Source organism: Streptomyces sp. P1-3, from assembly GCF_050613155.1.
Classification (GTDB): Bacteria; Actinomycetota; Actinomycetes; order Streptomycetales; family Streptomycetaceae; genus Streptomyces.
Genome location: NZ_CP192512.1, coordinates 1532250 through 1645342, shown reverse-complemented (window position 1 = coordinate 1645342; position 113093 = coordinate 1532250). Strand labels below are relative to the sequence as shown.

General features: G+C 73.1%; 100 protein-coding genes (2 of these 100 cut by a window edge). 42 read left to right on the top strand and 58 right to left on the bottom strand.

Going from position 1 to position 113093, the window contains the following annotated elements:
• From ACQUSR_RS07050 to ACQUSR_RS07030, 5 genes are all read right to left on the bottom strand, one after another.
• On the bottom strand, positions 1-678 hold the start of the coding sequence (locus ACQUSR_RS07050) for a 3-hydroxyacyl-CoA dehydrogenase NAD-binding domain-containing protein (RefSeq protein ID WP_431041689.1). 1452 nt of this gene lie to the left of the window's left edge; the window shows 678 of its 2130 coding nt (coding positions 1-678); the start codon lies at positions 676-678; the stop codon falls past the left edge of the window.
• On the bottom strand, positions 675-1889 hold the full coding sequence (locus tag ACQUSR_RS07045) for a thiolase family protein (RefSeq protein ID WP_431041688.1): 1215 nt from the start codon (positions 1887-1889) through the stop codon (positions 675-677). Before ACQUSR_RS07045 ends, ACQUSR_RS07050 begins: the two co-directional genes overlap by 4 nt.
• 180 nt (positions 1890-2069) lie before the next feature.
• Complete coding sequence (locus ACQUSR_RS07040) at positions 2070-3347, bottom strand: HRDC domain-containing protein (RefSeq protein WP_431041687.1); 1278 nt, start codon at positions 3345-3347, stop codon at positions 2070-2072.
• 148 nt (positions 3348-3495) lie between these two features.
• Positions 3496-4158, bottom strand: a complete 663-nt coding sequence (locus ACQUSR_RS07035) for a response regulator transcription factor (protein WP_304464424.1) — start codon at positions 4156-4158, stop codon at positions 3496-3498.
• 227 nt (positions 4159-4385) lie between these two features.
• Positions 4386-5051, bottom strand: a complete 666-nt coding sequence (locus ACQUSR_RS07030; RefSeq protein ID WP_431041686.1) for a DUF3000 domain-containing protein — start codon at positions 5049-5051, stop codon at positions 4386-4388.
• A 103-nt stretch (positions 5052-5154) separates the two neighbouring features.
• Here ACQUSR_RS07030 and hemE point away from each other — a divergent pair, with 103 nt between their 5' ends.
• The gene (hemE, locus tag ACQUSR_RS07025) at positions 5155-6240 is read left to right on the top strand and encodes a uroporphyrinogen decarboxylase (protein ID WP_431041685.1); all 1086 of its coding nucleotides are present in this window, start codon (positions 5155-5157) and stop codon (positions 6238-6240) included.
• A 75-nt stretch (positions 6241-6315) separates the two neighbouring features.
• Here the strand turns inward: hemE and ACQUSR_RS07020 are convergent, their stop codons facing one another.
• Positions 6316-7506 (bottom strand): thiolase family protein, encoded by a 1191-nt coding sequence (locus ACQUSR_RS07020; protein WP_431041684.1) that lies wholly within the window; start codon positions 7504-7506, stop codon positions 6316-6318.
• A 125-nt stretch (positions 7507-7631) separates the two neighbouring features.
• Here ACQUSR_RS07020 and hemG point away from each other — a divergent pair, with 125 nt between their 5' ends.
• Positions 7632-9218, top strand: coding sequence for a protoporphyrinogen oxidase (gene hemG, locus ACQUSR_RS07015; protein WP_431041683.1), 1587 nt, complete (start codon positions 7632-7634; stop codon positions 9216-9218).
• Positions 9219-9223: 5 nt separating this feature from the next.
• Positions 9224-9952, top strand: a complete 729-nt coding sequence (gene hemQ, locus ACQUSR_RS07010; protein ID WP_431041682.1) for a hydrogen peroxide-dependent heme synthase — start codon at positions 9224-9226, stop codon at positions 9950-9952.
• Positions 9953-10037: 85 nt separating this feature from the next.
• Here hemQ and ACQUSR_RS07005 read toward each other — a convergent pair whose 3' ends face one another.
• From ACQUSR_RS07005 to ACQUSR_RS06995, 3 genes are all read right to left on the bottom strand, one after another.
• A complete protein-coding gene (locus ACQUSR_RS07005) occupies positions 10038-11642 on the bottom strand; it encodes an alpha/beta hydrolase (protein ID WP_431041681.1) in 1605 nt (534 codons plus the stop codon).
• Between the two features lie 280 nt (positions 11643-11922).
• Positions 11923-12966 (bottom strand): TIGR04222 domain-containing membrane protein, encoded by a 1044-nt coding sequence (locus ACQUSR_RS07000; protein ID WP_431041680.1) that lies wholly within the window; start codon positions 12964-12966, stop codon positions 11923-11925.
• On the bottom strand, positions 12963-14747 hold the full coding sequence (locus tag ACQUSR_RS06995; RefSeq protein WP_431041679.1) for a DUF692 domain-containing protein: 1785 nt from the start codon (positions 14745-14747) through the stop codon (positions 12963-12965). The genes ACQUSR_RS07000 and ACQUSR_RS06995 overlap by 4 nt, the downstream gene beginning before the upstream one ends.
• Positions 14748-15084: 337 nt before the next feature.
• On the opposite strand from ACQUSR_RS06995, the gene ACQUSR_RS06990 reads away from it, so the two are divergent.
• Complete coding sequence (locus tag ACQUSR_RS06990) at positions 15085-17070, top strand: transglycosylase domain-containing protein (RefSeq protein WP_431041678.1); 1986 nt, start codon at positions 15085-15087, stop codon at positions 17068-17070.
• A gap of 62 nt (positions 17071-17132) precedes the next feature.
• Here the strand turns inward: ACQUSR_RS06990 and ACQUSR_RS06985 are convergent, their stop codons facing one another.
• The 3 genes from ACQUSR_RS06985 to ACQUSR_RS06975 all read right to left on the bottom strand — a co-directional run bounded on the left by ACQUSR_RS06985 (position 17133) and on the right by ACQUSR_RS06975 (position 20502).
• Positions 17133-18440: a hypothetical protein gene (locus tag ACQUSR_RS06985; protein ID WP_431041677.1), complete on the bottom strand. Its 1308-nt coding sequence runs from the start codon at positions 18438-18440 to the stop codon at positions 17133-17135.
• 102 nt (positions 18441-18542) lie between these two features.
• Positions 18543-19403 carry a TauD/TfdA dioxygenase family protein gene (locus ACQUSR_RS06980; protein WP_431041676.1) on the bottom strand — a complete coding sequence of 287 codons (861 nt, stop codon included), beginning with the start codon at positions 19401-19403 and terminating at the stop codon, positions 18543-18545.
• Between the two features lie 34 nt (positions 19404-19437).
• Complete coding sequence (locus ACQUSR_RS06975; protein ID WP_431041675.1) at positions 19438-20502, bottom strand: L-tyrosine/L-tryptophan isonitrile synthase family protein; 1065 nt, start codon at positions 20500-20502, stop codon at positions 19438-19440.
• Positions 20503-20640: 138 nt separating this feature from the next.
• Between ACQUSR_RS06975 and ACQUSR_RS06970 the strand changes: the two genes are divergently transcribed.
• The 3 genes from ACQUSR_RS06970 to ACQUSR_RS06960 all read left to right on the top strand — a co-directional run bounded on the left by ACQUSR_RS06970 (position 20641) and on the right by ACQUSR_RS06960 (position 23989).
• Positions 20641-21606, top strand: a complete 966-nt coding sequence (locus ACQUSR_RS06970) for a LysR family transcriptional regulator (protein ID WP_431041674.1) — start codon at positions 20641-20643, stop codon at positions 21604-21606.
• Positions 21607-21664: 58 nt separating this feature from the next.
• Complete coding sequence (locus tag ACQUSR_RS06965) at positions 21665-22789, top strand: chemotaxis protein (protein WP_431047422.1); 1125 nt, start codon at positions 21665-21667, stop codon at positions 22787-22789.
• Positions 22790-23044: 255 nt separating this feature from the next.
• On the top strand, positions 23045-23989 hold the full coding sequence (locus ACQUSR_RS06960; protein WP_431041673.1) for a class I SAM-dependent methyltransferase: 945 nt from the start codon (positions 23045-23047) through the stop codon (positions 23987-23989).
• Between the two features lie 83 nt (positions 23990-24072).
• Here the strand turns inward: ACQUSR_RS06960 and ACQUSR_RS06955 are convergent, their stop codons facing one another.
• A complete protein-coding gene (locus tag ACQUSR_RS06955) occupies positions 24073-24813 on the bottom strand; it encodes an aminoacyl-tRNA hydrolase (RefSeq protein ID WP_431041672.1) in 741 nt (246 codons plus the stop codon).
• A gap of 126 nt (positions 24814-24939) precedes the next feature.
• Between ACQUSR_RS06955 and ACQUSR_RS06950 the strand changes: the two genes are divergently transcribed.
• The 3 genes from ACQUSR_RS06950 (at position 24940) to ACQUSR_RS06940 (ending at position 27659) form a co-directional block, all read left to right on the top strand.
• The gene (locus ACQUSR_RS06950; RefSeq protein ID WP_431041671.1) at positions 24940-26430 is read left to right on the top strand and encodes an ATP-binding cassette domain-containing protein; all 1491 of its coding nucleotides are present in this window, start codon (positions 24940-24942) and stop codon (positions 26428-26430) included.
• A 101-nt stretch (positions 26431-26531) separates the two neighbouring features.
• Positions 26532-27200, top strand: coding sequence for an ABC transporter (locus ACQUSR_RS06945; protein ID WP_431041670.1), 669 nt, complete (start codon positions 26532-26534; stop codon positions 27198-27200).
• A gap of 93 nt (positions 27201-27293) precedes the next feature.
• Positions 27294-27659, top strand: a complete 366-nt coding sequence (locus ACQUSR_RS06940) for a hypothetical protein (protein WP_431048005.1) — start codon at positions 27294-27296, stop codon at positions 27657-27659.
• Between the two features lie 27 nt (positions 27660-27686).
• Here the strand turns inward: ACQUSR_RS06940 and ACQUSR_RS06935 are convergent, their stop codons facing one another.
• Both ACQUSR_RS06935 and zapE read right to left on the bottom strand, forming a co-directional pair.
• Positions 27687-29054, bottom strand: coding sequence for an alkaline phosphatase PhoX (locus ACQUSR_RS06935; protein WP_431041669.1), 1368 nt, complete (start codon positions 29052-29054; stop codon positions 27687-27689).
• Positions 29055-29221: 167 nt separating this feature from the next.
• Entirely contained in the window at positions 29222-30394 is a 1173-nt protein-coding gene (gene zapE, locus ACQUSR_RS06930) for a cell division protein ZapE (protein ID WP_431041668.1), read from the bottom strand.
• 26 nt (positions 30395-30420) lie between these two features.
• Here zapE and ACQUSR_RS06925 point away from each other — a divergent pair, with 26 nt between their 5' ends.
• From ACQUSR_RS06925 to msrB, 4 genes are all read left to right on the top strand, one after another.
• Positions 30421-31212, top strand: a complete 792-nt coding sequence (locus tag ACQUSR_RS06925) for a pyrimidine reductase family protein (protein WP_431041667.1) — start codon at positions 30421-30423, stop codon at positions 31210-31212.
• 154 nt (positions 31213-31366) lie between these two features.
• Positions 31367-31840 (top strand): indole-3-glycerol phosphate synthase, encoded by a 474-nt coding sequence (locus tag ACQUSR_RS06920; RefSeq protein WP_431041666.1) that lies wholly within the window; start codon positions 31367-31369, stop codon positions 31838-31840.
• Between the two features lie 243 nt (positions 31841-32083).
• Positions 32084-33487 (top strand): UDP-N-acetylmuramate--L-alanine ligase, encoded by a 1404-nt coding sequence (murC, locus tag ACQUSR_RS06915; protein ID WP_431041665.1) that lies wholly within the window; start codon positions 32084-32086, stop codon positions 33485-33487.
• Between the two features lie 14 nt (positions 33488-33501).
• Positions 33502-33909, top strand: a complete 408-nt coding sequence (gene msrB / locus ACQUSR_RS06910) for a peptide-methionine (R)-S-oxide reductase MsrB (protein ID WP_431041664.1) — start codon at positions 33502-33504, stop codon at positions 33907-33909.
• A 21-nt stretch (positions 33910-33930) separates the two neighbouring features.
• Here msrB and ACQUSR_RS06905 read toward each other — a convergent pair whose 3' ends face one another.
• From ACQUSR_RS06905 to ACQUSR_RS06845, 13 genes are all read right to left on the bottom strand, one after another.
• A complete protein-coding gene (locus ACQUSR_RS06905) occupies positions 33931-34362 on the bottom strand; it encodes a hypothetical protein (RefSeq protein WP_431041663.1) in 432 nt (143 codons plus the stop codon).
• A 702-nt stretch (positions 34363-35064) separates the two neighbouring features.
• A complete protein-coding gene (locus ACQUSR_RS06900) occupies positions 35065-35493 on the bottom strand; it encodes a hypothetical protein (protein ID WP_431041662.1) in 429 nt (142 codons plus the stop codon).
• Positions 35490-36200 (bottom strand): vWA domain-containing protein, encoded by a 711-nt coding sequence (locus ACQUSR_RS06895; RefSeq protein WP_431041661.1) that lies wholly within the window; start codon positions 36198-36200, stop codon positions 35490-35492. The genes ACQUSR_RS06900 and ACQUSR_RS06895 overlap by 4 nt, the downstream gene beginning before the upstream one ends.
• Positions 36201-36223: 23 nt before the next feature.
• Positions 36224-37390 (bottom strand): protein kinase domain-containing protein, encoded by a 1167-nt coding sequence (locus ACQUSR_RS06890; RefSeq protein WP_431041660.1) that lies wholly within the window; start codon positions 37388-37390, stop codon positions 36224-36226.
• Positions 37387-38379, bottom strand: a complete 993-nt coding sequence (locus ACQUSR_RS06885; protein WP_431041659.1) for a serine/threonine protein phosphatase — start codon at positions 38377-38379, stop codon at positions 37387-37389. The genes ACQUSR_RS06890 and ACQUSR_RS06885 overlap by 4 nt, the downstream gene beginning before the upstream one ends.
• Positions 38380-38531: 152 nt before the next feature.
• Positions 38532-39764: a hypothetical protein gene (locus ACQUSR_RS06880; RefSeq protein ID WP_431041658.1), complete on the bottom strand. Its 1233-nt coding sequence runs from the start codon at positions 39762-39764 to the stop codon at positions 38532-38534.
• A 60-nt stretch (positions 39765-39824) separates the two neighbouring features.
• Entirely contained in the window at positions 39825-42071 is a 2247-nt protein-coding gene (locus ACQUSR_RS06875; RefSeq protein WP_431041657.1) for a hypothetical protein, read from the bottom strand.
• Positions 42072-42129: 58 nt separating this feature from the next.
• A complete protein-coding gene (locus ACQUSR_RS06870; RefSeq protein ID WP_431041656.1) occupies positions 42130-42525 on the bottom strand; it encodes a hypothetical protein in 396 nt (131 codons plus the stop codon).
• Between the two features lie 143 nt (positions 42526-42668).
• Positions 42669-42962: a hypothetical protein gene (locus ACQUSR_RS06865; protein WP_431041655.1), complete on the bottom strand. Its 294-nt coding sequence runs from the start codon at positions 42960-42962 to the stop codon at positions 42669-42671.
• A gap of 184 nt (positions 42963-43146) precedes the next feature.
• Positions 43147-44901 (bottom strand): malto-oligosyltrehalose trehalohydrolase, encoded by a 1755-nt coding sequence (gene treZ, locus ACQUSR_RS06860; protein ID WP_431041654.1) that lies wholly within the window; start codon positions 44899-44901, stop codon positions 43147-43149.
• A 117-nt stretch (positions 44902-45018) separates the two neighbouring features.
• Positions 45019-45936: a GNAT family N-acetyltransferase gene (locus tag ACQUSR_RS06855; RefSeq protein ID WP_431041653.1), complete on the bottom strand. Its 918-nt coding sequence runs from the start codon at positions 45934-45936 to the stop codon at positions 45019-45021.
• Positions 45937-46241: 305 nt separating this feature from the next.
• Complete coding sequence (locus ACQUSR_RS06850; RefSeq protein WP_431047420.1) at positions 46242-47048, bottom strand: response regulator; 807 nt, start codon at positions 47046-47048, stop codon at positions 46242-46244.
• 56 nt (positions 47049-47104) lie between these two features.
• Positions 47105-48571 (bottom strand): histidine kinase, encoded by a 1467-nt coding sequence (locus ACQUSR_RS06845; RefSeq protein ID WP_431041652.1) that lies wholly within the window; start codon positions 48569-48571, stop codon positions 47105-47107.
• Positions 48572-48695: 124 nt separating this feature from the next.
• On the opposite strand from ACQUSR_RS06845, the gene ACQUSR_RS06840 reads away from it, so the two are divergent.
• On the top strand, positions 48696-48959 hold the full coding sequence (locus tag ACQUSR_RS06840; protein ID WP_431041651.1) for a hypothetical protein: 264 nt from the start codon (positions 48696-48698) through the stop codon (positions 48957-48959).
• On the opposite strand, the gene lpdA is transcribed toward ACQUSR_RS06840, so the two are convergent.
• A complete protein-coding gene (lpdA, locus tag ACQUSR_RS06835; RefSeq protein WP_431041650.1) occupies positions 48925-50373 on the bottom strand; it encodes a dihydrolipoyl dehydrogenase in 1449 nt (482 codons plus the stop codon). The genes ACQUSR_RS06840 and lpdA overlap by 35 nt on opposite strands.
• A gap of 116 nt (positions 50374-50489) precedes the next feature.
• Between lpdA and ACQUSR_RS06830 the strand changes: the two genes are divergently transcribed.
• Complete coding sequence (locus tag ACQUSR_RS06830; RefSeq protein ID WP_431041649.1) at positions 50490-51527, top strand: LysR family transcriptional regulator; 1038 nt, start codon at positions 50490-50492, stop codon at positions 51525-51527.
• Here ACQUSR_RS06830 and treY read toward each other — a convergent pair.
• Positions 51490-54366 carry a malto-oligosyltrehalose synthase gene (gene treY / locus ACQUSR_RS06825; protein ID WP_431041648.1) on the bottom strand — a complete coding sequence of 959 codons (2877 nt, stop codon included), beginning with the start codon at positions 54364-54366 and terminating at the stop codon, positions 51490-51492. The two genes, ACQUSR_RS06830 and treY, sit on opposite strands and share 38 nt — an antisense overlap.
• 75 nt (positions 54367-54441) lie before the next feature.
• A complete protein-coding gene (gene glgX, locus ACQUSR_RS06820) occupies positions 54442-56571 on the bottom strand; it encodes a glycogen debranching protein GlgX (RefSeq protein ID WP_431041647.1) in 2130 nt (709 codons plus the stop codon).
• A gap of 244 nt (positions 56572-56815) precedes the next feature.
• On the opposite strand from glgX, the gene ACQUSR_RS06815 reads away from it, so the two are divergent.
• The 7 genes from ACQUSR_RS06815 (at position 56816) to ACQUSR_RS06785 (ending at position 63681) form a co-directional block, all read left to right on the top strand.
• On the top strand, positions 56816-57598 hold the full coding sequence (locus ACQUSR_RS06815; RefSeq protein WP_431041646.1) for a Tat pathway signal sequence domain protein: 783 nt from the start codon (positions 56816-56818) through the stop codon (positions 57596-57598).
• Between the two features lie 53 nt (positions 57599-57651).
• Positions 57652-59004, top strand: coding sequence for a copper amine oxidase (locus tag ACQUSR_RS06810; protein ID WP_431041645.1), 1353 nt, complete (start codon positions 57652-57654; stop codon positions 59002-59004).
• An 87-nt stretch (positions 59005-59091) separates the two neighbouring features.
• Complete coding sequence (locus tag ACQUSR_RS06805; RefSeq protein ID WP_431041644.1) at positions 59092-60336, top strand: SAV2148 family HEPN domain-containing protein; 1245 nt, start codon at positions 59092-59094, stop codon at positions 60334-60336.
• 158 nt (positions 60337-60494) lie between these two features.
• The gene (locus ACQUSR_RS06800; RefSeq protein WP_431041643.1) at positions 60495-61352 is read left to right on the top strand and encodes a helix-turn-helix domain-containing protein; all 858 of its coding nucleotides are present in this window, start codon (positions 60495-60497) and stop codon (positions 61350-61352) included.
• Between the two features lie 54 nt (positions 61353-61406).
• Entirely contained in the window at positions 61407-62387 is a 981-nt protein-coding gene (locus tag ACQUSR_RS06795; RefSeq protein WP_431041642.1) for a hypothetical protein, read from the top strand.
• A gap of 100 nt (positions 62388-62487) precedes the next feature.
• Positions 62488-63204 carry an exonuclease domain-containing protein gene (locus ACQUSR_RS06790; RefSeq protein WP_431041641.1) on the top strand — a complete coding sequence of 239 codons (717 nt, stop codon included), beginning with the start codon at positions 62488-62490 and terminating at the stop codon, positions 63202-63204.
• Positions 63205-63285: 81 nt separating this feature from the next.
• Positions 63286-63681 carry a VOC family protein gene (locus ACQUSR_RS06785; protein ID WP_431041640.1) on the top strand — a complete coding sequence of 132 codons (396 nt, stop codon included), beginning with the start codon at positions 63286-63288 and terminating at the stop codon, positions 63679-63681.
• A 45-nt stretch (positions 63682-63726) separates the two neighbouring features.
• On the opposite strand, the gene ACQUSR_RS06780 is transcribed toward ACQUSR_RS06785, so the two are convergent.
• Positions 63727-64638 (bottom strand): phosphotransferase enzyme family protein, encoded by a 912-nt coding sequence (locus ACQUSR_RS06780; RefSeq protein WP_431041639.1) that lies wholly within the window; start codon positions 64636-64638, stop codon positions 63727-63729.
• 189 nt (positions 64639-64827) lie between these two features.
• On the opposite strand from ACQUSR_RS06780, the gene ACQUSR_RS06775 reads away from it, so the two are divergent.
• The 3 genes from ACQUSR_RS06775 to ACQUSR_RS06765 are packed head-to-tail and all read left to right on the top strand — an operon-like array spanning position 64828 to position 67882.
• Positions 64828-65715 (top strand): carbohydrate ABC transporter permease, encoded by an 888-nt coding sequence (locus ACQUSR_RS06775; protein ID WP_431041638.1) that lies wholly within the window; start codon positions 64828-64830, stop codon positions 65713-65715.
• Positions 65712-66554, top strand: coding sequence for a carbohydrate ABC transporter permease (locus ACQUSR_RS06770; protein WP_431041637.1), 843 nt, complete (start codon positions 65712-65714; stop codon positions 66552-66554). The genes ACQUSR_RS06775 and ACQUSR_RS06770 overlap by 4 nt, the downstream gene beginning before the upstream one ends.
• Complete coding sequence (locus tag ACQUSR_RS06765; protein WP_431041636.1) at positions 66554-67882, top strand: ABC transporter substrate-binding protein; 1329 nt, start codon at positions 66554-66556, stop codon at positions 67880-67882. Before ACQUSR_RS06770 ends, ACQUSR_RS06765 begins: the two co-directional genes overlap by 1 nt.
• Before the next feature lie 175 nt (positions 67883-68057).
• Here the strand turns inward: ACQUSR_RS06765 and erm are convergent, their stop codons facing one another.
• From erm to ACQUSR_RS06750, 3 genes are all read right to left on the bottom strand, one after another.
• A complete protein-coding gene (erm, locus tag ACQUSR_RS06760; protein ID WP_431041635.1) occupies positions 68058-68879 on the bottom strand; it encodes an ErmE/ErmH/ErmO/ErmR family 23S rRNA (adenine(2058)-N(6))-methyltransferase in 822 nt (273 codons plus the stop codon).
• 197 nt (positions 68880-69076) lie between these two features.
• Positions 69077-69229 carry a hypothetical protein gene (locus ACQUSR_RS06755; protein ID WP_431041634.1) on the bottom strand — a complete coding sequence of 51 codons (153 nt, stop codon included), beginning with the start codon at positions 69227-69229 and terminating at the stop codon, positions 69077-69079.
• Positions 69230-69338: 109 nt separating this feature from the next.
• On the bottom strand, positions 69339-71699 hold the full coding sequence (locus ACQUSR_RS06750; protein ID WP_431041633.1) for an MMPL family transporter: 2361 nt from the start codon (positions 71697-71699) through the stop codon (positions 69339-69341).
• Between the two features lie 368 nt (positions 71700-72067).
• On the opposite strand from ACQUSR_RS06750, the gene ACQUSR_RS06745 reads away from it, so the two are divergent.
• Positions 72068-73279, top strand: a complete 1212-nt coding sequence (locus ACQUSR_RS06745; RefSeq protein WP_431041632.1) for a S8 family peptidase — start codon at positions 72068-72070, stop codon at positions 73277-73279.
• Positions 73280-73439: 160 nt separating this feature from the next.
• The gene (locus ACQUSR_RS06740; RefSeq protein WP_431041631.1) at positions 73440-74063 is read left to right on the top strand and encodes a DsbA family protein; all 624 of its coding nucleotides are present in this window, start codon (positions 73440-73442) and stop codon (positions 74061-74063) included.
• A 56-nt stretch (positions 74064-74119) separates the two neighbouring features.
• Here ACQUSR_RS06740 and ACQUSR_RS06735 read toward each other — a convergent pair whose 3' ends face one another.
• From ACQUSR_RS06735 to ACQUSR_RS06675, 13 genes are all read right to left on the bottom strand, one after another.
• Complete coding sequence (locus ACQUSR_RS06735; protein WP_431041630.1) at positions 74120-74893, bottom strand: sirohydrochlorin chelatase; 774 nt, start codon at positions 74891-74893, stop codon at positions 74120-74122.
• 15 nt (positions 74894-74908) lie between these two features.
• Positions 74909-75862, bottom strand: a complete 954-nt coding sequence (locus tag ACQUSR_RS06730; protein WP_431041629.1) for an ABC transporter permease — start codon at positions 75860-75862, stop codon at positions 74909-74911.
• A complete protein-coding gene (locus ACQUSR_RS06725; protein WP_431041628.1) occupies positions 75849-76658 on the bottom strand; it encodes an ABC transporter ATP-binding protein in 810 nt (269 codons plus the stop codon). Before ACQUSR_RS06725 ends, ACQUSR_RS06730 begins: the two co-directional genes overlap by 14 nt.
• Before the next feature lie 40 nt (positions 76659-76698).
• Positions 76699-77826, bottom strand: a complete 1128-nt coding sequence (locus ACQUSR_RS06720; RefSeq protein ID WP_431041627.1) for an aliphatic sulfonate ABC transporter substrate-binding protein — start codon at positions 77824-77826, stop codon at positions 76699-76701.
• Positions 77827-78039: 213 nt separating this feature from the next.
• The gene (locus ACQUSR_RS06715) at positions 78040-79365 is read right to left on the bottom strand and encodes a sulfate adenylyltransferase subunit 1 (protein WP_431041626.1); all 1326 of its coding nucleotides are present in this window, start codon (positions 79363-79365) and stop codon (positions 78040-78042) included.
• Between the two features lie 2 nt (positions 79366-79367).
• Positions 79368-80288, bottom strand: a complete 921-nt coding sequence (gene cysD / locus ACQUSR_RS06710; RefSeq protein ID WP_431041625.1) for a sulfate adenylyltransferase subunit CysD — start codon at positions 80286-80288, stop codon at positions 79368-79370.
• Positions 80285-80818, bottom strand: coding sequence for an adenylyl-sulfate kinase (gene cysC, locus ACQUSR_RS06705; RefSeq protein ID WP_431041624.1), 534 nt, complete (start codon positions 80816-80818; stop codon positions 80285-80287). The genes cysD and cysC overlap by 4 nt, the downstream gene beginning before the upstream one ends.
• A 145-nt stretch (positions 80819-80963) precedes the next feature.
• Positions 80964-81662: a phosphoadenylyl-sulfate reductase gene (locus ACQUSR_RS06700; protein ID WP_431041623.1), complete on the bottom strand. Its 699-nt coding sequence runs from the start codon at positions 81660-81662 to the stop codon at positions 80964-80966.
• Entirely contained in the window at positions 81659-81841 is a 183-nt protein-coding gene (locus ACQUSR_RS06695; RefSeq protein ID WP_431041622.1) for a hypothetical protein, read from the bottom strand. Before ACQUSR_RS06695 ends, ACQUSR_RS06700 begins: the two co-directional genes overlap by 4 nt.
• Positions 81838-83532: a nitrite/sulfite reductase gene (locus ACQUSR_RS06690; RefSeq protein ID WP_431041621.1), complete on the bottom strand. Its 1695-nt coding sequence runs from the start codon at positions 83530-83532 to the stop codon at positions 81838-81840. The genes ACQUSR_RS06695 and ACQUSR_RS06690 overlap by 4 nt, the downstream gene beginning before the upstream one ends.
• 123 nt (positions 83533-83655) lie before the next feature.
• The gene (locus ACQUSR_RS06685) at positions 83656-83739 is read right to left on the bottom strand and encodes a putative leader peptide (protein WP_369696867.1); all 84 of its coding nucleotides are present in this window, start codon (positions 83737-83739) and stop codon (positions 83656-83658) included.
• 127 nt (positions 83740-83866) lie between these two features.
• Positions 83867-84421, bottom strand: coding sequence for a GNAT family N-acetyltransferase (locus ACQUSR_RS06680; protein ID WP_431041620.1), 555 nt, complete (start codon positions 84419-84421; stop codon positions 83867-83869).
• 13 nt (positions 84422-84434) lie between these two features.
• On the bottom strand, positions 84435-85640 hold the full coding sequence (locus ACQUSR_RS06675) for a GAF domain-containing protein (protein ID WP_431041619.1): 1206 nt from the start codon (positions 85638-85640) through the stop codon (positions 84435-84437).
• A 172-nt stretch (positions 85641-85812) separates the two neighbouring features.
• Between ACQUSR_RS06675 and ACQUSR_RS06670 the strand changes: the two genes are divergently transcribed.
• The 3 genes from ACQUSR_RS06670 to ACQUSR_RS06660 all read left to right on the top strand — a co-directional run bounded on the left by ACQUSR_RS06670 (position 85813) and on the right by ACQUSR_RS06660 (position 89036).
• Positions 85813-87036, top strand: coding sequence for a YihY/virulence factor BrkB family protein (locus ACQUSR_RS06670; protein WP_431041618.1), 1224 nt, complete (start codon positions 85813-85815; stop codon positions 87034-87036).
• Between the two features lie 234 nt (positions 87037-87270).
• Positions 87271-88377, top strand: coding sequence for a ribosome small subunit-dependent GTPase A (gene rsgA / locus ACQUSR_RS06665; protein WP_431041617.1), 1107 nt, complete (start codon positions 87271-87273; stop codon positions 88375-88377).
• A gap of 59 nt (positions 88378-88436) precedes the next feature.
• Positions 88437-89036: an AAA family ATPase gene (locus tag ACQUSR_RS06660; RefSeq protein WP_431041616.1), complete on the top strand. Its 600-nt coding sequence runs from the start codon at positions 88437-88439 to the stop codon at positions 89034-89036.
• Between the two features lie 37 nt (positions 89037-89073).
• Here ACQUSR_RS06660 and ACQUSR_RS06655 read toward each other — a convergent pair whose 3' ends face one another.
• Both ACQUSR_RS06655 and ACQUSR_RS06650 read right to left on the bottom strand, forming a co-directional pair.
• On the bottom strand, positions 89074-89556 hold the full coding sequence (locus ACQUSR_RS06655; RefSeq protein ID WP_431041615.1) for a DUF456 domain-containing protein: 483 nt from the start codon (positions 89554-89556) through the stop codon (positions 89074-89076).
• 70 nt (positions 89557-89626) lie between these two features.
• The gene (locus ACQUSR_RS06650) at positions 89627-90718 is read right to left on the bottom strand and encodes a helix-turn-helix domain-containing protein (RefSeq protein ID WP_431041614.1); all 1092 of its coding nucleotides are present in this window, start codon (positions 90716-90718) and stop codon (positions 89627-89629) included.
• Positions 90719-90836: 118 nt separating this feature from the next.
• On the opposite strand from ACQUSR_RS06650, the gene ACQUSR_RS06645 reads away from it, so the two are divergent.
• Both ACQUSR_RS06645 and ACQUSR_RS06640 read left to right on the top strand, forming a co-directional pair.
• Entirely contained in the window at positions 90837-92114 is a 1278-nt protein-coding gene (locus ACQUSR_RS06645; protein WP_431041613.1) for a protein phosphatase 2C domain-containing protein, read from the top strand.
• A gap of 237 nt (positions 92115-92351) precedes the next feature.
• Positions 92352-92780: an ATP-binding protein gene (locus tag ACQUSR_RS06640; protein WP_431041612.1), complete on the top strand. Its 429-nt coding sequence runs from the start codon at positions 92352-92354 to the stop codon at positions 92778-92780.
• A gap of 11 nt (positions 92781-92791) precedes the next feature.
• Here ACQUSR_RS06640 and ACQUSR_RS06635 read toward each other — a convergent pair whose 3' ends face one another.
• Both ACQUSR_RS06635 and ACQUSR_RS06630 read right to left on the bottom strand, forming a co-directional pair.
• On the bottom strand, positions 92792-93886 hold the full coding sequence (locus ACQUSR_RS06635; RefSeq protein ID WP_431041611.1) for a DUF2637 domain-containing protein: 1095 nt from the start codon (positions 93884-93886) through the stop codon (positions 92792-92794).
• 219 nt (positions 93887-94105) lie between these two features.
• Positions 94106-94969 (bottom strand): (2Fe-2S)-binding protein, encoded by an 864-nt coding sequence (locus ACQUSR_RS06630; RefSeq protein WP_431041610.1) that lies wholly within the window; start codon positions 94967-94969, stop codon positions 94106-94108.
• A gap of 117 nt (positions 94970-95086) precedes the next feature.
• Here ACQUSR_RS06630 and ACQUSR_RS06625 point away from each other — a divergent pair, with 117 nt between their 5' ends.
• The gene (locus ACQUSR_RS06625) at positions 95087-95749 is read left to right on the top strand and encodes a GntR family transcriptional regulator (protein ID WP_431041609.1); all 663 of its coding nucleotides are present in this window, start codon (positions 95087-95089) and stop codon (positions 95747-95749) included.
• A gap of 51 nt (positions 95750-95800) precedes the next feature.
• Here ACQUSR_RS06625 and ACQUSR_RS06620 read toward each other — a convergent pair whose 3' ends face one another.
• Both ACQUSR_RS06620 and ACQUSR_RS06615 read right to left on the bottom strand, forming a co-directional pair.
• Positions 95801-96601 carry a hypothetical protein gene (locus ACQUSR_RS06620; RefSeq protein ID WP_431041608.1) on the bottom strand — a complete coding sequence of 267 codons (801 nt, stop codon included), beginning with the start codon at positions 96599-96601 and terminating at the stop codon, positions 95801-95803.
• Between the two features lie 152 nt (positions 96602-96753).
• The gene (locus ACQUSR_RS06615; RefSeq protein ID WP_431041607.1) at positions 96754-98520 is read right to left on the bottom strand and encodes a PucR family transcriptional regulator; all 1767 of its coding nucleotides are present in this window, start codon (positions 98518-98520) and stop codon (positions 96754-96756) included.
• Between the two features lie 288 nt (positions 98521-98808).
• On the opposite strand from ACQUSR_RS06615, the gene ACQUSR_RS06610 reads away from it, so the two are divergent.
• The 6 genes from ACQUSR_RS06610 (at position 98809) to ACQUSR_RS06585 (ending at position 107344) form a co-directional block, all read left to right on the top strand.
• The gene (locus tag ACQUSR_RS06610) at positions 98809-99705 is read left to right on the top strand and encodes an FAD binding domain-containing protein (protein WP_431041606.1); all 897 of its coding nucleotides are present in this window, start codon (positions 98809-98811) and stop codon (positions 99703-99705) included.
• A complete protein-coding gene (locus ACQUSR_RS06605) occupies positions 99696-100289 on the top strand; it encodes a (2Fe-2S)-binding protein (RefSeq protein ID WP_431041605.1) in 594 nt (197 codons plus the stop codon). The genes ACQUSR_RS06610 and ACQUSR_RS06605 overlap by 10 nt, the downstream gene beginning before the upstream one ends.
• A gap of 2 nt (positions 100290-100291) precedes the next feature.
• Positions 100292-102679, top strand: a complete 2388-nt coding sequence (gene pucD, locus ACQUSR_RS06600; RefSeq protein WP_431041604.1) for a xanthine dehydrogenase subunit D — start codon at positions 100292-100294, stop codon at positions 102677-102679.
• A 231-nt stretch (positions 102680-102910) separates the two neighbouring features.
• Positions 102911-104371, top strand: a complete 1461-nt coding sequence (locus ACQUSR_RS06595; RefSeq protein WP_431041603.1) for an NCS2 family permease — start codon at positions 102911-102913, stop codon at positions 104369-104371.
• Positions 104372-104397: 26 nt separating this feature from the next.
• Positions 104398-105597, top strand: coding sequence for an XdhC family protein (locus ACQUSR_RS06590; RefSeq protein WP_431041602.1), 1200 nt, complete (start codon positions 104398-104400; stop codon positions 105595-105597).
• A gap of 79 nt (positions 105598-105676) precedes the next feature.
• Entirely contained in the window at positions 105677-107344 is a 1668-nt protein-coding gene (locus tag ACQUSR_RS06585; RefSeq protein ID WP_431041601.1) for a glycoside hydrolase family 6 protein, read from the top strand.
• Positions 107345-107870: 526 nt separating this feature from the next.
• On the opposite strand, the gene ACQUSR_RS06580 is transcribed toward ACQUSR_RS06585, so the two are convergent.
• Positions 107871-108272 carry a DUF1992 domain-containing protein gene (locus ACQUSR_RS06580; protein ID WP_431041600.1) on the bottom strand — a complete coding sequence of 134 codons (402 nt, stop codon included), beginning with the start codon at positions 108270-108272 and terminating at the stop codon, positions 107871-107873.
• A 183-nt stretch (positions 108273-108455) separates the two neighbouring features.
• On the opposite strand from ACQUSR_RS06580, the gene ACQUSR_RS06575 reads away from it, so the two are divergent.
• Positions 108456-108947, top strand: coding sequence for a general stress protein (locus ACQUSR_RS06575; protein ID WP_431041599.1), 492 nt, complete (start codon positions 108456-108458; stop codon positions 108945-108947).
• Positions 108948-108991: 44 nt separating this feature from the next.
• Here ACQUSR_RS06575 and ACQUSR_RS06570 read toward each other — a convergent pair whose 3' ends face one another.
• Together ACQUSR_RS06570 and tdh are read right to left on the bottom strand one after the other, a co-directional pair.
• The gene (locus ACQUSR_RS06570; RefSeq protein WP_431041598.1) at positions 108992-110173 is read right to left on the bottom strand and encodes a glycine C-acetyltransferase; all 1182 of its coding nucleotides are present in this window, start codon (positions 110171-110173) and stop codon (positions 108992-108994) included.
• Positions 110174-110224: 51 nt separating this feature from the next.
• Entirely contained in the window at positions 110225-111277 is a 1053-nt protein-coding gene (gene tdh, locus ACQUSR_RS06565) for an L-threonine 3-dehydrogenase (protein WP_431041597.1), read from the bottom strand.
• A 95-nt stretch (positions 111278-111372) separates the two neighbouring features.
• Between tdh and ACQUSR_RS06560 the strand changes: the two genes are divergently transcribed.
• Positions 111373-112305 (top strand): LysR family transcriptional regulator, encoded by a 933-nt coding sequence (locus tag ACQUSR_RS06560; RefSeq protein ID WP_431041596.1) that lies wholly within the window; start codon positions 111373-111375, stop codon positions 112303-112305.
• Here the strand turns inward: ACQUSR_RS06560 and ACQUSR_RS06555 are convergent.
• A protein-coding gene (locus ACQUSR_RS06555) for a magnesium and cobalt transport protein CorA (protein WP_431047418.1) crosses the window boundary here: on the bottom strand, positions 112272-113093 show its 3' portion. The gene runs 309 nt beyond the window's last position; 822 of the gene's 1131 nt are visible here — the last part of the coding sequence; the start codon falls outside the window, past its right edge; the stop codon is at positions 112272-112274. The two genes, ACQUSR_RS06560 and ACQUSR_RS06555, sit on opposite strands and share 34 nt — an antisense overlap.

The following is a 113093-nucleotide window of genomic DNA, read 5'->3' as shown; positions in this document are numbered from 1 at the left end:
CTGCTCCAGGAAGTCGGCGCCCTCGAAGATCGCGTCCGCGATCCCGAGCTCGTGCACCTGCTTGCCCTTGAGCTGCCTGTTCTGGTTGAGGGAGTTCTCGATGATGACCGAGACCGCGCGGTCGGCGCCGATGAGGTTCGGCAGGACCGTGCAGCCGCCCCAGCCGGGGACGAGGCCGAGGAAGACCTCGGGCAGCGAGAAGGCGGGCACGGCCTTGGAGACGGTGCGGTAGGTGCAGTGCAGACCGACCTCGACGCCGCCGCCCATCGCCGCGCCGTTGTAGTACGCGAAGGTCGGCACGGCCAGTGCCGCCAGCCGCTTGAAGACGTCGTGGCCGCCCTTGCCGATGGCCAGCGCGTCCTCGTGGCGCCCCAGCAGCTCCACGCCCTTGAGGTCGGCGCCGACGGCGAAGATGAACGGCTTGCCGGTGATGCCGACGCCGACGATCTCGCCGTCCGCGGCCTCCTTCTCGACCTGGTCGAGGGCGGTGTTGAGGTGCGCCAGCGACTGCGGGCCGAAGGTGGTCGGCTTGGTGTGGTCGAAGCCGTTGTCCAGCGTGATGAGCGCGAAGCGCCCGGCGCCGGACGGCAGGTCGAGGTGGCGGACGTGGGCCTGGGTGACGACCTCGTCCGGGAAGAGCTCGGCGGCGCCCTTCAGAAGCTCAGCGGTGGTGCTCACTTGCCCTCCCAGTGGGGGTTCTCCCAGATCACGGTGGCGCCCATGCCGAAGCCGACGCACATGGTCGTCAGGCCGTAGCGGACGTTCGGCTGCTCCTCGAACTGGCGGGCCAGCTGCGTCATCAGACGGACGCCGGAGGAGGCCAGCGGGTGGCCGAAGGCGATCGCGCCGCCGTACTGGTTCACGCGGGCGTCGTCGTCGGCGATGCCGTAGTGCTCCAGGAAGGCCAGCACCTGCACGGCGAAGGCCTCGTTGATCTCGAACAGGCCGATGTCGGAGATCGCCAGGCCGGCCTGCGCCAGGGCCTTCTCGGTGGCCGGGATCGGGCCGTAGCCCATGACCTCCGGCTCCACGCCGGCGAAGGCGTACGACACCAGGCGCATCTTGACCGGGAGGTTGTTCTCGCGGGCGAAGTCCTCGGAGGCGATCAGCGAGGCGGTGGCGCCGTCGTTGAGGCCGGCGGCGTTGCCCGCGGTGACCCGGCCGTGCGGACGGAACGGCGTCTTGAGGTTCGCCAGGTTCTCCAGCGTGGTGCCCGGGCGCATCGGCTCGTCGGCGGTGACCAGGCCCCAGCCGGTCTCGCCCGCCTCCGGGTTGGTACGGCGCACCGAGATCGGGACCAGGTCCTGCTGGATCTTGCCGTTGGCGTACGCCTTGGCGGCCTTCTCCTGCGAGCGCACGGCGTACTCGTCGGCGCGCTGCTTGGTGATGGTCGGGTAGCGGTCGTGCAGGTTCTCCGCCGTCATGCCCATGAACAGGGCGGACTGGTCGACCAGCTTCTCCGAGACGAAGCGCGGGTTCGGGTCCACGCCCTCGCCCATCGGGTGGCGGCCCATGTGCTCGACACCGCCCGCGATGGCGACGTCGTACGCGCCGAAGGCCACGGAGCCGGCGACCGAGGTGACGGCCGTGAGCGCGCCGGCGCACATGCGGTCGATCGAGTAGCCCGGGACGGACTGCGGCAGGCCGGCGAGGATGCCCGCGGTGCGGCCCAGGGTCAGGCCCTGGTCGCCGATCTGCGTGGTCGCGGCGATGGCGACCTCGTCGATCTTCTTGGGGTCGAGGTCCGGGTTGCGGCGCAGCAGCTCCCGGATCGCCTTCACGACGAGGTCGTCGGCGCGGGTCTCGTGGTAGATGCCCTTCGGGCCCGCCTTGCCGAACGGGGTGCGGACGCCGTCGACGAAGACGACGTCCCTAGCGGTACGAGGCACGTTGGCTCTCCTCCAGGTGCGGGATGGCACTGCTGCGGGCACGCGCTTGGCGTGCCTCCACGCCGCTCATGCTACTTGTGGGTAACCAAGCTGCACAGTCCTCCGCGCCCAAGCGGTGAAGGTCACAATGCGCGCGTTCCGCGACCGGGGGCCGGCACCCCGGAGCCCCGGTGCCGGGCGTCAGCCGGAGGTCGCCTTCAGAGCCGTCACCAGTACCGGCGTGACCTGCTCGACCTGCCACGGCCTGGCGCCGTGACCGGACAGCGCGGCCGCGATGTTCTCGGGCGTCGCCTCTGCCGGCGGCTCCCAGCACAGTCGGCGCACCGTGTCCGGGGCGATCAGGTTCTCCTGCGGCATGCTGAGCCGCTCGGCCAGCCGGGTCACCGCCGTACGGGCGGCGGAGAGCCGCGCCGCCGCGGCCGGGTCCTTGTCCGCCCAGGCGCGCGGCGGCGGCGGGCCGGTCAGCGGCTGGCCGGGCTGCGGCAGCTCCGCGTCCGGCAGCGCCCGCGCCCGGTCGATCGCCTCCTGCCACTGCTCCAGCTGGCGACGGCTCGTACGGTGGCCGAAGCCGTTCAGCGCGGCCAGCGCGCGGGAGGTGGACGGCAGCGCCAGGGCGGCCTCGACGATCGCCGCGTCGCTGAGCACCTTGCCGGGCGAGACGTCCCGGCGCTGGGCGATCCGGTCGCGGGCCGTCCACAGCTCGCGCACCACGGCCATCTGCCGGCGCCGGCGGACCTTGTGCATCCCCGACGTGCGCCGCCACGGGTCCTTGCGGGGCGGGGCGGGCGGGGCGGCGGCGATCGCCGCGAACTCCTGGTGCGCCCAGTCCAACTTGCCCTGCCGCGCCAGCTCCTCCTCCAGCGCGTCCCGCAGGTCGACCAGCAGCTCCACGTCCAGGGCGGCGTACCGCAGCCAGGGCTCGGGCAGCGGGCGGGTGGACCAGTCGACGGCGGAGTGGCCCTTCTCCAGGGCGTAGCCGAGGACGTTCTCCACCATGGCGCCCAGGCCCACGCGCGCGAACCCGGCGAGCCGGCCGGCCAGCTCGGTGTCGAAGAGGCGGTCGGGAACCATGCCTATGTCGCGCAGGCAGGGCAGGTCCTGGGTGGCGGCGTGCAGCACCCACTCGGTGCCGGAGAGCGCGGTGCCCAGGGTGGTGAGGTCGGGGCAGCCGACGGGGTCGATCAGGGCGGTGCCCGCCCCGGCCCGGCGCAGCTGCACCAGATAGGCGCGCTGTCCGTAGCGGTAGCCCGAGGCCCGCTCGGCGTCCACGGCGACCGGGCCGTGCCCGGCGGCGAACGCCGCCACCACGGCGTCCAGGTCCTCGGGTTCCGCGACGACGGGAGGGACGCCCTCGCGCGGTTCCAGCAAGGGGACCGGCGCCGGCGGGAGGTCGGCCGGGGGAGCGCCCCCAGGGGTTCGCAGTGTCGTCTCTGCTGCGGTCTCTTGGGCGTCGGTCACCCCTCAAGGGTATCTGTGCGCGAGCGGAATGCAGGGCGCCCGCCGACGGAACGTTCCGTCGGCGGGCGCCCTGGAGGAGGAGAAGAGGGGTGTGGAGGGGGAAAGGGGGGTGTCGGCGATATCGGGGATGCCGGAATGTCAGGGATGGTCAGTGGATGATGCCCGTGCGCAGGGCGACGGCGACCATTCCGGCCCGGTCGCCGGTGCCCAGCTTGCGGGCGATCCGCGCCAGGTGGCTCTTGACCGTCAGCGCGGACAGGCCCATCGAGACGCCGATGGCCTTGTTGGACTGGCCCTCCGCAACCAGCCGCAGCACCTCGACCTCGCGACCGGACAGCTCGCGGTAGCCACCGGGGTGGCCTGGTGCGCCGGGCGGTCGGCGGTGCAACCGGGCGGCCGCGGCGCCGATCGGCGCGGCTCCGGGGCGGCCGGGCAGCCCCAGGTTGGTGCGGGTGCCGGTGACGACGTAGCCCTTGACGCCGCCGGCGAGCGCGTTGCGTACGGCGCCGATGTCGTCGGCGGCGGACAGTGCCAGTCCGTTGGGCCAGCCCGCGGCGCGGGTTTCGGACAGCAGGGTGAGGCCGGAGCCGTCGGGGAGGTGGACGTCGGCGACGCAGATGTCGCGCGGGTTGGCGATCCGGGGGCGGGCTTCGGCGATCGATGACGCCTCGATGACGTCGCGTACGCCCAGCGCCCACAGATGGCGGGTGACGGTGGAGCGCACACGCGGGTCGGCGACGACCACCATGGCCGTCGGCTTGTTCGGGCGGTAGGCGACCAGGCTGGACGGTTGCTCAAGGAGAACAGACACCAGGCCTCCTGGAGGGGAGAGGAGATGGGTCGGGACGGTCAATCTGGTCCTTCGGCACCCATCTGGCCCGGCTTTAGAGAATGATCACGATCGAGTGAGTAACAATTCGGACAATTCGGATGGCTGCTCGATCGAGAGGGATCCCTTCCGATCAGCGGTCGCCGGAACGGCCGACGCCGATCCGGCGGGGGTGCGCTGATCGAGGGGAGTCGGCGGTCCGCAGCCGGTCAGCGGGAGCGCGGTCCGCGCCGCTGCGGCAGGGAGACCACGCCCGGGTCCGTTCCGCCCGCCGGGGGCAGGCCCGCGATCTGGCACAGCAGGTCGCACCAGGCCGCCAGGTGCGCCCCGGTGTCCGGCACCCCGGCCGCGTCCGACGGCGTCCAGGAGGCCCGGATCTCGATCCGCGTCGACGGCTCGCGGCCCGCCAGCCCGCCGAAGTGATGCGAACTCGCCAGGGTCACCGTGCCGCTCGGCTCCCCGTACTCCACCTCACGCGCCTGGAGCGCCCCGGTCAGCCAGGACCAGCACACCTCCGGAAGCAGCGGGTCCGCCGCCATCTCCGGCTCCAGGTCCGCGTGCACCAGCGTCACCAGCCGGAAGGTGCCGCGCCAGGCGTCATGCCCCGCCGGGTCGTGCAGCAGGATCAGCCGCCCGTCGGCCAGCTCCTCCTCCTCGCCGTCCCCGGCGTCCACGGCGACCACCGCCTCCAACGCGTACGAGAACGGCGCCAGTCGGCGTGGCGCGGGGGTGGGCTCCAGCTCCACCTCGGCCCTCGGCTGCACCCCGCGCAGTCCGGCAACCGCGTGCCGGAACGCCAGCGGGGCGCCGCCCTGACCATCCGTGCCGTCCGCACCGTCCGCACCGTCCGCGAGATGTCCCTGAGCCGCTGCCATGCTCGGAAGACTAGGCCGTGGCGCGCCGTACGGGACGTAGGGACACCCGGGTTGTCGGGTCACTCGTTCGGCCCGATTCCGCTCCCGTGCGAAGATTTACCGCATGAGCCTCTCCGACCGGCCGACGGGCCAGCAGCAGCACGGCAACAGCGCGGCGTCCGCCGCGCGGGATTCAGCTTTCCTGCGGGCCTGCCGGCGCGAGCCCGTACCCCATACGCCGGTGTGGTTCATGCGCCAGGCCGGACGCTCCCTGCCGGAGTACCGCGAGGTCCGCCAGGGCACCGCGATGCTCGACTCCTGCATGCGGCCGGACCTCGTCACCGAGATCACCCTCCAGCCGGTGCGCCGCCACAACGTGGACGCCGCGATCTTCTTCAGCGACATCGTCGTCCCGCTCAAGGCCATCGGCGTCGACCTCGACATCAAGCCCGGCGTGGGCCCGGTCATCGCGCAGCCGATCCGCACCCGCGCCGATCTCGACCGGCTCCGGATGCTGGAACCGGACGATGTGAAGTACGTCACCGAGGCCATCGGCATGCTCGTCGGCGAGCTGGGCACCACCCCGCTCATCGGCTTCGCGGGCGCGCCGTTCACCCTCGCCAGCTACCTCGTCGAGGGCGGCCCCTCCCGCAACCACGAGCACACCAAGGCGCTCATGTACGGCGAGCCGGAGCTGTGGGCCGACCTGCTGGACCGCCTCGCGGACATCACCTCGGCGTTCCTGAAGGTGCAGATCGAGGCGGGTGCCTCCGCCGTCCAGCTCTTCGACTCCTGGGTCGGCGCGCTCGCGCCCGCCGACTACCGCCGCAGCGTCATGCCCGCCTCCGAGAAGGTCTTCGCCGCGGTGGCTCCGTACGAGGTGCCGCGCATCCACTTCGGCGTCGGCACGGGCGAACTCCTCGGGCTGATGGGCGAGGCGGGCGCGGACGTCGTCGGCGTCGACTGGCGGGTGCCGCTGGACGAGGCCGCCCGCCGGGTGGGCCCCGGGAAGGCGCTCCAGGGCAACCTCGACCCGGCGGTGCTCTTCGCGTCGCGCGAGGCCGTGGAGGACAAGACCCGCGAGGTGCTCGACGCGGCGACCGGACTCGAAGGCCACATCTTCAACCTCGGCCACGGCGTGCTGCCGGACACCGACCCGGACGCGCTGACCCGGCTCGTGGAGTACGTGCACACGCGCACCGCGCGCTGACCGTAGCCCGGACCCGCCTCCGGGCGGGACCGTCCCCTGGGCTCGCGCCTTCGGGCGGGCGGCGCGTCCGGCGGCTCAGCGTTCCAGGACCAGGGCCTCGCCCTGCCCGACCCCGATGCACAGCGTGGCGACGCCGGTGCCGGAACCGCGCGCCGCGAGCTGGTGCGCGACGGCCCCGGCCAGCCGCGCCCCGGAAGCGCCCAACGGGTGGCCGATGGCGATCGCGCCGCCGCGCGGGTTGACGATCGCCGGGTCGAGTTCCGGCCATTCGGCCAGGCAGCCGAGTGCCTGGGCGGCGAACGCCTCGTTCAGCTCGACCGTCGCCAGATCGGCGAACGAACGGCCCGCCTTGGCGAGCGCGCGGTGCACCGCCTCGACCGGGCCGAGGCCGAAGAACTGCGGCTCGATACCGGTGACCGCGCGGGCGCCGATCCGGGCGAGCGGTTCGCGGCCGGTGGCCCGCAGCCCTTCCTCGTCGCACAGCAGCAGGGCGGCCGCCCCGTCGTTGAGCGGCGAGGAGTTCCCGGCGGTGACCGTGCCGCCCTTGCGGAAGACCGGCTTCAGCCCGCCCAGGGCCTCCATCGAGGTGCTGTCCCGGATGGTCTCGTCGCGCACCAGGTCGGTGTCCGGGCAGGCGACGACCTCGGCGTCGTAGGCGCCGTCCTGCCAGGCGCGGGCCGCCTTGCGGTGGCTGTCGAGCGCGAACGCGTCCTGCGCCTCGCGGGTGATGCCGTGCTTGTCGGCGATGAGCTCGGCGCCCTCGCCCAGGGCCACCGTCCACTCCGGCGGCATGGCCGGGTTGGTCATCCGCCAGCCCAAGGTGGTGGAGTACAGCTCCTGGTGCCCGGCGGGGAAGGCCCGCTCGGGCTTGGGGAGCACCCACGGGGCGCGCGACATCGACTCGACACCGCCGGCCAGCGCGATGTGGGCGTCGCCGACGGCGATCGCGCGGGCGGCCTGGACGACCGACTCGAGTCCGGAGGCGCAGAGTCGGTTGACGGTCGTGCCGGGCACCGACACCGGGAGCCCGGCGAGCAGCACGGCCATCCGGGCGACGTCGCGGTTCTCCTCGCCGGCCCCGTTGGCGTTGCCGAAGTACACGTCGTCGATGCGGGCCGGGTCGAGGGCGGGCGTGCGGGCGACCAGGCTCCGCACGACGTGGGCGGCCAGGTCGTCCGGACGCACCCCGGACAGCCCGCCGCCGTACTTCCCCACCGGCGTGCGGACGGCGTCGACGACGTACACGTCCCGAATGCGGTCGCTCATGCTGGCCTCGAACCTCTTCCCCGGGTGTCCCGAACGATTGATCGGTCGGTGCGAGTCTCGGCCCGGCGTTCGCGGGGTGTCAATGGGGTGACCGGGGTGCGGAGGGCGTTTGAGAAGGTGGAGCCATGAACGCACAGGGGAGCGCAGGGACAGCCCGCGTCGTCGTCATCGGCGGTGGGATCTCCGGGCTGGCGGCCGCCCACCGGCTGCTGGCGGGTGGTGCCCGGGTGACCGTGCTGGAGGGCTCGGCGCGGCTGGGCGGCAAGCTGTACGCGGGCGAGATCGCGGGGCTGCCCGTCGACCTCGGGGCCGAGTCGATCCTCGCGCGGCGGCCGGAGGCGGTCGAGCTGGCACGGGCGGCCGGAATCGGTGAGCGGTTGCAGCCGCCGGCGACGACCAGCGCCAAGGTGTGGACGCGCGGCGGGCTGCGGCCCATGCCCAAGGGGCACGTCATGGGCGTACCCGGCGATCTGGCGCCGCTCGCCGCCTCGGGGGTGCTCTCGGACGACGGGCTCGCCCGCATCGCGCGTGAAGTGGAGCTGGCGCGCCCGGAACTCGGCGACGACGTCGCGATCGGCGAGTTCGTCGCGGCCCGCTTCGGCCGGGAGGTCGTGGACCGGCTGGTGGAGCCGCTGCTGGGCGGGGTGTACGCGGGCGACGCCTACCGCATCTCGATGCGCGCCGCCGTGCCGCAGCTGTTCGCGGCGGCCCGTACGCACGGTTCGCTGACCGAGGCCGTCCGCGCCGTGCAGCGGCGGGGGCAGGCGGCCGCGCAGCAGCAGGGTGAGCCGGTCTTCACCGGCATCGCCGGGGGCGTGGGGCGGCTGCCGGAGGCCGTCGCCGACGCCGTACGGGCGGCGGGTGGCGAGATCCGTACCGGCACGCCCGTCGACGAGCTGCGGCGCGGGACCGCGGGCGCGCTCCCGGCGGGGGGCGGCCTGGCGGCGGGTTCCGGTGGGGCGGGCGGCACCCAGGGTGCCGTGCGGACGGATCGCACCGGGGACGCGCACGGGCGATACGCGGACGGCAGCGGAGTCGCGCACGGGAACCGCGCGGGCGGCGGGTGGACGGTCGTCGCCGGCGGCGAGGTGCTCACCGCCGACGCCGTGGTGCTCGCGGTCCCGGCGCCCGCCGCGGCCCGGCTCCTGGGCGCCGACGCGCCGGGCGCCGCGGCCGAGTTGGCCACCGTCGACTACGCCTCGATGGCGCTGGTCACCATGGCGTTCCGGCGGGCGGAGCTGCCCGCGCTCCCGGACGGCAGCGGGTTCCTCGTGCCGCCCGTGGACGGCCGCCGGATCAAGGCGTCCACCTTCTCCAGCCAGAAGTGGGGCTGGGTCCGGAATGCCGACCCGGACCTCTTCGTCCTCCGTACCTCGATCGGGCGGTTCGAGGACGACGAGGACCTGACGCGCGACGACGCCGATCTGGTGGGGATCTCGCTCGCCGACCTCGGGGCGGCGGTCGGTCTCGACGCCCGCCCCGTGGCGACCCGGGTGACCCGGTGGGACCGCGGACTGCCGCAGTACCCCGTCGGCCACCTCGACCGCGTCGCCCGGATCCGCGAGCAGGTCGCGAAGCTGCCGGGCCTGCGGGTGTGCGGCGCCGTCTACGACGGTGTGGGCATCCCCGCCTGCATCGCGAGCGCCTGGCGGGCGGCCGACGAGCTGCTGGCCACCCTGCCGCCGGGCGCCGCGGGCGGCGCGCGAGAATAGACCACATGACTGCTCCTGAGACCGCGACACCAGCCAAGGCCCCGAACGCCGGCAAGAAGGCCAAGGACCTCAACGAGGTCATCCGCTACACCCTGTGGTCGGTTTTCAAGCTGCGTGACGTGCTCCCCGAGGACCGCACCGGCTACGCCGACGAGGTGACGGAGCTGTTCGAGCAGCTCGCCGCGAAGGACGTCACCGTGCGCGGCACCTATGACCTGTCCGGGATGCGGGCCGACGCGGACGTCATGATCTGGTGGCACTCCGAGACCTCCGACGCGCTCCAGGAGGCGTACAGCCGCTTCCGCCGCACGAAGCTGGGCCGCGCCCTGGAGCCGGTCTGGTCGAACATGGCGCTGCACCGGCCCGCGGAGTTCAACAAGTCGCACATCCCGGCCTTCCTGGCCGACGAGGTCGCCCGCGACTACGTGAGCGTCTACCCCTTCGTGCGGTCCTACGACTGGTACCTGCTGCCCGACGAGGACCGCCGCCGGATGCTCGCCGACCACGGCAAGATGGCCCGCGGCTTCCCGGACGTGCGGGCCAACACCGTCGCGTCGTTCTCGCTGGGCGACTACGAGTGGATCCTCGCCTTCGAGGCCGACGAGCTGTACCGCATCGTCGACCTCATGCGGCACCTGCGCGCGTCCGAGGCGCGCCGCCACGTGCGGGAGGAAGTCCCGTTCTTCACGGGGCGGCGCAAGTCGGTGGGCGACCTGATCGCGGGCCTGGCCTGAGCCTCACGATCCTGGCCTGAGCCTCACGGGCTTGGCCTTAGCCTCACGGGCCTGGCCCGGGCCCTACGGGCCAGGCCCGATCCTCTCAGGGCACCCGGGGCACCATCGCGCGGGTGGCGCGGGGCTTGCCGTCCGTCGGCTTCGGCTCGCCGCGGCCCGCGCAGGACGCGTCCGAGCGCGGCGTCCGTCCGGTCAGCAGATACCTGTCGACGTGGGCGTTGACGCAGCCGTTCGGGCCGCCCGCGATGCCGTGGGTGCCCGCGTCCCGCTCCGTGACCAGCACCGAACCGGGCAGCCGCCGGTGCAACTCCAGCGCCCCGGAGTACGGGGTGGCGGCGTCCCGCTCGGCGGCCAGCAGCAGCACCGGCGCCAGCTCGCCCCGCTCGGCGCCCACGTCGACGGGCTGCTGCCGCGGGACGGGCCAGTACGCGCACGGCAGGTTCATCCAGGCGTTGTCCCATGTCTCGAACGGCGCCCGGCGGGCGAGTGCGGTGTTGTCGTGGTCCCAGACCCACCACTGGTCGGGCCAGGGCGCGTCGTTGCACTCCACGGCCGTGTAGACCGCGTTGCCGTTCTCGTCGGCCTTGGCCTGCGCCGGGTCGGGCATGGCCAGCTTGACCAGAGGTTTGGCGTTGCCGTGCAGGAAAGCGGCCAGGGCGTGCGCGCTGGGGTCCCAGTAGCCGTCGTGGTAGCCGACCCGCAGGAACGCGGCGTGCAGCTGGCCGGTGCCGACCTTGCCGCCCGCGGGTGCCCGGTCCAGCTCCCGGCGGATCTTGTCGTACGACGCCTGCACCTGACCGGGAGTGCGGCCCAGGTGGTAGATCGCGTGGTGGGCGGCGACCCAGCGGCGCCAGTCGGCCCACCGCCGCTCGAACGCGAGCGACTGGTGCAGGTTGGCCGAGTACCAGATCTGGTGCGGGGCGGGGTCGACGATGCTGTCGAACACCATGCGGCGCACATGCCCGGGGAAGAGCGTGGCGTAGACGGCGCCGAAGTACGTGCCGTAGGAGGCGCCCAGGAAGTTCAGCCGCTTCTCGCCGAGCGCCGCCCGCAGTACGTCGAGGTCGCGCGCGTTGTTGAGAGTCGTGTAGTGCGGGAGGGTGGCGCCGGCCTTGCGGAGGCAGCCCTGGGCGTAGCGCTGGGCCTTCACGATCATCCGCCGCTTGAACTCGGCGGAGGGGCGGCTGGGCGAGCTGGTGGGAGCCTTGGCGAACTCCGCCGGGTTCTGGCAGGACAGCGGCCCGGACCGGCCGACGCCGCGCGGGGCGTAGCCGACGAAGTCGTACGCCTTGGCCAGCTTCCGGTACGGAGCCTCGGCCGCGTACGCCGGAAAGCGCATTCCCGAACCGCCGGGGCCGCCGGGGTTGTAGACGAGCGCGCCTTGGTGGCGCTTCTTCGGGCCGGTGGCGCGGGCGCGGCTGACGGTCAGTGAGATCTTCTGGCCGTCCGGGTCGGCGTAGTCCAGCGGCACGGCCACGGTGCCGCACTCGACCGGCGAGGGCAGCCGCTCCACGCGGGGGCAGCGGTGGAAGGCGATGCCACGGTCGGCGGCGCGTTGCGCGGCGACGGTCACGCCGTACGCCTCGGCGGCACCACCTGGTGGGGAAGAGGCGGCGCCGGTCGCCGGGGTGACGGTGAGTGCGGTCATGGCCAACGATCCGAGGACGCCGTACAGCGCTACTGCTCTCACAAAGACATCCCTTCATATGTTTCTCAACAAAAGGGATATTTGGCCCGGCGGTTGAAGAAGTAAAGCACCAGGTCGAAGTGTCGGGCCGATGCACCTCGTGCGCCCCCGTCGACGCGCCCGTCCCCTCAGTGCGCCCGCCGCCCGCCCCGCAGTGCCGCGCGGAGCGCCGGATCGGCCGGCGTGCTTCGGATCCCCGGGACGCGGGTGCGGTACGGGCGCCGGGCATGCCGGGACGCGGTGCGGTCACGTCCCGGGTCCCGGGCAGGGGCGCGGCGGGTGGTCACGAGCCGCCGCCGCAGCCGCCTCCCCCGCAGCCGCCGCCTCCGCCGCAGCCTCCTCCGCCTCCGCCGCCATCCGATCCTCCGCCGCCGCAGGACGCGCTCGTACCGCACGAGCCGCCGCCCGACCCCGAATCCGTGGAACCGCACCACGACGGCTCCTCGGAGTCGCCCGAGCACGCCGACCCCGAGTCGCCGCCGCCCGAGCCGGACGAGCCGCCCGAGCCGGACGAGGAAGACGCCGCCGACCTCTGGGCCCGCTCCGCCGCCAGCAACTCCTCCTGGAGCAGCGGGTCCGCGCTCAGCGCCGCCGCGCCGCCCAGCGCCACGGCGACCGCCACCGACGCCGCCGGATCGGCCCCACCGCCTCCGCCGGCCGAACGCCGGGCACGGCGCCCGCTCTCCGGCGGAAGCCCGGCGCCGCGCCGGTACGCCGTCAGGGCCCGCTTGCCCGCCGCCGTGACCCGGCGGCGCGAGAGCTGCGCGCAGATCGCGCCGACCATGAGCCCCGCGAACAGCCCCGGCAGCACCGTGAAGATCGTCGCCGGCCCGAAGGCGTCACCACCCTGCATGATCGCCAGCGCGATGAACGCCCAGCACACGACCGTCAGCGCGTGGGCCGCCCGCCGCCAGCGACGTGCCGTCGCGGGCCGCACCATCAGCCCGCGTTCCGCGAGCCGGTCGCCGATCCCCTGGACCTCGGCGCTGCGCATCAGCGCCGTACGCAGCCTCGCCAGGGCGCCGTGCGGGGCACGGGCGTGCGCGTCGAGCAGAGCGTGCTCGACGCGGTTGCGGGCCACCGGGCGCAGCACGGCCACCACCCCGGGTGCGCCGACCGCGAGCCTGTTGTCCTCGCACATGGCGGCGATCGCGGTGTCGGCCACCCGGCCGGGGCCGCCCGTGAGGAACGCCGCCTCCATCACGTCGTGCGCCCGTGCGCCCGTCGTCAGCGCCGCGGACACCTTGCGGGACGCCGCCGTACCCGCCACGACCGCCAGCGACCCGCAGCCGACCACTCCGTACACCACCGGAACCAAGGCGCTCATGCCGCCCTCCGGCCGCGCAGGGCGAGCCGCGCGGCGCGCGCGAGGCGGGCGACCCGGCCGGACGACAGGGGCGCGGGCCCCGAACGCTCCCGCCACCATTCGGCGAGCTGCCGCCGCACCGCCGGGTCCAGCGGTCCACGCGGTCCGCCGGTGGCCAGCAGGTGCTCGGTGAACGCGAGGGCGTCGCGGCGGTAGCCGCCGGTCATCGGGTGGGTGCCCGCGTACCGCAGGAACGCGGACCGGAAACCGTCCCCCAGGATCCGCGGCAGCTCCGGGGCGACCTTCGCGACGACTCCGGCGCGCTTCACCACCAGCGCCCGGTGCTGCACGCGCAGCCGCCGCCGGTCGAAGCCCTCGGGGGCCGGGGTCCCGGCCACGAGCGCGGACAGCAGAGCGGTCTGCGCGAGCGCGAGCCGCGCCCGCGCGGCGTCGGCCCCGGTCCCGTCCGCGATGACGTCAGCGGTCTCGACCGTGATGACGTCCGCGTTCCTGTCCGCGATGACGTCCGCGGTCCCGGGCGGGGCCTCGGCCGACGCCACGGCGACACCGCTGCCCGCCACCCCGCCTCCGCCCTCGTCCCCGTCCGCGGTCTCGTCGGCGGGATCGTACGGCTCCGGCCGTCCCACCGCCGTACGGTGCGCCGCGGCTTCGGCGACAGCCGTCGCGGCCGCCGGGACGGCCTCATGCGCCCTCCGCGGCTGGCGCGGGATCGCGACCGCCGTGCGATCCGCGCGCGTCGCCACGGCGACCGCCGACCGCGTCCGGCCCTCCGGCGCGTCCGGTAGCGCAGCGCCGGCACGTGCCGCACCCGCCTCCGCCGCACCGGTCCCGGCCGCCTCCGCCTCCCCCGCACCGGTCCCGGCCGCGCCGGCGTGAGCCACTCCGTCCGCCGCGGATCCGGCTCCCACCGCACCCGCCTCCGCCGCCGTCCACGCCGCCCGTACCGCCGCCGTCAGCGCCGCGCGTTCCGTCACCGAGCGGATCTCGTCCAGTTCGGCGGCGAGTTCCTCGAAGGCCGGGAAGTCCTCGTCGCGCTCCAGCAGCACGCCCGAAGGCGTCGTGCGCGCGCACAGCTCGGCGAGGACGTCCAGTACCGACCGGGGGACCGGGTGGGCGTGGCTGTCGTGCCACACGCCGTCCCGCTCCACGCCGCCCGCCACGTGCACGTACGCCAGCGCGGACAGCGGCAGCGCGTCGAGGGCCGCGACCGGGTCCTCGCCCCGGTTGACGTGGTTCGTGTGCAGGTTGGCGACGTCGATGAGCAGCCGTACCCCCGTACGCTCCACCAGCTCGGTGAGGAACTGCCCCTCCGTCAGCTCCTCGCCTGGCCAGGAGATCAGCGCCGCGATGTTCTCCAGCGCGAGCGGCACCGGCAGCGCGTCCTGGGCGATCCGCACATTGGCGCACAGCACGTCCAGCGCCTCGCGGGTGCGCGGCACCGGCAGCAGATGTCCGGCCTCGATGCGCGGCGACGCCGTCAGCGGCCCGCCGGCCCGTACGAACGCGATGTGCTCGGTCACCAGCGGGGCGCCCAGCGCCTCCGCCCGCTCGGCGAGTGCCGCCAGCCGCTCGCGGTCCGGCGGTTCCGCGCCGCCGAGCCCGAGCGAGACCCCGTGCGGCACGACGGTCGTCCCCCGTTCCCGCAGCTGCCGCAGGGCGTCCGGAAGGTGGCCGGGGCAGATGTTCTCCGCCACGACCTCGACCCAGTCGATCCCGGGCAGCCTGGCTATGTCCTCGGCGATCTCCGGCCGCCAGCCGATCCCGGTTCCAAGACGACGCACCGTGATTCCCCCTCTCACTATGTGCGGGAGTCATGACCCCCCTGAGACGGGACGAATCCTGGGGCCGCGCGGTTCAGAGCTTCATTTGAGCTTCGTCCAGGTGCGGGGCCCGCGTCGTGCCGTGGCCCCACTGCCACGGACTCGGGGGTCTGGTGCGACAGACGTTCGGAAGGGGGCATAGGGTACGTGTCGTCTTGGGGGGATGGGGATCAGAGCTCGTGCCGCGCCGACGCGCGGAGCGTGGGGGCAGAACGTGCTGGGCAACATCGACTCCGGTCACAGGGACCGGCGTAACCGACACCGCCGTCGGCCTCCGGCGGCGGCCAGGACATGGGCCGTGCGCCGCTTGGCGTTCCGCCGCTGGGCGTTCCGGCGCCTGCGGCTGGACTACCCGCGGGCGAACCGGAGCGGAGTCCGGCGCTGGCTGCCGTCGTGGCGGCAGACCGCGCTGGTCTTCCTGCTCTGCTTCGGCAGTCTCCTCAGCGCCCTCAGCTATGTGTACTGGAAGACGGAGATCCCCGAGAATCTCAACGAGTTCGCGACCCAGCAGGACAACGTCTATTACTGGGCCGACGGTACGGAAATGGCGCGGACCGGCCCGGTCAACCGGCAGGACATCGCCCTGGACAAGGTGCCGGAGAAGGTGCAGTGGGCGGTGCTGGCGGCCGAGAACGCGAGTTTCTACTCGGACAGCGGGATCTCCCCGTCCGGACTGGTGCGCGCCGTTTCCAAGATGGTGACCGGCGGGGAGACCCAGGGCGGTTCCACCATCACCCAGCAGTATGTGAAGAACGCGTATCTGAACCAGAAGCAGACGTTCTCCCGCAAGCTCACCGAGATGTTCATCGCCATGAAGCTGGACGACAAGCTGAGCAAGGAGGAGATCCTTGAGGGCTATCTCAACACCAGCTGGTTCGGGCGCGGTACGTACGGAATCCAGCGGGCCGCCAACGCCTATTACGGCAAGAACGTCTCCGAACTGAATGTGAGCGAGGGGGCCTTCCTCGCCTCGCTGCTCAAGGGCGCCGGAACCCTCGACCCGGCGGTGAGCCGGGCCGGCCACCGGCGGGCGGTGGAGCGCTGGGAATGGGTCCTGGACCGGATGGTGAAGATCGGCAAGCTGTCCAAGAAGGAACGGGCCCGCTACACGCGGTTCCCCGAGCCGATCGCACCGCCCAAGCAGGTCGGCCTCAGCGGCCAGACCGGCTATCTGGTCGAGACCGCGAGGGCGTTCGTCAGCTCCCACACGGACATCTCCGACGCCGAGTTCGACCTGGGCGGCTACCAGATCCACACCACCTTCGAGAAGCCGCGCGTCGAAGCGCTCGAGAAGGCGGTGGACGCCACGCTCGGCGGACTCGACCCCAAGGCGCGGGCCGCGGACCGGAACGTGCGGGTCGGCGCCGCCTCCGTCGCGCCCGACGGCCGGATCACCGCCCTCTACGGCGGCCCCGACTACCTGGAACAGGGCTTCAACGACGCCAACGCCTCCAACGTCCCCGCCGGCACGGTCTTCACGCCGTTCGTGTACGCGGCCGCACTGCGCGACGGGGTGCTGCGCGAGCGCGAGGGCGAGCGTGTCCCCGTCTCCCCGGAGACGGTGTACGACGGTGACGACAAGGTGGCCGTCCACACCCCCGAGGGGCCGTACTGGGACCGCGGCGGAAAGATCGTGCGCGGGTCCAACGACGGCGGCCGCTCCTGGGGGCAGGTGACCCTCCGCAAGGCCGTGGAGGACTCCATCAACACCCCGATGATCCAGCTCGGCATGGACGTCGGCCTGGACCGGGTGCGGCGGGCGTCGGTGGACGCGGGCCTGCTGCCCAGCAGTTTCGGCGGTCCGCGGGTGCCGGTGTTCTCCCTCGGCACGGCCACCCCCAGCGCCATCCGGATGGCCAGCGCGTACGGCACGTTCGCCGCCGGCGGCGTCCACGCCTCCCCGTACTCGGTGGCCTCCCTCGCCCGCAACGGCGACGAGGTGACGATGGAGGCCTCGCCCAAGGCGCGGGCGTTCAGCTCCGAGGTCGCCGGCGAGGTCAGCGAAGCGCTCCAAGGGGCGGTACGGCAGGGCAGCGCGCGGCAGGCGGCCGCCGCCGGGCCGGATGTCGCGGGCAAGACCGGCACGGAGCAGGACAACAAGTCGGCGTGGTTCGCCGGATACACCGACACGCTGTCGACGGCCGTCTCCGTGTCCCGGCTGGACCCCAAGTCCCAGGAACTGCTGCCGCTGACCGGGCTGGGCGGGGCGGACCCGTCCCGGACCGGCAGCACCTATCCCATCGACATCTGGACCCGCTACATGCGGCAGGCGCCCGCCTCCTAGCCGAACGCCGCCGCCCGCCCGGAGACCGGGCGGGCGGCGGCGTCAGGTGGTTCGGGAATCCGCTACTTCTTCAGGAACGCCGGCCAGTCCGGCGACTCCGCCGGATCCAGCATCCGCAGCTTCCGCAGCACCTCCGGGTCCTGCGCGTCCAGCCAGTCCGCGACCTGCCGGAACGACACGCACCGCACCTCCTCGCGGTTGCACACGTCCTTCATCACGTCCTCGATGGCGCGCATATAGATGCCGCCGTTCCAGGTCTCGAAGTGATTGCCGATGAACAGCGGCGCCCGGCTGCCGTGGTAGACGCGCTCGAAGCCGTTGAGATAGGCCTCGCGGGTCAGCTTCTCCCATTCCTCGTACTTCGCCGGATCGCCTTCGGTGGTGTCCCCGGACTGGTTGAACAGGAAGTTGAAGTCCATGGAGAGGACCTGCTTCTCGCTCTGCGGATACGGCACCAGCTGGAGCGGGAAGTTCCAGATTCCGTTGGTCTTCGACGGCCAGATCTGGAAGTCGCCGGGAGAGCTTGCGTCGTACCGCCAGCCGAACTGCTTGGTGGCCGGTATCAGCGTCTTCTGCCCCTCCAGGCAGGGCGCCCGGCCGCCCACCAGTTCCACGTCGTAGTCGAACGGCAGCGGCTTGATATCGGTGAAGCCGGTATTGGTCTTCCAGTTCTTCACGAACGAGTAGGACTGCTCGATCTCGCTGGTCCACTCCTGCGTACTCCAGTGCCCGCCGCCCTTGGGGCCGCAGAAATGGCCGTTGAAGTGGGAGCCGATCTCGTTGCCCTCCTGCCAGGCGCCGCGCAGCTGCTCCAGCGTCTCGCGGATGTGCTCGTCGGTGGCGAAGGGGATGGCCGTGGAACCGCGGTTGTGCATCGGCGGCTGGTAGAGGTCGCGCTTGGACTTGGGCAGCAGGTACATGCCGCTGAGGAACAACGTCATGGTCGCGTTGTTCTCCTTCGCGACCTGCCGGAAGTGCGAGAACAGACGGTCCTCGTTCTCCAGCGCCCCGTCCCAGGAGAAGACGACGAACTGCGGTGGCTTCTCGCCCGGCTTCAGGCGCCGCGGCTTCAGCTGACGCGGCTGCGGCCCGGTGTAGGAGGTGGAGCCGTCGCCCAGGACCTTCTCCTCGCCGTCCCAGTCGCCGTACTTCTCCTCCTCCTTGGACTTCTTCCGCTCGCCCTCGCCGTTCTTCTCGCCCCCCTCGCCCTTGCCGGCCGCCGGGGGCGCGCCCGTGGCGGTGCGCTGCTCGGCGGACGGGCGGCCGCCGCCGGAGCCGCCCGAGGTGAGGGTGACCACCAACGCGACGGCCACCACCACGGCGACCAGCGCGGCGGCGCTGTATATGCGCTTGTTCAGCAACTGTTTCAAGGCGACCCGCCCCCAGGTGCACGTATGAAGATACGGTGCATGACTATCACAAGACCATCACGGCATGTTTGGCGCGGTCCTGGGGTGGCCCCGGGCGGGCGGTCAGCGGATCAGTGCCGGATTGTCCAGTGACGGGGATCCGAGTACGTGCACCCGCCGCAGATGCCGGGGCGCGCGGCTGGTGAACTCCTCCCGCCCGTGCAGCAGCGTGTAGTTGTCGGCGATCACCAGGTCGCCGGAGCGCCAGGTGTGCGCGTACAGGTGGCGCGGCGCGTGCAGAGCCGCCCGCAGGCTCCGGTGGAACTCCGCCAGCTCGGCGGCGGGCAGTCCGGTGAACTCCAGGTCCGGGTGGTTGATGAACGGCGTCCCCGGCGGTACGGGCTCGTTGTAGCGGATCACCGGGAAGCCGCGGTCGGGGTGGCGGGTGACGACGGGGGAGACGGCCTCGCTGTCGTAGAAGTCTGTGGCGCGCCGGTAGCGCCCGGTGACCCGCTCCCACCGCGCCCGGTCCGCCGGATCCGCCTCCCGCAGCACCGCGGCGGTCTGGGTGAACGTCGTCCGGCCGCCGTCCCCCGTGTCCGGCGCGGTCACGCAGTGGAAGATCTGGAACTCCGGCACCTGCGGGCGGTACATCCCGTCCCAGTGCAGCGGCACGTACCGGTGGTCGAAGATGTGGTCGTCGGGGTCCTCGTGCTCCACCAGCTCCAGCACCGCGCCGAACGGCCACATGCCGATCTCGCCCCAGCCCTCGCAGTAGGCCGTCAGCTCCCCGGCGGAAGCCGGCCCGGCGAAGCCGCGCAGGAGCAGCAGATGGTGCTTTCTGGCCAACTCGCGCAGGGCCGCGGTGGGCAGCTCGGTCAGCGGCGCACCGGGCCGTCCGGCGTCCACCCGGATGCCGAACGGCTCCATCAGCCGGTGCGGGTGGCCGGATATCCGCCCGGTGCCCTGGGACGTTGTCGTCATGGTGCTTCCCTTCGAGGTCCTGGCGGGCGGCGGATCAGGCCGTCGCGACGGACGGCGACAGCCGCGCGCCACCGGCGGCGGGCACCCGCGCCCCGGCCATCGTGTAGTGGCTCGGCCGCCCGCCGGAGTGCACCAGCCGCGCCCCGCGCCGCTCCGCCTCACCGCGCGGTACGAGGACGAACCGATCCCCGGTGTCCAGGGCCACGCTGTGCCACGGGGTCAGCCAGTTGTCGGCGGTCTCGACGAGGTGGATGCCCAGCTTCCCGGCGCCGCACGGCTGCGGATGGATCGACAGCCGTACCGCGTCGGGGAACCGCTCGGCCAGCAGCGCGCCCCAGGCCCGGCTCCGCTGGATGACGGTGTACGCGCGGGCGCGGGCGTCCCGCTGCAGGGCCGCCCGGCTGCCGGTGTACCCCGGGGTGTTGCCGTCCTCGAACAGGAACCGGGTGATGGCCCGGTACAGGGCCACCTCCTCGCCCGACCGCACCCGCTCCCGCAGCGTGGCGAGCGGCTCGGCGTACCGCTCGGCCAGCACCGCCCGCATCCGCTCGTGCTCCGCGCCCGCCAGCTCCGGGACGTCGTCGAGGGTGAACAGCCCGACGCCCTGGTGCGGCAGCCGGTCGATGAGTGTCTGCAAGGCGCGCTGGTAGGCGGTGATGTGCTCGTCCGGGATGCCGACGGCGTCGCTGAAGACCCGCCCGTCGGAGCAGATCAGGACGCGGGCGCCGGGCGCGTACACCGCCTGGATCCGCCCGCACAGCCCGTCCAGGAACCCCAGTGCCAACCGCTCGGCCAGGTCCGGCAGCACACCCAGCACCTTGGCCGGGTTCGGGGACTTGCCGGGGAACGCCGGGAGGACGAAGGTCACCGGCCGCCCGGCGGCCACCGCCGCCGCCACCTGCCGCGCGTGCGCCGCGAGGCAGCGCGGACAGCTCGCGCCGGGCGGCGCCGCGCACCCGTCGTCCGTTCCCCCGCGATCCGGGTCTCCGCGGCCCGTACGCGCGCGATCCGGGCCGGCCGCCACGGCGGCCGTGCGCTGGTGGCGCAGTACGAGCTCCATGATCCGCCGCGCGAGCTGCCCGACGTCGGAGTCGGCCATCTGACCTCCCAGGATGCGACGGCGGAGCCCCTGGCAAGCTGCTGACGTGGCGTCAACGTGGGGGGTGGCCCCGCCGCGTCGCCATCCTGGCCGTAACTGGAACTTTCAAGTAATCGCAGCCGTCCATAGCATGAGGCTATGGAACTGGAAGTGCGCCATCTGCGGGTGGTCTGCGCCATCGCCGACGCGGGCAGCATCACCAAGGCGGCGGCCGGCCTGGGGATGTCCCAGCCCACCCTCTCCGCCCAGCTCCGCCGCATCGAACGGGCCCTGGGCGGACCGCTGTTCGTACGCTCCCGGCACGGCGCTGCGACCACCGCGCTCGGGGAGTTCGTGCTCGCCAAGGCCCGCTCGGTGCTGCCCTCCATCGACGCCATCCAGGTCGGCTCGGCCCTGCACGGCGGCTCCGGCGCGGGCCGCCGCCCGCTGCGCTACGTCGCCACCCCCGGCCCGCTCATGGTCGGCCTGCTCGACGAGCTCCAGCGGCTGTTCCCCGACAGCGGGCCCACGCTGCGCACCGAGACCCACGTCGCCACCGCCGTGGACCTCGTCGCCACCGGCCAGCAGGACCTGGCCGCCGTCGTGGAGTACCTGCGCGACCCCGCATCCGTCCTGCCCCCCGACGTGCTCGCGCATACGGTCGCCACCGAACCGGCCTTCGTCCTGCTGCCCGGCACCCACCCGCTGGCCGGACGCCGGCCCGTCGCCCTCGCGGCGCTGGCCGACGCGGAGTGGGTGCTGCCGCCCAGCCAGGCCACCGGCCTGTTCGAGGCCTTCACGGCGGCCTGCGCCGACGCGGGCTTCACCGCCGCCATCCGGCACGAGGCCGAGGCGTCGGCGGCCCGCGAGCTCATCGCCCAGGGCCGGGCGGTCGGCCTGGGACAGGCCACCTTCCGCAGCACACCGGGCATCGTCCCGGTGCCCCTGGCCGGCAGCCCGCTGCGCATCCGGCACCTGCTGCTGTGGCACCGGCACGGCGCGCTCGCCGCGCACGCCCCGGCCCTCACCGCGCGCGCCGAGCGCGTCCACGCCGAGGCCGTACAGCGCAGTCCGCACTATCTCGCGTGGCTCGCGGAGCACACCGCGCTCCCGGACCGTCCGTGATGCGGGGCCGACGGGGGTGAGTGATCCTGCTGGATGAGGCCACCGTCGAGAGGCAATGATGCGCACCACTGATCTGACATCCAGCACGCTGGCCGCGCTCCGTACGCGGCGGCCCTACCCAGCGGTCACCGTCACCATGCCCACCGACCGGCGCGTCACGCCCGGCGACGGGCAGAACGCGGTACGGCTGCGCAACCTGATCGCGCAGGCCAAGCACCGGCTGGAGGCGGACCCCGAGGTGTCACGGGAGGCCCGCTACGACATCAGCGACCAGCTGGACCGGGCCGCGGCCGAGGTCGAGGCGCGGAACTTCGAGGACTCGCTGGCGATCTTCGCCGCGCGGGGCGAGCACCAGGTCTGGTACCTGCCGCGTTCCGCGCCCGAGCGGGTCGTCTTCAGCGACACCTTCCTCACCCGCAACCTGGTCGCGGCCCACGAGCGCGTCCGCCCGTACTGGGTGCTCACCGCCGCCGCCGACCGTACGACGCTGTGGAGCGGCAGCGACGGCACCCTGCGGGAGGACGGCACGCACGGCTTCCCCGTCACGCCCCCGGAGCTGACCCCGGACGTCGAACGCGAGATGCAGATCGGCGACGCACCCGGGCCGTACGGCGGCGAGAACGCCCGCATGTACCTGCGGCAGGTCGACACCGCGATCGACAAACTGCTCGCCGCCGAGCCGCGCCCGCTCTACCTGGTCGGCGTCACCCCCGTGCTCAGCCTGCTGGAGGAGGTCGGCAGCGCCGCCAAGGCGGCCGTGGCCAAGGTGGTCAAGGGCGGGCTGACGCGCGGCCCCGCCTCCGCGCTCGCCGAGGCCATCGCCCCGGCCCGCGAGGAGCAGGGGATGCGCGAGGCCGAACAGGTCATGGTCAGGATCGACCAGGCCCAGGGGCGCAAGGCCTTCGCCGCGGGGTTGGAAGAGGTGTGGCAGGTGGCCCGGGAGGGCCGGATCGACCTGCTCGCGGTGGAGGAGAGCTACCAGCGCACCGTACGCGTCACCCCCGAGCACCTGGTGCCCGTCGACCCCGCCGCCACCCCGACCGCCGAACTGGGCGCGCAGGTCCAGGAGGACATCGTCGACGAGATCATCGAGGCCGCGCTGGAGACCGGGAGCGAGGTGGCGTTCGTCCCGGATGACTCGCTGGCCGAGCACGAGCGGATCGAGGCGGTCCTGCGCTTCTGAGCCGCTTCCGAGGCGCTTCCGAGCCGCTTCCGAGGCGTGCCGCCGAGGACCGGGGGAGGGCCGTGGGCTCTGCCCCGGACCTCCCTGGCGGCGGCCGGCGGCGCGGTCGCAAGAGCGTTGCACGAAGGGCACAGGACACACACGCCGGGTACGCCCTGCCGTTTCCTTCCCACCCCTACCGTGGCGGCTCGTCCACCCGTCCACGCCACGTAGGGCACCCCGTACACCACGCACGCCACGAGGATCCGGAGCACCATGTCGGCCACCTCCGCCCCAGCCGCACCGCCGCCCCGCACGCTCGACGACGTCAAAGGATGGTTCCCACCGCTGGACCAAGTGCTCTTCGACCGGTTCCTCACCCGCCAGGAACGGCTCGACGAGCACGGGGACCTGCTCGAAATGGGCGCCTACCTCGGCAAGAGCGCCATCTTCACCGCAGCCTTCCGCCGCGCGGACGAACGCTTCACCGTCTGCGACCTCTTCGACGCCCTCGCCCCGGACGACAAGAACGCCGCCGAGGCGCGCAAGTCGTACGCGTCCCTGACCCGCGTCGCCTTCGAGCGGAACTACCTGGCCTTCCACGACTCCCTGCCCGAGATCGTCCAGGGCCCGACCTCCGAGGTCCCGCGGCATGTCGCGCCCGGCAGCTGCCGGTTCGTCCACGTCGACGCCTCGCACCTGTACGAGCACGTCGCCGGGGACATCGGCGCCGCCCGTACGGCGCTTGTGCAGCACGGCGTCGTCGCGCTGGACGACTTCCGCTCCGAACACACCCCGGGGGTCGCCGCGGCCACGTGGGAAGCGGTGTTCAACCACGGTCTGCGCCCGATCTGCCTGAGCACCCAGAAGCTCTACGGCACCTGGGGCGACCCCGCGCCGCTCCAGGAGGAACTGCTCGCCGACACCGAGTGGCGTGCCGGGCTCCGGATGAGCGTGCAGGACATCGCCGGGCAGCGGGTCCTGCGCTTCTCGGGCCGCCCCGCGCACCCGGCCCCGGCACCCGCCTCCCGCTTCGGCGCCGACCCGGCGACACCGACCGCACGAAACGGGGCGGGCACCACCGCGCAGGACACGCCCGCACCGATCCCCGGGCAGCGCCGCGCGCCCGTGAGCGCCACCCGGCGGGTCGCCGCCGACCTGCTGCCGCCGATCGTCACCCGCGCCCTGCGCCGCCACCGCGCCACCCGATCCGACAGCTGAGCCGTACCGGCGGGAAAGGGCGAGTGGAGAACGGGAACGGGCGAGCAGAGGGAGGAGAAACGGAGAAACCCCCGGGGAGCTCCTCAGCCGCAGGCCGCGCGCAGCGCCGGATGGTCGGCCACCACCGTGCAGGAACCGGGCGCGATCTCGGTGAAGCCCGCGTCCCGCACCACCGGCAGCCCGCTCGCGGTGAGCCGCGCCCACTGCTCCCGGTCCGCCGTCCGCACCGACAGCGCGAACCCCGCGTCCCGCCAGGCCGCGCGCTCCGCGTCGCCCAGCCCCCACCAGGCCAGCTGCGCACCGTGGCCGGCCTGGGCCATGGCCTTGCCCGCCGACATCTCCAGGTCGGGGCTGAGCCACAGCACCGGCGCCGCGGCGTCCGGTGCGCCCGGCGGTTCGGGGTCGGCCAGCTCCGTACCGCTGACCTGGAGCTTGACCAGTTCCTTCGGCCAGCCGTCGAGCGGTACGGGCGGGAAGACCCGTACCTCGGCGGTGCGGCCGGTCACGGTGATCCCCGGCAGGCCCGCCGCCCGCCGCCACTCCGCACCGCGCGCCCGGCGCACCACCTTGCGGATCCGCGCGTCCTGCCAGTCCCGGACGGCCCGCGCCCACGCGCCGTCCGCCGCCGTCGCCCGCTCATCGGAGAGGAGGAAGAGCACCGCGCGCGCCGCCGTCTCCAACGCGTCGGTACGCGCCGGAGGAGCCGGGGGAGCGCTCTTCTCGATCCGGACGACCAACGGCAGGACGAACTGCGGCGCGGCGTCCCGGCCGGTCTCGGCGCGGTAGGAGGTGATGTCGGCGGCGGAGGAGTCAGGGCTGGTCACCCGCCCAGTGTGCCAGCACGCGTACGGCCTCCGACGGGGGCACCGGGCCTCGGCCGTCCCCGCACGGCGGCGCGCACGGGGGCGACCCCGTTACGCGACTTACGCGACCGCATAGGCTCAACCGGTATGAGACTGCAAGGAGTCGGGCGGCGGTACGGCCTCACCGGGCCATGGGTGCTGCGCGGCGTCGACCTCGATCTGCCGCCGCGCTCCCTGCTGCGGGTGGAGGGCGCCAACGGAAGCGGCAAGTCCACCCTGCTGCGGGTGGTCGCGGGCATCGACGCGCCGAGCGCGGGCCGGGTCACCGGCCGGCCGCGCACCGCGTACGTGCCCGAACGCTTCCCCGCCGAGCTGCCGTTCACCGCCCTCGGCTATCTCACCCACCTCGGCCGGGTACACGGCCTGGGGCGTACGGCCGCGGCGCGCGGCGCCGGGGAATGGCTGGAGCGGTTCGGCGCGGCCGGGCACGCCGGTACCCCGCTGGCCGAACTCTCCAAGGGCACCAGCCAGAAGGTCGCCGTCGCCCAGGCCCTGCTCGCCGCACCCGGACTTCTCGTCCTCGACGAGGCGTGGACCGGACTCGACCAGGCCGCCCGCGCCGTGCTGGACCGGGCCGTGGCCGAACGCGTGGCGGCCGGCGGGACGGTCGTCTTCGTCGACCACGACCCGCGGCGGCTGGCCGGTGCGGAGGACGCCGTCTACCGGGTGGCCGATGGCGGGGTTCGCGAAGTGCCACGGCGGTCGACGCCGACCGGCACCGCCGCCCGGCCACGCGTGGTGATCGACGCGGAGGCCCCCGACGGTGCCGAGCTGCCGCGTGATCTGCCCGGGGCACCGGTGTGGGAACCGGTCCCGGACGACCCCGGGCCGGCGAGCCGGGCCGCCGACCCCGGTGCGGTCCGGCCCGGAGCGGCGGCCGCGGTGGGCACGGCGGGCGCGGATGGCGAGCCGGGAGGACACGGCGGCCCCGGCACGGGGCGGCCCGCCGCACAGGGCGCGGCCGCCGCCGCGCCGTACGAGCCGGACGCCCATCAGAGGCCCGGCGCGGCCTCCGCCACCGGGGTCCGCCGGGTGCGGCTGACGGTCGCGGCCGCACACTCCGACGCACTGCTGCGCACCCTGCTCACGGCGTGGCCCCCGTGGCACATACGCGACGTGACGGCCGCGCCTGCGGCGCCCGAGCGGTCCTCTGCTGTGGTTTCGGTGACGGAGGCGTCTTCTGTGGTGCCGACGGTGTCCGAACGGTCCCTTGTCGCGCCTGTGGCGTCCGAGCCGTCCCCGGCTGTGGCCTCGGTGGCGGACGTGTCTCCCGTCATGCCGACCGTGTCCGAACGGTCCTCGGCCGCGCCTGCGGCGCCCGAGCGGTCCTCTGCTGTGGTTTCGGTGACGGAGGCGTCTTCTGTGGTGCCGACGGTGTCCGAACGGTCCCTTGCCGCGCCTGCGGCGTCCGAGCCGTCCTCGGCCGTGCCCCCGGTGCCCGAGCCGTCCTCGGCCGTGCCCCCGGTGCCCGAGCCGTCCTCGGCCGTGCCCCCGGTGCCCGAGCCGTCCCCGGCCGTGCGCCCCGTACCCGAGCCGTCCCGCGCCGTGCCCCCGGCAGGCCCCGGCACCCGCCGGTGACCCCCGGGCGGCGCCTTCCCTGTCCCGCCCCGGGACAGGGGCCTGGTGCCCCTCTCGCAGGCCCGCCGGCCCATCACGCCCCCCCTCGCCCCAGGAGACCCGTGACCGCCCTGCTGCGCTACCAGACTTCGCTCCTCCTGCGCTCGCACCGCTGGCTGCCGCCGCTCATCCTGTACGGCGCGTTCCTCGCCATCGGGGTGCAGACCGGCCAGCCGATCCTCGACTCGCTGGGCTGGGGCTCCGCCGCGCTGCTGCCGGTCGCCGCCTGGCTGGTCCGTGTCTGTACCACCAACGAGCCGCCCGCCGCGCGCGACTGCGCCGCCGCCGCGGCCGGTCCCGCCCGTGTGCACCTCGCCGCCGTGCTCACGGCGCTCGGCTGCTCCGTCGTACTCGGCACGATCGGCACCCTGCTGGTCGCCGTGGTCAGTGATCCGTCCAGCGCGGACCACCGGGTGGCGGTGCCCCGTCCGGACGCCACCGCCGCCGGGCTGCTCACCGCGCTCGCCTGCGCCCTGCTCGGGACGGCGGTCGGGGCGCTGTGCAACCGTCCGCTGTTGCGCAGTCCCGGCTGGGCCGTCCCCAGTACGCTCCTAGCCGCGCTGCTGGTCTCGGTGGCCGGCGGCTCGCCCGCGCACGCCGCCGTGTCCGGGCTGGTCACCGGCTCCCGCAGGGGCACGGTGACCATGCCGCTGCTGCCGCTGGCCGCGGCCGCGCTCATCGCGGCCGCGGCCACGGCGCTGTCCTGCGCGGTGGCCGCGCGCCGGTCGTGACCGTCCCCGCTCGGGCCGCCGCGTACGGGATCGGGGCAGGCCGCCGCTCACCGGCCCCGTGGCGGGCGCGCGACGGCGAGTAGGGTCGGCGGCATGGACGTGACGGCAGGCGCTGACGGCTGCTACGCCGAGGAGCGGCCCGCGGCTGCCCCGGCGCCCGCGGCCGCCGACCCGGTGACCCAGGCCCAGGCCGCCCAGGCCCCGGCGACCCCCGCCGCGGCGACCCCGGCCACGGCCACGGCGGCCACGGCCACGGCGGCCACGGCCACGGCGGCCACGGCTACGGCGGCCCCGGGCACGGTGGCCCCGGGGCCCGTCGCCACGGGCCCGGCGGCCCCGCCGTACGCCGACTGCGTGCTGTGCGGCGGACCCACCGAGCACCCCGCCGCCCGGCCCGGCGTCACGCTCTGCCCGGTCTGCGAGTGGCAGGAGGCCCAGCGCACCGCCTGCTCCGGCTGACCGCTGTGACCGCTCCGGCCGAACCCGTCAGCGGCGCCAGGGCCCCGTCACGGCGAACGTCGTGCCGGGCGTGTAGCAGTTGACGTACATCGTGTCGCCGTCAGGCGAGAACGTGACGCCCGCGAACTCGCCCCACTCAGGCTCCGCGTCCGTGCCGATGTTCTGCCGGCCGCGCGCCATCGGGTACACCTCGCCGCGCCGCGTCAGCCCGAACACGTGCTGCGCGCCGTTGCCGTCCTCGCAGACCATCAGGCCGCCGCTGGGGGCGAGCGTGATGTTGTCCGGGGACTCGCCGGGCAGTTGGACGTCCGTGCTCGGCCCGAAGACGATGACCAGCGTGAGGCGGCGGCGCTCCGGGTCGTACCGCCACACCTGCCCGAAGTGGTCGGCGGCCGAGCCGTCCGCGCTGCGCGCGAAGCTGGAGACGAAGTAGACGCTGGAGCCGCCCCAGTAGCAGCCCTCCAGCTTCTGGGCGTGGGTGATGCCGCCCCGGCCGAAGTCCTGGAACCGGACCGGGGTCTGCCGGGCCAGCGGATCCGGCACCGGCACCCACTCGATGCCGTCGAAGCTCGTGCCGGTCTCCTGCACCACCGACAGGTCGGCGACCCCGGGCACCCGCATGGCCTCCAGACGGCCGCCCGCGCGCAGCGAGCCCCGGCCGCCGAGCGGCCTGTTCGGCAGGAAGCGGTAGAAGAGGCCGAACGGCTTGTCGAAGGCGTCCTCGGTCTCGTAGACCACACCGTTGCGCGGATCGACCGCGATGGCCTCGTGCTGGAACCGGCCCATCGCGGTGAGCGGGTGCGCGCCGGTGCGGTGCGGGTCGTACGGATCGACCTCGAAGATGAAGCCGTGGTCCTTGGTGTAGCCCTCCTCGCCCGCCTTGAACTCGGTCTCCTCGCAGGTCAGCCAGGTGTGCCAGGGGGTGGGCCCGCCCGCGCAGTTGGTGGAGGTGCCCGCGATGGCGACCCGCTCGCCCAGGACGCGGTTGTGCCGGTCGAGGGTGAGCGCCGTACAGCCGCCGGGGCCCTCGGGGTCGTAGGTCAGGCCCTCGACGGTCGGGACGCGGTGCTTGGCGTCCTGCCGGTTCTCGTGGTTGCGGACGAGGTGGGTGCCGCCGGCTCTCCCCGGGAAGGCGGCCATCCCGTCGTGGTTGCTGGGCACGGTGCCCTCGCCGGAGCGCAGCGCGTCCCCCTCGCGGGACAGGACGCGGTAGCGGAAGCCCTCGGGCAGGTCCAGCAGACCGTCGGGGTCGGGGACCAGCGGGCCGTAGCCGCTGCTGCCGGAGGTGGCCGCGGCCGCCGTGCCGGTGAAGAGCTCGGGGACACTCCCGGCGAAGGCGATGGACGCGCCGAGCGCGCCGGTGCGGGCCAGGATCTGACGTCGTGTTGCGGACATGCGGTGTTGCTCCCTGCTGGCGGACAGGAAATATGACCGCACGTGTGTATCACGCACCCGCGCGCCCGGCTACGGTCTTGACGACGTGTCGCGCGCTTGTCAGACCTCAGGAGTGCTGAAACCCGGTCAGATGCTTTGCGGCTCGGCCACGGCGCTTCGCGCCCCGGTCAGACCTCCCGCGTCCCGGCCAGCCGCTTCGCGTCGCGGGCCAGCGCGGTCAGCCGGGAGATGGCTCGGAAGTACTTCTTCCGGTAGCCGCCGTTCAGCATCTCCTCGCCGAACAGCGCGTCGAAGGGCACGCCGGAGGCCAGCACCGGCACCTCCCGGTCGTAGAGCCGGTCGGCCAGCACCACCAGGCGCAGCGCCGTGGACTGGTCCGGCACCGGCTCCACCCCGGTCAGGCAGACGGCCCGGATGCCGTCGCACATCGCGCCGTAGCGGCTGGGGTGGACCTTGGACAGGTGGTCCAGGAGGGAGGGGAAGTCGTCCAGCGAGGCCCCGGGGGTGGCGTACGCGGTCCGGGTGACCGTGTCGTCGGAGTACGGCGCCGGGGCCTGCGGCAGCCCGCGGTGCCGGTAGTCCTCGCCGTCGATCCGCAGGGTGCGGAAGTGCGCGGACAGGCCCTGGATCTCGCGCAGGAAGTCGACCGCGGCGAACCGGCCCTCGCCCAGCTTCCCGGGCAGGGTGTTGGAGGTCGCGGCGAGTGCCACTCCCGCCTCGACGAGCTTGCCCAGCAGGCTGGAGACCAGCACCGTGTCACCGGGGTCGTCCAGCTCGAACTCGTCGATGCACAGCAGCCGGTGCCCGCTGAGGGTCCGCACCGTCTGCTGGAAGCCGAGCGCGCCGACCAGGTTCGTCAGCTCCACGAACGTGCCGAACGCCTTGCGCTCCGCGGGCGCCTCGGTGGCGTGCCACAGCGAGGCCAGCAGGTGGGTCTTGCCGACGCCGTAGCCGCCGTCGAGGTAGACGCCGCGCGGGCCGCTGGGGACCGCGGGCCGCGCCTCGCGGCGGAACCAGCGCCGCTTGCCGCCGCCGACCGCGTCGACCCCGCCGCCGAGCCGCGCGCCGAAGTCGCCCAGCACCTTGACCGCCTGGATCTGGCTGTCCTGCTGCGGGTCGGGGATGTAGGTGTCGAAGCGCACGGTGTCGAAGCGCGGCGGTGGCACCATCTCCGCGACGAGCCGGTCGGCGGGGACATGGGGCGCGCGGGCGGTGAGCGCCGCGGGACCCTCGCCGGTGCCGGCCGGGTCGGCGGCTATCGGTGCGACGGAGGAGGAGTCTGCGCTGGTGGAGGACACAGCACTCCAGCCTATCCGCACTTGCGCCGTGACCCGGTCCATGAGCGAGGCATGTCACACTGCCGCCTATGCGCCGTCTGTTCCCCGTGTCCCCCGTGTCCGCCGAACGTGGCCCGTCCGATGTCGAGGACCGCGAATGGAGCCTTGAGGAGCTGGCCGAGGCCTACGCGTATCCGGACCCCGCCCCCCGGCCCGGCGGCGGCTGGCTGCGGGCCAACATGGTGTCCTCGCTGGACGGGGCGGCCCACCACGGCGGCCGGTCGCAGCCCCTGTCCTGCGCCGCCGATATGCGGATCTTCGGAGTGCTCAGGGCCCTGGCCGACGTGATCGTGGTGGGCGCCGAGACGGTACGCCAGGAGGGGTACCGCCCGGCCCGCGCCCGGGAGGCGTTCGCGGCCCGCCGCGCGGCGGCCGGGCAGCCGCCCGCCCCGGTGATCGCCGTGGTCAGCGCGAGCCTCGACCTGGACCTGTCGGCACCGCTGTTCACCGCGCCGCTGGTGCCGACGCTGGTCCTCACGGGGGAGCAGGCCCCCCGGGACCGGGTCGCGGCCGCCCGCGCGGCGGGCGCGGAGGTGCTGGTGGCGGGCGAGGGGCACGGGGTCGATCCGGCCCGGGTGGTGCCGGTGCTGGCCGCGCGGGGACTCACCCGGTTGCTGACGGAGGGCGGCCCCCGGCTGCTGGGCCAGCTCGCCGCTGCCGGGGCTCTGGACGAGGTGTGTCTGTCGCTCGCCCCCATGGTCGCGGCGGGGGACGCGAGCCGGATCATGAGCGGACCCGCCGTGGTGGATCCGGAGCGGTTCGCGCTCGGCTCGGTTCTGGAAGAGGCCGGGTTCCTCTTCACCCGTTACCGTCGGATCTGATGATCGGCGGAATATCCGCTTCCACTTAGCTCCGGCCGGGCAGAATTGAGTCAACGCGAGTGCTCGCGGGCACGCGGGCACGCACAGGATGGATTCTGTGGGGCCGGTGCGGCCCAGAAGGAGAAGGGCGTCCGTCGTGTTCACCAGCGTATTGATGATCGAGAAGCCCCTCACCCCCGCCGACGTGGAGTTCGTCACCACTCTGCACGGCGACGACCCGGTCTCCTTCGTCGTCCTCATGCAGCCGCGGGGCGACCAGGACCGGCTGCTCCGCGCGATCGACGACGTCGCGCTCGGCGAACTGGAACACGCCGTCCGCGAGGCGGACGAGCCCGAGGGCGAGGAGGCGCTGCTGCCCGCCGAGCGGGCCCTGTCCCACTCCCTGGCGGCACTGCGCGCGGCCGGCAGCGAAGCCGTCGGCCAGGTCGTCGAACGGCACCCGCTGGACCTGCTGCGCTCGGTGGTCGACCAGACCAGGGCCGACGAGGTGATCGTGCTGACCGCGCCGCACTTCGTGGAGGAGTTCTTCCACCGCGACTGGGCCTCGCGCGCCCGGCACAAGGTCGGCGTACCCGTGCTCAAGCTCTTCTCGCACGCCGTCGACGAGGGGACCACAGCGGGCGGCTAGCCCCGGCGGCCAGGCACCCGTCCGCCGCGCACCCGTCCGCCGCGCACGCGGCCGCGCGGGCGTGCGCGCGAGCCCGTGGCGTCCACGTACGGACCAGGTGGCGTCCACGCGCACGGGAGGCGGCATGCACGCGCGGACGGGCCCGTGACGCCCACGCGCGCGGGCAGGATGCGACAATCGGCGGCAGTGACAGACCGCCCGGACAGGGCACGCGACAGACCGCAAGGCAGGGGAGCCCCGCATATGGCAGCCATTCCGTCCGCCATGGACCGACCGCACTTCATCGGCATCGGCGGCGCCGGAATGTCGGGTATCGCGAAGATCCTCGCCATGCGCGGGGCGCAGGTCGCGGGCAGTGACGCCAAGGACTCCCCGACCGCCGAGGCGCTGCGCGCCCAGGGCGCCACCGTCCACCTCGGCCACGCCACCGGCCACCTCGCCGCCGACGCCACCTGCGTGGTCGTCTCCAGCGCCATCCGCGCCGACAACCCCGAGCTGGCCGCCGCGGGCGAGCGCGGCATCCCCGTCGTCCACCGCTCCGACGCACTGGCCGCGCTGATGGACGGCGCCCGCCCGATCGCCGTCGCGGGCACCCACGGCAAGACGACCACCACCTCCATGCTCGCCGTCTCCCTGAGCACGCTCGGCCTGGACCCCTCCTACGCCATCGGCGGCGACCTCGACGCGCCGGGCTCCAACGCCCACCACGGCGGTGGCGACATCTTCGTCGCCGAGGCCGACGAGAGCGACCGGTCCTTCCACAAGTACGCGCCCGAGGTCGCGATCATCCTCAACGTGGAGCTGGACCACCACGCGAACTACGCCTCCATGGAGGAGATCTACGAGTCCTTCGAGACCTTCGTGGGACGCGTACGGCCGGGCGGCACCCTGGTGATCTCCGCCGACCACGACGGCGCGCGCGAGCTGACCCGCCGCCTGGGAGACCGCGCGCAGCTGAACATCGTCACCTACGGCGCGGCCGAGGACGCCGACGTCCGCGTCCTCGACGTCGCCGCCCACGGCCTGACCAGCGCGGTCACCGTCGACCTGGGCGACGGCGCGCCGCTGGCCTTCACCGTCTCCGTCCCCGGCCGCCACTACGCCCACAACGCCGTCGCCGCCCTCGCCGCGGGCGTCGCGCTCGGCATCCCCGCCGCCGAGCTGGCCCCCGCCCTCGGCGCGTACACCGGCGTCAAGCGCCGCCTCCAGCTCAAGGGCAGCGCCGCCGGGGTCCAGGTCATCGACTCCTACGCCCACCACCCCACCGAGATCTCCGCCGACCTGGAGGCCATCCGCGGCGGCGCGGGCGAGGGCCGGGTGCTGGCGCTCTTCCAGCCGCACCTGTTCAGCCGCACCCAGGAGCTCGGCGCCGAGATGGGCGAGGCGCTCACCCTCGCCGACGCCTCCGTCGTCCTGGACATCTACCCGGCCCGCGAGGACCCGATCCCCGGCGTCACCAGCGCCCTCATCATCGACGCCGCCGCCCAGCGCGGCGCGGACGTCCAGGCCGCACCCGGCAAGGACGCCGCCGTCGAGCTGATCGCCGGAATGGCGAAGCCGGGTGATCTCGTTCTCACCATGGGCGCCGGCGACGTGACCGACCTCGGTCCGCGGATCCTCGCCCACCTGGAGCGTACGGAGAGCTGAGGAGGGGGCCCGCCATGGCCTACGAGATCGACAAGCCGGACGAGCAGTGGCGCGCGGAGCTGACCCCGCAGGAGTACCACGTCCTGCGCGAGGCGGGCACCGAGCGCGCCTTCGCCGGCGAGTACACGGACACCAAGACCGCCGGGGTCTACTCCTGCCGCGCCTGCGGAGCCGAGCTGTTCCGGTCCGACACCAAGTTCGAGAGCCACTGCGGCTGGCCGTCCTTCTACGACCCGAAGGACTCCGGCGCCGTCGAACTGATCGAGGACCGCTCGCACGGCATGCTCCGCACCGAGGTCCGCTGCGCCCGCTGCGGCTCCCACCTGGGCCATGTCTTCGCGGGCGAGGGCTACCCGACCCCGACCGACCAGCGGTACTGCATCAACTCGATCTCTCTGCGGCTCGCCCCCGACGAGGGCTGACCGGCCGGGGCGGCCACCGGCTCAGGACGGTGAGGGCTCCGGGGTGACCTTCTCCTCACCGATCCTCCGGCCGGACTCGTAGATCGTCACGACCCCGTCATGGATGCTGTAGCGGTACGAGCCGTTGCGGGCCTCGTACCCTTCGGAGGTCTTCGTCGCGGGCATGGCGATGCCCTTCTCCCGCCGGTCCCGGAACTCCCCGAAGTAGTAGAGGGTGCCGCCCCCCGTCCGGCAGAGCACGATCTGCTTGTTCTTCGTGCGGAACGCCTTGACCAGCTCCGCGCCGCCGCCGCCCGGCAGGGCCGCGGCGATCCTCTCCGGGCAGGACCGCGTGCTGCTCTCCGAGGCGTCCGGAGCCGAGTGTCCGCCGTCGGAGGAGAGCGCCGCCGTACAGCTCTTGGGAATCTGGTACAGGAGGAAGAGCCCCACGATCACCCCGAGGCAGCCCTTCACGAACCCCTTGCTGCCATCCCCCGTCGCCGGAGCCCTGGGTGGCGGCGGGCGATACGGCGCGGTGGTTCTGGGCCTCGGGGGCGGGTGGGGCGTCCTGGGAGGCGTCCGGCGCGGTGTGCCGGGCGGGGTGTATCCGGTGGGACCGGCCGACGGGTAGAAGACCTCGCGCGGTGGAGCGGTGGGCCGGGTGCCCGTTCTCGCACCCGTACGGGGAGACGCGGCGGTGCGGGAGCCGCCCGCGGCGCTCCCCGACCGGGTGGACGTGGACCTCGTTCCGGCGGCTCCGCCGGACGCGGACGGCCCGGCGGAGCCGGTGGTGGGCTTGGCGGCGGATTTCCTGGCCGCGGACTTCTTGGGCGTCGGTTTCCTGGGAGCGGTCTTCTTCGCCGCCTTCCACCCCGTCCCGCAGGCGATGCAGGACAGCGCCGTCGCCGCGTTGTTCGTATCGCATTTGCGGCACGTCCAGTCCGCCGCCGGCCGGGCCGGCGCCGACCGCTTCGCCGCCGGTTTCGCACCACCGGCGGGGTTGGCGGCCGTGGACTTCCTCGGCGGGCTGGATTTCGCCGCGGCCGCCGGCCGCCGGCCGGCACCCCTCGGCGTGTCACAGGCGATACAGGCCGTCTCGCCGGGACCGTTGCCGGTATCGCACTCCGGGCACTTCCAGCTCGCCGCTGCCACCTCTCACCCCCTCCACCGGGCCCGTCAGGACGCCCGTTCCGCCGAGATCCGCCCGAACAGTTCCGCGTACAGCTCCTCGGCCGGTGCGGCCACCGGTGAGCTGATCCACTCCTGGCTCTCGTACGGCACGCGCCTGGGCAGCTCGTCCTCCGCGCCGTCGTCATCGGGCGCGTCGCTGATTCCGTACCTGTGCTGGAGTTCGCGCACGAACTCGGCGGCCGCTCTGGCGTATTCGGCGGGCACGTCGGCCCGCGCCACGATCAGGCCACCCGGCCGGCCGTCCGCCGTCCGGAAATCGAAGAAGAGCTGCAACCCACCGCTCTGCCCGTCCGGCCGGACCTTCAACGAGCAGCAGCGGGCCGCTTGCACCTCGAGAACGCCGAAGGCGGTCCATTGGAACTCCAGGATCCCCTCACGCGCCTGCAACCGGAAACCCGGCCACTCGATTCTCACAGGCTGTTCGCGATCGTCTCGATGATCTCGTCCATCTCGAACTCCTCCAGCCCGTCCCCCGCCTTGGACTCGAAGTGCAGCGTGAGATCCCACTCCTCGGCGATGGGGTCCGACCACGGGGCGCCCTCGGGCGCGAAGAGCACCAGGCGCTTCGCCGACTGCTCCATCACCGCGGTCTGGCTGCGCGCGTAGCCCCACTGCTCGAAGAGCTCGTCCATGCTGCGCGGGATCCCGGCCGGATAGGTGTGCGCCGAGGTGCCGACCGTACCCAGGGCGTGGGCCGGGGCGTCGGTGAACATGACGATGACGTGCCGCCTGCGGTCGAGCCCCCTCTCCCAGGGCGAGTTGATGGCGAGGGCCAGTGCCTCCAGACCGGACTCGGGGATGTCGCCGCCGCCCGCCGCGTCGATCCCGCGCACGAACGCCTCGAAGTCCCGCGCTTGCGCGGGCAGCTGGAGGAACGCGGTCTGCTCGATCGCGCTGGACGGGTCGTCCCCGAAGTCGCGGAACGCGATCACCTTCAGCCTGAGCTGGCTGATCGCCTTGCCCTTCTTCGCCATCACGTCGTTGAGACGGTCGTGGAACTGCAGAGCGCTCGACTTCACCGTGTCGAGGACGGGGAACATGCTGCCGGTCGCGTCGATGCACAGCACGATGTCGACCGCGTACTGGAGATTCCCCTGGTACTGCTCGATGTTGGCGTTCACGTGGTGTCTCCTTGGAGCTGGCGTTACGGCTTGCGGCGGGTACCCAGGTTGATCCGCACCCGGGACGTCTTCGGAGCGGGGGCCGGCTTGGGCTCCTCGGCGGGAGCCGTGGCCGCCGGCGGCGGTTCGGGAGGGGGCGGCGCGGTGGTACGAGGACTCGCGGCGCTCTTGAGGTTTGCCCGGACACGGCTCGTGCGCGGCGCGGGCGCGTCGGGCTCCGCGGCGCCCGGCTTCCTGCCCGCGGGCGCCGCCTTGGCGGCCGTCGGCGCCGGCTTCGCCGTGCCCGGCCGCCGGTGCTGGAGCGCGCACACCTGGTGGTCCTTGAGTGTGTTCAGGAACGTCGCGATCCGCGGCCTGCGCCCGGGGGAGCGCGCGGTCATGGCCCGGACCAGGCCCCGCAGGGAGTCCGAGAGCCGCGGGTCGATGACCAGTTCCTCGCCCGCGTTGACCGCGTCCGCGGGGGAGCCGTACCGGTCGGCGTATCCGGGGGTGGCACCCGTCACGTAGTAGTGCGTCATCAGCCCCAGCGCGAAGATGTCCACCGCCGTGGTCAGATGCTCGGCCTGGACCGCCTCGTCCTCCTGGACATAGCGGCGCCACTCCGGCGCGCCGTACAGCGAGTCCCCGGCGATGTCCTGACGCCCCGGGGGCCGGCCGGACAGATAGGAATCGTCGAAGTCGATCAGCTTCGCGGTGTGGAAGGCGGCACCGTCCCGCTTCTGCACCAGCACGTTGAGCGGCTTGAGGTCGCCGTGCACCACCTCGATGTTGTGCAGCAACTGCAGACTCAGCCCGAGGGTCTTCAGCAGCACCGCCTTCTGACGGGGCTCCAGTGCCTGCGGCTTGTCGACGCTGGAGGTGTCGATCCGCTCCGTGACCTTGTAATACGTGCTGCCCTCGTGGAAGAAGTCCGTCGCGAGGACGAGGTTGCCGCCCCCCGGAGTGTCCGGCCGCAACTGCCGCATGATGGCGCGGTGCCGGTCCTCGAACTCCTTGCACACCTCCATGCGGACACGGCGGCTCGCCGCGCTCGCGGTGGACCCCTCACGAGGGCGCTTGGGCTCCAGGAAACGCTTCAGGAAGAACTGCTGGCCGCCCTTCTCCGCGAAGGCCCACATGCACTTGCCGCCGTTGGCGTTGGTCGGCTCACTGATGACGCGGTAGCCCGCGATCACATCGCCCTGTTTCATATCCGCTCCTCCGGCGGCGGTGGCAGGTAGGTCTCGTAGTCGGTGCGGTACGCCCGCCAGGTCGCGTCCTGCCAGTCGCGCTGCTCAGCCGCCGGGGCGGCCGCTGGTGGCCTGGTGCGTGTGTAGTGCTTCGTCATCGTGTCGTGGCGGTCCGCGAAGGCGGTGCGGATCTGCGAGAAGTCCGGGTAGCCGAGGGCGACCACGGCCAGGGACGCGTCGTCCGCGGTGTACCCCTGCACCTCCCGGCGGAGCAGATCGGCCCACTCGACCGGGGTGCGCGCCCGCATCAGCGTGTGCAGTAGGAGCCACTCGAAGTCCGCCGGGGTGTGGACGTACCCGAAGAAGCCGTCGGTGGCCGCCAGCAGCACACACGGCAGCGGGAACGCCATGCGCTGGGACTCGATGTCGAACTCCCGGTCCGCGCAGACCGAGTTGGTCATCGGCGGATCCGACCGGAGCAGCTCGAGGGCGTCCTGCTCCTCCGTGTGGTCCCGCGTGAGGACACACAGCCCGCGGTCGGGCCGCAGCGTGTACGCACGCGAGTCCCCGGCCCACAGCACCTGGCACTCCGCCGAGTCGCCGCGCACCTGGTACCGCACGGCCGCCAGGGTGGTGGGCAACTGGCGGCGCATCTTGCCCACGAGCTTGCTGCGCCGCTGCGGGGCCGATGACAGGAAGTACCTCAGAACCTCGCGGAGTTGCTCGGGGTCGTCGGGCTCGCCGTCGACGACCACCTCGTGGAACCAGCAGTCGGTGGCCAGCCTCGCGACCCGCGACCCGACCCACGCACCGGTCCGCATCTGCCCGTCAGGCGCCTGCCAGACGAGCGACGAACCCGAGCCGCCCGAGCCGTCGAAGACCGCGAGGAGGCCCTGGGCGGTGGCGAAGTGGTGGGCGGCGAAGGGCTCGGCGTCCTCGCCCCGCCCGGCGACACGCTCGGTCCACACGACGGTGGCGTGCAGCCCCGGGTCCTCGTGTCCCCAGATCATCCGCGGGGGTAAGCCCCGGCCCTCTGGCCCGGCCGGCACAGCCGGATCGGTCGGATCGGCGGGACCGGCCGGATCGGCCGGGGGAGCGGGGAGTCCACCGGGCGCCCCGGTGCCTGCCCTGGTCACGGGACGGGCAGTGCCGTGCTGTGCGGTCATCGTGGCTCCTCGCCGGTTCCGGTACCGCCGGGCGGACGCTTGGCCGTCCCCCGCACCCGGCTCGCCCGCCGCGGCGGCGCGGGGGCCGAAGGCGGGGGTGCCGGGGCGGGATCCGCGGGCGCCGGGCCTGACGCCCGCGGTGCCGGGGCGCGATCCGCGGGTGCCGGGCCTGACGTCCGCGGTGCCGGGGCCGGTGGCCGCGGTTCAGGTGCGGCATCCGCGGGGGGTACGGGCTCGTCCTCGGGGGGAGGGCCGTCCGTCCGCGCCGGTCGCGGCCGGACCACGTCGCCCCGCAGCGCCGGACGCGGCTCCGGTGACGGTGTCTCCTCCCGCCCGTCCGGTTCCGATGCGGGGGACCGGCCCGCGGCCAGTGCGCCCCGCAGCCGTCCGCGCCGGGACTCGCCGAAGGGCGCCGCAACGCCGTCGCTCAACACCTCTTCCACCACCGCGCGTTCCAGCTCCGCCTGCTCGAAGGGCTCGCGGTGGGCGTCGCCGCGCTCCAGCACCATCCGCATGGCCTGGAGCCGCGCCTCCCGCTTGTCCGCCTCGCCCTTCTCGATCCAGGCGAGCGCGGCGCGCGCCCCCTCCTTCTCCATGATCTCGGCGATGAGCCCTTCGACGCCCTCGTCGCGGATCAGGTCCAGGTGGCGGTCGCGGCGCATCCCGTCGAGCCGGGTCTCCCGTACGACGTCCCGGTACGCGCGCCCGCTCGTGGCGATCTCGTCCTCGTCCACGAGCAGTTCGATCCGGATGCCGCGCAGCCGCACGGCCGAGTCGCCCGTGAAGTCGCGCACCGCGGCGTTGAGGGCCTCCTCGGCCTCGTGGAAGTGGGCGATGTCGTACTCCCGCGCGACCCGCCGCAGCATGCCGCGGAGGTGTCCGTACAGCGCGCCGCTCATGTCCCTGATGCCCCGGGCCACCACCTCGGCGGGGTCCGCGACCCGGCACACCAGGTCCACCCGGCTGCGGAACGAGAAGGTGGCGTCCCGGCTGAGCAGGGCGATGTCGAGGATGAGCCGGTGCTCGGTCATATCGACCGTGTACACGCTCTGGTAGGCGCCGAAGCGGGCCGCGGGTATCTCCTCGCCGGGCCGGACCGTCAGCGCGGCGCCGCTGTCCGGGACCAGCACCAGGGCCCTTCCCGGGGCAGGGGGCCGGAGCGGGTTCATCAGCCGCCAGCGCGGCAGCGGCTGGCTGTCCAGCACCGGGTCGTACGTCAGCTCCTCCAAGAGTCTCTCCTCACACGGAACTCGGCGTTCGGTCCTGTGTCCGGGACCCCGGCCACCTGATCAGCCCGCCCGGTCCACGGCGCTGTACAGCGACGCGGAGTGCCGGGACGGGCGCTCCCGGTCGTTGGCCCATCTCATGAGCCACCACAGCAGCCGTTCCCGGTGCTTGCCGGGCTTCCGGGCGATGTCCACGAGCAGTGCGCGCACGTGGTCCAGGGCACCGGGGCAGCGGTCGGTGTGGTCGTCGATCCATTGCCGCAGCGCGTCGAGCGCCGGGTCCTGGACCGGCTTGCGGGCCAGCGCGCGCGCCCAGAGCTCCGCCAGCCGCGTGCGGTGCTCGGGCAGGCCGCTCAGCAGCAGCGGCACGCCGGGCACCGCGCCGCGCGGGGGCTCGGCACCGCCCGCGGCGCTCTCCTCGTACGGCTGCGACACCGCGAAGACGAACGCCGACAGCGTCTTGACCACCATCGGCGAGAGATCCCGCGGTGCGGACCAGTCCAGGTAGGCGTCCAGGACCTGGCCCGCCCTGCCCTGGTGGAGCAGGTGCACCCCGCTCCAGGCGACCGGGGTGAGCGTGCCCCAGTCGTCCCGGCGGTCGAGCGCGGCGCGCAGCACCTCCAGCGCGCGCCGCGGCGCCTTCCTGCCGAGCAGCCCGCCGACGGCGTTCGCCGCGGTACCGGCCACCTTCCGCCCTTGCGCGCCGGCGCCGCCGCTCGCCCACTCGTGCAGCAGCTCCCAGACGGCCTCCGCCGTCTCCGGCCTGCTGCCGGCCACGCCGAGTGCCGTCGCCGCGGCCTGCCGCACCGGCCACGAGGAGCTGCCCGCCCAGGACTTGAGGAAGCGGTGCACCGCGTAGTGGTGATCGGCGCACACCAACACCCCGGCCGCGACGGCCGCACGTGCCCGTACCTCCAGATCGCCGTGCACGAGCAGACCGCGCAGCCAGCCGAGCACGGCTTCCCGGCGGCCGTCGAGGGTCGTCCAGGCGTAGGCGAGGACCACCTGCCGCAGCAGCGCGCTGCGGAAACGCACACATGGCGGACCGGCGGCGGTGGTGCCGTGGCCCGTGACGACCACCTCGATCCACGGCTGCTCGTGCCGGAGCCGCTCCCGGAACCGGACGTCGGGCGGTGCCTCGTCGACCGGTGCCAGTGCGCGGCGCAACGCCATGGCGGCGTCGGCGACCGTGAGGTAGCCGCTGTCCTCCAGCACGGCCGCGGCCAGCGCGAACGCGATGGACTCCGGCTCACGATGGCGGCTTAACCACGCGGCCACCTGGTCGCTCGGATCACGCAGCGCGGCCACCGCCGCGGGCAGGTCGCCGCCGCCGGTGATGACCGAGGCCAGCCGCACCGCGTGCGTGGGCGAGAGCCGCTCACGCAGGGCCGTCGCGGCTCCGGAGCTCTCCAGCAGCGCGTGCAGCTCGCTCCGGGCCTCGGGGGCGGCGCCGTGGCCCAGCACGCGGCGTTCCACGACGGCCACGGGGTCCACGGCGGCGAGTCGATGGCGGGCGACCGACTCCGCGCCGGGCCCGGAGGCGGCCACGTCGAGATCGTGGCCGCCCACGAGCACCAGATGACTCCGTGCGGCCTTCAGCCTGGCGGCCGCTCCGGCCAGCCCGCGCAGCCCGGCCGCGCCCAGCGGCCGCCTCCCCGGGTCGGTGTCGTCGAGCACGGCGAGATACCCGCTGTCCTCAGCGGGTGGCACCCAGTCGGGAGAGGTGACCAGCGAAGGGTCGAGGACACGGTGGCAGACGCCGTCGGCGCTGCCGCTCATCGCCACCGCCTCGGCGAGGAGGTTCACGGCGGCCGCTTCCCGGCCACTGCCCGGGGGCGCGGTCAGCACCAGGAGATGCTGCTCGCAGAGGGTGTCCAGCGCCTTGCCGTAGTGCTCGGGCTCCACATACAGGTCGGTGTACCCGGCCAGTTCGGTCGCGTCGAGTGGCACGGTGGCGGTGGCACCCGGCGGCGGGGGCGCGGTCCGGCCGCCGGTATGGAAGCCCCCGCCGAAGCTGACGGACTCGTTGAACAGGGCCAGGGTGCCGATCCGGGTGCCGGAGGAGTCGGCGTTCAGCCGCTCGGCGATGAGATCGGCGATCGCGCTCGCCCGTACCGCCTCGGAGCGTTCGGTCTCGTCCTGGCCGCCGCCCCGCGTGAGGTCGCGCAGGGCGTCCGACTCACTGACCGGGCCGTCGCCGTCCTCGCCGGCCGGGCTCGGCTCCGCCTTGGCGCCCTTGTCCGCGGCGGCCGGGGCGGCAGCGGCCCCGGCACCCGGCGGCGCCTCGTCCGCCGGTGGTTCCTCGCTCATGAACTCGTGATCTCTAACTCGTGATCCAGCTCGTGGACTCGCGCGCTGGTTCGTGCTGTCAGGAGATGTTCCAGTCGCCCTGGATCTCGACCTTCTCGTTGAAGACCTGGGCGTTCTTGATGACCGCGGCGTTCACCTGGGCCTGTCCGCCCCGGGCCGCCACCGCCTCGTCGACCAGCCGGCGCACGTCCGACTCGAAGTCGTGGTCCCGCAGCATGTGGGCGTGCAGCATCCGCTGGAGCAGTTCCCGCGCGTCGTCGTCCTCCGGGCTCCGCTGTACGCGGTCGAGCGCGCCCTCCGCGTCGCCGTCACCCCGGAACCGGGTGCGGATCCGCTCGATCAGCTGGGCGCCGCCGCTCCAGCCCGACCGGCCCGCTTCCTGGCCCGCCGACTCCAGCGCTCCCTTGACCACGAGCGCGACCCCCGCCGCGGCGGCAGCAGTGATGGGATCCATGTGTCCCCCCGTTCCCTCATGGATGCGGGCATCACGCTAGAGGAGCGGTGTGATCACTGCCGTACGTTGTGTGACAATGGCTGAAAGTCGCCGCAGCTGGCCCGATCGTGGCCCTATGAGCACGCCCCCAGGGGGCGAGGCGGTCAGCCCTGCAAGGCCGCCAGGCCCTTCTGGAGGTCGTCGTAGTTCATCACCGGCTGGAAGGTGACCTCCGCGTCCAGTTCCTGGAAGAACGGCTCCGCGATGGCGGGCATCTGCGAGGACTCCTTCATGTCGAAGACGATCAGAATGGTCCGGCGGCCCCCTATCGGGGTGAAGTAGGCGCACTCGGGGTTCAGCCGCTCCATGGTCTTCTTCAGGGCCTCCGGCATCGTGCCGTTCCTGATCGCCTCGTTGCCGGCCTCGGTGTGGATCCGGGCGGTGAGCAGCGTACGCATGACTCTCACTCCTTCGGCACGCGCCGCCGCGCCCCGGTGCCCGGTCCGCGCACGCACACAGGCGCGGCCGCGTCACCTTCCAGCGTCCTGCCGGGGCCTCCCGGCCGCAAGGGCTGCCGCCGCCCGAGGCCGCCACCGCCGGGGGCCGCCGCCCTTGAGGCCGCCGATACGCAGCGCCGCGCTGTTACGCACCGCCGCCGTCGAGGACCACTGCCGTCTCGGGAGGCAGCCGCAGTACGCCCGCCGCGTCCGGCGCGTCCACCGGACGCCACGCGGCGACCACCCGCGCCCCGGCGGACCCCGGGCCCAGGGGCAGCGCGGCGGGCCGGGCACCCAGGTTGACGGCCACATGGAAGGGGCCGCGGCGGAAGTGCACCGTGCCCTCCCGCCCGGCCGCCAGCGCTCCGTACTCCCAGCCCGGATCGGACAGCGCCGGCTCCCCGCGGCGCAGCGCGATCAGCCGCCGGTACCAGGCGAGCACCGAGGCGTGCGGCTCTCGGCCGGGCTCCGACCAGTCCAGGCAGGAACGGTCCCGGGTGGCCGGATCCTGCGGGTCGGGCACCTCCGCCTCGGCCCAGCCGTGGGCGGCGAACTCGCGGCGGCGGCCGGTCCGCACGGCCTCGGCCAGCTCCGGGTCCGTATGGTCGGTGAAGTACTGCCACGGCGTGCCCGCCCCCCACTCCTCGCCCATGAACAGCATCGGGGTGAACGGCGCGCACAGCACCAGCGCGGCGGCGCATGCCAGCCGTCCGGGGGAGCAGCCGGCCGACAGCCGGTCGCCTTGGGCCCGGTTGCCGATCTGGTCGTGGGTCTGGGCGTAGCCGAGCAGCCGCGCCGCCGGGGTGGCGCGCCGGTCCAGCGGCCTGCCGTGCGCGCGGCCCCGGAACGAGGAGTACGTGCCGTCATGGAAGAAGCCCGAGGCCAGCGTCTTGGCGAGGGCGGCGGCCGGGTCCGCCGCGAAGTCGGCGTAGTAGCCCTGCGACTCGCCGGTGAGCGCCGTGTGCAGGGCGTGGTGGAAGTCGTCGTTCCACTGCGCGTGCAGACCGTGGCCGCCCGTCTCCCGCGGGGCGGTGGTGCACGGGTCGTTCCGGTCGGACTCCGCGATCAGGAACAGCGGCCGGCCGGTCCGGGCCGCCAGCCGGTCCACGGCGGCGGACAGCTCGGCCAGGAAGTGCTCGGCACGGGTGTCGCACAGCGCGTGCACCGCGTCCAGCCGTAGCCCGTCGATGCCGTAGTCGCGCAGCCACGCCAGCGCGCTGCCGATGAAGTAGGCGCGCACCTCGTCCGAGCCGGGCGCGTCCAGGTTGACCGCCGTGCCCCACGGGGTGTGATGGGTGTCGGTGAAGTACGGGCCGAAGGCGGGCAGGTGGTTGCCGGAGGGCCCCAGATGGTTGTGCACGACGTCCAGCACGACGCCGAGTCCGTGGCCGTGCGCGGCGGCCACGAAGCGCCGGAGCCCGTCCGGGCCGCCGTAGGGCTCGTGCACCGCCCACGGGGCGACCCCGTCGTAGCCCCAGCCGTGCCGCCCGGGAAACGGGCACACCGGCATCAGCTCCACATGGGTCACCCCCAACTCCGCCAGGTGCGCGAGCCGTTCGGCGGCGGAGTCGAAGGTGCCCGCGCGGGTGAAGGTGCCGATGTGCAGCTCGTACAGGACCGCGCCCGCGGGCGACCGCCCGGGCCACTCGTGCTCCCGCCCGGACCCGGCCGGGGCCACGACCGCGCTCAGCCCGTCCGGGCCGTCCGGCTGGCGGCGGGACCGCGGATCGGGCAGCGGCGGGCCGCCGTCCAGCGCGAAGCCGTACCGCGACCCGTCTCGCGCGGGGGCCTCCCCCCGCCACCAGCCGGTACGGTCCGGGTCGCGCTCCATGGGGTGCGTGGTGCCGTCCACATGGAGCCCGACCCGGTCGGCGTGCGGTGCCCAGACCTCGAACAGCACTGACGTCACCTCATCTGCGGTCGCCCGGCGTCCCCCACCATGCTGGGGGACGCCGGGCGGGATCGCAGCAGGGCGTGGGCGTCGCGAGAGGTCGGCCCGGGGTGATGTGGCGGGGCGTCAGACCAGGTCGATCTTCTCCTGGCTGACGGGGTAGCCCGCCTTCGCGAAGTTGGCCGCCATCGGCGTGTTGCCCTGGTCGGTGGCGGCGACGATCCGGGTCGCCCCGTGGGAGACCAGGTCATGGGTGCACTCCACGAGCAGGTCGTAGGAGTAGCCGTGGCCGCGCTGCTCCGGTACGACGCCGATGAAGCCGACGCAGGGGCCCCCGGGGTTGTGCGCGGGCACCTGGATGCCGACGAGGTCGCCCTGCGGGGTGTAGGCGAGCCGCCACCACTCACGGGGCGAGGGGAACCAGTGGAAGAACTCCAGGTTCTCCTGTACGGCCGCCTCCACACCCGACTCGGCGATGGTCCGGCGGTCGTGCGCGTCGAGGGTGCCCTGGTGGACGCGGCGCAGGACGTCCGCGATCGCCGCGTCGTCCGGTTCGGCGCGGAACTCCAGCCGGCCCGGCCGCTCCGGGAGCCCGTCGCCGGTCGTCCACTCGTACCGGAAGCGCTCCACCAGCGGCGTAAGACCGGCGGCGGTCGCGGCGTCGATCCGGGCCTGCGCGGCGGCCCGTACCGCCGGCTCGTCGCGCCAGCCGGGCGGCAGCAGCAGGCTGTACTCGGCGCGCAGCGGCGCCGTACGCAGCAGCCGCGCGGCCGCGTCGGCCTCGCCGTCGGCGAAGTCGAACCAGTCCAGGGCCTTCGGTTCGGTGTCGTCCGGGCCGCCCCACCAGGCGGCCCGGGCCACGGCCCGGTCACCGCGCAGGGCGACCCAGGTCCACTCCGGGCGGTACTCACCGCCCGCGTCGCGCGTCGCGTAGGTGTGGCCGAAACGGGCACGGCCGACCAAGCCGGGGTCGGGGAGGGTGTGGAAGAGGTGCGCGTCGTGTTCGGTGAGCGCGCGGATGACCAGTTCGGTCGTCTCGGTCATGAGGATGAGGATCCTTCCGGGAGATGACACGCTCCCGGATCGCTGAGGATCAGTGATCGCTGAGGATCAGCGACGGGACGCCCGGAGGGTGGGGCGGGAGCGCACAGACGGGGTGACACACAGGGTGTTCATCGCTCTCGCCTCCTTCCGGCTCTGCTCACGGGCGTCACCGCACCGTAGACGCGCCAAGGGCCGGGTGTCCAGCGATTATTCGCTGACTCGACTTCGGGCTGACCCGACGTCGCTGACCCGATGTCGCTGACCCGTCTTCGCTTGCTCGTCTGCGCCGACTCGTTCGTCTGCGCCTATTCGCTGTCGAGCAGTCCCGCGTCGTGGGCGAGGAGCGCGATCTGCACCCGGTTGTTGAGACCGAGTTTGGTGAGGATGCGCGACACGTGCGTCTTGACCGTCGGGATGCTCATGAACAGCTCCGCCCCGATCTCGGCGTTGGACCGGCCGTGGCCCACCGCGACCGCGACCTCGCGCTCCCGCTCGCCCAGCCCGTCCAGCCGCCGGCGGGCACGGTCCCGTCGCTGATCCCGTTCCGACCCGGCCACGTGGGTGATGAGCTGCTGGGTCACGGCCGGGGACAGTACGGGGTCGCCGGCCGCCACCCGGGTCACGGCCGCGACGATCTGGGCGGGCGGGGTGTCCTTCAGAAGGAAGCCCGCCGCCCCGGCGCGCAGCGCTCGCAGCACGTGCTCGTCCGCGTTGAACGTGGTCAGGACGACGACCTCCGGGGGGTCTTCGCGGCGCCGCAGCGCCTCGGTGGCCGACAGCCCGTCCACCGTCGGCATCCGGATGTCCATCAGCACCACGTCCGGGGCGTGCTGGTCCACCAGCGCCGCGACCTCGCCGCCGTCGGCCGCCTCGGCGACGATCTCGATGCGGGGAGAGCCTCCGAGCATGAGCCGCAACCCGGCCCGCACCAGTGGGTCGTCGTCGACGAGCAGCAGCCGGACGGGGGCGGGGGAGGACGAGGGGGCGGGGGCGGCGGACGGCGACGGCGAGGGGGCGGGCGACGAGGAGGGGGCGGGGACGGGCGAGGACGCGGACGAGGCGGTGGGCGAAGGCGTGGCGGCGGACGAAGGCGAGGGGGTGGGCGAAGGCATGGTGGTACGTGAAGGCGCGGCGGTGGGCGAAGGCGTGGACGCGTCGGCGAAGGCACTCATGCGGGCCACGGTAGCCATGCGTGGAGCCGGAAGCCCCCGTCCGATGCATGCCCGCACTCCAGCTGCCCACCGGCGAGCGTCGCCCGCTCCGCCAGCCCGGCAAGCCCGGCCCCCGCCCCGGGGATGGCCATGGCGGGCGCGCCACCGGCGCCTTGTGACCTGCGAGCGGTGGCGTGGTGCCCGGTGGCGGTGCCTGGCTGTGCCGCGCCGGGTGCGGCGGGGGTGCCGGGTTGTGCCGCGCCGGGTGCGGCGGGGGTGCCGGGTTGTGCCGCGCCGGGTGCGGCGGGGGTGCCGGGTTGTGCCGCGCCGGGTGCGGTGGCGGTGCCGGGTTGTGCCGCGTCGGGCGCGGCGGGGGCCGGGGCGGCGGGGGCGCTGTCCGCAGCCGGGAGCGGGTTGCGTACCTCCACCCGCAGGCCCTCGCCCGGCGCGCCCGTCACCGTGACCGTCACCTCGGCTCCCGGCGCGTGCTTGCGCGCGTTCGTCAGGCCCTCCTGCACGATTCGGTACGCCGTACGAGCCGTGCCGCCCGGCACCGCGGGCGGACCCTCGCCGTCCGGTGCCTTCCGCAGGGTCACCCGCATGCCCGCCTGCCGGGACTCCGTCACCAGCCGGGGCAGGTCCGCGAGGGTCGGCTGCGGCCGCTCCGGCGCGCCGTCCGCCGGTTCCCCGTACGGGGCCCGCAGCACCCCGATCACCTCGCGCAGGTCCTGCAACGCCGCATGCGCGCTGCTGCGGATCACCCCCGCCGCCTGCGCCACCTCGTCGGGCGAGGCGTCGGCGCGGTACTCCAGCGCGCCCGCGTGCACGCTCAGCAGCGACAGCCGGTGCGCCAGCACGTCGTGCATCTCGCGGGCGATCCGCTCCCGGGTCAGCCGCTGCGCCTGCTCGGCGCGGAGCGCGGCCTCCGCCTCCGCTCGCCGGGCGCGTTCCCGCAGTGACTCCAGCAGCTGCCGCCGGGAACGCACGAACAGGCCCCAGCCGATGACGCAGCCGTAGATGACGGCGCCGAACAGTGTCGATGCGGCGAAGTCCAGCTCCGGGTCATCGTGCAGCAGACCTCCGATGAGGGAGAAGGCCATCGCGCCCGCGCCGACGAACGCGGTGGTGCGCGGTGGCCGGTGCACCGCGACCGTGAACAGCGCCACCAGCAGCGGCCCGATGACGAAGTGCGAGACGGCCGAAACCGGCAGCAGCGCGGCCGCCAGCCCCACCGGATGCCGCCGGCGCAGCCACAGCGCGGCGCAGCCCAGCACGCCGCCCACCATCAGGTCGGCGAAGAGCTGGTTGTCGGATACCGCCGGGTCACGGTCGATGGGCCCGGACGTCGCGACGGAGAACGCGACCGCGGCCGTGCAGCAGGCGAGGTCGACGGCCCAGTCGCGGGCCGTGCGGCGCGGCCCGCGCTGCTCCGCGGAGGCGGCGGGTCCGCCGTCGATGGTTGTCGCTGTTCCTGAGCCGTCCATGGCGCCGAATCTACTGACCGCCCGGATGGCACGGAATGCTGAGGAACCAGACGGCGACCAAAGTCGAAAGGCCGTATACCTTCGGCTGATCCGGCCGCCGCCCGGCGCCCGTAGCGTCGTTGTCATGAAGAAAGCAACGGAAGTCGTGGGCCTCCTCGTGCTGCTGCATGGCGCGGTCGGGCTGGTCCACGGATGGACGGGCTGGTTCGGTTATTGGGGGCCCGTGAAGAATCTGCCGTTTCTCGAAGGCCACGAGGGGTACGCCCACTTCGCGGTGGCCCTGGCCGGGCTGGTCCTGCTCAGCGTCCCCACGCTGGTCGGCGATTTCACGCGGCGGCGCGCCCCGGCCGGGCTCATACCTGGTGCAGACCCCGCCCGGCGAGGGTGAGGAACGCCTCGCCGACCGCCTCCGACAGGGTCGGGTGCGGGTGGATGTGCTGGGCGATGTCGCCCGGCTCGGCGTCCCAGCCCACCACGAGCTGGCTCTCGGCGATCATCTCCGAGACGTGCGGGCCGACCAGGTGCACCCCGAGCACCGCACCGCCGCGCTCGGCGACGACCTTCACCATGCCGCCCTGGCCGTGCACCATGCCCTTGGCCAACGCCGTCAGCGGCATGGTGTTGACCACGACGTCCCGGCCTGCCGTCCGCGCCTCGGCCTCCGACAGCCCGACGGAGGCGGTCTGCGGGCTGGAGTACGTGACGCGGGGCACGGCGGCGTACTCCACCGCCCGGGGTGGGCGTCCGGCGAGGGTCTCGGCCACCAGGAGTCCCTCCGCGAAGGAGGCGTGCGCCAGACCCAGGGAAGGCGGCGGCAGCAGATCGCCCACCACATGGATGCCCGGGACCGCGGTCTCCAGCCGCGACCAGTCGGCCGGGGCGACGAACCCCCGTGCGTCGGGGCCGAGTCCGGCGGCCGCAAGCCCCAGCCCGTCGGTGACGGGGACCCGGCCCACCGCGACGAGCAGCCGCTCGGCGTCCACGGTGCGGACCTCGCCGCGCGCGGTACGGACCGTGGCCCGCACCCCGTTGTCGTATGTCTCGGCGCCCTCCAGCCGGGCGCCGGTCAGTACGTCGATGCCGCGCTTCTTCAGGCCGCGCGTGAGATGGCGGCTGACGTCGGTGTCCTCCAGCGGCAGCAGCCGGTCAGCCGCCTCGACGAGCGTGACCCGGGCGCCCATCGAGCGGTGCAGCGAGGCGTACTCCACGCCGATCGCGCCGCCGCCCAGCACCAGGACGGAGGCCGGCAGCCCCGGTGCGAACAGCGCGTCGTCGCTGGTGACCACCCGGCGGCCGTCCGGCTCCAGTCCCGGCAGCGTCCGCGGCCTGGACCCGGTGGCCAGCACGATGCCGCGACGGGCCGTCCACACCTCCTCCGGCGCCGGGCCGGTGGCGTTCCGCACCTCGTCCGGCGCCGCGGGACCCGTCGTGATCCGCACCGTACGCGGCCCGGTCAGGGCGGCCGAGCCGCGTACCACCCGCACTCCCGCGTGGGACAGATGCCCCTCCAGGCCGCGGTGGTTGCGGGCCACGATGTCGTCCCGTGTCGCGGTGAGCGCCGGCCAGCCGATCGCGTCCACGGATGCCTTCACACCCCAGCGGTCCCGCGCCTCCGCGATCCCGTCCACGAGTTCCGCGGCGTGCAGCATCGCCTTGCTCGGGATGCAGCCCCGGTGCAGACAGGTGCCGCCGACCAAGTCCCGCTCCGCGAGAACGACTTCGAGCCCCAGGGCGGCGGCGCGCAGCGCGGTGCTGTAGCCGCCGGTTCCGCCGCCGATGACGATGACGTCTGTCTCATGCATGGATCCACCCTCCGCCGCGGCAGGGCCATGAGTCCAAGGCAATGTTTCTATAGGACCGATGAATTCCGTGCATGACGACCTACGCGCGGACCGAAGGAGGAGAGAACGATGCGGCGATGAGCCTGCGGCAGATGGAATATCTGCTGGCCGTGGTCGAAGAGGCGTCCTTCACGCGCGCGGCCGACGTGCTCAACGTCACCCAGTCCGCGCTCTCCCACCAGATCAAGGCGCTGGAGCGGGAGGTCGGCGGCGAGCTGCTGGAGCGGCTGCCGCGCGGCGTGGGCCTGACGCCCATGGGCCGCGCCTTCCTGCCGCATGCCGAACTCGCGGTCCGCAGCGCGGGGCAGGCCCGGCGCGCGGCGCGGGCCGCGGCCGCGGCGACGGGTGGCGAACTGCACGTCGCGACGGTGCACTCGGTCGCGATCGGCGTGCTGCCCCCCGTGCTCGCGCGCTGGCGGCGCGAGCACCCGGGCGTGTGTCTGGTCCTGCACGAGTACGCCACTCCCGAGGAGTTGCGCGAGCGCATGGAGCGCGGTGTGGCCGACGTGGCCCTCGGCCCCCGCCCGAGGACCTGGAGCGGGCCGGTCGTCTCCCTCGGGCAGGAGGAGATCGTGTTCGTCATGCCCCCGGACGACCCGTTGGCGGGGCGCGCGGCCGTGCGGCTGGAGGACCTGGCGGACCGGGACTGGGTGCGCTGCGAGATGGAGCCGGCCATCGAGGGGCGGCTGTTCCTGGACTGGATGTGCGAGCAGGCCGGGTTCGCCCCCCGCACGGCCGTGCGTACCCAGCACACCTCGACGGCCGTGCGGATCGCGGCCGCCGGGGGAGGCGTCGTCGCCGCACCCGCGCACATCGCGGCCGGGGTGGAGTGCGCCACGGTGCCCGTCGATCCGCCGTGGCGCCGAGAGCTGACCGCGTTCTCCCGGGTCGAACTCTCGGGTGTGGCGGCCGCCTTCGTCGACGGGCTGCCGCGCCTGCCGGAACAACCGTGCGCCGCCGTGGACGACCCCTCGGTGCGGCCCGTCCCGTCCGACCTCGGCATTTCCACCAGTTGCGGCCGGGCCGGCGGCCTGGAACTCGCCGGTGCCGGAGAGGCAGTACGCAGACCCGTACCAGTCAGACCCGTACCAGCAGCGCCACGGGAAACCGGGTGAAGAGGGCGCCGAGCGGACAGCGCCCCTCCGCCGTGCGCCCGGTCAGCAGATCCCGCCAGTGTCCGGGCGGCAGCGGAAGGGCGGTGTCGCGCCAGCCACCGGTTTCCGTCAGCCGCAGCGACAGCCGGGTGACGGCGGTGATCGCCTCCTCCGCCCGGGCGAAGGCCACGCAGTGCGCGGCGGCCCGGCCCTCGGCCGGGATCGGGGTGTACGAGCCCGAGGCGCCGAACCACGCCGGCTGCCGCCGCCGCAGTCGCAGGGCGGTCGCGGTCACCAGCAGCTTCTCGGCCGCCAGGCCCTCCGGTTCCGCGCGCTCCCCGCGCTCCCGATGAGTCCCGCACTCGCCGGATCCGGCGTCCAGTTCCGCCAGGAGGTCCGGGCGGAACCGCGGCGGGCGGCGGTTGTCGGGGTCGACCAGGGCGAGATACGGCAGCTCGGTACCCATGTACAGATCCGGGACGCCCGGCATGGTCAGGTGCAGCAGCGCAGCGCCGAGCGAGTTCGCCCGAGCCGGCCCCGCGAGGTCACGGCCGAACGCGACGAAGTCCCAGAAGGCAGCTGAGCCCGAAGCGCCCGACGCCGGGCCCGCCGCAACAGGGCCCGCTGACGCCGAGTTCGCCGATGCCGGGCTCGTCGGCTCCGGGCCTGTCGATGCCGCGCCTGCCGACGCGGCCGCGCGCGCGGCGCACGGGCCCGCCTCCAGGAAGGCCGCCACCGCCTCCTCGTACGCCGTGTCCTGCTCCGTCCAGCTCGTGCGCAGCCCCGCCTCCCGCACCGCCTTGAGCACCGCCGGGACCAGCCGGTCGGCATCCGCGACGGCAGGCTGCCGCGCCGAACCCGCGGAGTGCTCCGGAGGCCCCAGGCCGAGCGCCGTCTGCCACGCCGTCCACGCCACGTGCGGGTCCGGCGCCGGGACCCCGCCGTCCGCCACGTCCGCCGCGTCCGCCAGCAGCGCGCGCACCAGCCGCCCCCACCGCCGCGGCGATTCGGTCAGCACCGCCAGCCGGGCCCGTACGTCCGCGCTGCGTTTGGTGTCGTGCGTGGTCAGCACGGTGCCCGTCAGCGGCCAGTCGCGCAGCAGCCGGGCGCAGAACGCGTGGAACTCGTCCGCCGTGACGGCGGGCCGCCCCGGATCGCCGCCCACCTCCGCCGCCGACAGCAGCGGCGTGTAGCGGTAGAAGGCGTTGTCCTCCACGGACTTGGCGCGCAGCGCGGCGGCCGTTTGCGCGAACCGTGCGCAGAACTCCCGGTGGTGCGGCCCGTCGCCGAGCCGTCCGAGCGCCGCGTCCCGCACGGTGTCCACCGCCCGCGCCTCCTGCGCCACCGTGAACGCCGCACGGGCGCCGTGCGCCGCCTCCGCGAGCATCGCCGCGTCGGTGGCCGCCACCGGGGCGCACGGCGAGGCATAGGGCCGGTAGACCGGCAGCCGTACCAGCAGCTCGGTGATCGCGGTGCGCAGCGCCCAGGGCGCGTGGTCACGCGCGCGGGGGGCGGCGTCGCAGAGCCGGGTGGCGCAGCGCACCAGACGGCCGACCTCGGCGGCCAGGTCGTGGGCGAGCACCTCGTGCGCGGCGCGGCGCACGGTCGCCGCCCAGTCGCCGCCCGCGTCGTCGGCCGGCGCGACGAGCTCGCGGTAGATCCCTGTGAGGCGGTCGAACCCCGCCGGGTCGAGGAACAGGCCGTCGATGTGGTGCAGCGCGTCGTACCCGGTCGTCCCGGCGACCCGCCAGCCGCGGGGCAGCCGCTCGTCCCGGCCGAGGATCTTCTCCACGACGGTCCACCGCCCGTCCACCGCGCCCTGCTGCGCGACAGCGCTTCCCCACGCGACACTGCTCCCCCGCACGGCACCGCCGCCCGGTATCGCGCCGCTTCCCTGTCCCGCACCGCCGCCCGGTATCGCGCCGCGGCCCCGTACGGCACCGCCGCCATGCCCGGCACCGCTTCCCCGTCCCGGCGAGCCTCCCTCTCCCGGCGAGTCTCCCGGCGCCGGCGAGCCCCCCGGCACCGGCGCCTCTCCCCGTACTGCCTCGTCCAGCCGCCGCAGATACTCCTCCGGGTCGGCCAGCCCGTCCGGGTGGTCCACCCGGAGCCCGTCGATCACGCCGCCGCGCAGCAGCTGGAGCAGCTTGGCGTGAGTGGCGGCGAACACCTCCGGATCCTCGACCCGGACGGCGATGAGTTCGGAGATGGTGAAGAAGCGCCGGTAGTTCAGCTCGGTACGGGCCAGCCGCCACCACGCCAGCCGGTACCACTGGGTTCGCAACAGCTCCGGCAGTGGCAGCCGCTCGGTGCCCGGCCGCAGGGGGAAGGCGTGGTCGTGGTAGCGCAGGGCGCCGCCCTCCACCCGCAGGTGCTTCAACTCGTCGCCGAGCGGCCCGGCGAGCACCGGCAGCAGCACCTTGCCGTGGTGCTCGCCCCAGTCGATGTCGAACCAGCGCGCGTGCCGCGACGCCGGACCGTCCCGCAGCACGTCCCACAGGGGTCCGTTGAGCAGCTCGGGCGCGGGCACCGCCATATGGTTCGGCACGATGTCGGCGATCAGCCCCAGTCCGTGCGCGTGCGCGGTGTCCGCCAGCTCCCGCAGGCCCTCCTCGCCGCCCAGCTCGCCCCGTACGGCCGCGTGGTCGACGACGTCGTACCCGTGGGTGGAGCCCGGGACCGCCTCCAGGACCGGCGACAGATGCAGGTGGGAGACGCCGAGCGCGGCGAGGTGGGGTACCGCCTGGCGCGCCGCCGCGAACGGGAACGCGGGCTGGAGCTGTATCCGGTAGGTGGCGGTCGGCACCCGGTACGCGGCGGTCGGCGGGGCCGGCGGCGGTACGGCGCGGTCGGAGGTCATAAGAACATACGTACCCACCGGGTGGCCCCGGTGAGCGCTTGACTCGCCCGTTCGGGTGAACCGCCGCGCCGGTCGTCACGCCGGGCGCTGGAGCACGACCAGGCTCCGGTCCACCAACGTCAGCCGGTCGCCCGCCGCCACCTTCGGGCCGCTCCCCGGCTCCACGCCCGTCGGCTGCGCCGTGTCCACGATGAGCTGCCACTGCTTGCCGTGGTCGATCGGCACGGTGAACTCCAGCGGCTCGTGGTGCGCGTTGAACAGGAGCAAGAACGAGTCGTCGTAGATCCGCTCACCGCGCGGACCCGGCTCCGAGATCGCGCTGCCGTTGAGGAAGACGACCAGCGACTTGGCGTGTGCCGCCTGCCAGTCCCGCTGCCGCATCTCGTCCCCCTCATGGGTGAACCACACGATGTCGGACAGGTCGTCGTGCGTGCCCTCCACCGGGCGCCCATGGAAGAACCGGCGGCGCCGGAAGACCGGGTGGTCGCGACGGAGCCACACCAGGGAGCGCGTGAAGCGCATCAGTTCCATCGCGGGGGAGTCCGCCCCGTCGACCGGGTCCGGCCAGTGCACCCACGCCAGTTCGTTGTCCTGGCAGTACGCGTTGTTGTTGCCGGCCTGCGTGCGCGCGAACTCGTCGCCGTGGCTGAGCATCGGCACCCCCTGCGAGAGCATCAGGGTCGCGATGAAGTTGCGCATCTGGCGCTCCCGCAGCGCCTGGACGCCCCGGTCGTCGGTCTCGCCCTCGGCCCCGCAGTTCCACGAGCGGTTGTAGCTCTCGCCGTCGCGGTTGCCCTCGCCGTTGGCCTCGTTGTGCTTCTTGTCGTAACTCACCAGGTCATGCAGGGTGAAGCCGTCGTGGCAGGTGACGAAGTTGACCGAAGCCAGCGGCCGCCGGCCGTCGCTCTGGTAGAGGTCGGACGAGCCGGTCAGCCGGGAGGCGAACTCCGCGAGCGTGCGCGGCACGCCGCGCCACAGGTCCCGTACGGTGTCCCGGAACTTGCCGTTCCACTCGGTCCACAGTGGCGGGAAGTTGCCGACCTGGTAGCCGCCCTCGCCGACGTCCCAGGGCTCGGCGATCAGCTTCACCTGGCTGACCACCGGATCCTGCTGCACCAGGTCGAAGAACGACGACAGCCGGTCGACCTCGTGGAACTGCCGCGCCAGCGTCGCCGCCAGATCGAACCGGAAGCCGTCCACCCGCATCTCGCTGACCCAGTAGCGCAGCGAGTCCATGATGAGCTGGAGCACGTGCGGGCTCCGCATCAGCAGCGAGTTGCCGGTCCCGGTGGTGTCCATGTAGTAGCGCTGGTCCTCGGCGAGCCGGTAGTACGAGGCGTTGTCCAGCCCCCGGAAGGACAGCGTCGGCCCGAGGTGGTTGCCCTCCGCCGTGTGGTTGTAGACGACATCGAGGATGACCTCGATGCCCGCCTGGTGCAGCGCCCGTACCGCCGACTTGAACTCCAGCACCTGCTGGCCGCGGTCGCCCCAGGAGGCGTACGCGTTGTGCGGCGCGAAGAAGCCGATGGTGTTGTAGCCCCAGTAGTTGGCGAGCCCCGCGTCGACCAGCCGGTGGTCGTGGACGAACTGGTGGACCGGCATCAGCTCCAGTGTGGTGACGCCCAGCTCGGTCAGATGCTCGATGATCGCCGGGTGCGCGAGCGCCGCGTACGTTCCCCGCAGCTCCTCCGGCAGCCGGGGGTGCAGCATCGTCAGGCCCTTGACATGGGCCTCGTAGATCACCGTGCGGTGGTAGTCGGTGCGCGGCGGACGATCGTCGCCCCAGTCGAAGTACGGGTTGACCACCACGGACGTCATGGTGTGCGGGGCGGAGTCCAGGTCGTTGCGCCGGTCGGGCCGGTCGAAGTGGTAGCCGTAGACCTCCTCACCCCACCCGACGCGCCCGCTGATCGCCTTGGCGTACGGGTCGAGCAGCAGCTTGGCGGAGTTGCAGCGGTGCCCGCGCTCCGGCTCGTACGGGCCGTGCACCCGGAATCCGTACCGCTGGCCCGGCATGATCCCGGGCAGGTAGGCGTGCCGCACGAACGCGTCGTTCTCGCGCAGCTCCACCGCCGTCTCCGAACCGTCGTCGTGCAGCAGGCACAACTCGATCCGCTCGGCGGCCTCGGAGAACACCGCGAAGTTCGTACCTGCGCCGTCGTACGTGGCGCCGAGGGGGTAAGCCTGTCCAGGCCAGACCTGCATACGTCGACTCTTCCACTTCTGCTCCAGGCGCCGCGAGGACGCGTGAGGGGCTGCGGCCCCGGGGCGGAAGAGGCACTGTGGCCCAATTGACGCCCCCAAGCGCCGCTTTCACCAGATCTTCCTCAAAAGCGAGGCAACCTACGACGACATCGGTTCGTCCTACCGGGTGACCTCCGCAAGTGGGATCTCCCGTTTTGCGGGCTAATAAGTGAAAAGGCGGGGATTGGTGGGAAATGTGCGCATTGTGAACCGTCGCCACCTGGGCAAGGTGGTGGCCGGCGCGGCCGTCGCGGTGACCGCCGCGGCGGCCCTGGTGGCAGTGTCGCTCCCGGGCGAGGCGTCGGGGGACGCGCAGTCGCCGGGAGTCGAAGCGGACAACAGCGACCAGGCGCGCCAGCAGCCGGGCGTGGTGGCGGCCGCGCCGCCGGAGCGCGAGAAGGGGGCCGGCCGCGATCCGCTCACCGACGGCGAGCTGGAGCGCGCGCGGGGGATCGCGCTCAGCCGCGGTTTCCGGACCGGCGGTGAGGACGTGCGGGGCAAGCCGGGCCCCCAGCAGATCGCCACGGATCTGGCCGAGCTCACCCCGGCGGAGGTCGGCGCCGCCGACCCGCCCCGCCGGGCGGACGTGACGTTCTACGACTACAAGAACGACGCGTACATCACCAAGACGGTCGATCTCGCCTCCGGGAAGGTCGAGCGTACCGACACCCAGCACGGCGTGCAGCCACCGCCGACCCGCGAGGAGGTCGAGGAGGCCGCCCGGCTGCTCGTCGCCGACCCGCTCGGCGACGGACTGCGCAAGGACTACCAGGACGCCACCGGCCGGACGCTGACCGGCCCCGGCCAGCTGACCGTCACCGGCTTCGTCTACCGCGTCGACGCGGAGAACCCCGGCCCCGACCGGCTCGCCGACTGCGGCGAGCACCGCTGCGTCCGGCTCTTCACCCGGGTCGAGAACGGCCCCTGGATCGACACCCGGCAGCTGGTGGTCGACCTCAGCGCCCGCAAGGTCGCCCGGCTCGGCTGACCCGAGGTCCTTCATACATCCCCACGTTACGTACATCCGTACAGGAGTCCCTCATGCGTGACGACAAGCGCCGCCCTGCCCGTGACCGGCTCTGGGCGGCCTTCGGAGCCTGCGCGCTCCTCGGTGCCGCGAGCGTCGCGGCCGGGCCGGTGAGCGCGGCGCAGGCCGCGGGCGCGGCATCCGGAGCGGCCCCGGGCGCGGCGGCCAAGGCCCCGGCCCCCGCCCCGGCGTGCAGCAGCGCCTACCGGATCGAACAGAAGCTGGACGGCGGCACCGTCTGGCGGATGTGCTGGCACTACGAGTCCAACGCCGGACTCGTCCTGGACGACGTCTCCTACCAGCCCAAGGGCGAGCCCCAGCCGATCAAGGTGCTCACCACCGCCAAGCTCGCCCAGATCCACGTCCCTTACGACGACGGCAACATCGAGTACGACGACCTCACCGGACAGGGCTTCGCCCAGGGCCTCCAGCAGCTGGACCCGGCCGAATGCCCCGGCGGCACCATCAAGACCGTCAAGGTGCCCGGCGCCTGGGACCCCCAGAACCCGAACGTCAAGGGCCTGTGCGCCACCACCCGCTCCCGCGGCCACGCCTACCGTATGGCGGGCGAGAAGCCCGGCAAGGTCTACCAGGCCCAGGGCAAGGACCTGCTGGTCTACACCGTCAACCAGGTCGGCTGGTACGAGTACATCACCGAATGGCGGTTCGCCGGCGACGGCACCATGACCATGCAGGTCGGCGCCACCGGCACACTCTCGCCGATGGACTACGACGCGGGCGACGGCCGCGGCTGGCCGATCGGCAAGGGCGCCAAGGACTACGCCACCAGCCACAGCCACAACGTCTTCTGGCGGCTGAACTTCGGCCTCGACGGCTCCCCGAAGAGCACCGTCGAGCAGTACGACTCCAAGACCACCCAGGCGTCCGGGCAACTGCCCAAGACGAAGACGACCCGCACTCGGGTCGGCAAGGAACTGGCCGGCGACGCGGTCGGCGCCCGCTGGTGGCGGGTGGTGAGCTCGGCCGGGAAGAACAGGGACGGCCACCCCAGGTCGTACGAGATCGTGCCCGGCCACACCGTCAAGTACCCGGGACGCGGCTACACCCGGCACGACGTCTACTTCACCGAGTACAATAAGTGCGAGCAGTTCGCCAGCAACAACCTGCGCAACTGCGGCCCGGGAGCGGGCAGGAGCGTCGACAAGTGGGTCAACAACCAGCCGCTGAAACACCCGATCGCCTGGGTGAACATCGGCTTCCACCACATCGCCCGCGATGAGGACCAGGAGCCCATGCCGGTGCACTGGCAGGGCTTCCAGCTCTCCCCGCGCGACGTCACCGCTATGAATCCGCTCACGCCGCCCGCCCTGGCCGATCACAACGGCCATAAAGAACAGGAAGGTTGAACGACTCCTCGAACGATCCTGATGCACCGCCTCCGCCCGCGCAGTAGTCTGCGGTGATCGTTGGACGGGGGCGGAAGGCGGTGCAAGGTGAGCTCGGGCGGGTTGGAGCTGCCTCCTGGCGACTCGGACGCCGGGGGTGACGGCACCGCCGACGCGCCACCAGGCGCGGTGTCCCTGGCGCGGCCGATCGAGATCGGCGCGGAACTGGACTGGGGCGTCGAGGCCTGGACGGAGGTGCGGACCCGCGCCCGCCGGGCCGGCCGCGCCTACATCTGGCTGAATCTCGTCGAACAGCGGCTGCGCGCCGTCGTCGCCGCCGTGCTCCGGCCCATCTACGAGCCGGTGCACGGCGACGACTGGGTGGTGGCCGCCGCCGGCCCCGCCGGACAGGAGTGGGTGCAGCGCGCCGTCGCCGTACGGGAGGTCAGCCGCCGCAAGGGCTATCTGCTCGACCCCGCCGACGACAACGTCCTCAGCTTCCTCACCCTGCCGCAGCTGCGCGAACTGCTCGTCCAGCACTGGCCCTGCTTCGAGCCGTACCTGGACGACCGCCGCGATCTGGAACTCGCCCTGGACGAGCTGGAGGTGAGCCGCAACGTCGTCTCCCGCAACCGCGCGCTGTCCGAGACCGTCCTGGCTCAGGCCGAACGGGCCTCCGCGCGGCTGCTGGAGATCCTCGACAGCGGCAGCGGGACCCCCGCGGCCGACCGGCTCCCCATCGACGCCGTCGAGGACCTGGTGGGCGACCGCTACGCCGACGTCGTGGGCGTCCACCCGGACCGGGTACGGCTCCAGCGCACCCTCCCCGCCGAGGACCTGTTCGGCAACGCCCGCCGCCTCGACGCCGTCGGCATAGGCCTCAACCTCCTGGTGCAGAGCTACTCGGGCCGGCGGCTGGTCCGGCTGGCCGAATCCGGCTGCCGTACCCGGCTGCTGTTCCTCAACCCGGCCAGCAGCGCGGTGCGCCGCCGCGAGCGGGAACTGGGCATCAAGAAGGGCGAGTTGAGTCGCGGGGTGGAGATGAACATCCTCCACATGCGGCGTGTGCGCGCCCGGCTGCGCGATCCCGGCGCCTTCGAGATCCACGTGTTCGACGAGACCCCCCGCTTCACGGCCTACCTGGTCAACGGCGACGGCACGGACGGCCTCGCCGTCGTCCAGACGTATCTGCGCAAGGCCCGCGGCATGGAGGCCCCGGTGCTGGTGCTGCGCGGTGGCGGCCGCGACCGCGAGGTGGTACGGGCGGACCAGGGCGCGGGCGAGGGCGGGCTCTTCGAGATCTACCGCGAGGAGTTCGAGAGCGTCTGGGCGGACTCGCGACCGGTGTCCTGACCGCGCCTGGTGCCATGGCCCTGTGCAACCTTGCATTCGACCGCTCGATCGAGTGAATGAATGGTCGTGTGGTGATATGACGGTTGCCGGCCCGGCAGGCTGTCTTCGACCGGAGAGGGAGGGGCGGTATGCAGGCGCAGTCCCATTTACGGCCGACCGTGCGACGGCGCAAGCTCGGCGGGGAACTCAGGCGGCTCCGTGAGGCCGCGGGCGTGCGGATGGACGACGCGGCCGAGCGCATCGGCTGCGACAAGGGGAAGATCTCCCGCATCGAGAACGGCCGCCTCGGCGTCCGCAAGCTGGAGATGGAAGCGCTGCTCGAGCTCTACAAGGTGGAGGACACCAGGCTGCGCGTGGCGCTGACCGCGCTGGCGCGCGAGAGCCGCAGGAAGGGCTGGTGGCAGCGGTACGGGGACGTCCTGGCGCCGGAGTTCCAGGAGCGCCTCAGCATCGAGGCGGATGCCGTACGCATCCTCGAGTACCAGGACATGCTGGTGCCGGGTCTGCTCCAGACGCCCGAATACGCGACGGAGCTCATCCGGCGCCGCGAGACGGAGGCCACGCGGCAGGAGCTGGAGTCGTACGTCGCGGTACGCATGGCGCGTCAGGGGATATTCGGCGATGGTTCGGCCCCACGCTACGCCTGCGTCCTGGACGAGGCCGTGCTGCGGCGCGAGATCGGCGGGCCGTCCGTGATGGCCGCACAGCTGAGGAAGCTGACCGAGGTCGGCGGCCCGCCAGACCTGACCATCCAGGTGGTCCCCTTCGCGCAGGGCTGGCACGCGGGCGTTGACGGGGCCTTTGGCATCTGCTCCTACCCCGACCCGATGGACCTCGACGTCGTGACCGTCGACTACCTCGGCGCCTCCTTGTTCCTGGCGGAGAGGCGCGCCGTCGAGGAGCATCAGGCGGCCTTCGACCAGCTGCGCGCCGCGGCCCTGTCGCCCCGGCGCTCGATGGAGCTGATCTCGCGGACCGCCCTGGAGTTCGATGACAGGCGGCGGCAGCCTCGGTGACCGGTATCGGGGTGGACGGGAGGCGGTCGGTTTAAATGTGAAAGAGTCTGCGCCATGAGTGTGCCTCCGCCGCCCCAGCCCGGATTCGGCCCGCCGCAGGACGGCCAGCCGAACCAGCCGCACGGTGCCCCGCCCGCCGGCCCTTACGGCCCGTCCTCGGCCAATCCCTACGCGAGCCCCCCGCAGGCGCAGCCGCAGGGCTACCCGCAGCAGGCGCCGTACGGAGCCCCGCAGGGACCCCCGCCCCAGGGCTCGGTTCCGCAGCCGTACGGCGGTGACGGCTGGGGTGCGCCCCAGCCGCCCATGCCGCCGCAGGGACCGGACAACTCCAAGAAGAAGCTCGCGATAGTCATCGGCTCGCTCGTGGCGGTCGGTGCCGTGCTGGCAGGGGCGATCTTCTTCGTCACCAAGGACGACGACGGCAAGAAGAAGCAGGCCGACGACAAGCCCGGCACCAGCACCCCGCCGGAGGAGAGCACGAGCCCCAGTGCGTCGCCGTCGGCCTCGGCCGGCGGCGGCACCGGCGCTGAGGGCACGTACAAGCTCATCGTGCCGAAGTCCCTGGAAAACGGGAAATACACCCTGTCCAAGGACATGAGCGAGACGTTCGACTCGCAGGTCCCGGACGACGGGGTCAACATGCACAACCTGAAGGCCACCGCGGGCCAGTACTCGTCCGGTGCCACCGACCAGCTCCTCTACACCGGCTACACCGGCGGTATCGACGACCCGGACCAGGCCATCAAGGACTTCATCGACGGCATGGAGCAGTCCGACGGCGCCTCGGTCGGGCAGGCACGGCGGGAGATCACTCCCGAGGGCTCGGACGAGCCCATGACGTGCGAGGTGATGGTCAAGAAGCAGAGCGGGCGCAGCTACGCGTTCCCCACCTGCGTCTGGGCGGACAAGACCACGCTCGCCGCGGTCATGCTGACCGACCCCAAGCTGGCGCTGGGCTCGCCCAAGTCCATCGACCTCGAGGCGTACGCGAAGCGGGCCAGCGTGATGCGCGACGAGGTCCGGGTGCCCGCGTAGCCGAGCCGCCGGGCGGGCCCTGCCGGAGCGGACGGCCGGTTGTCAGTGCCGCGTGGGAGGGTGAAGCGCAACCGGGGGAAGTACGCGAAGGAGGGCCACGATGGGCTGGCACCGGGAGTTGCTGATCGGCTTCGATCTGGAGACCACGGGCACCGACCCGAACGAGGCGCGGATCGTCACGGCGGCGGTCGTCGAGGTGAAGGACGGGGAGCGGATCGGGCGGCGCGAGTGGCTCGCCGACCCCGGGGTGCCCATTCCGGACGACGCCGTCGCCGTGCACGGCATCACCAGCGAGCGCGCCGCCCGCGGCCGCCCCGCCCGCGAGGTGGCCGACGAGGTGGCCGACACCCTTGTCGCGCACTGGCGGGCCGGGGTGCCGGTCGTGGCGTACAACGCGGCGTTCGACCTGAGCCTGCTCGCCGCGGAGCTCCGGCGGCACGGGCTGCCCGCGATCGGCGAGCGGCTGGACGGCGCCCCGACGGGCCCGGTGATCGACCCGCTGACCATCGACCGCGCCGTGGACAAGTACCGCAAGGGCAAGCGCACCTTGGAGGCGGTCTGCGAGGTGTACGGCGTGGTGCTGACCGGCGCGCACGACGCCGGAGCGGACGCGCTGGCCGCGGCGCGGGTGGCCGGGGCGGTCGCGGAGGCCCATGCCCAGGTGGCCGCGCTGGCCCCCTGGGACCTGCACCGCAAACAGGTCGAGTGGTACGCGGACTGGGCCGCGGACTTCCAGCGGTGGCTGCGCGGCCGGGGCACGCCGGAGGCGGTCGTCGACGGAAAATGGCCCATGCGTGAACCGGTGATCGTCGGTTAGGGTCGGAAAGGCATCGAACGTCGTCACCGACCGGGTGAGGCGCACGAGGTGCCAGGAGATGCCTATGGAGGCATTCCACACATGTCAGTCGAGTTGAACCACACCATCGTCGGGGCCCGCGACAAGCAGGTCTCCGCCGAGTTCTTCGGCACGATCTTCGGGCTGGAGGTCGGGGAACCGGCAGGCCCCTTCGTTCCCGTCGCCACCGCCAACGGGGTCACGCTGGACTTCGCCAACGTCCCCGAGGGCGCCGAGATCGCGCCACAGCACTACGCGTTCCTGGTCTCCGAGGAGGAGTTCGACGCCATCTTCGGGCGCGTCCAGGAGGCCGGTCTCACGTACTGGGCCGACCCGGCCCGGCGCAGGGAGGGCGAGATCAACCGCAACGACGGCGGGCGCGGGGTGTACTTCCTCGATCCCGACGGTCACTACCTGGAGATCATCACCCGTCCGTACGGGAGTGGCGACCCCGAATGACCGGTTGACGGGCCGTAGGCAGCGGCCCGTCCATCGGGGCCGCGGTCAGAACGGGTACCACCGCACCGTCGGGTCGCCCTCGCGGAGTGAGGCGACCCGGCGGCGGAACTCCGTCAGCGCGGCCGGGTTGCCGGGTGCGTGCTGGGCGACCCACGCGCAACTCGCCGTCTCCCGCGCGCCCCGCAGCACCGCGCAGCCGTCCCACTCGCGTACATCCCAGCCGTAGGCCGCCACGAAGTCGTCGTACGCCGCGGGGTCCAGCCCGTACCGGTCCAGGGACAGGGCCATCACCACCAGATCGTGCTCGCGCAGGTCCGATGAGAACGTCTCCAGGTCCACCAGCACCGGGCCTTCGGGCCCGACGTGCACATTGCGCGGCAGCGCGTCACCGTGGATCGGCCCCGGCGGCAGGTGCCCGGTCAGTTCGGCCGCGGCGGCGGCGAAGTCGTCGCGGCGCGCGCGCAGATACGCCGCGTCGGCCGGGTCGACGGCGTCCCCGGCCCGCCGCAGCCAGCGCTCGACCCCGCCCAGCAGGTCGCGGCGGGGCAGTTCGAACGGTGGCGGGGCCACTGAGTGCGCCATGAGGAGGAGACCGGCGAGGTCGCGCGGCCCGGCGGGGCGCACGGGCGGCGGCAGCTGCTCCCAGTACGTCACCAGGTGGTTGCCGAACCAGAGCGGCTGGTCGGCGCTGTAGGGGGCCGGTTGCACGGTGGGCAGCCCCTGCGTCGCGAGCCACACGGCCACCCGCAGCTCCCGTGCCACCCGGCTCCACGTCTCCTCGTCCGCGTCACGGCTGATCCGGACCACCAGGTCCGGCCGGTCGGGCCGGTCGACGGCGAAGACGGCGTTCTCACCGAGGGCGAGGAGCCGCGCCGTGACGCCCTCGTCCCCCAGGTGCGGGACCGCCGCCGCCAGCACGGCGCGCGCCCGCTCCTCAGTGAATGCCGTTTCTGCCATCTTGTCCGGATTCCTTCCTGTCGTCTCGAACGGGTATGCATCGCACGGATCCGCGAGGATCAGGCCAAGTGTCGCACCGCGCGCCACCCCCGCGGCGCTTGACTGCTCCATGTGCCGTCAGCACGATGACGGGGGCCTCCGCACCGGGCGCCCCGACTCCCGTCGCGCGCCTGTGAGGAGCCCTCCGCCGTGCCGCGTTCTCCCGACACACCACCGGCCGCCGCGCGGCGCTTAGCACCCGCCTGGTTCCTGGTGCTGCCCGCGCTGATCCCGATCCTGGTGCTCAGCGTCGGCCCGCTGCTCTACGGCATCGCGCTGGCCTTCACCGACGCCCAGTCCGGCCGAACCGACCCCACCCAGTGGATCGGCACGCTCAACTTCCAGGACCTGCGCCACGACACCCTCTTCTGGGAGTCGTTCCGGATCGGTCTGCTGTGGGCCGTGGGCGTGACCGTCCCGCAGTTCCTCCTCTCTCTGGGGCTGGCGCTCCTGCTCAACCAGAACCTGCGGTTCCGCTGGCTGGCGCGGGTGCTGGCGATCGTCCCGTGGGCCATGCCGGAGGTCGTCGTCGGCATCATGTGGCGGCTGGTCTACCACCCCGACGCGGGAATCCTCAACGAGGCGCTGGGCACCCAGCGGGACTGGCTCGGCAGCCTCGGCACCGCGCTGCCCGCCGTCATCGTCGTCGGCATCTGGGCCGGGATGCCGCAGACCACGGTGGCGCTGCTCGCCGGGCTGCAGAACGTACCGCGTGAGCTGCACGAGGCCGCCGCGATGGACGGCGCGGGCGCCTGGCGCCGGTTCCGCACGGTCACCTGGCCGGCCATCCGGCCGGTCGCGCTGGCGATCAGCGCGCTCGGCTTCATCTGGAACGTCAACTCCTTCGCCCTGGTGTACGTGCTCACCAACGGAGGGCCCGGCGGTCGCACCCGGCTGCCGATGCTGTTCGCGTACGAGGAGGCGTTCCGCTACGGCCAGTTCGGCTACGCGGCGGCGATGGGCTGCGTGATGGTCGCCGTCGTCTCGCTCCTGCTCGCCTTCTTCCTCGTCGGCCGGTTGAAAGGGGACGACGCGTGAGAACCATCGCGAAGCGGCGCGCCGGACGCGCCGGCCAGTACCTGGCGCTGCTGTGCTACCTCGTCTTCCTCGCCTTCCCGCTGCTGTGGCTGCTCTCCACCGCCTTCAAACCGCCCCGGGAGCTGGCCACCCTGCACCCGACCTGGCTGCCGGAACACCCCACCTGGGACAACTTCCGGCAGGCGTTCGACGAGCAGCCGCTGCTGCGGGCCGCGGCCAACAGCCTGCTCGCGGCGGGCGGCGCGGCGCTCGTCGCCGTCACCCTGGCCACCCCGATGGCGTACGTCATGGCCCGCCGCCGCTCCTCACTGACGCGGGCGGCCACCGGCTGGGTCGTGGTGAGCCAGGCGTTCCCGTTCGTCCTGGTGATCATCCCGCTGTTCCTGGTCCTCAAGCGCCTGCACCTGATCGACTCGGTGCCCGGCCTGGTGCTGGTCTACGTGACCTGGTCGCTGCCGTTCGCCCTGTGGATGCTCACGGGGTACGTACGGTCCCTGCCGCCGGAGCTGGAGGAGGCCGCCGCCGTGGACGGTGCCGGGCGGCTGCGCACGCTGGTGTCCGTCATCGCGCCGCTGCTCGCACCGGGCATCGTCGCCACCGCGCTGTTCGCGTTCATCACCGCCTGGAACGAGTTCTTCTTCGCCCTGGTCCTGCTCAAGTCCCCGGAGAAACAGACGATGCCGGTCGTCCTCACCCACTTCCTCGGCAATGAGGGCGTCGCCGACCTCGGCCCGCTGGCCGCCGCGTCCCTGCTGGCGACCCTTCCGTCCCTGCTGCTGTTCTCCGTCATCCAGCGGCGGATCACCGGCGGGATGCTGGCCGGGGCGGTGAAGCACTGATGGCGCCGGGGGCACCGAGGGGGCCGAGAGCGCTGGGACGCCGCTCCCTCCTGGCCGGTGCGCTGGCCGTGCCCGTCGCCGCCGTCCTGCCCGGCTGCTCCTCGCCCAGGCGGCGCGCCGCCGACGGGTCGGTGACCCTGCGCTTCCAATCGCTGGCCTGGCAGCAGGAGTCGATCGCCGTGAACAAGCGGCTGGTGAACGAGTGGAACGCCGCCCACCCGAAGATCCGGATCGAGTACGTGCAGGGTGCCTGGGACGGCGTGCACGACCAACTGCTGACCTCCTTCGAGGGCGGCGAGGCGCCGGACATCATCCACGACGCCTCCGACGACCTCGCGGACTTCGCGTACGGAGGGTTCCTCGCCGACCTGTCCGGCCTGCTGCCCCGGCGCCTCAAGGCCGACATCCCGGACCACAGCTGGCAGACCACCACCTTCGGCGACGGTGTCTTCGGGGTGCCGTTCCTCCAGGAACCGCGCGTCATCATGGCCAACCGCACGCTGCTGGAGCGGGCCGGCGTCCGGCCGCCGACCGCCGAAGCGCCGTGGAGCTGGGCCGAGTTCGAGGCGGTGGCGGAGAGACTGACGGGCGACGGGCGGTACGGCGTGGCCTGGCCGCTGAAGGAGCCGGTCTCCGCCACGCTCAACCTTTCGCTGTCCACCGGCGGCCAGGTCTTCCACCGGGGTACGGACGGCAAGGTGGAGGTCCGGTTCGACGCCCCGGACCAGCGGGTGCCGCAGGTGATCCACGACCAGGTCAACACCGCCCGTACGGCGGCCCGGAGCACGCTCGGCATGGGCGGCTCGGACACCCTGCCCGGCTTCTTCGGCGGCAGGTACGCGATGGTGCCGCTCGGCTTCTCCTTCCGCCAGCAGATCGTCCAGCAGGCGCCCGAGGGCTTCGCGTGGACCGTGCTGCCCGCGCCCGCCGGCCCCGGCCGGGACCAGCGGCAGGGCGTGAGCCCGCAGACCCTGTCCATCGCCGAGGACTGCCCGTTCAAGGAGGAGGCGGTGGCCTTCCTCGACTTCCTCCTGCGGCCGCGCAACATGGTGCGGCTCGCGCTCGGCGACTGGATGCTCCCCACCGGCCGGGCGGCGCTGGCCGATCCCCCGTTGCGTACCAAGCGCCACGGGTGGGCCACCGGCACCGCGCTCGCCCGCCATCTGCGCTCCGCGCCCGCCCAGTCGGTGCGCGGCTACCCGGAGTGGAAGGACAAGATCGCGACCCCGGCGTTCCAGGAGTACTACAGCGGGGCGATCGGCGGCGGCGCGCTGCGGCGGAAGCTGGTCCGGGACGGGAACCTGGTGCTGGCCCGGTACCAGCGGTAGGGCGGACCCACCGCCGGTACCGGTGGTGGCCAGACCCACTGTCCGGCACCAGCGGTGGGCCAGACCCACCGTCCGGCGCCAATGGTGGGCCAGACCCACCGCCGGTACCAGTTGTGGGCCAGAGCCAGACCTACCGTCCGGCACCAGCGTGGTGACCGGGCTTCGCCCCGAGCCGCTACGCGAGCACGCGGAACACCGTCAGCCACTGGCTCGGCGCCACATGGCCCACGACCGTGTCCCGCCGCAGCCCCGCTCGGCCGAAGGCATCGGTGAGCCGCCGTGCCGGCCAGTCGCGGCGCAGCGACGCGAACAGCGAGCCGCCGACTCCGGAGAAGCCGAGCTCCACCATCCGCCCGTACGCCGCCCGTTCAGCCGCGTCCGGCACCAGCGGTGCCGCCCGCCGGTCGAGGCGCAGGACGCCGCCGTCCACCCGCGGTACGGGCCGGAAGGCCGCACGCGGCACCCGTCCGCACAGCCGCCATTCCACCTCCGGCCAGGTCCGCACGGTCAGCAGGCTCCACCGCCCGAAGCCGCCGGTGCGCTTCGCCGCGTACTCCCACTGCGTCAGCAGGGTCGCCGAGGTCAGCCGGGGTGCTTGCAGGCACCAGCGGACGATCTCGGCGGTACGGGCGTAGGGCACGTTGGCCACCACCGCGAACGGCCCGTGCGGCGGGCGGGCGGTCAGGAAGTCCTGGTGCACCACTCGGACATGCGCGTACGCCCCGAGCCGGTCGCGCAGCCCGCCGATGAGGTGGCGGTCGATCTCGTACGCGATCAGCGCGCGGCAGTGCGGGGCGAGCGCCTCGGTGAGTACGCCCTTGCCGGGTCCGACCTCGACCAGCAGATCGGCGGGGTCCGGATCGGCCGCCCGCAGTACGCCGCGGACGACGGCGCGGTCGGTGAGGAAGTTCTGGGAGAGCGCGCGCCGCGCCTGGTCGCGCTCGGAACGGCGCGGGGCGCGAACGGGGAACTGCGAGTGCTTCGGGGTGCGGGCCACAGCCGGCGTCCTTTCGGAAGCCGGGCGGGCGGCAGCGCGGAACAGGGCCTGCCGCCCGCCCGGAGTACGTGATGGCGGACTGGCGGGGCCCTGGCATAGGGCAGGCGTGAGCGAGCTGTCAGAAGCGAGCGGATCGGATCACGCGGAAGCGGATGCGCGCGGACGGAAGACCGCGACTCGGTGGAGTACCGGCCGCTCTACGGGCGTTCGACGCGTCCAGCCCGGTGCCAGGGCACCGGGCCGCGCCGCGGGCGGCGGGTGAGCGGAGCGAAGGCGTGCGCACAGACCGCCCGGGCGGGGCCACGGGTGTCGACACGGGTGAACACGCCGATGCCGGGACTGCCGCCCATCGGTGAACTCCTCCCGGGCTGTGCGGATACGCGAACTGGTCGCGCGGCGGAAGGCCGCGCGACCAGTCGACCGTAGGGGCCCGCTCCGGCGGGCCGCAACGGGATTTCCCTACAGCCGCGCGTGCTGCGGCTGGTGTCCCTCGTGCCCGGCCGGGCCGTACACCCCGGGCGCCTGGGCCGGTGCGCTGACCGCTCCCGCGGTGAGTGCCGACTCGTCATGCGACAGGTCGGGCAGCCACCGCAGCCACGTGGGCAGGTACCAGTTGCGCTCGCCCAGCAGCGCCATGACCGCCGGGAGCAGCACTCCGCGGATCACGGTCGCGTCGATCAGCACCGCGGCCGCCAGCCCGACGCCCATCTGCTTCATGCTCTGCATGGACAGCGTGCCGAAGATCGCGAAGACCGCGACCATGATGACCGCCGCGCTGGTGACCACACCGGCGGTGGTCACGACGCCGTGCACCACGGCGTCCTTGGTGGTGCGTCCGGCCATCCGCGCCTCGCGGATCCGGGAGACCACGAAGACGTGGTAGTCCATGCTCAGGCCGAACAGGATCACGAAGAGGAACAGCGGCAGCCAGGCCACCACCGCGCCGACCCCCTCCGCGCCGACCAGGCCCGCGCCCCAGCCGTGCTGGAAGACGGCGGTGAGGATGCCGTAGGCGGCGCCCACCGACAGCAGGTTGAGCACGATCGCGGTCACGGCGATCGTCAGCGAGCGGAACGACATCAGCATCAGCAGGAAGGCGAAGACCACGACGAAGGCGAAGACCGGCACGACCGCCGAACCGATCTTGTCGTTGAAGTCCTTGGAGGAGGCGGTGGATCCGCCGATCGGGGCGTCCACGCCGTCGACCTTGCCGAGGGTCGCGGGGCGCACCTCGTCGCGCAGGATGTTCAGACTCTGCTCCGCCTTGTCCTTGTCCAGCCCGCCGGCCAGCGGGACCTCGATCTCGGCCACGTTCTCCCGGTCGTGCACGGTCACCTTGACCGGGCCCTTGGACGCGCCCTCGCTGACGGCCCGGGCACGGAAGTCGGCGATGGCGGCGCGCACCGGCGCGGCGTTGATGTCGTCCGCCTTGACGATCACCTTGGCCGGGTCGGGGCCGCCGGGGAACGCCTCGTTCATGTGCTCGTACGCCGCGACCACCGGCACGGAGCTGTCGAACTCCTGGTCCAGCTCGAAGTTGGCGGTCTTCATCCCCAGCGCGGGCAGGGCGATCAGCACCAGCAGGCCTCCCGCGACAGCGGCGGAGAGCTTCGGCCGCCGCAGCACCCGACCGAGCACCGCTTTCCAGAAGCGGCTCTCGCCGCCCCCGCCGTGCCGGCCGCGGCCCCGCTTGCGCCGGGCGAGGAAGGGGAGACGGCCCTTCTCCACCCGCTCGCCGAGCAGCGACAGCAGCGCGGGGAGCACCGTGACGGAGCCGATGACCGCGACCGCGACCACCATCAGGGTGGCCAGACCCATCGACTTGAAGTCGGCGATGCCGGTGAAGAGCATTCCGGCCATCGCGACGATGACCGTGAAGCCGGAGACGAGGATGGCGTGGCCGGAGGTGGCGGAGGCGATCCGCAGCGCCGTCTGCGGGTCCCGTCCCGCGGCCCGCTCCTCCCGCTCCCGCCGCAGGTAGAACAGGCAGTAGTCGACGCCGACCGCCAGGCCGACCAGCAGCATCACGGAGTTGGCGGTGTCGCTCATGTGCACCAGGTGGCTGACCACCGCCACCAGGCCGGTGGTGGCCAGGAAGGCGGTCATGGCGAGCACGACCGGCAGCAGGGCGGCGACCAGGGCACCGAAGGCGATCAGCAGGATGCCGAGGGCGACGGGCAGCGCGGAGTACTCGGCCTGCTGGAAGTCGTCGCCGAACGCGTCATCGAAGGCCTTGTCGCCGCTCGCGGCGCCGAACTCCTCCACGCGCACCCGCTGATGCCCGTCCTGCACCTTCGCCACCGCGTCCAGAACGGATTCGATGTGGTCGGTGGCCTTGTCCGGATCACCGCGCATCTCGAACTGGACCAGGGCCGAACGCCGGTCGGCGGATATCGCCTTGGACGCGTACGGAGACTCCACGGCGGTGACCTCACCGGTGCCGCGGACAGCGTCCAGCACCGCGTCGACCGCCTTGCGGAACTCAGGGTCGTCCGCGGTCGGTCCGCCGCGCTCCTTGGCCTGGATGAGGACGGTCTCCCCGGCGGGGCTCTCGATGCCCGCCTCGTCGAGGATCTTCGCGACCCGCCCGGTCTCACCGGGCACCGCCTCGCTCTCCGTCGTATCCACGCGGCCGGCCATCGAACCGACGGCCAGCGCGAGCACGACGAACAGCACCCAGCCCCCGACCGCCGCCCAGCGGTGCCGCGCGCTCCAGCCGCCCACGCGGGCCGCGAGCCCCCGCGGTCGGTTCAAGTGGCCCGTGTCCGCCACGACTTCCCCCTCATTCCCGTGCCGCGACCCGCTGTCGCCGCCCCACATCGACGCTACGGCGGCCGGTCGCGGCGCCCCATCCTGCTGGCTGGTGAACCGAGGTCGAGGAAGCTCCACCCCGAGCACTGGTGCTAGCCCCACCTCCACGCAAGGGGGCCCCTTACACGTAAAGGGACATGACCCGGAACACCGGGAAGAGCGCGCTTTTCCGGGTTGACGCTGTTCGAAGGGGGTTTGGAGGGTGCGGAGCCGTTGGGTATGTCACATGTGTATGTCGCGCCGGGGATGAATCTTGAATTGCGCCCGTCAATCGGTCAGGGTTTCGAGCAGCCCGGAGCGGACTCTCCTGTCTCCGGGGGAAGTTGCAGGAGCAACTTCCGAATCCCCCCACAACCTCACGAGGAGGAACCCTCGTAATGGCAACTCACAAGCGCGTCACCAAGCGCAAGCTGGCCATCGCCGTCGCCGCCGCTGCCGCCGTCGCCGGCGGTGCTTTCATAGCCATCCCGGCCGGCGCGTCGACCCCGGCCGAGGGTACGGTCTACGGCACCGAGTCCAAGGACGCCATCGACGGCAGCTACATCGTGATGCTCAAGGGCGGCAAGACCATCAAGGCCGCCTCCGAGGGCAAGGACCTGGCCGAGGAGTACGGCGGCGAGGTCAAGCGGACCTACGACTCGGCGGTCAACGGCTTCTCCGCCAGCGGCCTGAGCGAGACCGAGGCCAAGCGCCTGGCGGCCGACCCGGCCGTGGAGAAGGTCGTCCAGAACCACAAGTTCACCATCGACGCCACCCAGGACAACCCGCCGTCGTGGGGCCTGGACCGCATCGACCAGGCGGACACCGCGGGCGACAGCAAGTACACCTACCCCGACAGCGCGGGCGAGGGCGTCACTGCGTACGTCATCGACACCGGTGTGCGCGTCACGCACAAGGACTTCGAGGGCCGCGCCACCTCCGGCTTCGACGCCATCGACAACGACGACGACGCCAACGACGGCAACGGCCACGGCACCCACGTGGCGGGCACCATCGCCGGTGCCGAGCACGGTGTCGCCAAGAAGGCGAAGATCGTCGCCGTCCGCGTCCTGGACGACCAGGGCTCCGGCACCACCGAGCAGGTCGTCGCGGGCATCGACTGGGTCACCCAGAACCACCAGGGCCCCTCCGTCGCCAACATGAGCCTCGGCGGCGGCGCCGACGAGGCCCTGGACGCGGCCGTGCAGAAGGCCATCGCCTCCGGTGTCACCTTCGGTGTGGCCGCGGGCAATGAGTCCACCGACACCCAGGGCTCCCCGGCCCGGGTCAAGGAGGCCATCACCGTCGCCTCCAGCACCAAGGACGACGAGCAGTCGGACTTCTCCAACTACGGTGAGGCCGTCGACATCTACGCCCCGGGCTCGGACATCACCTCCGCCTGGAACGAGAGCGACGACGCCACCAATACCATCTCGGGTACGTCGATGGCCACCCCGCACGTCGTGGGCGCCGCCGCCGTCTACCTCGCCAACCACCAGGACGCCACCCCCGAGCAGGTGGCGGCCGCGCTGACCGAGGGCGCCACCCCGGACAAGATCACCAACCCGAGCGAGGGCACGCCCAACAAGCTGCTCAAGGTCGTCGAGTAAATCTGCTCAATCCGCCTCGCGGTATCGCGCAACCGGCCGGCCGTCGCACTCCACCCCCACGGGGTGTGGCGGCCGGCCGCCACACATGGGCCAGTGGCCCACTGAGCCCATGCGCCATTGGCCCAGATCGCAGGGCCAGTAGCCGACTACGCTCACCATCATGACAACGCAGAGCACCACCGCACCCAAGGTCGACTTCTACTTCGACCCCGTCTGCCCCTTCGCCTGGATCACCTCCCGCTGGATCCTGGAGGTGGAGCGGCAGCGCGAACTCTCCCTGCGCTTCCGCGTGATGAGCCTGTCGGTCCTCAACGAGGGCCGCGAGGACCTGCCGGAGCGCTACAAGCAGCTCCTGGACAAGGGCTGGGGGCCGGTTCGCGTCTGCATAGCCGCGGCCCGGCACCACGGCGAGGAGGTGCTGCGCGACCTCTACACCGCGCTCGGCACCCGCATCCACGACCAGGGGAACAAGGACACCGAAGCCGTGCTGCGGGAAGCCCTCGCCGAGGTCGGCCTGCCCGCCGAACTGGCCGCCGCCGCCTCGTCGACCGAATACGACGAGGAACTGCGCAAGAGCCACCACGAGGGCATGGACCCGGTCGGAGAGGATGTCGGCACCCCCACCCTGCACATCGACGGAGTCGCCTTCTTCGGCCCGGTCCTCAGCGCGATCCCGCGTGGCGAGGACGCGCTGCGGATCTTCGAGGGCGCCCGGCTGCTGGCCGGGTACCCGAAGTTCTTCGAGCTGAAGCGGACCCGCACCGGCGACCTCGACTTCAGCTGAGCGAGCGGCGGGCAGCCACCCATCAGCCGTGTGAACAACCCTGCGGGTGAGTACAGCTAGGCCGTCAGCGCCGCACGCGGCCGCGCCGCGGCCCCGTCGTAGCGCCGCAGCAGCAGCCGGGCCAGCTCCGGGCCAGGGCCCAGGACATCGGCCAGCACGTCGGCGCCCGCCGACCGCGCCCCCTCGGCGATCCGGTCCGGCAGCCGGCCCGGCGCGATGACATACGGCGCGACGGCGACCCGCCGGGCGCCGTCGGCCCGCAGCGCCCGTACCGCGTCCTCGGTACGGGGGTAGCCCGCGGCGGACACAGCGGAGGCGAACGCAGGTCGCACGGCGCACCAACCGGTGTGCCGCCACTCCCGCGCGATTTCTGCGATCACTGCGATCGCCTCCGGGTCGGTGGAGCCCGCCGAGGCCAGGACGACCCCGGTCGAGGCACGGGCGGACGGATCGGACGGATCCAGTCCGGCCTCGGACAGCCGCCGCTCCAGGGCGGCGGTCAGCAGCGGCGAAGGCCCGAGGACCTCGGCCCGCCGAACGGACAGCCACGGGTGCCGCAGCGCGGCCTCCCGCAGCACGGAGGGGATGTCGGCCTTCGCGTGGAAGGCGCGGGTGAGCAGCAGCGGCAGTGCCACCACCTCCCGTACCCCGTCCGCCGCCAGCCGCGACAGGACCTGCGGCACGCTCGGCGCGTTGAAGTCCAGGAACGCCGTCTCCACGCGCAGCCCCGGCCGCAGCGACCGCACCCGCGCGGTGAGCGCGGTGACGGTCGCCGCGTGCCGCGGATCGCGGCTGCCGTGGGCGATGACGAGCAGGACGGGAGCGGTCATGGGATCAGCCGGGCCCTACCGCGCGGCGGCCAGCAGTCCGCGGCTGCGCAGTACCCGGCGCTCTATGGGCGCGAAGACCAGCAGCTCGATGGCGATGCCGACGAAGAGGATGAGGATGATGCCGAGCAGCACGCCCGCCATGTCGGAGTTGTTGCGCTGGTTCTCCAGGTACTGCCCCAGCCCCAGCCCCAGGTCGGGGGACTTGGCGATGATCTCGGCGGCCATCAGCGACCGCCAGGAGAACGCCCAGCCCTGCTTCAGACCCGCGACATAGCCCGGCAGCGCGGCGGGCAGCAGGACGTGCCGGGCGCTGGTCAGGCCCCGGGCGCCGAGCGTCCGCCCGGCCCGCAGGAACAGCGGCGGCACCTGGTCGATGCCGGAGACCAGCCCGTTGGTGATGGAGGGGACCGCGCCGAGCAGGATGACGGTGTACATCATCTGGTCGTTGAGGCCCAGCCAGATCACCGCGGGCGCCACCCAGGCGACCGACGGCAGCGACTGCAGGCCGGACAGGATCGGCCCGATGGCGGCCCGGACGAACTTCACCTGGGCGACGACCAGCCCCAGCGGGGTGGCGATGGCCAGCGCGATGAGGAAGCCGAACAGGCCGCGCGAGACGCTGGTCCACACGATGTCCAGCAACTCGCCCCGGACCCACAGCAGGTGCAGCGCGTCCCAGACCTTCGACGGGTCGGGCAGCTTGTAGTCGTCGGTGACCTTCGCCCAGACCAGGCCCTTCCAGACCGCCAGCACCAGGGCGACGGCCACGATGGGCGGCAGCACCTTCTGCACGAGCACCTGGGTCACGGGCGTGCGGCGGATCTGGACCGCCTCCAGCGCGTCGAGGCCCGCCTCCAGACCCGCCAGGTCGCCGCCGGAGTCGCCTGCCCGGTCCTTCTTCTCGAGGGAGGCGGTCGCCGTCCCCGTGGTCTCCCGCGGCGTCTCGCCGGTGGTCTCAGCGCTGGCCATGGCGGCGGATCTCCCCACGCAGTTGCTCTGTGATCTCGATGGACAGATCCGCGACGGCCGCGTCCTCGATACGGCGCGGCTGCGGGATGTCGACCCGCCACTCGCGGACCACCCGCCCCGGGCGGGAGGACAGCAGCACCACGCGCTCGGCGAGCCGGACCGCCTCCCGGACGTTGTGCGTGACGAACACGATCGACACCCCCGTCTCGCTCCAGATCCGGGTGAGCTCCTCGTGCAGGACGTCGCGGGTGATGGCGTCCAGGGCCGCGAACGGCTCGTCCATCAGCAGCACGTCGGAGTCCTGCGCGAGCGCGCGGGCCAGGGCGACCCGCTGCCGCATGCCGCCGGACAGCTCGTGCACGCGCTTGCCGTACGCGCCGCCCAGCCGCACCAGTTCCAGCAGCCGCTCCGCCTCGGGCCGGCGCGCGGCGCGCGGGACCCCGCGCAGCCGCAGCGCCAGCTCGATGTTCCGGCCCGCGGTGAGCCAGGGGAACAGCGCGTGCTCCTGGAACATCAGGGCCGGGCGGCCGCCGGGGACCTCGATCTCCCCGGCGGTCGGCCGGTCCAGTCCGGCGACCAGGTTGAGCAGGGTCGACTTGCCGCAGCCCGACGCCCCGAGCAGGCACACGAACTCACCGGGCCGCACATCGAGGTTGATGTCCTCGAGGACGGGCTGCGCGGCGGTTCCGGGCCTCCCGAACACCTTGTGCACATGGCCGATCCGCACGGCTGCGGGCGCGGCCGCCGTCGTGGTGTCCGGCGCGTCGGTCTTCTCGGTGGTCAGAGCCGTGGCCATCAGGTCACCTCCTGGTACGTACGCGGGCGTTCGGACGGAACTACTGATCGCCGAGGCCGGCGGCGGAGACGGTCGGCCTGCCCTCGTCCTTGAGGACCTTGTTCAGCGCGCGCAGGTCGTAGATGCCCTTGAGGTCGGGCTCCTCCAGCAGGCCCGCCCGCACCGCGTGGTCGGCCTCGGTGCTCAAGGACCTGGCGAGCGGGTCGTCGATGACCTCGATGCTCCGCCACGCCGGGTCGATCACCTCGGCCGGCAGCGCCTTGCCGGTCTCGGCCTCCAGGGCCTCGTTGGCCGCGGCCTTCGCCTGGTCCGGGTTGTCCTTGATCCACTGGTTGGTCTTCACCGAACCGCGCAGCACGGCCTCGACCACGTCGGGGTGCTTCTCCAGGAACGACTGCTTGACGATCACGTTGGTGATCACGAACTTCTTGTCCGGCCACAGCGTGGACTCGTCCAGCAGCACCTTGCCGCCCTCGGCGACCAGCTTGGACGCGGTCGGCTCCGGTACCCACGCGCCGTCGATCGACCCGGACTTGTAGGCGTCCGGGGCCACCTTGTTGTCCGTACGGACCACGGAGACGTCGCCCTTGCCGCTCTGCGCGTCGACCTCCCAGCCCCGCTCCGAGATCCAGTTGAGGAACGCCACGTCCTGGGTGTTGCCGAGCTGCGGCGTGGCGATCTTCTTGCCCTTGAGGTCGTCAAGGGTCTTGATCTTCTTGGGGTTGACGACGAGCTTCACGCCGCCGGACGCCGAACCCGAGATGATCTTCAGGTTCTTGCCGTGCGACTTCGCGTAGCCGTTGATCGCCGGGGACGGGCCGATCCAGCCGATGTCGATGGAGCCGGCGTTGAGCGCCTCGATCTCGGAGGGGCCCGCGTTGAAGACGAACGGCTGGATCTGGGTGCCGCCCAGCTCCTTCTGGATCGGACCGCCGTTCCGCAGGCCGACCAGCGCGGTGGCGTGGGTGAGGTTGGCGAAGTACCCGATCCTCACCTTGTCCAGACCGTCGATCTTCTCGCCCTTGGCGGCGGGCACGGTCTTGTCGTCCTTCTTCTCCGACCCGTAGCCGCAGGCGCCGAGCGCGCCGATCAGCAGGGGGAGGACGGCGGCGGCCGCGAACAGGCGGCGACGGGGCGATCTGGGCTGAGCGGTGCGGACAGCGGACACGGGGAGGGTCCTCTCGGCGGGCCGGGGGTACGTCAGGGGACGCCCGGCAGTTCGGCGTACGGCGGTGGGCGGAGCTCAGCGGACGGCTGAGCGGATGACACGGAGCGCGTCAGCCCGCACATCGGCTGACTCCGCCCTCGCCGCTGCCCAGGGCGCCGCTGCCGACCCGGCCGCCCTCCTTGGCGAAGGTCGCGTAGACATCGGTGATCACGGTCAGAAGTCCCAGCCCTCGTCGTCGGCGGGCGCGGGCGCGGCGGCGGAGGCGAAGGACGCGCCCGCCATCCCGGCCGTCAGGGTCGTCCCGTCGGCCGGGTCGATCAGCAGGAAGGACCCGGTGCGGCGGGAGTCGGCGTAGCCGTCGAGAGCCAGCGGCTCGGCGGTGCGCACCACGACCCGGCCGATGTCGTTGGCGGACAGCTCACCCGGTGCCGGGTGCTGCGAGAGGTCGTCCAGGGTCAGCCGGGACGGGATGTCCTTCACGATCGCCTTGACCGTACGGGTGGTGTGCTTGAGCAGTACCCGCTCGCCGACCCGCAGCGGACGGTCGTGCAGGTGGCACACCGTCGCCTCCACGTCCCGGGTGGTGGCGGGGGCCGCGGCGCTCGGCGCGATCAGGTCGCCGCGCGAGACGTCCACGTCGTCGGCGAGCCGCAGCGTCACCGACTGCGGCGCCCACGCCACGTCCACGGCCTCGCCGAGCGCGTCGATCCCGGCGATCGTGCTCGTAAGGCCCGAGGGCAGCACGGTCACCGGCTCGCCCACCCGCAGCACCCCGGCGGCGATCTGGCCCGCGTAGCCGCGGTAGTCGGGGTGCTCGGCGGTCTGCGGACGGATGACGTACTGGACGGGGAAACGGGCCGGGTCCGCCGACGGGTCGGTGCCCACCGGCACGGTCTCCAGGTGCTCCAGCACGGTCGGCCCGCCGTACCAGTCCATGTTCGCCGACGGGGTCACCACGTTGTCCCCGGCCAGCGCGGAGATCGGGATCGCGGTGATCTCGGGGACGCCGAGGGAGGCGGCGTACGCGGTGAACTCCTCGGCGATCGCGGCGAACACCGGCTCCGCGTAGTCCACCAGGTCCATCTTGTTCACGGCGAGGACGACATGGGGCACCCGCAGCAGGGCCGCGACGGCCGCGTGCCGCCGGGTCTGCTCGACCACGCCGTTGCGCGCGTCGACCAGCACCACGGCGAGCTCGGCGGTGGAGGCGCCGGTGACCATGTTCCGGGTGTACTGCACATGGCCGGGGGTGTCGGCGAGGATGAACCGCCGCCGGGGCGTGGCGAAGTAGCGGTAGGCGACATCGATGGTGATGCCCTGCTCGCGCTCGGCCCGCAGCCCGTCGGTCAGCAGTGCCAGGTCCGGGGCGGTCGCGCCGCGGCTGCGCGAGGCGTGCTCGACGGCCTCCAACTGGTCGGCCAGGACCGACTTGGAGTCGTGCAGCAGCCGGCCCACCAGCGTGGACTTGCCGTCGTCGACCGATCCGGCCGTGGCGAAGCGCAGCAGCGAGGTGGCGGTGGCCTGTTCGGTGGTCGTCATGGTTAGAAGTACCCCTCGCGCTTGCGGTCCTCCATCGCGGCCTCCGACAGCTTGTCGTCGGCCCGGGTCGCGCCCCGCTCGGTCAGCCGGGACGCGGCGATCTCCTCGATGACCCGCTCGATGGTCACCGCGTCGGAGTCGACCGCTCCGGTGCAGGACATGTCGCCGACCGTGCGGTAGCGCACCAGCCGCGTCTGCACGGCCTCGCCGTCCTTGGGGCCGCCCCACTCGCCGGGCGCCAGCCACATGCCGTTGCGGGAGAACACCTCGCGCTCGTGCGCGTAGTAGATCTCCGGAAGGTCGATCTTCTCCCGGGCGATGTACTGCCACACGTCCAGCTCGGTCCAGTTCGACAGCGGGAAGACGCGCACGTGCTCGCCGGGGGAGTGCCGGCCGTTGTACAGCTGCCACAGCTCGGGGCGCTGGCGGCGCGGGTCCCAGCCGCCGAACTCGTCACGGAGGCTGAACACCCGCTCCTTGGCGCGGGCCTTCTCCTCGTCCCGCCGCCCGCCGCCGAAGACCGCGTCGAAGCGGTGGGACTCGATGGCGTGCAGCAGCGGCACGGTCTGCAACGGGTTGCGGGTGCCGTCCGGGCGCTCGCGCAGCTTCCCCGCGTCGATGAACTCCTGTACGGACGCGACGTGCAGCCGCAGCCCGTGCTCGGCGACCGTGCGGTCCCGGTAGGCGATGACCTCGGGGAAGTTGTGTCCGGTGTCCACGTGCAGCAGCGAGAACGGCACCGGAGCGGGCGTGAACGCCTTCAGCGCCAGATGCAGCATGACGATGGAGTCCTTGCCGCCGGAGAACAGGATCACCGGCCGCTCGAACTCCCCCGCCACCTCGCGGAAGATGTGCACCGCCTCGGCTTCCAGCGCGTCGAGGTGGGACAGCGCGTACGGATTGTCGGCGTGCGCGTCGCTCATGCCAGACCCCTTTCCACGAGCAGCGCGTGCAGCGCCGCGGCGGACTCCGCCACCGACTGGTGCTGGGACTCGATCCGCAGGTCGGGCGCCTCCGGCTGCTCGTAGGGGTCGTCGACCCCGGTGAGCCCTGATATCTCGCCCGCGGCCTGCTTCGCGTACAGCCCCTTCACGTCACGCACCGAGCACACCTCGACCGGAGTGGCGACATGCACCTCCAGATAGGGCGTGCCCTCGCTCTGGTGGCGCCCCCGCACCGCCTCGCGGCTGTCCGCGTACGGCGCGATGACCGGCACCAGCGCCTTCACGCCGTTGCTGGCCAGCAGTTCGGCGACGAAGCCGATCCGCTGCACGTTGGTGTGCCGGTCCGCGCGGCCGAACCCCAGCCCCGCGGAGAGGAACTCGCGGATCTCGTCGCCGTCCAGCACCTCGACCCGGTGGCCCTCGTCGCGCAGCCGTTCGGCCAGCGCGTAGGCGATCGTGGTCTTGCCCGCGCTGGGCAGGCCGGTGAGCCAAATCGTGGCGCCCGTCACGTGAGTTCTCCCGCCGTCTCTCCCCGGGGTACGGCCCCCAGGCCCCCGTGTGTCTTACCAGGGGAATGGTTGTCCGAGGCAACCCCTGCCTGCCCCAGAGCACTGTCAGGGGCTGCCGTCACCGACTCGGATCGTTGCGTTCCGGTCATGTGTGCAGCCCGCATTCGGTCTTGCCGAGGCCCGCCCAGCGGCCGGCGCGCGCGTCCTCGCCCTCCAGCACCCGGCGGGTGCAGGGTGCGCAGCCGACCGAGGCGTAGCCGTCCATCAACAGCGGGTTGGTGAGCACACCGTGGTCAGCGACGTACTCGTCCACATCGGCCTGCGTCCAGCGGGCGATGGGAGAGATCTTCACCTTAGCCCGATTGGCATCCCATCCGACGACGGGAGTTGACGCGCGAGTCGGCGATTCGTCGCGGCGCAGCCCGGTGGCCCAGGCGTCGTATCCGGCCAGTCCCCTCTCAAGGGGTTCGATCTTCCGCAACGAGCAGCACAGATCGGGATCGCGGTCGTGCAGCCGCGGCCCGTACGCGGCGTCCTGCTCCGCGACGGACTGGCGGGGAGTGAGAGTCATCACGTTGACATCCATGACGGCGGCGACCGCGTCCCGCGTCCCGATGGTCTCGGGGAAGTGGTAGCCGGTGTCGAGGAAGACCACGTCCACTCCCGGCAGGGCGCGGGAGGCCAGGTGCGCCACCACCGCGTCCTCCATGGAGGAGGTCACGCAGAAGCGCGACCCGAAGGTGTCGGCCGCCCAGCGCAGGATCTCCAGGGCCGTGGCGTCCTCCAGCTCCCGGCCCGCCCGCTCGGCGAGCGCCTGGAGTTCCGATATCCGAAGTTCTGTCATAGCGCAGTGGCCCCTTCATGAGGGTCGCGTCGCAGGCCCTTGGCCAGCAGCCCGATGAACGACAGGCGGAACGCGCGGTTGCAGGACGCGCATTCCCACGCCCCGTGGCCCTCGGTGGAAGGCCGCAGGTCCTCGTCCCCGCAGTACGGGCAGTAGAAGGGAGCGGCTCGCTCACTCATGACAGATCCTTGTCCGCGGCGCGTCCCACCCAGGTCGCGAACCGCTCGCCATCGGCGCGCTGTTCGGCGAACCGGGTGAGTACCCGCTCGACGTAGTCGGGCAGTTCGGCGGAGGTGACCTTCAGGCCGCGGACCTTGCGGCCGAAGCCGGCCTCCAGCCCCAGCGCGCCGCCCAGGTGCACCTGGAAGCCCTCGACCTGGTTGCCGTCGGCGTCCAGGACCAGCTGCCCCTTGAGACCGATGTCCGCGACCTGGATACGGGCGCAGGCGTTCGGGCAGCCGTTGATGTTGATGGTGATCGGCTCGTCGAAGTCCGGCAGCCGCCGCTCCAGCTCGTCGATGAGCGAGGCGCCGCGGGCCTTGGTCTCCACGATCGCCAGCTTGCAGAACTCGATGCCGGTGCAGGCCATCGTGCCGCGCCGGAACGGCGAGGGACCGACCCGCAGGTCCAGTGCCTCAAGACCGGACACCAGCGACTCGACCCGCTCCTGCGCCACGTCGAGCACGATCATCTTCTGCTCGGCGGTGGTCCGCAGCCGGCCGGAGCCGTGCTCCTCGGCGAGCGCGGCGATCTTGGTGAGGATGGCGCCGTCCACCCGGCCGACGCGCGGGGCGAACCCGACGTAGAACCGGCCGTCCTTCTGGCGGTGTACGCCGACGTGGTCGCGCCAGCGCTCCACCGGCTGGGCGGGGGCCGGGCCGTCGGTCAGCTTCCGCCCCAGGTACTCGTCCTCCAGTACGTGGCGGAACTTCTCCGCGCCCCAGTCGGCGACCAGGAACTTCAGCCGCGCGCGGGTGCGCAGCCGCCGGTAGCCGTAGTCGCGGAAGACGGAGATGACGCCCTCGTAGACGTCGGGCACTTCCTCCAGCGGCACCCAGGTGCCCAGCCGCACCCCGATCTTGGGGTTGGTCGACAGCCCGCCGCCCACCCACACGTCGAAGCCGGGGCCGTGCTCGGGGTGTTCGACCCCGACGAACGCGATGTCGTTGATCTCGTGCGCCACGTCCAGCAGCGGCGAGCCGGAGACCGCGGACTTGAACTTGCGGGGCAGGTTGGAGAAGTCCTTGTTGCCGACGATCCGGCGGTGGATCTCGTCGATCGCCGGGGTGCCGTCGATGATCTCGTCCTCGGCGATGCCGGCGACGGGAGACCCCAGGATGACGCGGGGGGTGTCACCGCACGCCTCGGTGGTGGACAGCCCGACGGCCTCCAGCCGGCGCCAGATCTCGGGGACGTCCTCGATCCGGATCCAGTGGTACTGGATGTTCTGCCGGTCGGTGATGTCGGCGGTGCCGCGGGCGAACTCCTGGGAGATCTCGCCGATGACGCGCAGCTGCTCGGTGGTCAGCCGGCCGCCGTCGACCCGGACCCGGAGCATGAAGAACTCGTCGTCCAGCTCCTCCGGCTCCAGGATCGCCGTCTTGCCGCCGTCGATGCCGGGCTTGCGCTGGGTGTACAGCCCCCACCAGCGCATCCGGCCGCGCAGGTCGGCGCCGTCGATGGAGTCGAAACCACGATGCGCGTAGATCGTCTCAATGCGTGTCCGCACATTGAGACCGTCGTCGTCCTTCTTGAACTGCTCGTTGCCGTTGAGGGGGGTGAAGTGACCCGCGGCCCACTGCCCCTCGCCGCGGTGGCGGCTCGCCTTGCGGCGGGGTGCGGCGGTAGAGGGCGTCGGGGTGTCAGCCATGGCAGGTACGTCCTTCGGGACTGCGGAGAGCGGCTCTGACCAGTGCATTCGCGCAGAGGGCGCGGCAGTGCAGGTGCGGAGAGACGGAAGAGAAGTCGGCAGAAGTGCGGCGGCGCTGGGTCGTCAGCCCGCCGGACACATGGCGCTGGACATGCGGCAGAGGTCGACGTGTCGCCGACTCACCAAGTCAATTCCAGCTCCGGACATGACCGAAAGCGTGGCATGGCCATCTCGGGAGCGTCCACCACTATCCACTATGTGGACGACTCCGTCCCGCATCCTGGGATGGTGTGCGTTTTGTCCCGCTCGGGCACCGCTCAGGAGCCCTCGAAGGTCACCCCTCGGAGGCCGGCTCCACTGTCGTGTCGTACAGCCGGAAGCCGCGGCGCTCGTAATTGGCCATCGCGTGCGGCCCGTCCAGGCTGCACGTATGCACCCATACCCGCGTGGTGGCCGGCAGGCCCGGCCAGCGCTCCGCCAGGTCCCACGCCCTGGCCGTGCCGTAGCTCAGCAGATGCCCGCCGATCCGGCGGCCCTGGAAGGCGGGGAGCAGTCCGAAGTAGGCGATCTCCACCACCCCGGCGTCCTGGGCCTCCAGCTCGATGTATCCGGCGGGTGTGCCGTGCTCGTACGCCACCCACGTCTCGACGCCCGGCCGCTCCAGGAACTCCCGCCACCGCTCCCGCGGCCACGGGAGCCGGTCGGTCCACGCGATGTCCGCGCCCACCGCCGCGTACAGGAAGCGGCTGAACTCGGGGCTGGGCACCTCGGCCCGAACGATCCGCACCCCGGCCGACGCCGGCGGCTCCGCCGCGGGGCTCAGGTCCTCCGGCGAGGTCTGCTCCAGGTACCAGGTCGTCACCGTGCGGGCCGGGGCGTGCTCGTTCATGCTCCTCAGCCAATCACGCCCATCGCGCCGCCAGCACCGCGGGGGCCGTGGACCCCGGCAGCAGGTCCACGGCCCGCGCCGGGTGCAGCACCTCCACCTGCACGCTGTCGGCGAAACGGTACGGGCGGTGCGCCAGCACCCCGCCCACCGTGCGCCGCAAACGGGATATCTCTGCCCGTACCGTGACAGTTCGCGAGGGGTCTCCGAACAGATCCGACGCCAGTTGCGCCGCGCCGCGCCCCTCCCGGTGCAGTGCGAGGACCAGCAGCAGCTCGGCATGGCGCGGGCTCAGCTCGTGCGACCAGCTGCCCGCGGCCCCCGAGACGGTCACCGTCCACGCCCGCCGCCCCCGCACATCCAGCACGACCCGGCTCGGCGCCGCCGCCGGCTCCGGCGCTCCGACCCGCACCAGCCAGCCACCGGGCAGCGGCTCCAGCGAGCACGCGCCCAGGGACGGCAGCCAGACCGGCCCGGCCTGCGCGTTCTTCGGCAGCGCCACCCGCTCGGGGGGAGCCATCCCGGTCACCGCCGCCGGCCACCCCACGGCGTCCACCGCCAGCGCCGTGCCCGTCAGCCGGGCGAGCACCGGCGCCGCCACGGTCCGCAGCCGCTCGATCGAGGTCCAGTGCCGGGCGCGCAGCTCCCCCTCGGCGACCCGCGCCACCGCCGCCACCAGCGCCAGCGTCGACGGGTGCGCGCTGCCCGCCGGGCCGGTCACGTTCACCACGCCCAGCAGCCTGCCGTCCCGCGGGTCGTGCAGCGGAGCCGCCGCGCACACCAGGGCGCGCAGCGTGTGCACGAAATGCTCGTCGGCCAGCACCTGCAGCGGGCGGCGGGTCACCAGCGACGTACCGATGCCGTTGGTGCCGGCCGACTCCTCGGCCCAGAACGCGCCCTCGGCCAGGTCCAGCCGCTCCGCGCTGCGCCGTACCGCCCGGCTGCCCTCCTGCCACAGCACACAGCCCTGGACGTCGGTGACCACCATGACGTGCCGCTCGTCGTCGGTGAGCGGCCGCAGCCCCTCCCGCAGGTGCGGCATCAGCTCCGCCAGCGGGGAACCGTGCCGCCGGTGCGCGATCTGGTCGGCGGACAGCGGCCGGGCGGACCGGCCGCCGTCGGGGTCGACGCCGTGGTCCAGCGACCGCAGCCACGATTCGGCGATCACCGGGCGTGCGCGCGTGGCGAGCGGTATGACCCGGTCCGTTGATCTGGGGTTCACGCTCTCATGGTGCCGTCGCCCGGGCATGCCGCGCCGTACCAATGTGAAGATCGGTTGCAACGCGGCGCAACGTTTGCGGACAACCGTGCCCGGACCGGACAGTGGAGCCCGCGAGCGGAGGGTGGTGCCGAGTCGGCGCGGCATCACTCTTCGCCGCGGATACGGTTATAAGGTGCAGCCAGCAGAAGAACCAGCGGAACCACCCGCGGAGCAGCCCTCCGGGCGGCTCCACAGGGCCCGCGCCCTCACCCGCAACGTGTCCAAACGCAAGACGGCCTGGCTGCTGCTGAAGGACACCGTCAACGCCTGCGTCGAGTACCGGGTCACCGGGCTCGCCGCGGAAGCCGCCTTCTTCACCCTGCTGTCGCTCCCGCCGCTGCTCCTCGGCCTGATCGGGCTGCTCGGCTACATCGACGCCTGGACCGACACCCACACCGTCGCGACCATCCGGGACCACATCCTCGACGCCTCGGGGACCGTGCTGTCGGAGAAGGGCGTGCAGCAGATCGCCCGGCCGCTGCTGGACGACGTCATCGAGGGCGGCCGCCCCGACGTCATCTCGCTCGGCTTCGCCATCGCCCTGTGGTCCGGGTCGCGCGCCGTCAACGTCTTCGTCGACACCATCACCGTGATGTACGGGCTCGAAGGGCACCGCGGGATCGTCAGGACCCGGCTGCTGGCCTTCCTGCTCTACCTCGTCGCGCTGATAGTGGGGGCCGTCGCGCTGCCGCTGATGGTGGTCGGCCCCGACACCGTGGTGGACATCGTGCCCTGGAGCGGCACGCTGGTCCGCGTCCTGTACTGGCCCGTGGTGATACTGCTGTCCATCGCCTTCCTCACCACGCTCTACCACGTGTCCGTGCCGGTGCGGTCGCCGTGGCGGGAGGACATCCCCGGCGCGCTGGTCGCGCTGACGATGTGGGTGCTCGGCAGCTTCCTGCTGCGGATCTACCTCACCCACACCATCGAGGGGCCCACGATCTACGGCTCGCTGGCCGCCCCCGTCGCCGTCCTGCTGTGGATCGGGATCTCCGCCTTCGCGGTGCTGGTCGGCGCGGCGGTCAACGCGGCCATCGACCGGGTGTGGCCGTCGGTGGCCATCGCCGCGGCCCGCGCCGAGCACGCGCGGCGGATGCAGGCCGAGGCGCGCGAGGCGGCGGCCCGCAAGGCGGCGGAGTACATGCGGGACGCGGGGGAGGGGAGCGACGGAGACGACGACGGTTACGACGCGTACGGGTACGGCGACGACGGCGAGGCGCCGGACAACTGGCCGGACCTCCCGCCGCCGTCGGAGTTCCCCGAGCGCTGGGCGCAGTTCCTGCCGCCGGAGGACGTCCGCTCACGGCTGCACGCGCGGCGCGACGAGCAGGGCGCGCCGCCGCGGAAAACCGGTTGACGCGGTGCCGCGCCCGCGGGCAGGGTGACTCCCGGAGCGACGGCCCCGCGCCGTGGTCCGACGACGCGTGACCGATGACGCACGGCCAACGGCCATGAGACAACAGGGAGGTGAGGACCGTGACGACTGTCGAAGCGGTGGGCGCTGCCCACGACCTCCAGCCACCACTCCTCACCTCTGTGGCCCCGGCCTGACACCTCGCCGGGACCACCCTCCCCGAAGGGGCTCATCCCGTTGTCTCACCTCACCTCCGCACACCCTTTCTCCGCCCGCTACGGCTGGGACGAGGGATTCGCGGAAGCCTTCACCCCCTACGCGGCCCAAGGCATGTCACCCGCCCGCATCGTGCGGGTGGACCGCGGCCGCTGCGACGTCGTCGTCCCCGACGGCGACGGCGTGCGCACCGCGTCGGCCGACGCCGCGCCGGTCGCCACCGGTGACCCGCTGAAGATCATGTGCACCGGCGACTGGGCCGCCGTCGACCTCGAACGCGGCTACGTACGGGCCCTGCTGCCGCGCCGTTCCGCATTCGTGCGGTCCACGTCCTCCAAGCGGTCCGAGGGGCAGATCCTGGCCGCCAACGTCGACCAGGCCGTCATCGCGGTCTCGCTGGCGGCGGAGCTCGACCTCGGCCGTGTCGAGCGCTTCCTGGCGCTCGCGTGGGAGAGCGGTGCCCAGCCGCTGGTCGTCCTCACCAAGGCCGACCTCGTGCCGGACCCGGGCACGCTGTCTCACCTCGTCTCGGATGCCGAGACGGCGGCGCCGGGCGTCCAGGTGCTCCCCGTGAGCGCCGCGACCGGCGAGGGCGTCGACGTGCTCGCCGCCGCCCTCGCCTCCGGCACTTCCGTACTCCTCGGCCAGTCCGGCGCGGGCAAGTCCACGCTCGCCAACGCGCTGGCCGGCGAGGACGTCCAGGACGTCCAGGCGATCCGGGACAGCGACGGCAAGGGCCGCCACACCACCACGACCCGCGACCTGCTGCCGCTGTCATGGGGCGGCGTCCTGATCGACACCCCGGGCCTGCGCGGGGTCGGGCTGTGGGACGCCGAAGACGGGGTGGCGCGGACGTTCTCGGAGATCGAGGCGCTCGCCGGGGACTGCCGCTTCGCCGACTGCGGGCACCACAGCGAGCCGGGCTGCGCGGTGCTCGCCGCCGTCGACGCGGGCGAGCTGCCCCCGCGCAGGCTGGACAGCTACCGCAAGCTGCTGCGCGAGAACGCCCGGCTCGCCGCCCGCACCGACGCCCGGCTGCGAGCCGAGATGCGGCGCGACTGGAAGCAGAAGCAGGCGCTCGGCCGGCACATGATGGAGCGCAAGGGCCGGTCGGTACGCAATCCGTAGGGCCGCCCGCCCGGCCGCGGGGCGGCACCATCCCGCTCCCGCGGCCGTAGGCTGGCGCCATGCTGCTGTGGATCAACGGTCCGTTCGGGGTCGGCAAGACGCAGGTCGCGTACGAACTGCACCGGCGCCTGCCGGGCAGCTTCGTGTGCGACCCCGAGCACCTGGGCTTCGCGCTGCGCCGCATGCTCCCCGAGCCGATGCGCGGCGACTTCCAGGACCTGGCGCTGTGGCGGCGTGGCGTGCACGAGATGCTCGACTCCGTGGTGCGCGGGTTCGACGGCACCGTCATCGTCCCGATGACCGTCGTCGAACCCGCCTACCACCGGGAGATGGCGGGTGCCCTGCGGGCGTCCGGGCACGACGTACGGCACTTCGCGCTGCTCGCGCACCCGCGGACCGTGCGGCGCAGGCTGCGCGGGCGCGTCATGCCCCTGATGCGCGGCGACAGCTGGGCGGTCCAGCAGATCGACCGGTGCCTGGAGGCGCTGCGGCGGCCGGAGTTCGAGCGGCACGTGGCCACCGACGGGCGGACCGTGCCGGAGGTCGCCGAGCTGATCGCGCGGGAGGCGGGCGTGACGCCGGCACCCTCGTCCGACGGCCGGGTCACCCACTACCTGCGACGCCAGTGGGTGAGCGCCAAGCACATCCGCTTCGACTGAGCGACGCGAGGGGCGTGCGGCCGCCGGAGCCCGGTGGTCAGCCGGCCACCACGGCGGCCACCCACGCGCCCGTCACCAGCAGACACGCACACAACTCGATCAGCACACTGGTGCCGATCGCCCGCATCACCATCCGCGTCGAGGCCCACGCCTCGCCGTGCGCGCCCAGCCGCCGTCGCTCGGCGCCGTAGATCCCGGCGACGAACCCCAACGGGGCGCCGAGGACCGGCACGACGAAGAACCCCGCGATCCCGGCGGCCCCGGCCACCAGGAACGTACGCCGGGTGACCCCGGCGACGCGCATCCGGCGGGCCGGCAGCAGCCACTTCACCGCCTGGTTCAGCAGCAGTACGGCCGTCGCCCCGGCGAGCACGCCCCAGGACAGGACGGTCGTCTCGGCCATCGACCACCACAGCACGCCCGCCCAGACGATGGGTGGTCCCGGGAGGCCGGGCACGACCACGCCGATCAGTCCGAGCAGCATGACCAGGCCGCACAGGACCAACTGCCACGTCCCCATGGCCCCAGCCTGCCGGAAGCCGTCGGCGTACGCTTCCGGACGCGCCCGAACGCCGTCCCCGTACACCGGCTCAGGCGGGAAGGGCGTCCGCGTTCGGAAGGGCGCCGGTGCTCCCGGCGGCGGGCCGCGGGGCGCCGTCCGCCGATCTCGCCACCCAGCCGCGCTCGTACGCGTGCCAGCCCAGCTGGAGCCGGGTCGTCACCCCGACCAGCTCCATCAGCCGCTTCACCCGCCGCTGTACCGTGCGTAGTCCCAGGTCCAGCTGGCGGGCGGTACTGGCGTCGGTCAGCCCGGCCAGCAGCAGCGAGAGGATCTCCAGATCCGTCTGGTCCGGCCCGTCGCCGTCCGGCGGATCGTGCGGCCCGCCGTCCCGGTCCCGGCGGTGGTCGCGCGGCTCGCCCGTGCCCAGGTGCAGCGGCAGCGCCGCCCGCCACACGCCCTCGAACAGCGCCACCAACGCGTCCAGCAGCCCGCTGGCGTGCACCACGAGGGCGGCCGGTTCGGCGGTCCCGGCGGTCAGCGGCACGATCGCGAGCGTACGGTCGGCGATCACCAGATCCGCGGGCACCCGGTCCGCCACGCGCAGCGCGGGCCCCGGCAGGTGTCCGGGTACCGGCCCGGAGTGCTCCGGGCGCTGGTGTTCCGGCCGTCGGGCACCGGGCACCGGCAGCCCGCACAGCGCCGCGCGCTCGATGACGACCCGGTGGGCGACCGCGGGCGCGGCGGGCGGCAGCGGCTCCGCGCCCTGGCCTGCCACCAGCGCGCAGACCTCCTCGGTGGCGCCCCGCCGCAGTTGCGCGAAGCGGCGCGCGACCGGCTCCTCGCCCGTCACCACCTCCAGCACGCCGTGCACGGCGGCGCCCTCGGCGCGATACGCCTCGTCCAGCAGCGCCGCCGCCAGTTCCGCCCGGTCCAGCTCGTCGCGGCGCCTGCTCAGCAGCGCGCCCAGCGCGACGCCGGGCGGTGCCGCGACCCACTGTCCGGGGTGGACCGGGGACCGGGCCGCGAGCCCTTGCCGCTCCAGGTCGCGCAGGGTGCGCAGGGCCTCGTCCGCCGCGAGGCCGAGCCGGTCCGCGAGCTCGCCGACCCCGGCGGACCCGAGCGCGACCAGCGCGCGGTACGCCGCCTCCTGCCAGTCGTCCAGACCAATGGCACCGAGCACGTGACACCCCTCCCCACCTGTAGGCGCACATCCTCGCACCCGGGCGCGGGTCGCGCAGGAGGGTGGCTTCCGCCGTTCACCTCTTCCCGTATGTCCGGGACTATGGACAATGTGGGGCATGAGCCAGCAGGGGGAGAGGCACGGCCACGAACACGACTGGTGGCGCGAGTTGTACGACTCGGACTCGGGCGACACGGGACCGGCCACGGCGGCAGACTCGCTCGACGATCGCTTTGACACCGCCTCCCGCGCGGTCGGCTCGCCGCCGGGCCGCGCCGCGCGTGACGGCACGGTGGCGGTCGAGCCCGTGACGGCGGTTGGTCCCGCGCCGAACGCCTGGGCGGACGGCGGAGTGGAGGCCGGTCCCGGGCCCGACGCCTGGGCGGACAGCGAAGCGGAGACCGGGACGGAGGTCTCCCGGCACGCCGGCTTCGTCGGGAGCCGACCGCCCACCTACGACCCCGAGCCGACCGCGTTACCGCTCGCCGACCCCGCCGACCTCGCCGATCTCGTACCCGACACCGTGCTGGACGGGGCGCGCCACGGAGCGCTCACGCTGCGGGCCGCCTCCCTGCGCGGCGACTCGGCGCGCTATCGCGGGCAGCCCCGGCGCGACGCGCTGCTGACGGCCCGGTTCGGGGCCGGGCGGCACGCGCTGGTGCTGGTGGCGGTGGCCACGGGGCCGCGCGCCGTCGACGGGGCGCACCGGGCGGCCCGCGAGGTGTGCGAGGGGATAGGCGCGGCGGTCGGCCGCAGCCACGCCCGGCTGGCGGAGGACATCCACGGCGGCCGGCGCGGCGCGCTGAAGTCCGGGCTGCACCGGCTCACCGCCCGCAGCCTCGGCCGGCTCCGGGCCCGTGCCCGCGAACTCCACCTGGATCCGGCCGAGTACACCGCCTCACTGCGCTGCCTGCTGCTGCCGGGTGACCCCGCGTGCCGCACCCGGGTGTTCTTCGGTGTCGGGGACGGCGGCCTGTTCCGGCTGCGCGACGGCGCGTGGCAGGACCTGGAGCCTGCCGCCCACGAGACGGACACCGCCCGCGGCACCGTGGCCTGCGGCGACACGGCCGCGGGCGACGCCGGCGCCGACGTCGACCCCGGTGCCGTGAACGGACCGGACGCTCCGGGCGGTACGGGCCAGGCGGGCACCGACCCCGAATCCGCCTCCGTCCCCTTCCGCTTCCGTGCCTCCGTCGGCCGACCGGGCGACACCCTCCTGCTGTGCAGCGCGGGCCTCGCCGACCCCCTGCGAGACGAGCCCGCGCTGGCCGAACGGCTGCGGGAGCGCTGGTCGGCGGCCGAGCCACCGGGCCTCGCCGCGTTCCTGGCGGACACCCAGCTGCGGGTGACGGGCTACGCCGACGACCGCACGGCGGCCGCCGTCTGGGAGGCGTGAGCGCACGATGGTGGAACTGTGAACGCGCGGTTGCGCCGCACGTCACCCGCTGATCACCTGCCGGCGCGTGTGGGCGTCTACACGCGGGGAATGCATCCCCGTGTGCACGTTCGAGGGCAAGGCATGCCGGACAGCCGACGAGCAGTCGGGACGAACGGTCGGGGCGGGGAAGGAATGAAGCGTCAGCCTGCACAGCGAGGCGGCACGGACACCAGATGGCCGGATGCGGATGCGGAGATGACGGCTGGTGAGGGGGAGCGGGGGCTGACGTTGCGATTAGGCCGCGCGGAGCTGAGCGCGGTGGCTCAGGCCCGCCGGGAACTGCGCGCGGTGCTGCGGCGCTGGGGCGGGCCGGGCAAGGCCGACGTGGCGGAGCTGCTGCTGAGCGAACTGGTCACCAACGCGCTGGTGCACACCGACCGGGGCGCGGTGGTCAGCGCCACCTTCGACAGCGGCGCGGGGCCCTGGGCGCGCAGCCGACTGCGCGTGGAGGTACGGGACTTCGTCGCGCGGCCGCCGACACCGCGTGACCTGGCCGACGGTTCGGACGACGCCACATCGGGGCGCGGGCTGCTGCTGGTCCACGCGCTCGCCGACGCGTGGGGAGTGCGCACCCACGGCGTCGGCAAGGCGGTGTGGTTCGAGCTGGACGGAGCGGCCGTCTGAGCGGGGTCCGCTCAGCCGAACTGCCGCTCGATCTGCGCCAGTTTCTCCTCCAGGGAGTCCAGGCGCGGAATCGTCAGGGTGTCGTCCTCGGCGGTGAGGTCCACGGTGCGCGGCCGGCTCTTGTCGAAGACGCTGAGGACGTCAGCCGAGCTGTCCGCCGTGCTGGTGCCGGTCTCCGAACCGCTCCCGGACCGCAGGGCCGGAAGGGAGGAGGGCGCGGGGAGCTGTCCTGGCTCTGCTATAGCGGGGTCCGAGCCGAGCTGGGCGGGTTGCGCGGGTCCCCCCGCGACATCCACCTGGCGCCCGCCACGGCGGCCCCACACCCGGTGCTGGCGGTTGTACGCCTTGATCCGGGCCCGGTCCAGCTTCTCCTGGTCGCGCCTGCGGTGCCGGTTCAGCTCCTGCTGCCGCCGGTCCTCGCGCACTTCCTCGACGGCCTCGTCCAGGGTCCGTACGCCCTCCAGCAGCATCAGCGACCAGGCGGCGAAGGTCTCCCGCGGCGCGCGCAGCCACCGGACCATGCGGATCTGGGGCAGTGGGCGCGGTACGAGTCCCTGCTCGCGCAGCGCCGCGCGGCGGGTCTGCTTCAGCGCGCGGTCGAAGAGGATGGCCGCGGAGAGCGACATGCCCGCGAAGAACTGCGGCGCGCCGGCGTGGCCCATGCCGCGCGGGGCGTGCACCCAGTTGAACCAGGCGGCGGCGCCGGCGAACAGCCACACCAGCAGCCGGGAGCCGAGCGCCGCGTCACCGTGGCTGGCCTCGCGCACCGCGAGCACCGAGCAGAACATGGCCGCGCCGTCGAGTCCGAACGGGACCAGGTACTCCCAGCCGCCCGTGAGGTTGAGGTTCTGCCGCCCGAAGCCGACCAGCCCGTGGAAGGAGAGCGCGGCGGCGACCGCGGCGCAGCAGAACAGCAGGACGTAAGAGGCCGCCCCGTAGACGGCCTCCTTGCGCCGGCGGCGCTCTTCGCTGCGCTCCCAGGAGTCGGTGGGCGCGTCCGCCTTCCCCTTCGCCTTCGTGCGGCCGCGAGCCATCATCGCCACAGCCGCCACGACTCCGACGAGCGCCACGGCGGCGGGCAGTGCCCATATGTCGGTCAGTCTCATCCGGCCCCTTGCCTCGCTTCCGTAAGGTGTTCTGGCCGCGGTACGGCCTACTCGCGCGACATCTTGGCGGAGTCGGGCCTGGCCTCAGGGGATTTCCGGGCAAGAAAACGCCAACGAACGTCGGGGACACGCGGATAGGTGCGATACGGTTCGAACGCTCGCCTGATGCAAGCGAGTTGCATTCTATTCATGGAATCCGATGCGGTGGAATCCAGGCGATCAGCTTGCGATCAAGCGCTCGACGCGGTCCGCGTCGCAGGTGCGCGGGCAGGTCACGCAGGTGTCCCGCGGCCGCAGGGTGTAGAACAGGCAGCAGCTCGCCCGGTCCCGGGTCGGCAGCGATGTCCCGCGCGGTCCGGCCAGCTCCCGGAAGGACGCGCCGACCGGGTACGGGGCGACGGGGCCCGGCAGCAGCTCGGTCAGCTCGGCCACCGCCCGCCGCTCCTCGCCCAGCAGATGGCCGATGTGCCACAGCCCCTCGGCGATCTCGTCCGCCGCCATGCCCCACAGTGCCCGCCCACCGCGCCGCATCCGCGGCCGGAAGCCCGCCAGCACCGGCTCCAGATGCTCGGCCACCGCCGACCGCACCTCGGCCCGCAGGGCCTCCTCGTCCGCGACGACCCGCGCTCCGGGCAGCCGGGCCGCGGGGTCGTCCGGCAGGCACGCGAACTCCTTCACCAGAACGGTCATCCGGCCCTGGGTGCGCTGGAAGGAGACCCGTTCCACGGGAACGCGCGGCACGCGGCGCAGCAGGAACCAGGGCACGGTCACCAGCAGGCAGGCCGGCCAGGCGTAGCGGTGCAGGCCGAATCCGGCCACCACGTCGGGCCGTCCGCGCTGCCCGTAGTCCCGCAGCACCTGGGCGTCGTCCCAGTCCAGGAACGCCTCGACGGCCGCACCGCCGGCGGCCAGCTCGGCGGCCGCCACCCAGCCGTCCCCGTGGCGCGGCGGCTCCTCGGTGACCGTCAGACCGGGGAAGACCTCGGCGAGCCGCGCGTACGCCTCATGGACGACGGATGTGCCGGGGGCGGCGGGGACGGCGGACACCGAGGTGTCGGACGGGCGGGAGGCGGGCACGGCCATATGGGAGACCACCGAATCGCGAGTTGCATCAGGTTAGCCTTACCTTACCCGTGATGATCGAGGTTTGACCTCACGCGACGTCCGCTTATGGTGCACAAGGACGTCAGGAGGACCCGGATGGAGCAGTCGATCACCGACGCGGCGGCCGCGTCGCGCGTGCCACCGCAGCGGCACTCCGTGCGCCGTCAGGTCCTGGACGCCCTGCGCGCCGCGTTGGTCGCCGGTGAGCTGACGCCCGGCGAGGTCTACTCCGCGCCCGCCCTCGCCGAGTGCTTCGGGGTCTCCGCCACGCCCGTACGGGAGGCGATGCAGCAGCTCGCCGTCGAGGGCGCGGTCGAGGTCGTCCCGAACCGGGGCTTCCGCGTCGCCCAGCGCAGCGCCCGCGAACTGGCCGAGCTCGCCGAGGTGCGCGCCCTGCTGGAAGTGCCGGTGATCCTCACCCTGGCCGAGTCCGTCGCGCCCGAGCGCTGGACGAGCCTGCGGCCCTTCGCCGAGGCCGCGGTCGCCGCCGCGGCGAAGGGCGACCGGGCGGCGTACCTGGAGGCGGACCGCGCCTTCCACCAGGCGGTGCTCGGAATGGCCGGAAACCAGCAGCTGGTCATCGTCGCCGACGACCTGCACCGGCGGGCCCAGTGGCCGCTGGCCCAGGGCCAGGCGGTCCGCACCGCCGACCTCGTCGCGGACGCGGCCGAGCACGTCGCCCTGCTCGACGCGCTGGCGTCCGGCGAACTCGCGGTCGTCGAGTCGCTGGTGCGCCAGCACTTCGCGGGCGCCGCCTGAGCCGGCGGCGGCCGCGTCGCGCCCGGGGGGCGATCCCGCCCCGGCTCGCGGTCAGTTCGGGCGTTCGCCGTTCGGGGTGTCCGAGAGCGCTCCCAACTGGCCCGCCAGCCAGGACGGCACGCCGCCCAGCAGTCGCACCAGCCGGCCCGCCTCCGCGCGCAGCCGGCTCGCCTCCGGCTCCGGCCGCACCTCGGCGAGTGCGGCCAGCGCCGGGGCGATGCCGACGAGGAAGCCCAACTCCTCCCGGATCCGCAGGGATTCGCTGAAGCCGTGCTCCGCCTCGGGCAGGTCGCCGTTCTGCTCCGCCATGGCGGCCAGGTGCCGCCAGGTGAACGAGCGCAGCAACTGGTCGCCGTGCGCGGCGGCCCCGGCGTGCGCGCGCTGGAACGCGGCCTGCGCGCCCGTCGGGTTCTGCGCCAGATGCTGGGCGATCAGGCCGCGCCGGAAGTCCAGCAGCGGTCGCGCCGGGGAGCCGGGCGCGAGCAGCGCCGCCGCCCGGCCCAGCGCGGCCCGCGCCTCGTCGGCCCGGTCCCGTACCCCGAACAGCGTGGACGCGTACGCCAGTTGGCCGCGCTCGCAGGCCGCGGCGCCCCGCTCCTCGTCGCTCAGTGCCAGCGCCTCCGCCGCCCGGAGTGCGTCCTCGGCCTCGCGCCATCCCCTGGCGGTGAACACGCACTGCTCGGTGAGCAGGGCGGTCCGTTTCAGCGCGGCGGCCGGATCCGTGGCGGCGTGCGGGGCGAGCAGCGCCGCGGCGTCGTGCCAGCACCCCCGCGAGCGCAGCCGCCACACCGCCGTATCGAGCGGGTCGTCCCCGCGGCCCGGCTGCGCATCCGACGATCCAGACCGTGACATGGCGGTATCCGCCACTTTGCCTCCCCAAGCGCGTCGTCGAGCCGGAGCCGTGCCCGCATCTCAGCACGGATCCGCGTGAGCGGCCAAGGGGTCGGTGTGAATCAGTTCACAAAGTTTGCCGTAGTGGGGGATCGCTTGAGCGCCCGCGCCGCTCAGCTCATCCGCAGCGCCAGGAAGAAGTCCAACTTGTCTTCCAGGCGCGACAGATCACGGCCCGTCAGCTGTTCGATCCGGCCTACCCGGTAGCGAAGGGTGTTGACGTGCAGATGCAACTGGGTCGCACAGCGCGTCCAGGAGCCGTCGCAGGCCAAGAACGCCTCCAGCGTCGGGATCAGCTCCGCCCGGTGCCTGCGGTCGTAGTCGCGCAGCGGGTCCAGCAGCCGCGCGGTGAAGGCCCGCCGCACGTCGTCGGGGACGAAGGGCAGCAGCAGGACGTGGGACGCCAGTTCCTGGTGTCCGGCCGCGCACACCTGGCCGGGCCGGGCCGCCGCCACCCGGCGGGCGTGCCGGGCCTCCTCCAGCGCCCCGCGCAGCCCCTCCGCCGAGTGGACGGTGGCGCTGACGCCCAGGGTGAGCCGGCCGTCGCCGTCCAAGCCGCGCGAGAGCGGCTCGCGCACGGCCGCCAGCAGCCGGTCCGCGTGCAGCCCGGTCACGGTCTCCTCCTCGTCGGCCGCGGGCAGCGGAACGAGCGCGACCGCCTCGTCACCGGTGTGCGCCACCGCGATCCGGTCCGAGGGCTCGGGGCCCGTCGCCTCCGGGTCGACCAGCATCTCCTCCAGCAGCGACTGGGCCACCGGGCCGCCGGGCACCGCGCTGTCCCGTACGTGGTCCTCGCCGGGCAGTCCCCATTCCACCCGTGCCACCACGACCTGCCAGTGCGGGGCCGTGCCCAGACCCGGCAGCAGCACCGGTGCCGCGACCCGCAGCCGCGCCGCGATCTCCGCGGGCGGGGCGCCCGCCTGCACCAGTTCCAGCACCTCCTGGGCGAGCCGGCGCCGCACCGTGCGGGCCGCCTCCCGATGGTCGCGCTCGACCGCGATCAGCTGGGTCACCCCGTGCAGCAGGTCCAGCCGCTCCTCCGCCCAGTCCCCGGCGTCCGCGTCGACCGCGAGCAGCCAGTCCGACAGCACCGTCTCGCGCACGTCGTGCCCGCCCGCGCGGCCGGTGCCATGGATCGGGAACAGGGAGTACGTTCCGCTGCCCGGCACGGCGACCCGGTACGGGGCCCGCCGCCCGCTGCGCACCGCCGCCAGATGCTCACCCGCCAGCTGCGCGCACACCGCGGCGGGCAGCTCCGCCGCCGCCCGCCCCGCGCCGGGGCCCGCGTCCGTCTCCGTACCGTCCCCCATAGCGCTTCGCGCATGGGAGGTACCCCCAACCGAGGGGCCGGATCCGGCCACCTGGCGGCCGGTGGGCGACAGCACCCAGGCCCGCAGATCCAGGTCCGAGCCGAGCAGGTCCAGGATCACCTCGGGGCCGCCGCCCGCGGGGCCGGACGTCATCAGCCGCCGGTGCCGGTCCACCACGGCCGCCAGATCCCCCGCGCGCTCACCGGAGACCTGCCGCACCACGTGCTCGGTGATGGACGCGAACGACACGTCCTCGACCACCGAGAACAGCGGCAGCCGGTGCCGCTCGCACGCCCGCACCAGGTCGTCGGGCACATCCCCCAGCTCCGCCTCGCCCGCCGCGAGCCCCGCGACCCCGGCCGCCGCCAGGATCCGGACGAACCGCTCGGAGTCGGCGGGCTCGCGCCGCCATGCCAGGCCGGTGAGGACCAGCTCGCCGCCCGACAGATACCGGCTGGGGTCGCGCAGGTCCGTCGTCATCACGCCCCGTACCGTGCGGTCCAGCTCCTCCTCGCCACCCAGCAGGCGCAGGCCCAGCGCTTCGGTCTCCAGCAGTGCGCGCAACCGCATGTCGTCGCCAGCCGATCTGTCGTGATGTTGCCAGTGGAATACGGAGAGGTTTCGGAACCTCGTCTTTCGTTCGAATCTACAAGACCTGCCCCCTGGCCAGCCAACCGCTTCATGGTTTCCGTGACTGCACCGGGCGGGGGACACGTCGGTGTACTGGCGACAGGCCGCGTGCATCGGTGTCCGGGAAATGACTTCCGGACTACGGAATCAGGAACAGAGAGACAGGATCCACCCACCCCCCAGGGCAACTCCTCACCTCCCCCGCCCACAGCCGAGAAGAGAACAACCATGGACTTCCTGCGCCCCGCCAGCTGGGAGGAAGCGCTCGCCGCGAAGGCCGAGCACCCCACCGCTGTGCCCATCGCGGGCGGCACCGACGTCATGGTCGAGATCAACTTCGACCACCGGCGGCCCGAGTACCTGCTCGACCTGAACCGCATCGGTGAGCTGAGCGAGTGGGAGGTCGGCTCGGACGGCGGTACGGTCCGGCTGGGCGCCTCCGTGCCGTACACCCGGATCATGGATCACCTGCGCCCGCAGCTGCCGGGTCTGGCCCTCGCGGCCCACACCGTCGGCTCCCCGCAGATCCGCAACCGCGGCAGTGTGGGTGGGAACCTCGGCGCCGCCTCCCCGGCCGGCGACTCGCACCCCGCGCTGCTGTCGGCCGGCGCCGAGGTCGAGGCGGAGTCCGTACGCGGCACCCGGATGATCCCCGTCGAGGAGTTCTACACCGGCGTGAAGCGCAACGCGCTGGCGCCGGACGAGCTGATCCGGGCGATCCACATCAAGAGCGCCGACGGCCCGCAGCAGTTCTCGAAGGTCGGCACCCGCAACGCCATGGTGATCGCCGTGTGCGCCTTCGGGCTCGCCCTGCACCCCGAGAACCGCACCGTCAAGACCGGCATCGGCTCGGCCGCGCCCACCCCCGTACGCGCCCGCGAGGCGGAGGACTTCCTCAACGCCGCGCTCGCCGACGGCGGTTTCTGGGACAGCGGCAAGACCATCACCCCGTCGATCGCCAAGCAGTTCGCGGAGCTGTGCTCCGGTGCTTGCAACCCCATCGACGACGTGCGCGGCAGCGCGAAGTACCGCCGCCACGCGGTCGGCATCATGGCCCGCCGCACGCTCGGCTGGGCCTGGGAGGCCTACCGCGGCAGCAGCATGGGAGGAGCACAATGCGCGTGAACTTCACCGTCAACGGACGCGAGCAGACCGCCGACGACGTGTGGGAAGGCGAGAGCCTGCTGTACGTCCTGCGCGAGCGCATGGGCCTCCCGGGCTCCAAAAACGCCTGTGAACAGGGCGAGTGCGGTTCCTGTACGGTGCGCCTCGACGGCGTCCCCGTCTGCGCCTGCCTGGTCGCCGCCGGCCAGGTCGAGGGCCGCGAGGTCGTCACCGTCGAGGGGCTCGCCGACTACGCCCAGGCGCGCGCCGAGGGCGGCTGCGCCACCGGAGCCTGCGGCACCAGCATCGACAAGGCCCAGCAGTGGCAAGCGCGCCCGTCTGACAGCGACCTCCGGTCGCGGGCTGGGGAGACCAGCGACCTCTCCCCGATCCAGCAGGCGTTCATCGACGCCGGCGCCGTGCAGTGCGGCTTCTGCACCCCCGGCCTGCTGGTGGCCGCAGACGAACTGCTGGAGCGCAACGCCGAGCCGTCCGACGCCGACATCCGCGAGGCGCTCTCGGGCAACCTGTGCCGCTGCACCGGCTACGAGAAGATCCTGGACGCGGTCCGCCTGGCGGCCGCCCGTTCCGGAGAGGCGGTCTGACCATGGCGGAAGTGACCCGTACTCCGACGAACATCTCCCAGGGCAGCCAGACCAAGGGCGGCATCGGCGAGTCCACGCTGCGCCCCGACGGCACCCTGAAGGTCACCGGCGAGTTCGCCTACTCCTCGGACCTGTGGCACGAGGACATGCTGTGGGGCCAGACGCTCCGCAGCCCGCACGCGCACGCCGAGATCCGCTCCATCGACGTCTCCGAGGCGCTGAAGCAGCCCGGCGTCTACGCGGTCCTGACCTACGACGACCTGCCGACCGACGTCAAGAACTACGGTCTGGAGATCCAGGACACCCCGGTGCTCGCCCACGGCCGGGTCCGCCACCACGGCGAGCCCGTCGCGCTGGTCGCCGCCGACCACCCCGAGACCGCCCGCCGCGCCGCGGCGAAGATCAAGGTCGACTACGCCGAGCTGCCCGTCGTCACCGACGAGGCGTCCGCGACCGCCGAGGGCGCGCCGCTCATCCACGAGGGCCGGGACGACCACCACATCGGGCACGTACCGCACCCCAACATCGTCCACCGCCAGCCGATCGTCCGCGGCGACGCGGAGGCGGCCCGCGAGCGGGCGGACGTGATCGTCTCCGGCGAGTACGTGGTCGGCATGCAGGACCAGGCGTTCCTCGGCCCCGAGTCGGGCCTCGCCGTACCCGCCGAGGACGGCGGCGTCGACCTGTACGTCGCCACCCAGTGGCTCCACTCGGACCTGCGGCAGATCGCCCCCGTCCTCGGCCTGCCCGAGGAGAAGGTCCGCATGACGCTCTCCGGCGTCGGCGGCGCCTTCGGCGGCCGCGAGGACCTGTCGATGCAGATCCACGCGTGCCTGCTCGCGCTGCGCACCGGCAAGCCGGTCAAGATGGTCTACAACCGGTTCGAGTCCTTCTTCGGACACGTCCACCGGCACCCGGCCAAGCTCTGGTACGAGCACGGCGCCACCCGCGACGGCAAGATCACGCACATGAAGTGCCGGATCGTGCTGGACGGCGGCGCCTACGCCTCCGCCTCCCCGGCCGTCGTGGGCAACGCCTCCTCGCTGTCGGTGGGTCCGTACGTCATCGACGACGTCGACATCGAGGCCATCGCGCTCTACACCAACAACCCGCCCTGCGGCGCCATGCGCGGCTTCGGCGCGGTGCAGGCGTGCTTCGCCTACGAGGCGCAGATGGACAAGCTCGCCGCCGAACTGGGGATGGACCCGGTCGAGTTCCGGCAGCTCAACGCCATGACCCAGGGCACGATCATGCCGACGGGGCAGGAGGTCGACTCGCCCGCGCCGGTCGCCGAACTGCTGCGCCGGGTCAAGGCCATGCCCCTGCCGCCCGAGCAGCAGTGGGAGGCCGCAGGCGAGGCCGTCGACGTCCGCGCGCTGCCGGGCGGGCTGTCCAACACCACCCACGGCGAAGGCGTCGTGCGCGGCGTCGGCTACGCGGTCGGCATCAAGAACGTCGGCTTCTCCGAGGGCTTCGACGACTACTCCACCGCGCGGGTGCGGCTGGAGGTCATCGGCGGCGAGCCCGTCGCCATCGTGCACACCGCGATGGCCGAGGTCGGCCAGGGCGGCGTCACCGTGCACGCCCAGATCGCCCGCACCGAGCTCGGTGTCACCCAGGTGACCATCCACCCGGCCGACACCCAGGTCGGCTCGGCCGGCTCCACCTCCGCCTCCCGCCAGACCTACGTCACCGGCGGCGCGGTGAAGCACACCTGCGAAGCCGTCCGCGGACGCGTGCTGGAGATCGGGCGGGCCAGGTTCGGCACGTACCACCCGGCGTGGGCCACCGCCGAACTGCTGCTGGAGGGCGGCAAGGTCGTCACCGACGGCGGCGAGGTCCTCGCCGACCTGGTGGACGTCCTGGAGGGCGAGGCGGTCGACATCGAGCTGGAGTGGCGGCACCGCCCCACCGAGGCGTTCGACCTGCGCACCGGGCAGGGCTTCGGCCACGTCCAGTACTCCTTCGCCGCGCACCGCGCCGTCGTCGAGGTCGACACCGAGCTCGGCCTGGTCAAGGTCATCGAGCTGGCGTGCGCCCAGGACGTCGGCAAGGCGCTCAACCCGCTGTCCGTCGTCGGCCAGATCCAGGGCGGTACGACCCAGGGTCTCGGCCTGGCGGTCATGGAGGAGATCGTCGTGGACGCCAAGACCGCCAAGGTCCGCAACCCCTCCTTCACCGACTACCTGATCCCGACGATCCTCGACACGCCGACCATCCCGGTCGACTACCTCGAACTCGCCGACGACCACGCGCCCTACGGGCTGCGCGGCATCGGCGAGGCCCCCACCCTGTCCTCCACCCCCGCGGTGGTGGCCGCCATCCGCCAGGCCACCGGCCTGGCCCTGAACCGCGTGCCGGTACGACCCGAGCACCTCACCGGCACGTAGGCCCTCCGGCAGGAGGACCCCCCACCCGCGGCCCTGCCCGCCCGGCAGGGCCGCACCCCACAACCCCCACAGGAGCCCTGTACGGCAGGGCCACCCCCACGTCTCTCGCCAGCCCGGCGAGGGCACCGCACCAGCGTTCCGGGCCGTCCCCCGGGTCGCGATGCCGACGCAGCATCCCAAATCCCGCGCGACCCGCACGGGTGCCCCTATGAACCTTGGGAGTGGCACCGCATGACCCAGCAAGCAATCGAGCCCAAGACGTCCCCGGAGGACGCCGGCACGGGCTCCCGCCCCTCGGCCGGGCGGTCCTGGCTCGACCGGTACTTCCACATATCCGACAGAGGATCCAGCGTCGCGAACGAGGTGCGCGGCGGCATCACCACCTTCATGGCGATGTGCTACATCCTCCTGCTCAACCCCCTGATCCTCGGCACCGCCGAGGACGTCAACAACACCACGCTCGACCACGCCGGACTGGTGACGGCGACGGCGTTCGCGGCGGCCCTGTGCACCCTGCTGATGGGGTTCATCGGCAAGGTGCCGCTCGCGCTCGCCGCAGGCCTCAACGTCTCGGCGGCCATGGTCAGCCAGGTGGTCCCGAACATGACCTGGCCGCAGGCCATGGGCATGTGCGTCATCTACGGCGTCATCATCATGCTGCTGGTGGTCACCGGCCTCCGTGAGATGATCATGAACGCCATCCCGCTGCCGCTCAAGCACGCGATCACCATGGGCATCGGCATGTTCGTCGCCTTGATCGGCCTGGTCAAGGCCGGGTTCGTGGGCCGCGGCGAGGGCGCGCCGCTCCAGCTCGGCACCGGCACGGGCGAGCTCGTCGGCTGGCCGGTGTTCTTCTTCGCCGTCACCCTGCTGCTCATCTTCATGCTCCAGGCCCGCAAGGTGCCCGGCGCGATCCTCTTCGGCATCGTCGCCGGTACGGTCCTGTCGATCGCGGTGACCAAGATCGGTGGCCTGACGGACAAGGACTGGGGCGGCACCACCCCCGAACTGCACGGCAGCGCCGTCGCCAGCCCCGACTTCGGCCTCTTCGGCGACGTCGAGTTCGGCGGCTGGGACAAGCTGGGGACGATCGGCGTCGGCATGATCGTGTTCACGCTCGTCCTCGCAGGGTTCTTCGACGCCATGGCCACGATCATCGGCGTGGGCACCGAGGCGAAGCTCGCCGACAGCAAGGGCCGCATGCCGGGCCTGTCCAAGGCACTGTTCATCGACGGCGCGGGCGGCGCGATCGGCGGCGCCACCGGCTCCTCCGGCCAGACCGTCTTCATCGAGTCGGCGACCGGCGTCGGCGAGGGCGCCCGAACGGGCCTGTCCTCCGTGGTGACCGGCCTCTTCTTCGCCGCCTGCCTGTTCTTCACCCCGGTCACCCAGTTGGTCCCGGCCCAGGTGGCGGCCGCCGCCCTCGTCGTGATCGGCTCGATGATGATGAGCGCCGCCGCGCACATCGACTGGAACGACAAGTCGGTGTCCATCCCGGTCTTCCTGACCGTGGCGCTGATGCCGTTCACGTACAACATCACCGCCGGCGTCGGCGCGGGCGTGATCGCGTACACCGCCATCAAGGCCGCGCAGGGGAAGTACCGCGAGCCCGGTGCCTTCATGTGGGTGCTGAGCCTGGTCTTCCTCGTCTACTTCGGCCTCGACCCCATCGAGCACTGGCTCGGCGCCTGAGAATCAGCGAAAGGATCTGATCACCGATGCTGGACATCGCTGCCGAACTGCACCGCTGGTGCGAGGAGGGGCGCGACTTCGCCGTCGCCACCGTGGTGGCGGTCGGCGGCAGCGCGCCCCGGCAGCCGGGCGCCGCGCTCGCCGTCGACACCGAGGGCGCCGCGATCGGCAGCGTGTCCGGCGGGTGTGTGGAAGGCGCGGTCTACGAACTGTGCCGCCAGGCTCTGCAGACCGGCGAGACCGTGCGGGAGAGCTTCGGCTACTCCGACGAGGACGCCTTCGCCGTGGGCCTGACCTGCGGCGGGATCATCGACATCCTCGTCACCCCGGTACGGGTCGGCGATCTCGCCCGTACGGTCTGCGCCACCGCGCTGGCCGCCGCCGCCCGCGGCCGGCCGGCCGCCCTCGCGCGGATCACCCAGGGGCCGGCCGCCCTCCTCGGCCGGACGCTGCTGGTCCACCCGGACGGCACGCACGAGGGCACCCTGGGCGGGCCGCCCGCCCAGGACACTCCCGTCCAGGACGTCCCGGCCCGGGACGCCGCCGGGCTGGACCGCGCGGTCGCCGGTGTCGCCCGCGCCATGCTGGACTCCGGCCGCACCGGCACCGTCGCCATCGGTGCGGACGGCAGCCTCTGCGGCGAGCCGCTGGAACTGCTCGTGGAGTCCAGCGTGCCGCCGCCCCGCATGATCGTCTTCGGGGCCATCGACTTCGCCGCCGCGCTGGTGCGTGTGGCCAAGTTCCTCGGCTACCACGTGACCGTGTGCGACGCCCGCCCCGTCTTCGCCACCGCCCGGCGCTTCCCGGGGGCCGACGAGGTCGTCGTGGACTGGCCGCACCGCTATCTCGACGCGACCGAGGTGGACGGCAGGACCGTGCTGTGCGTACTCACCCACGACGCCAAGTTCGACATCCCGCTGCTCCAGCGGGCCCTGCGGCTCCCCGTCGCCTACGTCGGCGCCATGGGCTCCCGCCGCACCCACCTCGACCGCCTCGGCCGGCTGCGCGACGTCGGTGTCAGCGAACTCGAACTGGCCCGGCTGCGCTCCCCGATCGGCCTCGACCTCGGCGCCCGTACGCCGGAGGAGACCGCGCTGTCCATCGCCGCCGAGATCGTGGCGAACCGGCGGGGCGGCAGCGGTGTGCCCCTCACGGGTGCGCACACCCCGATCCACCACGACGGCGAACCGCTCGCCGGGCAGGGGAGGTTCGACTCCGTCGCCTGACCCCCGGGCGGGGAGGCATCCGCCATACGGAGCACACACCCCTTGCGGGACCGGGCGTGGGCACGTGCTCAATGGACTGATGCGCAGCAGACCACGACACCTCACCGCGCTGATGGCCGCCGCGGCGACGGCGGCCGTCCCGCTGCTCAGCGGCGCCGCCACCCGCGTCGAAGGGCCGCCGCAGCTCGGCGACCTGCTCTATACCCCGCCCGCCAGCGAGCAGGCGTACGAGCACCTGCTGACCCTCGTCCGGCGCGGCGCCTACCGCGACGCCGCGGGAATCCTGGGCATGGTCCGTACCCCGCACGCGGTCTGGTACGGCGACGATCCCCCCGAGATCGTGGAACGCCAGGTCCGCATGACCACGTCGCTGGCGGCGCGGCAGGGCACGGTGCCGGTCCTCACCCTGTACAACGTCCCCGGCCGCGACTGCGGCAGCTATTCGCGCGGCGGCGCGGGGAACACCGGGGAGTACCAGGCGTGGGTGGACGCGGTGGCCCGCGGCATCGGCGACCGCGCGGCCATGGTCATCCTGGAACCGGACTCGCTGGCGCTGCTGCCGAAGGACTGCCCGTCGGGTGACGAGGAAGAGCGTGCGGGCTTGGACGCGTACGTCGTGTCCGAGGCCGAGGACAGGTCGCTGGAGGCCGCGGTGGACGCGGTGGTCGACGCGGAGGTGGCCACCGAGGCCGCCGCGGATGTCGAACGGGACGCCGCCGACGCCGCCGAGGTGGCCGCCGCCGCTCCCTACGACGCCGAGGCCGCCGTCCCGCAGGGCACAGGTGGCGGCGCCGGCGCCGTGGGCGCGGCCGCACCGGAGGCCTCCGCGCCGGCATCGCTCGCGCCGGACGCCGCCGTGTCCGATCCGCCGTCGGACGGCCCCGCGCCGGAGGCGGCCGACAGGGCCAGGAAGGCCGCCAGGGCGAAGAAGTGGGAGAGGGCGAAGAAGTCGCGGACCGCGGCCCGGTACGCCGAGATCAACCACGCCGTCGACGCCCTCGCCGCACTGCCGCGCACCCGCGTCTACCTCGACGCGGGGCACTCCGCCTGGCACCCCGTCCCCAAGATCGCGTCCCGGCTGATCTCCGCGGGCGTCAAGCGGGCCACCGGATTCTTCATCAACGTCTCGGCGTATCAGACGGACAGCGCCAACGCCTGGTACGGCAAGCTCATCTCCTCCTGCCTGGCCTACGCCGCCAAGGACGGGAACCCCGCCGACTGCCCGACGCAGGACTGGCCGCGCAACCGGGCCCAGAAGTGGCTCGACACACACGTCGGGGCGGTCGATCCGGCCCGGATGAAGCACTTCGTCACCGACACCAGCCGCAACGGCCGCGGCCCCTGGGCGCCCGCCGACGCGTACCGGGACGCGCAGGACTGGTGCAATCCGCCGGGGCGGGGCCTGGGCGCCCAGCCGACGACCCGCACCGGCGATCCGTTGCACGACGCGAAGCTGTGGGTGAAGACGCCGGGGGAGTCGGACGGGCTGTGCCTGCGGGGCACACACGGACCGCAGGACCCGGAGCGGATCATGGTGGACCCGAAGGCGGGGAAGTGGTTTCCCACGCAGGCGCTGGAACTCGTGCGGCTGGCCGCCCCGGGCAGCCTCCCGGACTGGGTGCGGATCGCCGACGCCTACGGGCGCGGACTGCTGCCCGCGACTCCTCTGGAGCCCGCGGGCGGACGAACGTATGACGAGGACGAGGACGGGTACCCGAACAGGCCCCGGCCGTGGGCGGAGCCCTGAGCCCGGCGCCCCGCGGCACGGCCGCGCACGCCTGGAGGCATCGATGACCCGGCAGATCCGGCAGCCCTGCCGGTCCGACGCGGGGCGGTCGGCCGTGTCCTCGTCGCCGAGTCCTGATCCCGCCCCGTCGCCCGCGCCCCCGTCCCCAGAGCCCGGAAGCCCGGAGCCGCCGCCCGGTCCCGAGCCACACCCGCACCCGGTACCGGAGCCCGAGCCGCACCCGGTGCCGGAGCCGGAGCGGCCGCCCAGTCCCGAGCCTGAGCCGCCGCCCCCGCCGCCTCCCGAGCCGCACCCGGTGCCGGAGCCGGAGCGGCCGCCCGGCCCCGAGCCGCAGCCCCCGCCCGGCCCGGTGCCCACCCCACCGCCCGCACCGCCTTCACCCGGCCCGGTGCCGGAACCACAGCCGCTGCCGGGCCCGGCGCCGCACCCGATTCCCAGGCCCCCGGGCCCCGAGCCCGTACCCGACCCGTCGCCGCCGCCCACGCCGCTCACCCGCGCCTGACCGGAGGACCGGGGCCGCACGAGGTCAGCTGCGGCGCCGCTCACGCCACTCGGCGAGTACCGCCTCGATATCGAACGGTGCCAGTCGCAGCGGTGGGCCGGCCGGCGGCCTCCGCAGCGCCGCGCCGATCTTCTCGTTGATCTCCGCGACGATCCGGCGCGCTTCGGCCTCGCTCCCGGCCCGCTTTGCGGCGGTCAGCGCGTCCTCGGCCTCCTTGCGCAGCGCGAGCGCGGGCGGCAGGAAGGAGACGTTCTCGCGGCGCAGCTTCTCCTTGATCCACCAGTTCTCGTCGCGCGGCCGGTCAAGGCCCGGCAGCGGCTTCCCGAAGCCCGGGAGGTCGGCGAACTCGCCGCGCTCCGCCGCCTCGCGGATCTGCCGGTCCGTCCACGACTCGAAGCTCACACCAGGCGGTTTCCGCTGCGTCATCACGCGCTCCCCTCGGATGCCGTGTGCTCCTCGCCTTCACGGTACCCGGGCGCCCACCGGTGTTTCGGTACGGCTCCGCCCGGCTACCCGGCGCTCGTGGCGGACCGCGCCCCCGACCCGTCGCGGCCCCCGCAGGAAGGGGCCGAGGGACTCGGCAGGCAGCGACGCGAAAGGGGTCCGGACATGTCCTCCACCGCAGACGCGGGCGGATTCAACCCGATCACCACGGCGTGGAACACCGTCGCCCACTACGCGACCTACGAAGACGCCCAGGAGGCGGTCGACCGGCTCTCCGACGAGGGGTTCCCCGTCGAGCACATCGACATCGTCGGATCCGACCTGCGCATGGTGGAGCACGTGACCGGGCGGCTCACCAAGGGGCGGGCGGCGGCGGCCGGAGCGGCCAGCGGCGCGTGGTTCGGGCTCTTCATCGGCCTGCTGGTGGGACTGTTCACCACGGGTCCCACCTGGCTCGGGCTGATCCTGGGCGGCCTGCTGATCGGCGCGTTCTGGGGGGCCGCCTTCGGATACGTCACGCACGCCGCGACCGGTGGCCACCGGGACTTCTCCTCCACCCGGACCTTGGTCGCGTCCCGTTACGACGTCGTCGCCCGCGGCGGCCACACCGAGGAGGCCAGGGTCATCCTCGAACGCGCCGGTCTGATCCCGGCGTGACCTCGGCACGACCCCGGCCCGCGCGGCGCGGCGTCCGGCCGGGGTCAGCCGGCCAGCTCGTCCCTTACCTCCCGGAACGCCGCCACCGCGCGCAGCACGTCCTCCGTGGAGTGCGCGGCGGACAGCTGGACCCGGATCCGGGCCTTGCCCTGGGGCACGACCGGGTAGGAGAAGGCGATCACGTAGATGCCGCGCTCCAGCAGGGCCGCGGCCATCCGCGCGGCGAGGGCGGCGTCGCCGACCATCACCGGGGTGATGGGGTGCTCCCCGGGCAGGATGTCGAAGCCGGCGTCCTCCATGCCGCGGCGGAACAGCGCGGTGTTCTCCGCCAGCCTGGCGCGGCGCTCGTCGGACTCGGCGAGCAGATCGAGGATGCGCAGCGAGGCGCCGACGATGGCGGGGGCCAGCGAGTTGGAGAACAGGTACGGGCGGGAGCGCTGGCGCAGCAGCTCGACGATCTCGGCGCGGGCGGAGACGTAGCCGCCGCTGGCGCCGCCGAGCGCCTTGCCGAGGGTGCCGGTGACGATGTCCACCCGGTCGGTGACGCCGAAGAGCGCGGGCGTGCCGCGGCCGCCGTCGCCGGTGAAGCCCACCGCGTGCGAGTCATCCACCATGACCAGGGCGCCGTAGCGGTCGGCGAGGTCGCAGATCTCGTCCAGCGGCGCGATGTAGCCGTCCATGGAGAACACGCCGTCGGTGACGATCAGCTTGTGCCGGGCGTCCGCCGCCTCCTTCAGGCAGCGCTCCAGGTCGGCCATGTCCCGGTTGCGGTAGCGGAAGCGGGCGGCCTTCGACAGCCGGATGCCGTCGATGATGCTGGCGTGGTTCAGCTCGTCGGAGATGACGGCGTCCGCGGCCGACAGCAGGGTCTCGAAGACACCGCCGTTGGCGTCGAAGCAGGAGCTGTACAGGATGGTGTCCTCGGTGCCGAGGAAGGCCGACAGCCTCGCCTCCAGCTCCTTGTGCGGCTCCTGGGTGCCGCAGATGAAGCGGACCGACGCCATGCCGAAGCCCCAGTCGTCGAGCGCCTGCTTCGCGGCGGCGATGACGTCGGGGTGGTCGGCCAGGTCGAGGTAGTTGTTGGAGCAGAAGTTGACGACCTGCCCTTCGCCCACCCGGATGCCCGCCGACTGCGGGCTGGAGATCACTCGCTCGGACTTGTACAGCCCGGCCGCGCGGATCTCGTCGAGCTGGGTGCGCAGGTCCTCGCGCATGCTGTCGAACACGGGGTTACTCCTCGTCGGGGCGATGGTGGATGAACCGGTGGACCAGGGCGGTCAGGAGGCCCCGGCGGCGAGCGTGGGCCGGGTCCAGTCGATGACGACCTTGCCGCACCGCCCGGAGCGGGCGGCCGCGAACGCCTCGGCGTGCTGCTCGTAGCCGAATCGGTGGGTGATGACGGGGCTGATGTCCAGGCCGTTCTGGAGCAGGACGGACATCGCGTACCAGGTCTCGTACATCTCCCGGCCGTAGATGCCGCGCAGCGTCAGCATGCGGGTCACGATGGCCGCCATGTCGAGGGCGACCTCGCCGGTCGGCAGCCCCAGGATGGCGATCCGGCCGCCCGGGCTCATGTGGGCGATCATGTCCTGGAGGGCGTCGGCGCGGCCGGACATCTCCATGCCGACGTCGAAGCCCTCGCTCATGCGCAGGCCGGGCATGACGTCGGCGATGGCGCCCTGGCTGACGTCCACAGCGAGGGTGGCGCCCATCTTGCGGGCCAGGTCCAGGCGGTAGGGGCTGACGTCGGTGATGACGACGCTGCGGGCACCGGCGTGCCCGGCCACCGCGGCGGCCATCATGCCGATCGGCCCGGCCCCCGTGATCAGCACGTCCTCGCCCAGCACCGGGAAGGACAGGGCCGTGTGCACGGCGTTGCCGAACGGGTCGAAGATCGCGGCGACGTCGAGGTCGATCGGGTGCCGGTGCACCCACACATTGGACTCGGGCAGCACGACGTACTCGGCGAACGCGCCGTCAGTGTGCACACCCAGGCCGATCGTACGGATGCACAGGTGGCGGCGGCCTGCCATGCAGTTGCGGCACTTGCCGCACACCAGGTGGCCCTCGCCGCTGACCAGGTCGCCCGCCTTGACGTCCTGGACACCGGGGCCGGTCTCCACGACCTCGCCGACGAACTCGTGGCCCAGCACCAGCGGGGCGCGGACCGTACGGGCGGCCCAGTCGTCCCAGCTGTCGATGTGCAGGTCCGTCCCGCAGATCCCGGTGCGCAGCACCCGGATCAGCACCTGCCCGGTGCCCGCTTGCGGTGCGGTGACGTCGGCCAGCTCCAGGCCGGGACCGGCGGCGGTTTTTACCAAAGCCCTCATGGGCGACCACTGTGCGGCCCGGCCGCGTTTCAGTCCATCGGTAATTTCCAAGATTGCTTGTGAAGCTCCGCTTCACAGCATGAGAGACTCACCGGGTGATCGACCCACGCAGACTCAGGGTGCTGCGGGCCCTCGCCGACCACGGCACGGTGACCGCGGCAGCCCAGGCGCTCTACCTCTCCCCGTCCGCCGTCTCCCAGCAGCTGGCCGCCCTGGAGACGGAGGTGGGCCACGCCCTGCTGGAGCGGCGCGGCCGCTCGGTGCGGCTCACGGCCACCGGCGCGGTGCTCGCCCGGCACGCGCAGCAGATCGCCACGCAGCTGGAGCGCGCCGAGGCGGACATGGCCGCCGTGTCGGCCGGGCTGGCGGGCGTGGTGACCGTCGCGGCCTTCTCGACCGCGATCACCGAGGTGGTCACCCCCGCGGTGGTGGCGATGCGGCCGTCGGCCCCCCAGGTGCGGGTGCGCGTCAAGGACGCCGAGGGCCGCGCCAGCCTGCGGCTGCTCCTCGACGGCGAGGTCGACGTCGCGGTGGCGGTGGCACACCGGGACACCCTGGGGGCGGAAGAGGACGCGATCCTGCGCGAGCCGCTGTACGCCGAGCCCTTCGACGCCGTACTGCCGCCCGGCCACCCCCTGGCCCGCAACCCGGCCGTCCCCCTGGCCGACCTGTCCACCGACCCGTGGATCACCCCCTGGCCGGGCAACCCGGTGCACGACGTCGTCCTGCGGGCCTGTGAGGACGCCGGCTTCCAGCCGCGCGTGGAGTGCCTGTCCGACGACTTCCGCGCCGTGTGCGCCCTGGTCGCGGCCGACGCGGGCGTGGCCCTGGTCCCCCGCTCGGCCCTGCACTCCATCGACCTCGCCGACGCCGCGGTGCGCCCGCTCACCGGCCGCCCCCCGACCCGCCGGGTCTTCACCGCCGTACGCCGCGGCAGCGAGGACCACCCGCTGATGGGACTGGTCCTCGACGGCCTGCGGGCGAGCGCTCCGCCTCAGAGCCAGTCGCGCCGCTTGAAGACCAGGTAGAGGCTGACGCAGACGACGGCCATGAGCCCGATGGCGAACGGGTACCCGAAGGCCCAGCTGAGCTCCGGCATGTCCTCGAAGTTCATGCCGTAGATGGTCCCGACCAGGGTCGGGGCGAAGAGGATCGCCGCCCAGGAGGAGATCTTCTTGATCTCCTCGTTCTGCTCGAACCCCGCCTCGGCCAGCGCGCGCATCTCCGCGTTCTGCTGCTGGGTGACCAGGGTCGCGTTGACCGCGAGGATGTCGGCGAGGGCCGAGCGGAAGCCGTCCACCCGCTCACTGGTGGACGTCACATGGTCGGCGACGTCGCGCAGGTAGCGCTGGAGCTCCTCGTCGGTGCCGTACTTGTCGAAACCGGCCATCAGTGCGTGCAGCATGACGACCAGGGGACGCGTCGCGCGCTGGAACTCCACCATCTCGCGGGCGAGTTCGTAGATGCGGCGGGAGACCTCGGGATCGCCGCGGAAGACCTCGGTCTCGATCTCGTCGATGTCGTTCTGCACGCCCGCGACCACGGGCGCGTAGCCGTCCACGACCGCGTCCAGGATCGCGTACAGCACGGCCTCCGGGCCCAGGGCCAGCAGTTCGGGGGCGGCCTCCATCCGGCGGCGGACCGCCGACAGGTCGGGCGCGGTGCCGTGCCGCACGGTGATGACGAAGTCCGGGCCGACGAAGATGTGCAGCTCGTCGAACTCGACCTCTTCGGGCGCGTCGAGGTAGCGGGCGGCGCGCAGGACGACGAAGAGGGTGTCGCCGTAGCGCTCCAGCTTGGGCCGCTGGTGCGCCTC

Excerpts from the sequence above, each read along its gene's own strand:
- ACQUSR_RS07030 (WP_431041686.1), bottom strand. The coding sequence starts at position 5,051 with ATGGCAGCGGCTCAGGGACATCTCGCGGACGGTGCGGACGGTGCGGAC.
- hemE (WP_431041685.1), top strand. The coding sequence starts at position 5,155 with ATGAGCCTCTCCGACCGGCCGACGGGCCAGCAGCAGCACGGCAACAGC.
- ACQUSR_RS07020 (WP_431041684.1), bottom strand. The coding sequence starts at position 7,506 with ATGAGCGACCGCATTCGGGACGTGTACGTCGTCGACGCCGTCCGCACG.
- hemG (WP_431041683.1), top strand. The coding sequence starts at position 7,632 with ATGAACGCACAGGGGAGCGCAGGGACAGCCCGCGTCGTCGTCATCGGC.
- hemQ (WP_431041682.1), top strand. The coding sequence starts at position 9,224 with ATGACTGCTCCTGAGACCGCGACACCAGCCAAGGCCCCGAACGCCGGC.
- ACQUSR_RS07000 (WP_431041680.1), bottom strand. The coding sequence starts at position 12,966 with ATGAGCGCCTTGGTTCCGGTGGTGTACGGAGTGGTCGGCTGCGGGTCG.
- ACQUSR_RS06980 (WP_431041676.1), bottom strand. The coding sequence starts at position 19,403 with ATGACGACAACGTCCCAGGGCACCGGGCGGATATCCGGCCACCCGCAC.
- ACQUSR_RS06975 (WP_431041675.1), bottom strand. The coding sequence starts at position 20,502 with ATGGCCGACTCCGACGTCGGGCAGCTCGCGCGGCGGATCATGGAGCTC.
- ACQUSR_RS06970 (WP_431041674.1), top strand. The coding sequence starts at position 20,641 with ATGGAACTGGAAGTGCGCCATCTGCGGGTGGTCTGCGCCATCGCCGAC.
- ACQUSR_RS06965 (WP_431047422.1), top strand. The coding sequence starts at position 21,665 with ATGCGCACCACTGATCTGACATCCAGCACGCTGGCCGCGCTCCGTACG.
- ACQUSR_RS06960 (WP_431041673.1), top strand. The coding sequence starts at position 23,045 with ATGTCGGCCACCTCCGCCCCAGCCGCACCGCCGCCCCGCACGCTCGAC.
- ACQUSR_RS06950 (WP_431041671.1), top strand. The coding sequence starts at position 24,940 with ATGAGACTGCAAGGAGTCGGGCGGCGGTACGGCCTCACCGGGCCATGG.
- ACQUSR_RS06940 (WP_431048005.1), top strand. The coding sequence starts at position 27,294 with ATGGACGTGACGGCAGGCGCTGACGGCTGCTACGCCGAGGAGCGGCCC.
- ACQUSR_RS06935 (WP_431041669.1), bottom strand. The coding sequence starts at position 29,054 with ATGTCCGCAACACGACGTCAGATCCTGGCCCGCACCGGCGCGCTCGGC.
- zapE (WP_431041668.1), bottom strand. The coding sequence starts at position 30,394 with ATGGACCGGGTCACGGCGCAAGTGCGGATAGGCTGGAGTGCTGTGTCC.
- ACQUSR_RS06925 (WP_431041667.1), top strand. The coding sequence starts at position 30,421 with ATGCGCCGTCTGTTCCCCGTGTCCCCCGTGTCCGCCGAACGTGGCCCG.
- ACQUSR_RS06920 (WP_431041666.1), top strand. The coding sequence starts at position 31,367 with ATGATCGAGAAGCCCCTCACCCCCGCCGACGTGGAGTTCGTCACCACT.
- murC (WP_431041665.1), top strand. The coding sequence starts at position 32,084 with ATGGCAGCCATTCCGTCCGCCATGGACCGACCGCACTTCATCGGCATC.
- msrB (WP_431041664.1), top strand. The coding sequence starts at position 33,502 with ATGGCCTACGAGATCGACAAGCCGGACGAGCAGTGGCGCGCGGAGCTG.
- ACQUSR_RS06890 (WP_431041660.1), bottom strand. The coding sequence starts at position 37,390 with ATGAAACAGGGCGATGTGATCGCGGGCTACCGCGTCATCAGTGAGCCG.
- ACQUSR_RS06885 (WP_431041659.1), bottom strand. The coding sequence starts at position 38,379 with ATGATCTGGGGACACGAGGACCCGGGGCTGCACGCCACCGTCGTGTGG.
- ACQUSR_RS06875 (WP_431041657.1), bottom strand. The coding sequence starts at position 42,071 with ATGAGCGAGGAACCACCGGCGGACGAGGCGCCGCCGGGTGCCGGGGCC.
- ACQUSR_RS06870 (WP_431041656.1), bottom strand. The coding sequence starts at position 42,525 with ATGGATCCCATCACTGCTGCCGCCGCGGCGGGGGTCGCGCTCGTGGTC.
- ACQUSR_RS06865 (WP_431041655.1), bottom strand. The coding sequence starts at position 42,962 with ATGCGTACGCTGCTCACCGCCCGGATCCACACCGAGGCCGGCAACGAG.
- ACQUSR_RS06855 (WP_431041653.1), bottom strand. The coding sequence starts at position 45,936 with ATGACCGAGACGACCGAACTGGTCATCCGCGCGCTCACCGAACACGAC.
- ACQUSR_RS06850 (WP_431047420.1), bottom strand. The coding sequence starts at position 47,048 with ATGCCTTCGCCCACCCCCTCGCCTTCGTCCGCCGCCACGCCTTCGCCC.
- ACQUSR_RS06845 (WP_431041652.1), bottom strand. The coding sequence starts at position 48,571 with ATGGACGGCTCAGGAACAGCGACAACCATCGACGGCGGACCCGCCGCC.
- ACQUSR_RS06840 (WP_431041651.1), top strand. The coding sequence starts at position 48,696 with ATGAAGAAAGCAACGGAAGTCGTGGGCCTCCTCGTGCTGCTGCATGGC.
- lpdA (WP_431041650.1), bottom strand. The coding sequence starts at position 50,373 with ATGCATGAGACAGACGTCATCGTCATCGGCGGCGGAACCGGCGGCTAC.
- ACQUSR_RS06830 (WP_431041649.1), top strand. The coding sequence starts at position 50,490 with ATGAGCCTGCGGCAGATGGAATATCTGCTGGCCGTGGTCGAAGAGGCG.
- treY (WP_431041648.1), bottom strand. The coding sequence starts at position 54,366 with ATGACCTCCGACCGCGCCGTACCGCCGCCGGCCCCGCCGACCGCCGCG.
- glgX (WP_431041647.1), bottom strand. The coding sequence starts at position 56,571 with ATGCAGGTCTGGCCTGGACAGGCTTACCCCCTCGGCGCCACGTACGAC.
- ACQUSR_RS06810 (WP_431041645.1), top strand. The coding sequence starts at position 57,652 with ATGCGTGACGACAAGCGCCGCCCTGCCCGTGACCGGCTCTGGGCGGCC.
- ACQUSR_RS06795 (WP_431041642.1), top strand. The coding sequence starts at position 61,407 with ATGAGTGTGCCTCCGCCGCCCCAGCCCGGATTCGGCCCGCCGCAGGAC.
- ACQUSR_RS06790 (WP_431041641.1), top strand. The coding sequence starts at position 62,488 with ATGGGCTGGCACCGGGAGTTGCTGATCGGCTTCGATCTGGAGACCACG.
- ACQUSR_RS06785 (WP_431041640.1), top strand. The coding sequence starts at position 63,286 with ATGTCAGTCGAGTTGAACCACACCATCGTCGGGGCCCGCGACAAGCAG.
- ACQUSR_RS06780 (WP_431041639.1), bottom strand. The coding sequence starts at position 64,638 with ATGGCAGAAACGGCATTCACTGAGGAGCGGGCGCGCGCCGTGCTGGCG.
- ACQUSR_RS06765 (WP_431041636.1), top strand. The coding sequence starts at position 66,554 with ATGGCGCCGGGGGCACCGAGGGGGCCGAGAGCGCTGGGACGCCGCTCC.
- ACQUSR_RS06755 (WP_431041634.1), bottom strand. The coding sequence starts at position 69,229 with ATGGGCGGCAGTCCCGGCATCGGCGTGTTCACCCGTGTCGACACCCGT.
- ACQUSR_RS06750 (WP_431041633.1), bottom strand. The coding sequence starts at position 71,699 with ATGTGGGGCGGCGACAGCGGGTCGCGGCACGGGAATGAGGGGGAAGTC.
- ACQUSR_RS06745 (WP_431041632.1), top strand. The coding sequence starts at position 72,068 with ATGGCAACTCACAAGCGCGTCACCAAGCGCAAGCTGGCCATCGCCGTC.
- ACQUSR_RS06740 (WP_431041631.1), top strand. The coding sequence starts at position 73,440 with ATGACAACGCAGAGCACCACCGCACCCAAGGTCGACTTCTACTTCGAC.
- ACQUSR_RS06735 (WP_431041630.1), bottom strand. The coding sequence starts at position 74,893 with ATGACCGCTCCCGTCCTGCTCGTCATCGCCCACGGCAGCCGCGATCCG.
- ACQUSR_RS06730 (WP_431041629.1), bottom strand. The coding sequence starts at position 75,862 with ATGGCCAGCGCTGAGACCACCGGCGAGACGCCGCGGGAGACCACGGGG.
- ACQUSR_RS06725 (WP_431041628.1), bottom strand. The coding sequence starts at position 76,658 with ATGGCCACGGCTCTGACCACCGAGAAGACCGACGCGCCGGACACCACG.
- ACQUSR_RS06715 (WP_431041626.1), bottom strand. The coding sequence starts at position 79,365 with ATGACGACCACCGAACAGGCCACCGCCACCTCGCTGCTGCGCTTCGCC.
- cysD (WP_431041625.1), bottom strand. The coding sequence starts at position 80,288 with ATGAGCGACGCGCACGCCGACAATCCGTACGCGCTGTCCCACCTCGAC.
- ACQUSR_RS06700 (WP_431041623.1), bottom strand. The coding sequence starts at position 81,662 with ATGACAGAACTTCGGATATCGGAACTCCAGGCGCTCGCCGAGCGGGCG.
- ACQUSR_RS06695 (WP_431041622.1), bottom strand. The coding sequence starts at position 81,841 with ATGAGTGAGCGAGCCGCTCCCTTCTACTGCCCGTACTGCGGGGACGAG.
- ACQUSR_RS06690 (WP_431041621.1), bottom strand. The coding sequence starts at position 83,532 with ATGGCTGACACCCCGACGCCCTCTACCGCCGCACCCCGCCGCAAGGCG.
- ACQUSR_RS06685 (WP_369696867.1), bottom strand. The coding sequence starts at position 83,739 with ATGTCCGGAGCTGGAATTGACTTGGTGAGTCGGCGACACGTCGACCTC.
- ACQUSR_RS06680 (WP_431041620.1), bottom strand. The coding sequence starts at position 84,421 with ATGAACGAGCACGCCCCGGCCCGCACGGTGACGACCTGGTACCTGGAG.
- ACQUSR_RS06660 (WP_431041616.1), top strand. The coding sequence starts at position 88,437 with ATGCTGCTGTGGATCAACGGTCCGTTCGGGGTCGGCAAGACGCAGGTC.
- ACQUSR_RS06655 (WP_431041615.1), bottom strand. The coding sequence starts at position 89,556 with ATGGGGACGTGGCAGTTGGTCCTGTGCGGCCTGGTCATGCTGCTCGGA.
- ACQUSR_RS06645 (WP_431041613.1), top strand. The coding sequence starts at position 90,837 with ATGAGCCAGCAGGGGGAGAGGCACGGCCACGAACACGACTGGTGGCGC.
- ACQUSR_RS06640 (WP_431041612.1), top strand. The coding sequence starts at position 92,352 with ATGACGGCTGGTGAGGGGGAGCGGGGGCTGACGTTGCGATTAGGCCGC.
- ACQUSR_RS06635 (WP_431041611.1), bottom strand. The coding sequence starts at position 93,886 with ATGAGACTGACCGACATATGGGCACTGCCCGCCGCCGTGGCGCTCGTC.
- ACQUSR_RS06630 (WP_431041610.1), bottom strand. The coding sequence starts at position 94,969 with ATGGCCGTGCCCGCCTCCCGCCCGTCCGACACCTCGGTGTCCGCCGTC.
- ACQUSR_RS06625 (WP_431041609.1), top strand. The coding sequence starts at position 95,087 with ATGGAGCAGTCGATCACCGACGCGGCGGCCGCGTCGCGCGTGCCACCG.
- ACQUSR_RS06620 (WP_431041608.1), bottom strand. The coding sequence starts at position 96,601 with ATGTCACGGTCTGGATCGTCGGATGCGCAGCCGGGCCGCGGGGACGAC.
- ACQUSR_RS06615 (WP_431041607.1), bottom strand. The coding sequence starts at position 98,520 with ATGCGGTTGCGCGCACTGCTGGAGACCGAAGCGCTGGGCCTGCGCCTG.
- ACQUSR_RS06610 (WP_431041606.1), top strand. The coding sequence starts at position 98,809 with ATGGACTTCCTGCGCCCCGCCAGCTGGGAGGAAGCGCTCGCCGCGAAG.
- ACQUSR_RS06605 (WP_431041605.1), top strand. The coding sequence starts at position 99,696 with ATGCGCGTGAACTTCACCGTCAACGGACGCGAGCAGACCGCCGACGAC.
- pucD (WP_431041604.1), top strand. The coding sequence starts at position 100,292 with ATGGCGGAAGTGACCCGTACTCCGACGAACATCTCCCAGGGCAGCCAG.
- ACQUSR_RS06595 (WP_431041603.1), top strand. The coding sequence starts at position 102,911 with ATGACCCAGCAAGCAATCGAGCCCAAGACGTCCCCGGAGGACGCCGGC.
- ACQUSR_RS06590 (WP_431041602.1), top strand. The coding sequence starts at position 104,398 with ATGCTGGACATCGCTGCCGAACTGCACCGCTGGTGCGAGGAGGGGCGC.
- ACQUSR_RS06585 (WP_431041601.1), top strand. The coding sequence starts at position 105,677 with ATGCGCAGCAGACCACGACACCTCACCGCGCTGATGGCCGCCGCGGCG.
- ACQUSR_RS06580 (WP_431041600.1), bottom strand. The coding sequence starts at position 108,272 with ATGACGCAGCGGAAACCGCCTGGTGTGAGCTTCGAGTCGTGGACGGAC.
- ACQUSR_RS06575 (WP_431041599.1), top strand. The coding sequence starts at position 108,456 with ATGTCCTCCACCGCAGACGCGGGCGGATTCAACCCGATCACCACGGCG.
- tdh (WP_431041597.1), bottom strand. The coding sequence starts at position 111,277 with ATGAGGGCTTTGGTAAAAACCGCCGCCGGTCCCGGCCTGGAGCTGGCC.